Genomic DNA, 94,871 nt, shown 5'->3' with positions numbered 1-94,871 from the left:
CGACACCCCCACGCCGATCCCACACCGCACACACCACAAGCCGCCGACCACCCACCACACCCCGAGCAGCCGACACCCCCACCCCCGACATCACGGTCGCGATGTCGGCGCGCCCTGCCCGAGGACCTTGAGCAGGTACGCCCCATAGCCGCTCTTGACCAGGGGCTCGGCGCGCTCGCGCAGCTCGTCGTCGGTGAGGAAGCCCATTCGCCACGCGACCTCTTCCGGGCATCCGATCGACAGTCCCTGCCGGCGCTCCACCGTGCGGATGAAGTCCGTCGCCTCGCTCAGCGAGTCGAACGTCCCCGTGTCGAGCCACGCCGTCCCGCGGGGAAGCAGCTCGACCTTGAGGTCGCCGCGCTCGAGATACGCGCGGTTGACGTCGGTGATCTCGAGCTCACCCCGGGGCGACGGCGTGAGATCCTTCGCGATGGCGATCACGTCGTTGTCGTAGAAGTACAGTCCGGGGACGGCGTAGTTGCTCTTCGGCCGGGCCGGCTTCTCCTCGAGCGAGACGACCGTGCCGTCTTCGGCGAACTCGACGACGCCGTAGGCCGTGGGGTCGTCGACCCAGTAGCCGAAGACGACTCCTCCCGTGAGGTCGGTGTACTGCCGCAAGCGGGTTCCCATCCCCTGGCCGTAGAAGATGTTGTCGCCGAGCACGAGGGCGGCCGAATCCGCGCCGATGTGCTCCTCGCCCAGGATGAACGCCTGCGCCAGGCCGTCGGGGGACGGCTGCGTCTTGTACGTGATCGAGACTCCGAACCGCGACCCGTCGCCCAGCAGCCGACGGAACTGGTCCGAGTCCTGAGGTGTCGTGATGATCAGGATGTCGCGGATCCCCGCCAGCAGCAGCGTCGACAGCGGGTAATAGATCATCGGCTTGTCGTACACCGGCACCAGCTGCTTGCTGACGCCGAGGGTGATGGGATGGAGTCGGGAGCCGGTGCCTCCCGCGAGGATGATGCCGCGCATGCCGTCCAGTCTCTCGGATGCCGGAAGCGCCGCAAAACCCCGGATCCGACGGCGGGCGCGTGCGCCGGCCGAACGCCCTCAGGCGATGACGTCGGCGAAGGACGCGAGCGCCCTCGGGAGCTCGACGGATGCGGACGACGCAGCCCGTGCCGCCGACGCGTGACCGTTCGCGCGCAGCTCCCGCCAGGCATCGTCCAGACGCAGCGCGTCGCCGAGGGAGCGCGCCATCGCGTCCAGGTCGCCGCCCGCGAACAGGAGGGCGTTGTACCCGTCGAGCACCTCGTGCGACAGCACGGGGTTCACCGGTGCGACGAGCACACCGCCGAGCGACATGAGCGCGTACGGCACCAGCGACGACGCATGCGCGCCGAAGTCGACGACTGCGCGCGGTCGCAGCGCGTGCGCGTCGGCGAGCGCCCGACGGGTCGGGATGTCGGGGACGGCGACGACGGTGCGACCGTGGGCGTGAGCGACGGCACGCACAGCGGCGAGTTCGACGCTCCCGGCGCCGACGACGAGCACGACCGACGCCGCCTCGTCGGGCAGCGCCTGGGGTGGCAGGGCGGGGGGGATCCGCGCGCGCACCTCCCACGCCGCCTCCGCCTGCAGCTGCCGCTGGACGAAGCGGTTGGGCGCGATGTAGTCGAACTCGGGTCGGTAGCCGGCGACGATCGCGGCCTGTCGCGCGGGATCGTCCGGATGGGCTCCGCTCTCCATCGCCGGGAGCAGATAGACCGGCAGACCGGCGCGCGCGGTCGCGAGCCAGACCGTCTGGGCGACGGTCCAATCGCACGCGACGACCGTGCCTCCGCGCTCGGCGAGCCGCTCGATGAGCGCCTCGTCGCGGTCCTCGGTGCGGTACACCTCCGCATCCCGGCCCGAGGCGCGCGCCGTGTCGGCCAGGAAGTCCACGTACGCCTCCCACAGCCCGTCCGACGCCGGACCGGTGACGAAGGAGACCGGCGCGTCGAGGGGCACCCGGCGGGTGAGGTACTTCTCCTCCCACCTGCGCCAGAACCGTCGCATCGACGCGAGCTCGCGATGGCCCTGGCTGTAGCCGCGGGAGGCCGACTCATGATGGACCAGGAGAGCGGCCGGCTGGAAGTAGCAGCGGATGCCGCGCTCCCACGCCCGCAGCCCATAGTCGACGTCCTCGAATCCCAGCCAGAACTCATCGTCCAGGAGGCCGACGCGCTCGAACGCCTCGCGCGTGATGTAGACGCACGCCCCCGAGATCGACGTGTTGTATCCGGGGACATTGGCTGCCGGCTTGGTCGCCGGCGCACCGACGTTCAGGTGGCCGAACCACTGCGGAGCGAGAAGACGGGCGTAGTAGGTGCCGCCGTACTGGATACGGCCGTCCGGGTAGACGAGCATCCCGCTCACGAGGCCGATCTTCGGGTCGATGGCGTACGCGCTGTACTGCAGCGCCTCCAGCCAGCCGCGCTTGGCGACGATGTCACTGTTGAGCAGGACGATGTCGTGCTTCGCCTGCTGCATCCCGACGTTGACGGTGCCGGCGAATCCGCGGCGTTCGGCTTTGAAGATGACGCGCACGCGCTCGGACTCGAACGCGCGGAGCTGGGCCGAGACCGCCTCATCGATGTAATCGTCGACGATCAGGACCTCGTAGTCGATCCCGGTCACGGTCTCGGCGATGCTGGCGAGCGCCTCCGTGAGCAGTGGCACGTCGTTGTAGCTCGGGATGACGATGCTCACGGGCCGCTTGTTCGCTGCGATCCATCCGGCGATCTCCCCGTTAGGGCCGACGCCGCGGGTGTTGAGAGTATAGGAGCGGTTTGTCCGGGCAGACCGGTACTGCTCTTTCCATGACTCGGGAAGCTGCGAGTACACGCGCCGAGCGAGGCGCGCGAGAAGGTCTGGCATCAGGACGTCATCCACTCAACGGAACACGGAATTCTCAATGGTAGCCACTCCTCCCCCCTCCCCCTCCCGCCGGCCGAAGGTGGTCGTCGTGGCCGCGGATGTCGTCGGACGCCACATGGCCGGTCCCGGCATCCGCGTCGTCGCGATCGCCCGTCAGCTGTGCGCGGTCGCCGACGTGACCCTGGCGGTGGGGACCACCGAGAGCGAGCTGTCCGTCTTCGCCGACGACGACTTCGACGTCGTCGGCTACACGAGCTCCGAGCAGCTGCTGGCGCTCGTCACGGCAAGCGACATCGCCTTCTGCCAGTTCACCGACGCGGACGTGGTGCGCCGCGCCCTCGCCACGGGCACCCGATTCATCTTCGACCTCTACAACGCACTGCCCGCCGAGACGATCGGCGCGGAGCGCATCGGGGGCTTCACCACCCAGCCCGAGATGGACGACGTCTTCCGCGACCTCTTGGCCTTCTTCCGCCTCTGCGTGAAGGCGGGAAGCTATTTCGTCACCTCGAACGAACGGCAGCGCGACTTCTGGGTCGGCTATCTGCTGTCCGCCGGCGCGCTGCTTCCGAGCGACCTCGGCGGCCGCACGGTGGAGGACATCATCGGACTCGTCCCGTTCGGTATGCCCGAAGGCGAGCCGCACGCCGCAGAGCATGCCCTGCGGGGCACCTCCGGCATCGCGGAGGACGACGTCATCCTGCTGTGGGCGGGCGGCATCTGGGATTGGTTCGATGCGGAGACCCCCATCCGCGCCGTCGCGGAGCTGCGGCGGACGCGCCCGGACATCCGCCTGGTGTTCTACGGCACGACGCATCCGAATCCGGTCGTCGGGCGGCCGAGGACGGTCGACCGGGCCATCGCCCTCGCGGATCGGCTGGGAGTCCTCGACGACGGCGTCCACTTCGTAGACGGCTGGGTGCCGGCCGACCAACGCGCCTCATTCCTGCTCGACGCCGACATCGCAGTCTCGGCGCACAAGGCATCCTTCGAGACCCGCTACGCCTTCCGCACGCGCATCCTCGACCACTTCTGGGCATCGCTTCCCAGCGTGGTGACGGAGGGCGACTGGTTCGCCGACTACATCGGCGTCCACGGCCTCGGAGAGGTGGTGGGCTACGGCGACGTGGAGGCGGTGAAGACCGCCATCCTCGAACTCACCGACGCCGCGGTCCGCGACGCGATCCGCGAGAACATCCGCGGCATCCGCGAGAACTGGCGCTGGAGCGTCACGACGCGCGACCTCGTCACCGCCGTGGAGAACTGGGAGAGCGTGCTCGTCCCGCGGCGCCTCGACGATCCCGTCCCGCCCGTCCCGTCGCCTCCCGGCCCGGTGCCGCGAGGAGTGCGCGCGCGTCTGTCAGGGACGGTCGTCGGCCGGCTCTACCGGGGCCTCCGTCGCCGGGCGGCGGGCGCCTACCACAGGCTCCGCGACGGCGTCGGCCTGTGACGCGCTGAGCGCGAGGTCGGAGTAGAACGCCGCGACCCGATCCAGTACGACGGGCCAGGCGTACTGCGCCGCGGTGCGGAGCCCGTTCTCGCGCAGGCGGTCGCGCTCCGCCGGGTCGTTCATGAGGCCGCGGATCGCGGCAGCCAGTCCTGCGGCGTCGTCCTGCGCGACGAACACGGAGTTCTCGCCGTCGCGGCAGAAGTCGCGGTTGCCGTGGGAGTCGGTCGTGATGACCGGGCATCCTGCCGCCATCGCCTCGAGGACGGGAAGGCAGAAGCCCTCGTGACGGGAGGTCTGCACGAAGATCGTGGCCGAGTTGTACAGCTCGTTGACCTGGGCGTCCCGCGGCCGCTCGGAATACTCCACTCGCTCGTCGACGAGGATTCCCGGCTCGGTGCCGAAGAGCATCAGTGTCGGACGTTCCTCACCGAGCGCGCGCCACGCGCGCTCGGTCATCGCGAAGTTCTTCTGGAAGAAGGAGCGGCCCAGGGCCAGCACGGCGTCGTCGCGGCGCGTCCAGTCCGGCAGGACGTGGAACGCCTTCGGGTCGAAGCCGTGCGGGATGAGCGTCGCCTCGATGCCGATCTCGGCGAGCTCTTCCACCTGATAGCTCGCCTCCGTCAGGCTGGCGAACTCCCGGCGGTAACTCGACACGACGGCGGCCTGCGCGACCGCGTCGTTCGGGTAGAACCACGTCTCGAACTCCTGGATCAGGTAGACGGGGATCCCGTGGTTCACCGACGCCAGCCACACCACCTGCGCGGTCTCCCACCAGGTCGCGACCTTGATCGCGTCCACGTTGCGGAGGGAGAGCAGGAGATCCTCGTAGGTGGTGTACGTGCGCACAGGCACGTGCAGATCGAACCAGGTGGGTTCGCCCTCCAGAGACCAGATCTCCACCTCGAAGCCCCGCTCGGCCAGACCGTTGGCGATCTCGAAGACGGCGCGGATGCCGCCGCTGATGGACGTCGCGTTGAGGACGAAGACGACGCGGGTCGCGCCGCCGGCAGTCCGGACGAGGCGATCGAGCGCCCAGCGGCGCTGCTCCCCCGCGAGCCGCAGGGCGGGCAGCTCGTGCACGCGCACGACGGCGCTGCTGAAGCAGAGGGTCCGGATGTTGCCCGCCCAGCCGTGCCGGACGAGCCGGGCGATCTGGGTGTCGAAGTCCGCATCCGCGACGCTGCGTTCCGCCAGGTCGACGCGGTCGAGCGCATCCGACGTCGCGTAGAAGGCGTGACGGGCTGCGGTCAGCACGTAGCGCGGCACGGCGGCCTGCCCGTAGTCGCGCAACGGTGTCACGGCCGGGACGACTCGGCCCTGGCGACGGTCGATGTCATAGCCCGCCGCGAGCGCGTGACCGGTCGAGTACGCCGGCGTCACGAAGCCGACCTCGCCGCCGTCGTGGTAGACGTACGCCGCATGCTGCAGCTGCACGATGACGTCCGGATCGGGCAGCGGCTGTGACGCATCGACGACGAACAGGTCCCACCGTCGCCGCCACTGGTGCATCCAGGAGCGGACGGAGGCGAGCTCGACCTCGGGTCCGTCCCCCTGCCCGGTGACCGAGTACAGGCGGGACGGGAGATCGCCCAAGCGTTCGGCCGTCGATGCGCTCACGAGGAAGTGGACGGCGAAGCGCTCGTCGACGCGGCGCGCCCATGCCGCTGCATCCTCCTGCGGGTCGCCGTCGATCAGCACCACCACGGCGTGGCCATCGACCGTGAGCCACCCTGCCGCACGCTCCGGGGTGAGCGCGGTCGTCACCCCGTTGCCGAAGGTCACTCCCGCCGGCCGGCGGGAGGCGACGACCGCCTTGCGGTGCCGCACGTATCGCCGCGGACCGAGTTCGAGAAGCATCGCACCTTGGAAGAAGGCGCGACCGACGAGATCCGAAATCCTCGCCGCGACACGTGCACCGCCTCGGACGACTCTTCTCAGCATTCCGCTCCAACCGCTCGTGCATCCGCAGACACGAGTGTAGATCGGGGCGTGCCGCGCTCCCCAACCCGACGGCGCCGAGCCGGCGGAACGGCGTGTCCGGCGACGGCGGATACCCTGGAGCAATGCGCAACATCCTCGTCACGGGCGGCGCCGGCTTCATCGGTTCCAACTTCGTGCACCACGTGCTGGAAACCGGTGACGACCACGTCACCGTCCTGGACAAGCTCACGTACGCCGGCAACCGCGCGTCGCTCGAAGGGCTGCCGGCCGATCGGCTCGACTTCGTCGAGGGCGACATTGCCGACGCGGCGCTCGTCGACGGGCTCTTCGCGGAGGCCGACGCCGTGGTCAACTTCGCGGCGGAGTCGCACAACGACAACTCCCTCTCCGAGCCGCGGCCCTTCCTCGACACGAACATCGTGGGCACCTACACCCTGCTGGAGGCAGCCCGCGCGCACGGGACGCGTCTGCACCACATCTCGACCGACGAGGTCTACGGAGACCTCGAGCTCGACGACCCCGTGCGCTTCACCGAGCGGACCCCGTACAACCCGTCGAGCCCCTACTCATCCACGAAGGCGGGCAGCGACCTGCTGGTGCGCGCGTGGGTGCGCTCCTTCGGCGTCCGAGCGACCATCTCGAACTGCTCGAACAACTACGGGCCCTATCAGCACGTCGAGAAGTTCATTCCCCGGCAGATCACGAACGTGCTGCGCGGCATCCGTCCCAAGCTGTACGGAGCGGGTCTCAACGTCCGGGACTGGATCCACGCGAACGACCACTCGTCGGCCGTCATGACGATCCTCGACAAGGGGGAGATCGGGCAGACCTACCTCATCGGCGCGGACGGCGAGCGCAGCAACCGGGACGTCGTCGAGCTGATCCTCGAACTCATGGGCCGCTCACGGGACGACTACGACCACGTGGTCGATCGACCGGGGCACGATCTGCGGTATGCGATCGACTCGACGAGACTGCGCACTGAACTGGGGTGGGAGCCGCGCTTCCAGGACTTCGAGTCCGGACTGGCCGACACGATCGCCTGGTATCGCGACCATGAAGACTGGTGGGCCCCCGCCAAGGACGCCACGGAGGCCTTCTATGCCGCGCGGGGACAGTGAGTGACCGCGTTCGGCAAGGCGCTCGCCCCCGTCGAGACGTCCATCCCCGGTCTCGTCGTGTGGGAGCTGCCGGTCCACGGCGACAACCGCGGGTGGTTCAAGGAGAACTGGCAGCGGGAGAAGATGCTCGCGGCGGGCCTCCCGGACTTCGAGCCCGTGCAGAACAACGTGTCCTTCAACGATGCGGTCGGCACGACGCGGGGGATCCACGCCGAACCGTGGGACAAGTGGGTCTCGGTCGCGACCGGACGCATCTTCGGAGCGTGGGTGGATCTGCGCGAGGGCCCCACCTTCGGCCGGGTCTTCACCACCGAGATCGACCCGTCCCGCGCGATCTTCGTGCCCCGCGGCGTCGGGAACGCGTATCAGACGCTCGAGCCCGACACCGCCTACACCTATCTGGTGAATGACCACTGGTCGCCCGATGTGCCGTACACGTTCCTGAACCTCGCGGACGAGACGGCGGCGATCGCCTGGCCGATCCCGCTGGAGGCGGCGCAGCTCTCGGAGAAGGACCGAGCGCATCCCCGACTCCCGGACGTGACACCGATGGCTCCGGCGAAGACCCTCGTCCTCGGGGCCGGCGGGCAGCTCGGCACGGCGTTGCGCAAGGCATTCGAAGGCCGCACCGGGATCGAGTTCGCCACTCGCGCCGATCTCGATCTCACCTCCCCCGACCTCGCTACCGCGCGGAGATGGCGCGAGTACCGCGTCATCGTGAACGCGGCCGCGTACACCGCCGTGGATGCGGCCGAGACCACCGAGGGGCGCCCTGCCGCGTGGGCGGCGAACGTGACCGCGGTGGGCGCCGTCGCACGCGTCGCCGCGGAGCACGGCATAACGCTCGTCCACGTCTCGAGCGACTACGTCTTCGACGGATCGCTCGACCGTGCGTACCGCGAGGACGACCCGATCAGTCCGCTCGGCGTGTACGGCCAGACCAAGGCCGCGGGCGACGCGATCGTCGGAACGCTGCCGCGCCACTACATCGTCCGCACGTCCTGGGTGATCGGCGAGGGAGGGAACTTCGTTCGGACGATGGCGACACTCGCCGAGCGCGGCGTGGCGCCCTCCGTGGTCGATGACCAGATCGGGCGCCTGACATTCGCGGACGACCTCGCTCTCGGCATCCGGCATCTCATCGAGACGGAGGCGCCCTACGGCACGTACAACCTCACCGGTGCCGGGGAGCCGGAATCATGGGCGACGCTGGCGCGACGCGTCTTCGCCCTCAGTGGGCACGATCCGGCACGCGTCCGGCCCGTGTCGACCGACGAGTACTTCGGCTCCGCGACGCGGCCCGTCGCGCCGCGGCCCCGCAACAGCGTCCTCGATCTCGAGAAGATCGTCCGGACAGGATTCACGCCGCCGCCGTTCGCCGACTCGCTCGAGCGTTATCTCGCGGACAGCTGACCGACCCGCCTGAAGACCCGCGTCAGCGCCGGGGTGCGCGCCCGAGGAGGCGCCGGATCCGGCTCCAGATGGGATGCCGCGCATCGAGCTCCCGGATCAGCATGTCCCGCTGCGCGCTGAGGAGTTCGTCCCGCAGGCGGTCGAGGTCTTCATGCCGGCGTCTCTCGAGCAGACCGATGAAGAGCGGCAGTCCGAGACCGTTGTCGTGCACCCACTCGCGCAGGGCGGCGTCCCGGACGGCCAGGTCATCGCGCTCGTGCGCGTCCGCGAGCTCGAACATGCTGTTCCCGGCCGGACCGCGGGTGCCGGGCCGCTGAGTCCAGTAGGCCAGAGCGGTGCCGCCCAGGAACGAGACCGGGTGCTTCGCCGTCACACGGAGATAGAACTCCCAGTCCTCGACGGCGTCGATCCCCTCGTCGTAGTAGCCCACCTCGTCGTGAAGCGTCCTCCGGTACAGGAAGGAGATCGGCACCGCCCGATTCATCTCGAGCAGGGTCGACAGACCGACCGCGCTGAGGCCCTCCCAGAAGGGCACCCTGGCGGTCTCCACCCACTCCTCGCCGCGCTGCTCCTCGTACACGATCTCGGTGGCCGTCATCACTCCGGCGTCCGTCGGGCTGGCATCCAGTACCGCGACCGTGCGGGAGAGGAATTCGGGATGCCACAGGTCGTCGTCGTCGTGGAGCACGACGTACGGCGCGTCCGCCGCTCGCATCCCGGCGTTGGCGGCGGCGCACCGGCCGCCCGGCGCGGCCGTGTCCAGCACCACGGTGCGGGCGGCCGTCGCCGAGTCGGCCACGACCTGATCGACGACCTCGCGCGATCCGCCGTCGTTGACGACGATGATCGCGGCATCCTCGAAGGTCTGCGCGGCGATGTCGGCGAGTGCGCGTCGCAGGAAGACGGGACGATCCTTGGTCCGCACGATCACGGCGACGCGGTTCGGCATCAGAAAAGCGTACCGCCGACGTCGCCGACGGCAGGAAGACCAGTCACCCGGTCACAAGTCGGCGTGGAGCTGCCACACCCGGTCGGCCGCCTCGCGCCACGAGTAGACCCGGCCGCGGTCGGCCGCGAGCACCCCGAGCCGGTCGGCCGCCGCGGTCGACGCGAGCGCATCGGCCAGGGCGGACGCGAGGGCCTCGTCCTCGGCCGGCACCAGCATCCCGCCGTCGACGACGACCTCCGCGTGGACGGGTGACTGCGCCGCGATGACCGGGACGCCGAGGGCCAGCGCCTCCACCACCCGCCAGGGGAAGGCCGAGCGCGCCGCCGGGGCGAGGAGTGCGACCGCGGCGCCGAAGACCGCGGCGCGATCGGCGGTGTCGAGGAACCCGCGCACGTGGAGGTTCCCCTCCGGGATGCCCGATGACGACGCGAGCTCGAGGATCGCGGGCTCCTCCCCCGCCGGCGCGTCGATGACGAGCACCGGCAGCTCCAGTCCTGAACGGGCGATCGCGGCGAACCCCCGGCCCAGGGCGTCGGAGGCTGCCCGTCCGCCAGAGAGGAGCACGAAGCCCTCCGGCACATCCAGAACCCGGCGCCGCCCCACCTCGTCCGAGGGGACGCGGAAGCGCGCGGGCGCGGCGCCCGCGATGACCCGGACCCGCTCGCTCAGCCGGGGGGCGAAGTCCTCGAGCTGGCGGGCCATCGAATGCGTCGGGACGACGATCGCGTCGGCGTGCTTGGCGGCCCGCCTGAGCATCGCCCGCTGCCATCCGACCGACGTGCGCGACAGCTCGTCCGGAGCCTCCCACGCACGGAAGTCCCACAGCGTCACCACGGTCTGGTCGTTCTCGTGGACCCGGTCGTGCTTGACGAGCGGGGCGAAGAGGGTCGGCGAGTGGATCATCCCGCCGCCGATGCCCGTCGCGACGCCGAGCTGGAGCGCGGCCGACAGCTCTCGCCGTGGGAGGGAGACCTTGTGCACTCCGGCGAGCCCCGGCACGTCGGAGAGGGCGTCGTCGACCCGCGCCGCGGGCACGCTCGGGAGGATGCCCTCGACCTCGCAGCCGTCCGGCGCGGCCTCCACGAGCGCCGTCGCGAGCTCGCGGGAGGCGAGGGCGAGATCGGGATCGGTCGGCGCGGCGACCTGGTCGAGGACGATCCGCAGGGTCGCGACCACGGTCATCCCTCCGACGGGGCGGGGGTCGGCGGGTGCAGCGTCGCCTCGATCAGCTGCTGGATGTAGGCGTAGTCCGGGTCGTACTCGTCGATCCCGCCCTCGGGGGTGAGCTCGATCGTCGTGACCTGCTGCTCCTTGGCCTTGATCGCGAGCTCGGCGAAGAACGGGAGCATCGACTGCGGCAGGTCGGTCTCGACGATCGCCCTGCCGGCCGCCGCGATCTCGTTGAACCGGGTGAGCACCGTGGCGGGGGTGAACTGGGCGAGCATCGCCTCCTGCAGCTGTCGCTGGCGCTTCATGCGGTCGAAGTCGTTCGTGGTGTAGCGGGAGCGCGCGTACCACTGGGCGGTGTCGCCGTTCATGTGCTGGGCGCCGGGCTCGATCCAGCCGATCGCCCACTCGTCGGCCGGCTGTCCTTCGTAGGCGGGCCCGCCGCCCTTCGGCAGCCGCTGGTCGACCGTGATGTCGACGCCGCCGAGCGCGTCGATGAGGGCAGCGAAGCCATCCATGTCGATGAAGACGTAGTACGGGATCTCGATGCCGAGGATGCCCTCGACGGCATCCTTCGTCGCCTCGACGCCGGGCGTCGAGCCGTGCGCGACGGCGTCGGGGTAGAGCGCATCGCCGTCGCGGCACACCTCGACCTCGGTGCGCAGCTGGTTCACGCCGCTGCCCCAGCCGCAGTCCGGGTCGGCATGCCCCTCATGGACGTCGGGGTAGAGGTCTCTCATGGGACCGTCGGCGAAGGGGAAGTGCGGCATGTCGCGGGGGACGCCGGTGATCGTGACGGCCCCGGTCTCGGCGTTCACCGACACGACGGAGATGCTGTCGAACCGCATCGAGTCGCGGCCTTCGCCGCTGTCGGCGCCGAGCAGCAGGATGTTGTAGTAGCCCTCCGACGGGGGCACCGAGGGTCCGCTGGCCCCGAAGATCGCACCCAGCGTGTCGCGGGTGGTGCCGGCGACCTGCGAGGCATAGACCGCTGAGCCTCCCGAGACCACGAGGAGGGCGACCGACAGCAGCGCGATGCCGAAGCGTGCTCCGCCGCCGGTCTTGACCAGCCGCACGAGTCGCAGCGTGTCGATCGTCAGAACGGTCCACAGCACGGCGTATCCGACGAGCACGATCTGCGCCGCGAGCAGGAAGAACCAGTTCGTCGCGAGGGTCACCAGCAGCGAGCGCCAGATCAGCGCGGCGAGCACCCCCAGGACGACGAGCACCCACATCGCCAGCGTCGCGCCGAGCCCGAAACGACCGAGCTTCCGATTTCCCGCCAGCACCTGGGCCGACCCGGGGAGCAGGAAGTTCAGGATTACGAGCCACCAGCCGCGCCTGGACATGACCTGACGCGAGCTCGTGTCGGGATAGCGGAGCGGCCGCTCCTCCACGACGCTGCGGGGGCCGGATGCCGTGGCGCGCGGCGCGCGCGGAGGGCTGGCGACGCTCACAGGGACTCCTTGAGCCGCCGGTTCTTCTCCTCCACCTGCGCCTCGAGCTCGCGCGCGTACTCCTCGACCCGGTCGCCGAGCGCGACATCCGTCGTCCCGAGGATCCGGGCGGCGAGGACGCCCGCGTTCTTCGCCCCGCCGATCGAGACGGTCGCCACCGGGATGCCGGCGGGCATCTGCACGATGCTCAGGAGCGAGTCCATGCCGTCGAGATACGCCAGCGGCACCGGCACGCCGATGACCGGGAGCGCCGTCACCGACGCGAGCATGCCCGGCAGGTGCGCTGCGCCGCCTGCGCCGGCGATGATGACGCGGATGCCGCGCGCCCGCGCCTGGGTGCCGTAGCGGTGCAGCTTCTCGGGCGTGCGGTGCGCCGAAACGACCTCCACCTCGTGGGGGATGCCGAAGTCCGACAGCGCCTGCGAGGCGTCGCTCATGACGCGCCAGTCCGAGTCGGAGCCCATCACGACGCCGACGAGGGGCGCGGGCGAGGAATGGAGGGGGCCGGTCACCCGTCAAGGCTAGGGGGCCAGGCTGGAAGATCCCCGCAACGGCACGGCCCGGGCACCCGCTCGGGGATGCCGGGTCAGTCGAGGAAGTGGGATGCCGCGGCCCGCGCCTCGTAGGCCACGTCGTCGAGATCGTCTCCGACGGCGTTGACGTGCCCGACCTTCCGGCCGGGGCGCGGGGACTTGCCGTAGGTGTGGACCTTCGCGGCCGGGTGGGCGGCGAGCGCTGCGGGGAACCGCTCGTCGAGCGTGCCGTCGGCGGGGCCGCCAAGGATGTTCACCATCACCGACCACGCAGCGCGGGGCGACGGGTCTCCCAGCGGCAGGTCGAGGACGGCACGAAGGTGCTGCTCGAACTGGCTCGTCACCGCGCCGTCCTGGCTCCAGTGACCGCTGTTGTGCGGACGCATCGCGAGCTCGTTGACGAGGAGCCGGTCATCCGTGGTCTCGAAGAGCTCGACGGCGAGCATGCCGGTGACGTCGAGTCCCTCCGCGATGCCGACGCCGATGCGCGCGGCCACGTCGATCAGCCGCTCGCTCGCGTGGGGCGCGGGGGCCAGCACCTCGGCGCAGACGCCGTCGCGCTGCACGGTCTCCACGACCGGGTACGCGCGCACGTCGCCGGACGGACGCCGGGCGACCTGCTGCGCGAGCTCGCGCGAGAAGTCGACGAGCTCCTCGACGAGCAGCGCTCCGCCCCGGGCGTCCTCGGCGAGGGTCGTGAACCAGTCGTCTGCCTCTGTCGCCGCCGAGACGACGCGCACGCCCTTGCCGTCGTAGCCGCCGCGCGGCGTCTTGACGACCGCCCGGCCCCCGTGCGCGTCGAGGAACTCGCCGAGCTCGGCGGCGTCGTGCACGGCCGCCCAGTCGGGCTGCGGCATCCCGAGCTCCGCGAGTCGCGCACGCATGACGAGCTTGTCCTGCGCGAAACGCAGCGCCCCCGGACCGGGCCGTACGGCGACCCCGTCGGCGACGAGCACCGAGAGCACCTCCTGCGGCACGTGCTCGTGGTCGAAGGTCACGACGTCGACATCCCGCGCGAAGGCGAGCACGGTATCGGCGTCGCGGTAGTCCCCGACGGCGGTCGCGGCGAGCGACGCGGCCATCCCCTCGTCCTCGGCGAGCACCCGGATCTCGACGCCGAGCTCGACGGCGGGGGCGATCATCATCCGGGCGAGCTGACCGCCGCCGACGACTCCGACACGCAAGGACATGGGGCTCCTCCTGTTCGAGCCTCCATCATCGCGCACGTCGGAGAGTCCGCCGAAGCGGCGCCGGTCAGAGGCCGGGAGCGGGCGGCGGCAGCGGTAGCTCGCGGTGCGCGAGGATCTGGTTGACCTCCACCTGGTCGACGAGGCTCTCGTGGACCAGTTCCACGCTCGGGATGTTGGCGAGGCGCATGGGCTCGTCCACCCCGTTGGTCAGCACGAGCGTCCCCGCTCCCCACAGGCGCTGCAGAGGGCCCCGGTTGACCTGGATGCTGTAGCCGCGCACGTGCGTCAGCTCGCGCCTGCGAGCGACGAGCGCTCCCCGGCGCTCGATCACCCGCCGCGTCGTGATCGTCCACGTGTGCGACCACCACGACAGGAAGGGCAGGAGCGCGAGGAGGAGGACCACGACGGCGGCGGCGGTCAGCAGCATCCAGTTCTCGAACGGAGCGGGGAGGTTCCCGTAGAAGAAGCCGACCGCGCCCGCGACGGCGATCACGACGAGCGCGGGCCACACGAGCCTGCGCGCATGGCTTCGGAAGCGCGCCACACGCAGCTCGGGGGTCGGCACGCCGGGAGCCGGTGTCGGGGGCCTGCCCCCGAACGTCGCCGGCTGAGTCATGCCTCCATTGTGCGATGCGCCGGCGACACCCTGCGCCGCCTCGCCGTCAGCGGCCGAGGTGGCCCTGCAGACGCACGTGCGTCACGTCTCCGGCCGCCACCGTCGTGGCGACATCGCCGGATTCGACGACGAGGCGTCCGTGCTCGTCGATGCGCTGAGCGCGGCCCTCGAGCTTCGACCCGTCGGGGAGGGAGACCACGACCTCCATGCCGAGCGTCGAGCAGAGCGTCTCGACCTCGGCGAGGACGCCCGACGCCGCGGCATCGCCGCGCGAGGCACGCAGCGCGTCGAGCTGCTCCTGCAGCGCGCGGAGGTAGTCGGCGAGGAGCCGGTCGTCATCGCACTCGAGTCCCACCGAGGCGAACGAGGTGGCTGTCGCGACGGGGAGGTCGGTCCGCGGCATCCGGGTGTTCACCCCCGCACCCACCACGACGACGTCCGGCTGCCCCGGCACGACCTCCGCGAGGATGCCGCAGATCTTGCCGCCGTCCATCAGGACGTCGTTGGGCCACTTGAGCCGTGCTGCGTGCCCGGTGCCGTGCAGCTGCTCGGCGAGCGCGCGGGTCATGGCCGCTCCCGCGATCAGGGGGATCCAGCCTCGCGACTCGACCGGCAGGCCCGGCACCCGCACCACCGCCGACACGGCGAGCGCCGTTCCGGCGGGGGTCGTCCACGAGCGGTCGAGCCGGCCGCGCCCGGCCCGCTGATCGTTCGTCAGCAGGACGGACAGGTGCGGCCAGCGATCCGGATCCTCCATCACCGCCGCCACGACGTCGGCGTTGGTCGACCCGGTCGTCTCCACGACCTGGACGCGAGGGCTCACAGCGGCGGCAAGGGGATATCCGGCTTCCGAGATCGGCATGGCGCCACCCTACTTCCCGGGCGTCGGGGTGAGGCCGGCGCTCGCGAGCACGCGCGGTTCAGCGATTGCGCAGATTGGTGAAGTGGGTCCACACGTCGCGCCCGCCGTAGCGCACCGAGTACCAGACGCGCTGGGCGTCGAGAACCTGGATGAGCGCCCCCGTCGGGGCGTATCCGATCGGCGAGCCGTTGGGTCCGTTGAGCAGCTGGATGGGCCACGGGGCGTACGTCTGCTCCACCGGATACACGGCAGCCGCGCCGAAGGGACCGTGGAAGTGCTCGTACACCGTCCGGGAGACGCGGCGGAGGGCCTCCTGCGGCGGCCCCTGATCACCGATGACCGACACGATGTAGGTCGTCTTCGGTCCCCACACGATCGCCGAGTCGGCCTGCAGCAGGCCGGACGTCAGCCACAGCGCCCCGGGCTTGCTCGCCTGCCCGACCCCCGGCGGGATGCCCGAGGCGAGACGCGTGCGGAAGACCTGGGCCTTCATGAGACCGAGGATGTGGTCGCCGTTCGCCTTGGACAGCGCCGTGCCGTTGTGCAGGCGCGTCAGGAGGTGCACGAGGTCGTCCGTCGTCGTCCGATTCCCCGCGTAGAGCACGCTGGTGGGAGGGTTCACGTTGCCGTACGTGGTGCAGCAGAATCCGGCGGCGGCGATCATCCGATTCAGTTCGCCGATCCCGATCCAGTGGACGATGTCGGTGTGGCAGTAGTTGTCCGACGCATGGATCATGACATGCACGCAGTCGGCGAGGCTGACGCCCGAGGGGAGCCGCGTGCCCCAGTGCGCCCGGCCCTCGTCGATGATCCTGCCGACGGCCCACGCCGCGAAGAGCTTGATCATGCTCGCCGGCTCCCGGCGGACCCCGCCGCCGATCTGGACGTACTGCCCGAGTCCGCCCACCTCCCGCACCGAGACGGAGAAGCCGGCGCCGTTGTTGTAGGCCGACAGGGTTCCGCGCAGCGCCGCCTCGAGAGCGCTCTGCCGCTGCTGCCGTTCCGCCGAGCACGACCGGTTCACCGGCACGACCGCCCCCAGCCATTCCGGCCCGCCCACGGCGGTGATCGGCCAGCCCACCGAGGCGAGATGGGCCGCCACGGGATCGGGCACGCAGGGCTCGATCGCGTAGAGCAGCGGCTGACCCGACGCCGCCGCCAGGGCGGCCGCGACGGCCACATCCGGCGACGATGCCGAGTTCGCCACGATCGCCCGCTGACGGGTCGCGGGGCCTTCCCGGGACATGAGGATGGCGGTGTCGTAGCGATCGACTCCCGCACGCCGGCTCACCGCGAACCCTCCGTCCCGGAGCGACTGTTCGAAGCCCGGGCCGATCCCGCCCGTCCCGCCGACGATCACGACGCTGGTGGCCCCGACCGCTCGCAGGGCGTCCAGCGTCGGCGCATCGACGGCCGACGAGCGCTCGTCGACCAGCAGCGCTCCGCCGCCGGTCGCCGCCGCCGCGACCGAGGCGAACGGGGCGTCGATCAATCCGAGGCCGCCCGCGATGTACACGGTGGGAAGGGGCGAGGTCGCGGTTCTCAGCGCGAGGAGAGAGGTCTCGAAGCGCGACGCGCCGCCGAATCGCTGCACGTCCGGAGTGAAGGCCCGCAGGCGATCGAGCACGGCGGCCGACACGGAGGGCTCGCCCCCGATGACGACGATGGATGCCGGCGCGAGGCGCGCGATCTCGGCGGCCACGACGTCGGGGACGACGGTGTGACCCACCAGCAGCAGCGGGGCGCGCAGCCCGGCGGACAGTCCGGCCGCGATCACCCCGTCCACGGGCGCCGACCCGGAGGCGATGAGGACGGTGGCTGCGCCGTTCGGGAAGCCGGCGCGAGAGGCAGCCGCGCTCGTGGCGTAGCGATCCGGGCCGGACAGACGCGACACCGTGGGAACGACCGCCGACGGGCCGGCCGCCTGCCGGGCCGACGCATCCGCTTCCGGAACGGGCGGCTCCTCGGCCGAGTCGGAGCCGTCCGGCGCGGAGGGCGCTCGCGGAGCGTCGGGCAGCACGTCGGGCGACGAGGTCGGGGCGGGCTGGGGCGTCGGTCCGGGGGCCGCGGTCGGGTCGGGGGCCGGAGCGGGCTCGGACGTGGGTTCGGACTCGGGTTCGGGTTCGGGTTCGGACGTGGCCTCCGGGGTCGAAGCGGGATCGGGGGCCGGCGCGGGATCCGGAGACTCGCCCGATTCCGGGGAGGCTCCGGCGCGGGGCGCCGCCCCTGCCGCGGGTGCCCCTGCGGCGCCGACGACGATGACGGCCGCCAGCACGAGCGCCCCCGCCGCAGACCAGACCTGTGACCACGATCGCCGAGTGGGCTCCATGCGGGCCGACCTTACCCCGGACCACGGCGGTGCGACACGGGTCTTCCGGAATCCGGCCGGCGGCCGGATGCGGCCCCTCCCGCCGACAGCCGATGCCGTGCGCGCTTGTGCGAACCCTCCAACGGATCGCGGACCCCCGCCGATAGTGTGGATGGGTGACCGACATGCCCGATCTCTCCACGACCGCCGGCAAGATCGCCGACCTGCGCGCCCGCTATCAGGAGGCCGTGGTCGATGCCGAGCAGGCCGCCCGCGGCAAGCAGCACGCCAAGGGCAAGCAGACCGCGCGCGAGCGCATCGAGCAGCTGGTCGACACCGGGTCGTTCGTCGAGTTCGACGAGTACGTCCGCCACCGCACCACGGCATTCGGCATGGACAGGTCTCGGCCGTACGGGGACTCGGTCGTGACGGGGGTCGGGACGATCCACGGCCGCACGGTCGCCGTCTACGCCCAGGACTTCTCGACCTTCGGCGGCTCCCTCGGCGAGGCCGCAGGCGACAAGATCATCAAGATCATGGAGTTCGCGATGCAGGGCGGCATGCCGTGCGTCGGCATCCTCGACTCGGGCGGGGCGCGCATCCAGGAGGGCGTCGTCGCGCTCGGCAAGTACGGGGAGATCTTCCGCCTGAACACCGCGGCATCCGGCGTCATCCCGCAGATCTCCATCGTCATGGGACCTGCCGCGGGCGGCGCGGTGTACTCGCCCGCACTCACCGACTTCGTCGTCATGGTCGACAAGACGAGCCAGATGTTCGTCACCGGCCCGGATGTCATCAAGACCGTCACGGGCGAGGACGTCGGGATGGAGGAGCTCGGCGGCGCGTACACGCACAACACGCGCTCGGGCGTCGCGCACTATCTCGCCGAGGACGAAGAGGACGCGCTCGACTACGTGCGCACGCTCCTGGGCTTCCTCCCCGACAACAACATGTCGGAGCTGCCGGTCTACGAGGCGGAGTTCGAGTGGGAGACGACGGATGCCGATCGCACCCTGAACACCGTCATCCCCGACTCTCCCAACCAGCCCTACGACATCCACAACGTCATCGCGCACATCGTCGACGCCGGCGACTTCCTCGAGGTGCAGCCCCTCTTCGCCCCCAACATCGTGATCGGCTTCGGCCGGGTGGAGGGCCGAACGGTCGGCATCATCGCCAACCAGCCGTCGCAGATGGCCGGGACGCTCAACATCGAGGCGGGCGAGAAGGCGAGCCGCTTCGTGCGCTTCTGCGACGCCTTCTCGGTGCCGATCGTGACGCTCGTGGACGTGCCGGGCTATCTGCCGGGCACCGACCAGGAGTGGACGGGCGTCATCCGCCGCGGCGCGAAGCTCCTCTACGCCTACGCGGAGGCGACGGTGCCGCTCGTCACCGTGATCCTGCGGAAGGCCTACGGCGGCGCGTACATCGTCATGGGGTCCAAGCAGCTCGGAGCCGACGTCAACCTCGCCTGGCCGACCGCCGAGATCGCGGTGATGGGAGGTCAGGGCGCGGTCAACATCCTCTACCGCGGCGAGATCAAGCGCGCCGAGGAGGCGGGCGAGGATGTCGCGGCCGTCCGCACGCGCCTGGCCAACGAGTACACGTACAACGTGGCATCGCCGTTCCTCGCCGCTGAGCGCGGCGAGCTCGACGGCATCATCGAGCCCGCCCAGACCCGCGTCTCGATCGCGAAGGCACTCCGAGCCCTCCGCGGCAAGCGAGCGAGCCAGCCGCCCAAGAAGCACGGGAACATCCCGCTGTGACGACGGACCAGAGCGGGACACCGGACGAGGGCATCCGCCTCGAGGTGCTGCGCGGCCGGCCCACCGAGGCCGAGCTCGCGGCGCTCATCGCGGTCGTCAGCGAGGCCTATGCCGAAGAGGCGTCGTCGGCCGTCGCCGACGACACGCGCAGCCGCACCGCCTGGTCGGTGTCGCAGCGGTCTCTGCGCACTCCGCTGCGCCGGGAACTCGGCTGGAGCGGATTCCAGGGCCGCTGACACGGACGGGCTCCGGCGGTCGTCGATCTGCATCTTGCCGATCCGGCTCGTCGAGCGCATCATCGATAGCGGCAGGAATCCGTTGCCGGCGCATTTCTGATCGTCGCCGAGCGCTGATCTCCGGGGCCGAAGCGGTCGGAGCACCGGGGTCGTCCCCCATCCGACGCAAATGTCCCCCGAAATACCTACAGACGGACAGTCGCCACCCCCGGATACTTGAAGTGCTGGAACGCTTTGCGTTCGGCTGACCTGACCGTCCCAAGCGGTCTCAGGTTCGGCCATGCGAACGGTTTTCGGGTAACCGTTCGCCAGGCGGGGGCAGGCATATCTGCCGCCCCCGCCTCTTCCGATTCCGCCCTCCGTCCTGGTTCCCCTCCCCCACCAGGACGGGGGGCGAGATTGTCTGCGGGCGATGCTCCGCGGCATCCGCCCCTCGGATGCGGCTCGGCAGCGCCGCTCAGGGGCGCCGCGCGCGCCGCTCAGGGATGGGCGATCTCGCGCCAGAGTTCGACGGCGTCCTCGTCGGACAGACCCGGCCCTGCGGCCGAGCGGCCGACGACGGTCACGGCGACGCGATCATCGGGAGACGTGCGGATGTACAGGCGGTCGGACGTCGAGGCGCGCAGCGTCTCGGCCAGCTGCGCCCGGATGAGCGCGAGCGACGTCTCGTCGAGCCCGTCGAGGCCGCCTTCGTCGAGCACCGTGACCGTCGCTCCTCGCCGGCGGGCCGAGTCGAGCTCCGTGCGGACGTCGTCGTCGAGGAGTCGCGGACCCCGCATCTCGTCGCGGAGCGCCCCCTCGGCGATCCGCGCCTCGAGCTTCTCCCGATCGTCGAGCAGGCCGGTCGTCGCCACCGTCCGGGTCAGGATCGGACCGGCGACGGCGAGTGCGCGCTGCACCTGCACGCGGCGCTCGCGCTGGCGCCCGGTCTGCGACGCCTGCCACGCGGATGCCGCGCGCTGGAGCTGGGCGAGGCGCGCGGTGTCGCGCGCCGCACGGTCCATCGAGATGAGGAGGAGCTGGGCGACCCCGACCCAGACGATCGACCCGACGAGGCCGAGCGACAGGGCGTCCACGGGTCCCATCCACGCGATAGAGGCGATCGCGAGCACGACGATGCCCGCCCACGCGAACCACGGACGCCGGCGCACCATCACGATCGTCATGAGGGCGCCGATGCCGCCGAGGTACCACGTCGCGAAGAGGGCCGTGCGGTTGTCGGGCCCCACGCCGACGGCGATGGAGGTCGGCACGAGGACCGCGCTCACGATGGCGAGGATGGAGGCCGACAGCGGGAGGGTCGCCGGCCCCCGCGAGCCGATCGTGAGAGGCGGATCGTCCCCCGCCTCGGGGTGCGGCGCGGGCGGGGTCGGCTCCCAGAAGACGCAGAGCCACGTCGTTACGAGGTAGAGGCCGAGCGCGATCACGACGACGAGCGGATACGCCGGCGCAGCCGTCCACCACAGCCCGCGCGCCGCGAGGTAGGCCGTGAACGCGACGGCGAGCGTCACGAGGACCGTCCGGACGCTGATCACGCCTCGGCCTCCCGCCACTCCAGGCGGACGGTCGTGCCGTGCTCGCCCGACGCGATGCGGGTCGTCCCGCCGACCGCCGCGACGCGCGCGATGATCGATGCGCGGATGCCGAGCCGGTCGTCGGGCACTTCCTCGAGGTCGAAGCCCCGGCCGGTGTCGCGCACCTCGATGCGCACGCGCACCGGGTCCGTCACGGCCCGCACGGCCACGCCGAGCCCCTCGCCGTCGGCGTGCTCGATGGAGTTCGTGATGGCCTGCAGCGTCGCGAGCGTGAGAGCGCGGGCGACGCGGCCGGGCACCGACGGGCTGTCGCCGAGGATCGTGCGCTCGGCGCGGATCTCGACGCCGAGCTCCCGCGCGACGTGCTCGATCTCGTCGGCGATGGCCGAGGCATCCCGGGGCTCGTCCGGCCCCTCCTCCGGATCCTGCTCCGTGTTCGCCAGGCGCGTGAGTGCCTCGCGGGCCATCGCGGCGGCGAGGGTCCGCTCGCGATCGGTGTGCGCGCGCTCGGCGGCGATGAGGGCGGCCAGCACGCTGTCGTGCATGAGCGCCGCCACGGCGACGCGCTCCTGCTCCGTCGCCGCCGCGGCGGCAGCGGCCGCATAGGACTCCACCGCTCGCGCGCGCGTCTCGTCGACATTCGCCGACACCGAACGGAACACCCAGGCCAGGGTCAGCAGGATGAAGCCGAGGATGAGGGCGAACGAGACGTCGAGGAGCACCGGCTGCAGGAACGCCCGCGCGAAGTCCACCTGCACCAGCCGGACGACGCCGAAGACGAGCGGGAGCAGGGCCGTCCAGACGAGCTGGACACGGAACGGGAAGGCGAGCACCGCCGCGACCGTCCCGACGTTGACGAGGTACCAGATCCACGGCTGCTCGGTGGGCGGACCCACGGTGCCGCCCTCGGTCGCGAGGGGCCACAGCAGGAGCGCTCCGAGGTAGAGGAGGGCGAAGAGTCCGGAGAAGAAGCGCACGCCGCGGCCGATGACGCAGGCCAGCAGCATGAGCGCGAGCGGCCCGAAGGTGCCGAGCACGAGCGCCAGGTGCCACCCCGGCCCCTCCTCAGGGGGGCGGAACGAGTACAGGAAGGCCTGCGTACCGAGGACCACCGCCCCGAAGGCGACCGCCAGCGTGATCGCGCGCTCGATGCGGCGGCGGGTGAACGAGCCGAGGTCGGCGTTGGTCTCGCGCGTCTGCGGGATGTGGCCCCAGGCGTCGTCGAGAACCGAGCCGGTCGCGTCAGCCGTCACCGGCGCCCCCGGTGGCCGGAGACTGCGAGAGGATGCCGTCCTCCATCGCCCGACGCAGGAGGTCGACCTTCGTCGGGGCGGGACGCCCGACCTCGACGTACTTCACGCGCACGCGCGTGATGTTCTCCTTCGCCGTCGAGTACGCCACCCCGAGCCGGTCGGCGACGACCTTGAGCGGGAGGCCCGCGGCGTACAGGCGCAGCACCTCGCGTTCGCGCTGCGACAGCTGGGCGTCGGCGAACGCCCGGTCGCCCTCGACGGCGCTCGCCCACTCGACGTTGTTCAGCGGCTCGCCCCGGGCGACCGTGCGGATCGCGGCGATCACGTCGTCGATCGGCGAGGCCTTGCTCACCACGCCGGCGGCGCCCGCGACCAGGGCCTCGCGCACGGCCGCCGGACGGTCGGCGACGCTGTGGATGATGACGCTCGACCCGTCGGAGGTCAGTCGTCGCACGTTCTCGGTGACGGTCGTCCCGTCGCCGAGCGTCAGGTCGAGCACGACGACATCCGCCGGTCGCGCCGCGGCGAAGCTGCGCCAGTCGATGTAGGCGGTGACCGTGCTCCCCGAGAACACGACGTCTTCGGTGCCCCCGCGGGCGCAGGCGGCCTCGAGTCCCAGCCGGACGGACTCGTGGTCGTCGATGAGGGCGACGCGCGTCATGGCCCCAGGCTAGCGCGCGTCGTGCATGCGGGTCAGGGTGGCCACGGCCTCGACGTGATGCGAGTTGGGGAACAGGTCAAGCGCCGCGATCGGACCCGACGCGTAGCCCAGCGCGCGGAAGGTCGCGAGGTCGCGCGCCAGAGCGACGGGGTCGCACGCGACATAGACCACGGTCTGCGGCGCGAGCGCCGCGACCCCCTCGACGACCTGCCGCCCGGCTCCCGAGCGGGGCGGGTCGAGGATGACGACGCCGTGCGAGAGCCGCTCGCGCTGGGAGACGGATGCCTCGTCCCCGAGCCGCGCGATCCAGCGATCCACGCGGTCGGTCAGTGCGCGCGCGCCGACCCACTCGGCCAGATTCTCTCCGGCGTGCTCGGTCGCCCGCGGATCCGACTCGACGCTCGTGACGCGCGTCCCCGGCCCGCCGAGGTCGCCGAGGGTCGCCGCGAAGAGACCGACGCCCCCATAGAGGTCCAGGTGCCAGGCGTCGGGGTCGAGGCCGTCCGGCCGGGCAGCTCTCAGCTGGGCCGTGACGAGCGACGAGAGGGAGTGCGCAGCGAGCCGGTGCACCTGCCAGAATCCGCCCGCGTCGACGCGGAAGTCCCGACCCCCGGCCTGCTCGACGACCGTCTCGAAGGCGGGATCGTTCTTCGCCGGCCCGGGCGCCGGCTGAGCGACGCGCCGACCGCCGCGCCGCGGGCCCGTCCGGCGTCCTCGCGGAGCCTCGGGCCGCGGGATGACCCGCACGCGCCCGTCGGCGGGCTGCGCGAGGTCGATGCGTCCGGGCCCCTGCCCCGCCAGCCGTCGTGCCGCGCGGGCGACCGCGGGCGTCGCAAGGGGATGGTCCTCGACGGGGATGACGCGGTGGCTCCGCGCCGCGTACGGGCCCACCCGGCCGTCGGCGTCGACGTGGAGGCTGAGCCTCGTCCGCCACCCCGTGCCCTCGGCCGTCTCCGCGGCCACGGTCTCACCACCCGATGCGAGGACCGGCAGAGCCGGCTCGAGGGTCACGGCCGGGCTCTCGACCTTGCCGATCCGGTGGAGCGCGTCGACGAGGACCCGGGTCTTGAGTCGTCGCTGGTGGGGGAGGTCGATGTGGCCGAAGTCGGCGCCGCCCGGCCGGTCCTCCGGCGGGACGTCGACGTCGGCCTGGCGCCATACGTGCGCACGGCGATGGGGCGAGGCATCCAGCACCTCGAGCACCTCACCCCGCCAGAACGATCCGCCGTCCTTCGCATCCGTCAGCCGCACCCGCACCCGCTCGCCGGGGATGGCGTCGGGCACGAACACGACACGGCCCTCGTGCCGCCCGACGAAGACCCCGCCGTGCGCGACGTCGGTGATGTCGAGGTCGAGAAGCCGGTCGTCCATCCTCCGAGCCTGTCACACCCCCACCTGCCGCAAGACCCCTGATCCGGGGCCCCGGCACGCCGCAGGGGCGCCCGGTTCGGAAGGTTCCGCGCAGCAGTAGCGTGAACGCATGCGCGTGCTCCTCGCCTCGACCTCACCCGCCCGTCTCATGCTGCTGCGCCAGGCGGGGATCGAGCCCGAGACGACGGCTCCCGACGTCGACGAGGAAGCCGTCATCGCCGCGGTCGAGGCGGCCGAGGGCCGCACTCTCGCGCCCGACGAGCACGTCCTGCTCCTCGCGCGGCGCAAGGCGGCGGACGTCGCTGCGCGCATCGCCGACGACGACCCGTCGTTCGACGGGGTCGTCATCGGCGGCGACTCGATGTTCGAGCTCGACGGCGAGATCCTCGGCAAGCCCTACACGCCGGAGGCGGCCACGGCACGGTGGCACTCGATGCGCGGGCGCACCGGAGTCCTCCACTCCGGTCACGCGATGTGCCGGCTCTCACCCGGCCGCGACCCGCACGAGGCGCACGCGGTGGCGGAGGCGTCCGTCACCTTCTCCGCGGACATGACGGATGACGAGATCGACGCGTACGTCGCGTCCGGCGAGCCGCTGCACGTCGCAGGCGCGTTCACGATCGACAGCCTCGGCGGCCCGTTCATCGAGCGCGTCGAGGGCGACCCGTCGACGGTCGTCGGGATGTCGCTGTCGACGCTGCGCCGACTCGCGCGCGAGCTCGGCGTCGCCTGGCCCGACCTGTGGAAGACGCGCGACTGAGGCGGGACGACGACGCATCGGACCCTCGTAGAGTCCCGCACACCTCGCCGCGCGTTTCTTGTGCGAGGCGTCCAAAAGTGCTTGGAAGCCCATCTGTAGGCTGACACTCATGCCGCAGATCACCAAGGTTCTCGTTGCCAACCGCGGTGAGATCGCCGTACGCGTCGTGCGCGCCGCGCGCGACTCGGGCAAGGCGTCCGTCGCCGTCTACGCCGACCAGGATCGCGACGCCCTCCACGTGCGCCTCGCCGACGAGGCCTATGCGCTCGAGGGCGCGACAAGCGCCGAGACATACCTCTCGATCGACAAGATCCTCTCCGTCGCGCGGCGCTCGGGAGCCGACGCGGTGCACCCCGGCTACGGCTTCCTGGCCGAGAACGCGGAGTTCGCGCGCGCCGTGATCGGCGCGGGCCTCGTCTGGATCGGCCCCTCGCCCGAGGCGATCGAGGCGCTCGGCGACAAGGTGACGGCTCGCCACGTCGCCGAGAAGGTCGGCGCGCCCCTCGCCCCCGGCACCCCCGGACCCGTCAGCGGCGCCGACGAGGTCGTCGAGTTCGCCGAGCGTGTGGGCCTCCCCATCGCCATCAAGGCGGCGTACGGCGGCGGCGGTCGCGGCCTGAAGGTCGCCCGCACGATCGAGGAGGTGCCGGAGCTCTTCGAGTCCGCGACGCGCGAGGCCGTCACCGCCTTCGGGCGCGGCGCGTGCTTCGTTGAGAAGTACCTCGACAAGCCCCGCCACGTCGAGACCCAGTGCCTCGCGGACGCGGAGGGCAACGTCGTCGTCGTCTCCACGCGCGACTGCTCGCTGCAGCGCCGCCATCAGAAGCTCGTGGAGGAGGCGCCCGCGCCGTTCCTCACGGCCGACCAGAACGAGACGCTGTATGCGGCCTCGAAGGCGATCCTCCGGGAGGTCGGCTACGTCGGCGCGGGGACGTGCGAGTTCCTCATCGGCGCGGACGGCACGATCTCGTTCCTCGAGGTCAACACCCGCCTTCAGGTCGAGCACCCCGTCTCGGAAGAGGTCACGGGCATCGACCTCGTGCGCGAGCAGTTCCGGATCGCGGAGGGCGGCGTCCTCGACTACGCCGATCCCCGGCCCGACGGGCACTCCATCGAGTTCCGCATCAACGGCGAGGACCCCGGCCGCAACTTCCTCCCGCAGCCCGGCCCGATCAAGGTGTTCAAGACCTTCGGCGGCCCGGGCATCCGCCTGGACTCGGGCGTGACCGCCGGTGACAGCGTCAGCGGCTCCTTCGACTCGCTCCTCGGCAAGATCATCGTGACGGGCCGCGACCGCGCCGAGGCGCTCGAGCGCGCTCGCCGCGCGCTGGACGAGTTCGAGGTCGCGGGCCTTCCGACCGTCCTCCCCTTCCACCGCAAGGTCGTGCGCGACCCCGCCTTCACGGCCGAGGACGGCCGCTTCTCGGTCTTCACGCGCTGGATCGAGACGGAGTTCGTCAATGACATCCCGCCGTGGGACGGCGAGCTCGATGCGCCCCGGCCCGCCGAGACCCGTCACACGGTCGTCGTCGAGGTGGCCGGGAAGCGCCTCGAGGTGAGCCTGCCCGACCGCATCGTCGCGACTCCGGTGGCGGCCGGCCGGCCCGCCGCCGTGCCGCCGTCGCGCCGGTCGCACGCGCCGACCGTCGTGGCCGGGGCCTCCGGCGACGCCGTCAAGGCGCCCATGCAGGCGACGATCGTCAAAGTCGCCGTCGAGGACGGCCAGCAGGTCGTCAAGGGCGACCTCGTGGTCGTGCTCGAGGCGATGAAGATGGAGCAGCCGATCCAGGCCCACAAGGACGGCGTCATCGGCGCGATCGACGCGAACCCCGGCACGACGGTGTCGGCCGGTCACCAGCTTCTGACGATCTCCTAGGCGGGGAGGGTCGCCGGTGCTCAGGCGCCGTAGATCGTGTGATCGACGACGTGCATCGCCCGCGCGGAGTCGGTGATCGTGCCGGACAGCGACGGGTAGACCGCGAAGACGCGGGAGACCTGGTCGACCGTGAGGCGTCGCTCGACGGCGATCGCGATGGGGTAGATGAGCTCGGACGCGCGCGGGCCGACGATGACGCCGCCGATCACGCTCCCGCTCCCCTGCCGGGCGATGAGTTTCACGAAGCCGTCCTTGATGCCCATCATCTTTGCGCGCGGGTTGGCCGCGAGCGGCAGCTTGTGGACGACGCCCTGGATGAGCCCGTCGGCGATGTCCTTCTCCTGCCAGCCCACGGTCGCGATCTCGGGCGCCGTGAAGATGTTCGATGCGATGCGGCGGCGCTCGAGCGGGATGACGACGTCGCCGAGCGCATGGAAGACGGCGGTCCGCCCCTGCATCGAGGCGACGGAGGCGAGCGGTATGAAGGTCGTGCAGTCCCCGGCGGCGTAGATGTTCGGCACGGAGGTCCGGGCCACGCGGTTGACCTGGATGTGCCCGGAGTCGGTCATCTGGACGCCCGCCTCCTCGAGGCCGATCCCCTTCGTGTTGGGCACCGAGCCGACGGCCAGGAGGCAGTGGCTGCCCTCGACGGTGCGGCCGTCCGACAGCGTCACGACGACGCCGTCCCCGACCCGCTCGACCTTGTCAGCACGTGACTTGGACAGCAGGGTCATGCCGCCGCGCTTGAACACCTTCTCGAGCACGGCCGCGGCATCCGAGTCCTCACCCGGAAGCACCTGATCGCGGCTGGAGACGAGCGTGACCTTCGATCCCAGGTTCATGTAGGCGCCCGCGAACTCGGCACCCGTGACCCCCGACCCGACGACGATCAGATGCTCGGGGAGCGCCTGCATGTCGTACAGCTGCGTCCAGGTCAGGATGCGCTGCCCGTCCGGTCTCGCGTTGGGCAGCTCGCGCGGCGAAGCGCCGACCGAGACGACGAGGGTGTCGGCCTCGATCCGGTCGAAGTCGGTGCCGCCGGGGCCGGTGGACACGACGACGGCGGTGCCGCTCTCCAGACGGCCGTGACCGGAGATGATGCGGACGCCCGCCTCGACGAGCGAGGCCCGCATGTCGTCGGACTGCTGACGCGCGAGCGAGAGGAGGCGCTTGTTGACGGCGGTGAGGTTGATCGCGATCTCGGGCTTGAGCGGCTTGCCGTCCGTGCCCTTGGCGAACAGCTGCACGCCGAGATCGCCCGCGCCCGCGATCGCGACCGCCGCGTCGGCGGTGGCGATGAGCGACTTCGAGGGCACGACGTCGGTGATCACGGCCGAGCCGCCCACCCCCGCCCGCTCGACGAGGGTCACCTCCGCCCCGAGCTGGGCGGCCGCGAGCGCCGCCTCGTACCCGCCGGGGCCGCCGCCGATGATCGCGACGCTCTGGGTGACCTCGAAGCTCACAGACATGGATCCCATTCTCACAGTCCGCCGCCGCACCGGTCGAACCTCGCCCCGCCGGCACGGATGCCGCGGCTGGGTCCGTGTGGCTACGGCGACGGCTCGGTACCTAGAGTGGTGGGCATGTCAGAGACGACCCGCAATCCCCTCGACGACCCCGCCGCCGACCCCTTCGCGATCGCCGCGCAGGCCGCCGCCGACATCGCGCGCATCACGGGCGTCGAGCACCACGACGTGGCCCTCACGCTCGGGAGCGGCTGGGGCAAGGCGGCGGAGCTCCTCGGCGAGACGACGGCGACCTTCCCGGCGACCGAGGTCACGGGGTTCAGCGCGCCCGCCCTCGCCGGGCACGTCGGCACGCTCCGCAGCGTCGTCACGCCCCGGGGGACGCGCGTCCTGGTGATCGGGTCCCGGACCCACTTCTACGAGGGGCACGGCGTCCGCCGCGTGGTGCACAGCGTCCGCACCGCGGCGGCGACGGGTGCCCGCACCATGGTGCTGACGAACGGCGCCGGCGGCATCAAGGACGGCTGGTCGCCCGGCACGCCCGTGCTGATCAGCGATCACATCAACCTCACGGCGGCCACGCCGCTGGAGGGGGCGACCTTCATCGATCTCACCGACCTCTACTCGGTCCGGCTGCGCGACCTCGCCCGCTCCATCGACCCGAGCCTGGACGAGGGGGTGTACTGCCAGTTCCCGGGGCCGCAGTACGAGACGCCCGCCGAGGTGCAGATGGCCAAGGTGATCGGCGGCCACATCGTCGGCATGTCGACGGCCCTCGAGGCGATCGCGGCACGGCAGGCCGGCATGGAGATCCTCGGCTTCTCGCTCATCACCAACATGGCGGCCGGCATCCAGACCACCCCGCTGAGCCATCAGGAGGTGCTCGAGGCGGGCCGCGAGGCCGAGCCGGTCATCTCGTCGCTCCTGGCGCGCGTGATCGGGGCTCTGTGAGCACCGTCGTCGCGCAGGCACGGGCCTGGCTCGCGCAAGACCCCGATCCCGAGACGCGGGACGAGCTCGCGGCCCTGCTCGCGCGTGTCGACGAGGGGGATGCCGCGGCATCCCTCGAACTCGCGGACCGCTTCGCCGGCCGCCTCGCGTTCGGCACGGCCGGGCTCCGCGGCGAGCTCGGCGCCGGCAGCAACCGGATGAACCGCGTGCTCGTCGCACAGGCGGCTGCCGGGCTCGCGGCCTACCTCCTCGAGCGGGCCGCGGGACGCCGGCCGACCGTCGTGGTCGGCTACGACGGGCGGCGGAACTCTCGTGTCTTCGCGGAGGACTCCGCCGAGCTCTTCGCCGGGGCAGGCCTGCGCGCGATCCTGCTGCCGCGCCTCCTGCCCACACCGGTCCTCGCGTTCGCGGTGCGGCACCTGGATGCCGATGCCGGCGTCATGGTGACGGCGAGCCACAACCCTCCCAACGACAACGGGTACAAGGTCTACCTCGGGGGCCCGGACGAGGGCGCGCAGATCGTCTCGCCCGCCGACGCCGAGATCGCGGCGCACATCGATCGCGTCGCGGCGGGGGACCGCGCATCCCTCCCGCGCTCCCGCGAGTACGAGACGGCGCCGGAGTCCGTCGTCGACGCCTACGTCGCCGCCACGGCGGCGGTCGCCCCGGCGCCGTCGGGCGCCGACGGGCTCTCGTGGGTCTACACGGCGATGCACGGGGTCGGGTGGGAGACGCTCTCGCGCATCCTCGAGGTCGCCGGATATCCCGCGCCGACGCTCGTGACGGAACAGGCCGAGCCCGACGGGGCGTTCCCGACCGTGGCCTTCCCCAATCCCGAGGAGCCGGGGGCGATGGACCTCGCGTTCGAGACCGCGCGGCGGGCGGGCGCAGAGCTCATCATCGCGAACGACCCCGACGCCGACCGGCTCGCCGTCGCCATCCCCGACGACACCGCTCCGGCCGGCTGGCGGCGCCTCAGCGGCAATCAGATCGGCCTCCTGCTGGGCTGGCGAGCCGCGGAGAGGGCCCGCACCATCGGGCGGCCCGAGGAACCGGGGCGGGCATCGCTCGCGTGCTCGCTCGTGTCGTCGCCCGGCCTGCAGACCGTCGCCGAGCACTACGGCCTGGACTTCCACGCGACGCTCACCGGCTTCAAGTGGATCTCGCGGGCCCCCGGACTGATCTTCGGCTTCGAGGAGGCGCTCGGCTACCTCGTCAACCCCGAGACGGTGCGTGACAAGGACGGCATCTCGGCCGCCGTCGCGATGCTGGGCCTCGCCTCCGAGGCACGCGGGCGCGGTGCATCCGTCGCCGACCTCGTGGCCGAGTTCGAAGAGACCTTCGGATACTTCGCGAGCGACCAGATCTCGGTGCGCGTCGAGCAGCTGTCGGCGATCGGCGCCATCATGGCGGCGCTGCGGGCGCAGACGCCGTCGCGGATCGGCGGCGCGGAGGTCGAGAGGGCCGACGATCTGCTGGCGGGCGTCGACGACCTCCCGCCCGGCGACGTGCTGCGCTTCTGGCTCACGGACGGCTCGCGCCTGATCGTCCGTCCGAGCGGGACCGAGCCGAAGCTCAAGCTCTACCTCGACGTCCGCGGGGACTCCGCGGCCGACGCGCAGCATCGCATCCGGTCGCTCGCGGACGGCGCCCGCGCGCTGCTCGCCGAGGTCTCCTGACTCTGCGCGGGGAGAACATGGAGGACGCGGGTATGGAGGTCGACGCCGGAGCCGAGGCATCCGATCCGGCGCATTGGCTGCGCCACGTCATCCTCTTCCTGAGCGGTCAGACCGTGAGCCTGTTCGGCTCGATGCTCGTGCAGTACGCGGTGTTCTGGTACCTCACGATCGAGTACAAGTCCGGCGGCATCATGGCCCTCGCGGCCCTCTTCGGATTCCTCCCCCAGGCGATCGTGTCGATCTTCGGCGGCGTCTGGGCCGACCGGCACAACCGCAAGTACCTCATCATGGGCGCCGACGCCGCGATCGCCCTGACGACCCTGGGTCTCGCGGTCATCATGATGACCGGCTACGACGCGGTATGGCTCATCTTCCTGACGATGGCGATCCGCTCGGCGGGCGCAGGCATCCAGATGCCCGCCGTCTCGGCGCTCATCCCGCAGATCGTGCCCATGCGGAATCTCATCCGCGTGAACGGGATCAACGGCTCGATCCAGTCCGCGATGGCGCTCGTCGCCCCGGCGGCGGCCGGCGCGCTGTACGCATGGGCCGCCGCCACGAGCGACAGCGCCGTGGGGGCGCTCATCCCGATCTTCTTCATCGACGTCGCGACGGCGGCGATCGGCATCGCGCTCATCGCCTTCATCCCGGTCCGCGCCGTGCGCCGCGCGGCCGACGCGGCGACGGGGTATTTCGCCGACCTCGTGGACGGCGTCCGCTACGTCGCGCACCACGCCTTCGTACGCTGGCTGCTCGTCGTGTTCGCGATCGTCTTCGTCCTCACGGTCGCGCCGTCGAACCTCACCCCGCTCATGGCGGTGCGGGCCTTCGACGCGGGCGACGAGCAGAACGTCATCAACCTCGCGGTGCTCGAGATCAGCTTCAGCGTCGGCATGGTGCTCGGCGGCATCGTCGTGGCGTCGCTCTTCGCGAAGGCGAGCCGCATCGGGCTCATCATCGTCTCGTCGCTCGTCTTCGGTGCGCTGTCGATCGGCATGGGGCTGTCGCCGAACATCTGGGTGTTCTTCGGCTTCATGTTCCTCGTCGGGCTCGCCGTGCCGTTCTTCTCGACTCCGTCGATGACGCTCCTGCAGGAGACGGTCGAGCCCGAGCGGCAGGGCCGCGTGTTCGGCTTCGTCGGGATCGTGATGGCCCTCGCGATGCCGTTCGGCATGGCGGTGCTCGGCCCCCTCGCCGACCAGGTGCCGATCGAGTGGCTGCTCGTCGGCGCCGGCGTGCTGACGTTCCTCGTGATCGGGCTCGCGGTCTGGCTTCCGGCAGGACGTCGAGCTGTCGCGGCGGCGCAGGCGGCCGCGCAGGTGCAGGGTCACGACCCGGCTGTGGGTGCCGCCGCCGTCGAGGCGGCCATGCGCGCAAAGGACGCGGAATAGGCTCTACGGCGTGCTGCTGACCGATCCCGTGACGCTCGAGAACGACTGGGTGCGTCTCGAGCCGCTGTCGCCCGACCACTCCGGCGACCTCGCCGTCGCCACCGAGGGCCTCGAGTACGCCTGGTACACCAGCGCGCCGACGGCCGACGGCATCCCGGGCGAGATCGAGCGCCGGCTCGCGTGGCGGGCCGAGGGACACATGAACCCGTGGGCGGTGCGGCGTCGATCGACGGGGCGCGTCGTCGGCATGACGACGTTCTGCAACATCGTCCAGGCCGATCGCCACGTCGAGGTCGGCCACACGTGGCTCTCGCCGTCGGCCCAGCGCACGGAGGTCAACTCGGCCGCGAAGCTCGCGCTCCTCGGGCACGCGTTCGAGGCGTGCGACGCCATCGCGGTGGAGCTGCGCACGCACTTCCACAACCGCCAGTCGCGCGCGGCGATCGCGAGGCTCGGCGCGAAGCAGGACGGCATCCTCCGCAACCACCGCCTCGGCCCGGGCGGGACGCTCCGCGACACCGTCGTCTTCTCGATCCTGCCGCACGAGTGGCCGGCCGTCCGGCTCGGCCTCGAGGAGCGCCTCTCCCGCGGCTGACCGCGCCGCCGCATCCCTTCCTCCCCTGGCTCAGGTGAGCGGAGGAGAACCGGCGAGCGGATGGCCGGGACGCGGCATCCACCCTCCGCACGTCGAACGCCCTCCGCTCATCGGAAGGACGCAGGAGGCAGGGAAGAGTGCGGGAAGGATGCCGGGGGACGCCCTTCGACGGGTTCAGCCGTCGACGACGGCGACGAGCTCGTCGAGGAAGGCGGCGAAGTCGGTGCCGCGCCGCACGATGCGCTGCACGGACTCGCGCTCCGAGAAGACCTCGACCAGCTGCTCGAAGACCGTCTGGAAGGCCTCGCGGTCGGTCTCGCTGAAGGCGACCAGCGCGACGACCTGCACGCGCCCCTCGCCCCAGGGGATCGAGGGCTCGGCGATGCCGACGGCGATCGCGGTGCGCGTCGCCGTCATGCCGAGGGCGTGCGGCACCGCGAGCGCGTCGGTGAACGCTGTGGACGAGAGGCGCTCCCGCTGGATCGCGCGCTCGACGTAGTCGTCGTCGATGACGCCGCGCGAGACGAGCAGCGCCCCGAGGCGGCGGATGATCGCCTCCTCGCCCGAGGCATCCAGTCCCCGCACGAAGGCCGACGGCTCGAAGTAGCGCTCCAGCTCCGTGCGCAGCCGCGCGAGCCGGCGCGCGCGGCGGATCCGGCCCGCCGCCGCCTGGACGCGCTCGACGTCGGCGTCGGTGAGGAACGGCTGGATGCGGACGATCCGATCGGATGCCGCGCGCTCGGGCGCCGGATCGATCGTCGTCAGGACGAGGTCGGTGTCGATCGACGCCCAGTCGGGGTCGACCCGCGTCTCGACGCCGACGACCTCGATCGCCTGTCCGAGCGAGCGGTCGACCGACGAGCGCAGGAGCTCGTGCAGCTCGTAGTACCCGGGGCAGACGATCGTCGCGGTCAGCAGCTGATCCGCACGGCGGCTGCGCTCCAGGCGCCCGCCGACGTGCATCGCGATATAGGCGATCTCGTCGTCGAGGAGCGGGATGCCGAGACTCTCGTGGAGGCCGTTGGCGATGTAGACGGCGACCTCGAAGATCATGGGGTACGACGCCTTGAGCGACCGGGTGAGGGGGTTGCGCGACCACGCCTGCTCCTGCGCCCGCAGCCGCAGGTTCTGCACGTGCAGCGCGAGGCGCAGGATGAAGTCCTCGTGGACGATGTCGACGAGGAACTCGGATGCCGCGTCCCCCACGACATCGCGCACCGCCTGCTCGACCTCGGGCTCGAGCCGCTCGCGCACGTGCATCTTCGGCGCCGTGGCACCGGGGGCGACGACCCGCGTGAGCACGAGCGAAGCGAGATGCTGCAGGTCGCCCGCCCCCAGCTCGACGCCGAGGTGCGTCGCCGAGAGCCGCGCGAGGATCGCGGCGACCTCGGCGTTGGCGGGCGAGGCCGCCGTCGTCTCGCCGTCGAGGCCGCGGTCCTGCGCGACCCGATCGGCCGCGATCGCGATGTGCATCACGACGTCGGAGATCCCGTACTCGTTGACGAAGTAGCCGAGGGCGCCGAGCTCGGCGACGAGATCGGTCTTGAAAGGTCCGAACGCGCGCGCGCCGACGGAGGCATCGCCGAGGGTCCGGCGCAGCGCATCGAGGTCGAACGAGCCGGCGTCCATCTCGTCGTGGGCGAGGCGGCTGAGGAGGCGCCGCTGCGCCATCTCGGTCCCTCGCAGCCGCGCGCGCGAGGCCGATCGCTCGAGGGTCAGCTCGGTTCCCCCCAGGAGGCCGCGCACGCGTGCGAGGTCGGCGTCCAGGGTCGCGGACGAGACGTGCAGATCGTCGGCGGTCTCGAAGACGTCGACGCCGTCGGGCGAGTCGAGGAGGGCCCGGACGAGGGTGTGCAGCCGGTCGCGGGGGGTCGAGGCATCCGTCCCGTTCGTCCGCAGGGCGGTCGCGGCATCGCCTCCCGCGCGATACCCCAGCGGCCCCGACTCCACCACGGTCCCCTCGGGGACGCGGGCGTTGAGGGTCGTGACGTACGAGCGGATGCTCCGCGGGGTCACCCCGAGCGCGTCGGCGAGCGTCGCCGCCGTCGCCCACTCGCCGTCCCGGACGAGCAGGGCGAGCAGGCGATCCTGTCTCGCTCGTGTCACCGGCTCCTCCGCCCGCGCGCCGCCTCGGCTCCGCCGGGATCCAGTCAACCACGCGCCGGCGGCCCGCTCTCGGCGCCACGTCCGATCTTCCGGAGGGGCGGAAAGAGAAGTGGTTGTCGGCTCCCAGCGATTTCACAAGAATGGCCACCACGAAGGAGGCGGATCGATGAGGATCCTCGTGGTCTGCGGTGCCGGTGCCTCGAGCACCTTCGTCGCACAGCGCGTGCGGCACGCTGCCCACGAGCGAGGACTCGCCTACTCCGCCTTCGCCGGCACCGAGCAGTCGCTTCCGATCGACCTCGATGCCGCGGATGTCGTCCTCGTCGGGCCGCACCTGGTGCACGCACTCGATCGCATCGAGCGCGACGCCGCGGTCCGCGGGACGACAGTGGTGCTGCTGCCGTCCGACATCTTCCTGGATCTCGACGGCACGCGGACGCTTCAGCTCGTCCGCGACGCGGTCGGGGGCTCCGGGGGGACCCTCCCGACCGCGAGCGGCACCGCTCCCCCGTGACACGACGCCCCAGAACGACAACACGCACGACCGACTGAGAGGAACGACATGCCCCCCATCTCCCGCACTGTGCGGATCGGGTCGTCCCACGGCCTTCACGCCCGCCCCGCGAAGCTCTTCGCGCAGGCCGCGAAGGATGCCGGCATCCCGATCACCATCGCGAAGGACTCGGGGGCCCCGGTCAACGCAGCGAGCATCCTCGGCGTCATCGCGCTCGGCGTCGAGCAGGGCGACTACGTGACGCTGACGGCCGACGGCGCCGGCGCCGAGGCCACTCTGGACACGCTCGCCGAACTGCTCACGACCGACCACGATGCGGAGTAGACGATGACGCAACTGCGAGGAGTCGGAATCGGCCTGGGGGTCGCCCAGGGACCTGTCGCGCGCATGGCGGAGCCGCTGCCCGCACCCGGCGACGGCCCGAGCACGCTCAGCGTCGAGGAGGAGACGGCTCGGGTGCGGGATGCCGTGGCCGCCGTCGCCCGCGAGCTCGAGCAGCGCGGAGCCCAGGCGGGCGGAGCGGCGCAGGATGTGCTCGAGGCGCAGGCGATGATGGCCGAGGACCCCACGCTCGAGCAGGAGGTCGACGACCGGCTCGCCCAGGGCAGGACCGGGGAGTTCGCCGTCTTCGACGCGTTCGCGTCGTTCCGCGACCAGCTCACGGCGCTGGGCGGCTACCTCGGCGAGCGCGCGGCGGACCTCGACGACGTCGCACAGCGGGTCATCGCACGGCTGAGGGGCGTTCCCGCTCCGGGCGTGCCCGATCCGGGGCATCCGTTCGTCCTCGTCGCGAAGGACCTCGCTCCCGCCGACACGGCCCTGCTCGACCTGGACAAGGTGCTCGCGCTCGTCACGACCGAGGGCGGGCCGACCTCGCACACCGCGATCCTCGCGCGCGAGAAGTCGATCGTCGCGGTCGTCGGCGTCGCGGCGGCGAAGGACCTCGCCGAGGGCGGGACGGTGATCGTGGATGCCGCGGCCGGCGTCGTCGTGACCGAGCCCACCGCCGACGAGCTCGAGCGTGCCGAGAACCGCGCCGCCGCGCGCGCGGCGCAGGCATCCGCCCCCCTCACCCCCGGCGCCCTCGCGGACGGGACGGCGATCCCGCTGCTCGCGAACCTCGGCAAGCCCGAGGGCGCGGCCGAGGCGGTAGCCCTCGGCGCGGAGGGAGTCGGGCTCTTCCGCACGGAGTTCCTCTTCCTGAGCTCGAGCCAGGCGCCGACGGTCGAGCAGCAGCGGGAGGCGTACACGGCGCTGCTGTCGGCGTTCCCCGGCAAGAAGGTCGTCGTGCGGGTCCTCGACGCGGGGGCGGACAAGCCGCTGGCGTTCCTCAACGACGCCCACGAGGAGAACCCGGCGCTGGGGCTGCGCGGCATCCGCGCCCTCCGCGCGAGCGAGGACATCCTGCGCGAGCAGCTGACCGCGCTGGCCGAGGCCGACGCCGCGACCAGGCAGCTGCCCGACGGCCCCGCAGATCTGTGGGTCATGGCACCCATGATCGCCACCGTGGAGGAGACGGAGTACTTCACCGGCCTCGCCCGCGAGTACGGCATCAGGACGGCCGGCGTGATGGTCGAGGTGCCGTCGTCGGCGCTGCTGGCCGATCGTGTCCTTCGGGTGGCGGACTTCGCGTCGATCGGCACGAACGACCTGACGCAGTACACGCTGGCCGCCGACCGGCTGCTCGGGTCGGTCGCCTCGTTCCAGGACCCGTGGCATCCCGCCGTCCTGTCGCTCATCCGCGAGGTGGGCCAGGCGGGCCGGGAGAACGGCAAGCCCGTCGGGATCTGCGGCGAAGCCGCCGCCGACCCGCTCCTGGCCGTCGTGCTGGTCGGCCTCGGGGCGACGAGCCTGTCGATGGCCCCCACCGCACTCGCCGACGTCCGCGCGTCGCTGTTGCAGTACACCCTCGCCGAGGCGCGCGGAATCGCCGAGGCGGCCCTCGCCGCAGACGATGCGGCATCTGCCCGGACCGCGGCTCGAGAAGCCGCCGACCAGGCCGCGAACGCGGCCGTCTAGCCGCAGCTGCGGCCAGAGAAAAGAGGAGACACAGCCATGACAACGGCGTCGACACCCGCAACGACGGGCGGGAGCAGGGCACGCGTCGGCGTGCAGCGCTTCGGCACGTTCCTTTCCGGCATGATCATGCCGAACATCCCCGCGCTGATCGCGTGGGGCATCTTCACGGCCTTCTTCATCGAGGTGGGCTGGACTCCGGTGGCCGCACTCGCGACGATCGTCGGCCCCTTCATCCACTACCTCCTGCCGATCCTGATCGCGTACACCGGCGGAAGCATCATCTACGGCGTCCGCGGCGGCGTCGTCGCCTCGATCGGCACCTTCGGCGCGATCGCGGGCTCGGACTACCTCATCGCGCAGTTCAACGAGACGCAGCCGGCCGACAACCAGCTCGGCCAGGTGCACATGTTCATCGGCGCGATGATCATGGCCCCCATCTGCGCGTACACCATGAGGTGGCTCGACAGCCTCTGGGAGGGCAGGATCCGGGCCGGCTTCGAGATGCTCGTGAACATGTTCTCGGCCGGAATCTGGGGCTTCGTGCTCGCGATCATCGGCTTCTACCCCGTGGCGTGGGTCGTCAACGGCATCATGCAGATCCTGAGCGGCGCGGTGAACTGGCTGGTGGCGACGAATCTGCTGCCATTGACCAGCATCATCATCGAGCCGGCGAAGGTCTTCTTCCTCAACAACGCCATCAACCACGGCGTGCTGACGCCGCTCGGCATCCAGCAGGCCGCCGAGGACGGATCGTCCATCCTGTTCCTGCTCGAGGCCAACCCCGGTCCGGGCCTCGGCCTTCTCCTGGCCTTCACGTTCTTCGGCATCGGCGCCGCGCGCGCGTCGGCACCGGGCGCGGCGGTGATCCAGTTCTTCGGCGGCATCCACGAGGTGTACTTCCCGTACGCGCTCATGAAGCCGATCCTCATCCTGGCGCTCATCGCGGGCGGCATGACCGGCGTGACGACGAACATGCTCCTCGGCGGTGCGCTGCGAGCCCCCGCCGCACCGGGCAGCATCATCGCGGTGCTGGCGCAGACCGCTCCAGGGTCCTACCTCGCCGTCATCCTCTCGGTGATCCTGTCGGCGTCGGTGACCTTCATCATCGCCGCACTGATCCTCCGGGCATCGCGCAAGCGCGACCTCGAGGCGATGGCGCTCACCGACGACGCCTTCGGCGCCGCGATCACCCAGACCGAGGCGGCCAAGGGCAAGAGCTCGGCGGCGCTCGGCGGCCTCCGCGGCGGCGCGGCGACCCAGGCCGACGGCCTCGCCGGCCCCGGCACGGGGATGGAGAAGGAGATCCGGAGCATCGTGTTCGCGTGCGACGCGGGCATGGGGTCGTCGGCGATGGGCGCGAGCGTCCTGCGGAACAAGATCAAGAAGGCGGGGATCGAGGACGTCACGGTGGTCAACAAGGCCATCGCCGCTCTCGACTCGTCGGCCGACCTGGTCATCACGCAGAACCAGCTCACCGACCGCGCGCGGAAGCAGACGCCGAACGCCGTGCACGTCTCGGTGGACAACTTCATGAACTCGCCGCGTTATGACGAGGTCGTGGACCTGGTCCGGTCGCAGCACGAGGACGCCCAGGCGTAGGGCGCCAGGAGCCGAAGACGCTCTGGGGTCGGATGTGCGAGATGCCCCGGCCCCAGAGTCTTCGGCTCCGGTCAACCGCTGGACATACCTCGGCGGTCGATAGTGGACTGGGAAAGACAACCGTTTCGAGAAAGGCGTGAACCATGGCACGTGACGTCCTCAGCATCGGCCAGGTGCGGATCCACTCCGGAAGAGCGTCCCGAGAGGACGCGATGAAGGAGGCAGCCGACATCCTCGAGGCGGCAGGCGCCGTGACCAGCGCCTACTTCGACGCGATGCAGCAGCGCGAGCAGACCGTCTCGACCTACATGGGGAACGAACTGGCCATCCCGCACGGCACGAACGAGACCAAGCACACCATCCTGGCGTCGGGTCTGTCGGTCGTCCGCTACGACGGCGGGGTCGACTGGGACGGCGAGCCGGTGACCTTCGTGATCGGGATCGCGGGCAAGGGCGACGAGCACCTCGAGATCCTGTCGCAGATCGCGCTGCTCTTCTCCGACGAGGACGAGGTGCAGCGCCTGAAGCAGGCGCAGACGCCTGAGGAGCTCTACCAGCTGCTCGGCACCGTCAACGAGTCATGAAGGCCGTCCACTTCGGCGCCGGCAACATCGGGCGCGGCTTCGTCGGCCTGCTCCTGCATGAAGGCGGGTACGACCTCGTGTTCTCGGACGTCGCGGCGCCCCTCGTCGATGCGATCAACGACGTCGACGAGTACACCGTGCACGAGGTCGGAGAAGGCGGGCGCGACACGGTCGTCACCGGCTTCCGGGCGATCAACAGCGCGACCCACCCCGACGAGGTCATCGAGGAGATCGCCGGCGCCAACGTCGTGACGACCGCGGTCGGGCCGACGATCCTGAAGTTCGTCGCGCCGCACATTGTCGCCGGGCTGGCGCTGCGGGACCCGTCGTCGCCGCCGCTGCAGGTGATGGCGTGCGAGAACGCCATCAACGCGACCGATGTGCTCCGCGGCGAGGTCCGCGCTCAGGCCGGCGACGCGTGGGAGGCGATCCAGGGCCGGGCCGTGTTCGCCAATACGGCGGTCGACCGCATCGTCCCCGCCCAGCCGGCCGGCGGGGGCGTCGACGTGACGGTCGAGCCGTTCTTCGAGTGGGCGATCGAACGGCCGCCGTTCGGAGACGACCCGCCCAGCATCCCGGGAGCGCACTTCGTCGACGACCTCGCGCCGTACATCGAGCGCAAGCTCTTCACCGTCAACACCGGCCATGCCGCGACGGCGTACTTCGGGGCACGGGCCGGCGTGGAGACGATCGCCCAGGCCCTCGCCGACGACACCATCGCGGAGGACGTCGCGGCGGCCCTCGAAGAGACGTCGGCCCTCCTCGCGGCCAAGCACGGGCTGGACCCCGCCGACCTCGCCGAGTACCGCGAGACGATCCTGAGGCGCTTCCGCAACGACGCCCTTCCCGACACGGTCTGGCGGGTGGGCCGGCAGCCGCTGCGCAAGCTCTCGCGCAGCGAGCGGTTCATCGGCCCCGCCGCCGAGGCCGCCGAGCGCGGGCTGCCGACGCGGGCGCTCGTGGCTGCGATCGCAGCGGCACTGGCGTTCGAGGACGCGGAGGACGAGCAGTCCGTGCAGCTGCAGGCGCAGCTGCGGGAGCTGGATGCCGCGACCTTCACCGCCACCGTGACCGGGCTCGAGCGGGGGCACCCCCTCTTCGCCGCGGTCGAGGAGGTCGTGGCGGCCCGGCAGTCCGAGCTCGGCTGACGGGCGGCGGAGTCGTCCGCCCGCCGGCCGCCGGTACGCTCGGGCTTGTGACCGATGCAGACGCCTCGCCCGCGCCGTCCGAAGAGCGACCGCCCCGTCGACGACGGGGGCTCCGGATCCTCTGGTGGGTGCTCGCGGGCATCGGGGCGCTCGTGCTCGCAGCCGTTCTGGCGATCGTGATCTGGAGCCAGGTCGGCGTCTCGCAGGCCGAGCCCGGGCCGCTCGCGGCCGTTCAGGCCGACGACCGGATCGTGATCAGCGATGAGCCCGACGGCATCATCATGAGCCCCGCCGACGGCGGGTCGGAGGTCGGCCTCGTCTTCATCCCCGGCGGCAAGATCGATCCGTGGGCGTACGTCGCCCGGCTCTCCGGCCTCGTGACCGAGGAGAACATGACGGTCGTCATCACGAAGCCCTGGCTGAACCTCGCCTTCTTCGACCTTCGTCCGCTCGGATCGTTCACGACCCTCGTCCCCGGCGTGGAGGAGTGGATGGTGGGTGGGCACTCCCTCGGCGGCGTGCGCTCCTGCAGTCTCGCCACGCAGGCGGATGCGCTCGTGCTCTTCGCGTCGTACTGCGCGAGAGACCTGTCGGAATGGGACCAGCCCGTGCTCAGCATCGCGGGCAGCGAGGACGGACTGTCCACCCCCGAGAAGATCGACGACGCCCGCCACCTCCTTCCCCCCGACGCGGCGCTGGTGGAGATCCAGGGCGCGAGTCATTCGTCGTTCGGCGACTACGGGCCGCAGGCGGGCGACGGCACCCCGACGATCTCCGACGAGGAGATGACCGCCGAGATCACGCGGCTCGTCGGGGAGGTCGCCGCGTCGCTGAACTGACCGGTCGCCGGAACGCGGAACTCGGGCGAACGGGGGGCGGGAGCCGCCGGTGGCAGGAGTCGTGCAGATCCGCCGGCGCCGCCTCAGACGTCGAAGCCGTCGCTGATGATCTCGATGAGCTCCTCGCGCTCCTCGAGCGGCAGGAACGAGCCGGCCGCGGCGTTGATCTGGAAGGTCTCGAGGTCGTCGAGGTCGTACTCGAACGTCTCGGCGAGCAGCGCGAGTTCGCGCGTGAGCGACGTGCGGCTCATCGTCCGGTTGTCGACGTTCACCGTGACCGAGAAGCCGAGCTGGTAGAGCAGATCGAAGGGGTGGTCCTCCATCGTCGTCCCCCAGCGCTCGATGGCCCCCGTCTGCAGGTTCGACGACGGCGAGAGCTCGAGCGAGATCTCGCGGTCGCGGACCCAGCGCGCGAGGTCGCCGAAGGTCACGAGCACCTCCTCGCCGGCGCGCGAGATCACCTCGAGGTCCTCTGCGATGCGCACGCCGTGTCCGAGGCGGAGAGCCCGTCCGTCGAGCAGCGCCGAGCGGATCGAGTCGAGCCCGGCCGCCTCTCCGGCGTGCACCGTGACGGGGAAGAACTCCGACGCGAGGTAGTCGAAGGCGGCCCTGTGCGAGGACGGCGGGAAGCCGTCCTCCGGACCGGCGATGTCGAAGCCGACGGCGCCGCGTCCGCGGAAGTCGACGGCGAGGCGTGCGATCTCGAGGGACCGGTCGGTGTGGCGCATCGCGGTGATGAGCTGACCCACACGGATGTCGCGTCCCGCGCCGTCCGCGGCATCCTCCCCCTCCTCGATCCCTTCCTGAACCGCCTCGACGGCCTCCTCGAGCGACAGCCCGCCCTGCAGATGCTGTTCAGGCGCCCAGCGCACCTCGCCGTACACGACGCCGTCGGCGGCGAGGTCCTCGACGAACTCGCGCGCGACGCGGCGCAGGCCGTCCGCGCTCTGCATGACGCCGATCGTGAGGTCGAACGTCTTCAGGTACTCCACGAGCGAACCGGAGTCGCTCTTCTCGGCGAACCAGTCGGCGAGCTCGCCCGAATCTGTCGCCGGCACGTCGACGCCGGCCGCGTCGGCGAGCTCGATGATCGTGGCCGGTCGCACGCCCCCGTCGAGGTGGTCGTGCAGTGAGACCTTCGGAAGGCTTCGGATCGAGACGCCCTGGAGGACGGCGTCGCCGTGCTGGTCGATGGGCATGAGTGCTCCTCGTCGGTCGTTTCAGATGGATGCCGCGCCCCGGCGCCGGCGGGATCAGTCGGTGATGCGCTCGAGCACGAGGGGCGTCGCAGGCGGCGCCTCCGCGCCGATCTCCCACGCACCGTCCAGGGCACTCAGCGCGCGCTCAAACCGCGTGGCATCATGCCCGAGCAGGGTGAACAGCGGCTGACCGGCGGTGATCCGATCGCCGGGCTTGGCGTGGAGGTCGATCCCGGCTGCGTGCATGACCGGATCCTCCGCTCGGGCACGGCCGGCGCCCAGTCGCCAGGCGGCGATGCCGAACGGCAGCGCGTCGAGGCGTGTGAGGTAGCCGTCCGCGTCCGCCGTGACCGTGTGGGTCTCATGGGGCTCGGGGAGCGCGGCATCCGGATCGCCGTCCTGCGCCCGGATCATCTCGCGCCACACGTCCATGGCCCGCCCGTCCCGCAGAGCGCCCTCCACATCGGCGTCCGGCTGACCGGCGAGCGCCAGCATCTCCCGGGCGAGCGCGACCGTCAGCTCGACGACATCGGCGGGTCCGCCGCCGTCGAGCACCTCGACGGACTCGCGCACCTCGTTGGCGTTGCCGATGGCCAGGCCCAGCGGGGTGTTCATGTCGGTGAGCAGCGCCGTCGTCGCGACGCCCGAGTCGGTGCCGAGTTCGACCATCGTGCGGGCGAGCTCCCGCGCCTTCTCGACGTCGCGCATGAAGGCGCCCGAGCCGAACTTGACGTCGAGCACGAGGGAGTCCGTGCCCTCGGCGATCTTCTTCGACATGATGCTGGACGCGATGAGTGGGATGGCCTCCACGGTGCCGGTGACGTCGCGGAGCGCGTAGAGCTTCTTGTCGGCGGGGGCGAGCCCCGAGCCGGCGGCGCAGATGACGGCGCCGACCTCGCGGAGCTGCTCGAAGAGCTCATCGTTGGACAGGGCGGCCGTCCATCCCTGGATCGACTCGAGCTTGTCGAGGGTCCCCCCGGTGTGGCCGAGGCCGCGGCCCGACAGCTGGGGCACCGCGACGCCGAAGGCGGCGACGAGCGGAGCGAGCGGAAGGGTGATCTTGTCCCCTACCCCGCCGGTGGAGTGCTTGTCGACCGTGGGCTTCCCGAGCCCCGCGAAGCTCATGCGCTCGCCCGAGGCGATCATCGCATCGGTCATCACCCGGATCTCGCCGCGCGTCATGCCGTTGAGGAGCACCGCCATCGCGAAGGCGGACATCTGGGCGTCCATGACGTAGCCGCGCGTGTAGGCGTCGACCATCCAGCGCAGCGCCTCCTCGGGAACCTCTCCCCCGTCCCGCTTGGCGCGGATCACGTCGACGGCGTCGTGCGCCTCGACCATCAGCGCGCCGCCTCTTCGAGGTCGCGGGGTCCGAACGCGTCGGGCAGCACCTCGTCGATCGTGCGGATGCCCGAGACGGTCTCGAGCAGCATCCCCGGCAGCGCGTGCTCGTAGAGCAGCTGGCGGCAGCGGCCGCACGGCATGATCGTCTCGCCGTCGTTGTTCACGCACACGAAGGCGACGAGCTGTCCGCCGCCGGACATGTGCAGATCGGAGACCAATCCGCACTCGGCGCACAGCGTCACGCCGTACGAGGCGTTCTCGACGTTGCACCCCTGGACGATGCGGCCGTCCGACACGAGCGCAGCGGCCCCCACGCGGTAGCGGGAATACGGCGCGTACGCGCGCTGCATCGCCTCGGTCGCGGCTGCCCGCAGCTCGTCCCAGTCGATGTCGGTCACGGAATCAGATCACCCCTTGATATACGGTTTGCCATCTGCCGCGGGAGCGCGGGACCTGCCGACGACCCCGGCGACGACGAAGATCGTCACGAGGTACGGGAGCATGAGCATGAACTCACTGGGCACGGGCGAGCCGATGACGCTCAGCGTGTTCTGCAGGCTCGAGGCGAAGCCGAAGAGCAGCGCCGCGAGGGTGGCCTTGATCGGGTCCCACTGACCGAAGATCACCGCCGCCAGGGCGATGAAGCCGACACCGCCGGTCATCTCCTTGTTGAACGCGATCCCGGCGCCGATCGTGTACACCGTGCCGCCGATGCCCGCGATGGCTCCCGCGAGGAGGAGGTTCCAGAAGCGGGTGGGGTTGACCTTGATGCCGACCGTGTCAGCCGCCTGCGGGTGCTCGCCCACCGCTCGCAGCCGCAGACCCCAGCGCGTGTGGAACATGCCGACGTACACGAGCGCGACGGCGATGTACATGAGGTACACGATGAGGGTCTGACGGAAGAGCACCGGGCCGATGATCGGGATCTCACTGAGGAGGGGGATGGGGATCCGGCTGAAGCGGGGCGGCGTGTTCATCGTCGCGCTGTTGGGCTGGAGGACCTGCGAGTACAGGAAGCTCGTGAGCCCGATGACCAGGACGTTGAGCACCACGCCCACGATGACCTGGTCGACGAGGTACTTGATAGCGAACGCCGCGAGGACGAAGGCGACCAGCATGCCGGCGACCATCGCCGCGATGAGGCCGAGGATCGGCTGTCCGGTCAGGGATGCCACGACCGCCGCGCTGAACGCGCCGGCCAGCAGCTGCCCCTCGATCGCGATGTTGACGACTCCGGCCCGTTCGCCGATGACGCCGCCCAGTGCGCCGTAGATGAGCGGCACGGCGAGTCCGATCGAGCCTGCCAGGAGCCCGACCACGGTGATCGACTCGCCGGCCGCCGCCCAGGTGAGGAACCCGACGACGAACACGAGGATCGCCACGATGACGATCCACAGCGGCGACCGCCCCCACGTGCGCACGAAGTACGCCGACAGCGCGGCGAGCACCACGACGATGATGAAGCACACCCAGGTCGTCAGGGCGACGGGGACCGTGAGCGCCGGGAGCTGGATGAGGTCGGCCTCGGTCGACAGCCGGAACGTCGTCTGGCCACCGCGCGGGGCGAGGACGAGGAGCAGCAGATAGAGGACCGCGAAGATCCCGAGGGCGATCGGCGTCTTCCAGCTGCGGATGACCGCGCGCTCGGCGATCTCGGGCCCGGGCATGAGTCCGGCGGCGGAGACGGTGGGGGTGCTCACGACCGGACCTCCTCGGTCACGGCGTCCGCCTCGACCGTCGCGCGCAGCTCCTTCTCGCGCGCCTTCTCGCGCCGTCGCCGATCTCGCTCGGGCGACGGGAGGAAGAAGATGGCGCGCACGAGCGGCGGGGCGGCGATGAAGAGCACGATGAGCGACTGCACGACCGTGACGATCTCCACGGGGATCTGCTCGGCCGCCTGCATCGAGAATCCGCCCGCCTTGAACGCCCCGAAGAGGATTCCGGCCGCGAATGTCCCCCAGGGCGTGGAGCGCCCGAGCAGCGCGACCGTGATCGCGTCGAAGCCGATCCCGGCGTCGATGTCGATCGTGAAGCCCGACGTGATCGTGCCGAGCACCTGGTTGACGCCCGCGAGGCCCACCAGGGCTCCCGAGATGAGCATCCCGTACAGGTACATGTTCGAGACGTTGATGCCCGCCACGCGCGCCGCCGCGGGGTTCTCGCCGACGGCGCGGAACTGGAAGCCCAGGCTCGACCGGTTGAGGATCCACCACACGAGCACCGTCGCCAGGATCACGAGGATGAAGCCGAAGTGCAGGTTGAACTGCGGCCCGAGCAGAGCCGGAAGGACCGCGGTGTCCTTGGAAGCCGGCGATGTCGGGTTGTTGACGCCCGGGGCCTGCAGCAGACCGGGGGTCCGCAGCATCCACAGGATCAGGTAGACCGCGACGTAGTTCAGCATGATCGTCACGATGACCTCGTGCGCGCCCGTGCGCGCCTTGAGGAACCCGGCGATCCCGGCCCACAGCGCGCCCGCCGCGACCCCGGCGATCAGCGCGACGATCATGTGGAGGCCCCACGGCAGGTCGAAGGACCACGCGGCCCATCCGGCGGCCGCCGATGCCATGAGCATCTGGCCGCGGCCGCCGATGTTGAACATCCCGATCCGGAACGCCAGCGCGACACCCAGACCGGCCGCGATGAGTGGCGTCGCGAAGGTGAGGGTCTCGGTGAGGGGCCGGATGGCCCGCGCGAACGTCGGCGCGCCGAAGTTGTACACGGCGCCCTGGAAGAACGCGGCGTACGCGCCCGAGATGGCATCCCACACGGCGGCGAAGGTGTCGCCGGGACGGGCGAAGAAGTACGCCGCGGAGCCTTGGACGTCCTCGTCGGTGACGGCGATCATGATGCCGCCGACGAGAAGGGCGAGCACGATCGCCAGGACGGAGATGATCGCGTTGCCCTGGGTGATCTGGAGGAAGGCGGTGTGCCACTTGGAGGGGGCTTCCTCCTCCCGCCGCTGCGAAGTCGTCGTGCTCATGCCGCCGCACCCTCCCCGGCCGGTGCCTCTCCCGCCATCATGAGACCCAGGACGTCGCGCGGCGTGTTCCCCGGCACGATGCCCACGATGCGGCCGCGGTACATGACCATGATCCGGTCGGCCAGCGCCGACACCTCGTCGAGCTCGGTGGACACCACGATCACGGGGATGCCGGCATCCCGGGTCTCGACGATGCGTTTGTGGATGAATTCGATGGAGCCGACGTCGACGCCGCGCGTGGGCTGGGCGGCGACGAGCAGCGAGAGGTCCCGGCTCAGCTCACGGGCCAGCACGACCTTCTGCTGATTCCCGCCGGAGAGGGTGCCCACCGGGGTGTCGATGCCCGGCGCGCGGACGTCGAACTCGCGGAACTTCTCGCGGGCGAAGTCGGCGAGAGCCTTGTGCTGCACATTCCACGCCTTCACGAAGGGCTCGCTGTTGGCGCGATCGAGCATGAGGTTCTCGGCGATCGTGAACGCTCCGACGAGGCCGTCCTCGTTGCGGTCCTCGGGGACGAATCCGACCCCCTCGTCCAGGATGCGCCGGATGCTGCGGCCGACCAGCTCCTCACCGTCGAGCTTCGCCGACCCGCGGACCTGCGGCTGCAGGCCCATCAGCGCCTCGGTCAGCTCGGTCTGCCCGTTGCCCTGCACGCCGGCGATCGCAAGGACCTCGCCCCCGCGCACGTCGAAGCTGACGTCGTTCACGACGACGTGACCGAGAGGATCGAGCACGCTGAGGTTGTTCACCTCGAGGCGATGCTCGTTCACCCTGGGCGGATGCTTGTGGACGGTGAGCTCGACCGCGCGCCCGACCATGAGGGAGGCGAGCTCCGCGTTGGAGGCGGTCGGCGAGGCCTCTCCGACGACCTTGCCCAGGCGGATGACGGTGATGCGGTCCGCGACCTCGCGGACCTCGCGGAGCTTGTGGGTGATGAAGACGATGGATGCGCCGGACGCCTTGAGCTGGCGCATGATCTCCATCAGCTCGTCGGTCTCCTGCGGCGTGAGCACCGCGGTCGGCTCGTCGAAGACCAGGACCTTCGCGTCTCGGGAGAGGGCCTTGATGATCTCGACGCGCTGCTGGACGCCGACCGGCAGGTCCTCGACGAGCGCGTCGGGGTCGACGTGGAAGCCGAAGCGCGCCGAGATCTCTCGCACGCGCTCGCGCGCGGCATCCAGATCGAGCAGTCCCCCCGCGCGCGTGGACTCGTTGCCGAGCATCACGTTCTCGGCCACGGTGAACACCGGGATCAGCATGAAGTGCTGGTGGACCATGCCGATGCCGGCGCGCATCGCGTCACCCGGTCCATGGAAGTTCTGGACGTGGTCGTCCAGGAGGATGAGGCCCTCGTCGGCGGCATACAGGCCGTACAGGACGTTCATGAGGGTGGATTTGCCCGCGCCGTTCTCCCCCAGCAGGCAGTGGATCTCGCCGGGCTCGACCACCAGATCGATGTGGTCGTTGGCGACGAGACTGCCGAACCGCTTGGTGATGCCGCGGAGCTCGAGCTTCATGGTGCCGATCCTAGTGAGAGGGGTGTGCGGGCGCACCGCCGGATGGATCGCCGATGCGAGGGTATCCGTCCCGGGCGGACACATCGGTGGGGAGGCCGCTGCGCGACCTCCCCACCGCGTTCGGGATCAGCTCGCGAGGTACGAGTTGACGGTGATCGAGCCGTCGACGATGCCCGCGATGATCGCGTCGAGCTCCGACTGCAGGTCAGCGGGGACCTTGCTCTCGAAGTCGTGGAACGGGGCGAGTCCCACACCGTCGTTCTCGAGGGTGCCGATGAACGGGGTGGCGTCGAAGTCCCCCGTGCTCGCCTCCCGCACGACGTCGACGACACCGACGTCGATTCCCTTGAGGATCGAGGTCAGCAGCAGGTCGCCCACGCTCGGGTCGGTCTCGAAGACGTCGGCGTCCACGCCCAGGAGGGCGATGTCCTTGCCCGAGTCGCGGATCACCGATGCGGCGCTCTGGTAGATGCCGCCGCCGACGGGCAGCAGCACGTCGGCACCCTGGTCGACGAGTCCCTGCGCCGCGTCGAGCGCCTTCTGGTCCGGCACGAACGCATCCGTGAACAGACCGTCGGTGCCGTCCCAGCCGAGCACCTTCACGTTGTCGCCCTTCTCGGCGTTCCAGTAGTCGACACCCTGCTTGAAGCCGTCCATGAAGATCGTGACGGTCGGGAAGGGCTTGCCGCCGAACGTGCCGACGACCTTGGACTCGGAGACAGCGGCCGAGGCGTAGCCGGCGAGGAAGGCAGCCTGCGCGGTGTCGAAGATGATCGGCTTGATGTTGGGGAAGTCCGTCTCGCCGTCGAAGTCCTGATCGACGATGTCGTCGATCGAGACGAACTGCACGTCGGGGTTCGCCTCCGCCGCCTCGGCCGCCGCGGCGGCGAGATCGAAGCCGACGGTGATGACCATCGTGCAGTTCTGGTCGAGCACGCTCTGGATGTTCGGGGCGAAGTCGGACGTCGTGTTGGACTCGACCGCGATCGAGTCGACGCCCAGCTCCTCGGAGATCTGATCGAGGCCCTGCTTGCCGAGCTGGTTGAAGGACTTGTCGTCGAAGCCGCCGGTGCCGGAGACCATGCAGGGCAGGAAGCCGTCGACGACCTCCGCACCACTGCCGGCCTCACCGGTCGGCTCGGACTCCTCGGGAGCGGATGCGCAGCCAGCGAGGGCGACGAAGAGGCTCGCGGCGACCAGGCCGCCGAGCACTCGCTTTCGGGTAGAAGTGGTCAACTCTGCCTCCACGGAAGAAGACCCGCGGACCTCGCGGGTGCATCAGAAGAAGTTACCCAGTGTGACCGGGCAGTTGCATGTACGAAGGGCCCGTGCGAGCGAATGGTTACAAAGACGCAACACGTCCGGAACCGGATGCCGCGATCCGCGCGACTCCGGCTCAATCACAGCACTTCGCTGCGGCCGTTCACCTTGAGCGCGTCGACCACGCCCTTCACCCGCTGGGCGTGCTCGCTCGTGGTGACCAGAAGAGCGTCCGGAGTGTCGACGACGACGATGTCCTTCACGCCGATGAGGCTGATGACGCGGTTCGTCTGGCTCACCACGATGCCGCTCGCGGCATCCGCCAGGATGCGCGCGTTCTCCCCCAGGATCGCGAGATCGTTGCCGCGACCGTGGCTGTTGAGCTTGGCCAGGCTCGCGAAGTCGCCGACGTCGTCCCAGTCGAAGTGCCCGGGGATGACGGCGAGGCGTCCCTTCTCGGCGGCGGGCTCGGCCACGGCGTAGTCGATCGCGATCTTCTTGAGGTTGGGCCAGACGCGGTCCACGACGGGCCCCCGCGCGTCGCGGTCGTCCCAGGCTTCGGCCAGCTCCATCAGCCCCGCGTGCAGCTCCGGCTCGTTCTGCGCGAGCTCGGCCAGCAGCACGTCCGCGCGCGTGATGAACATGCCCGCGTTCCACAGGTAGGAGCGGTCCGAGAAGTACGCCTTCGCGGTCTCGAGGTCGGGCTTCTCGACGAACCGCTCGACGAGGGCGGCCTCGGGTGCGCCCTCGACGACCAGCTCCCCCGATTTCTTGATGTAGCCGAACCCGACGGAGGGCTCGACCGGCGGGATTCCGATCGTGCAGATGTAGCCCTCGCGCGCCGTCGCGACCGCCTGGCGTACCGCCCAGTCGAAGACCTGCGTGCCGCGGATGACGTGGTCGGCGGCGAACGAGCCGATGATCACGTCGGGCTCGCGGCGCGAGAGGATGGCGGCGGCGAGTCCGATCGCCGCCGACGAGTCGCGCGGCTCGGACTCGAGGAACACGTTCTTGTCGGGCACCCCCGGCAGCTCCCGCTCGACTGCCGCGCGGTGCGCCCGCCCCGTCACGACCGCGATGCGCTCACCCCCGGCAAGGGGTTCGAGGCGGTCCCACGTGTCGCGCAGCAGCGTCTGTCCGGAGCCGGTCAGGTCGTGCAGGAATTTCGGGGCGTCGGCGCGCGACAGCGGCCACAGCCTGCTGCCGATGCCTCCGGCGGGGATGACGGCGTAGAAGTCCTGGATGGGCTCGACCATGCCGTCAAGGCTACCCAGGGGCATTGCGCGGATATGACAGACAGTCGTCGGTGGCGTGAAGACCGCCGCCCGAGCGTCGGCGGTTCCTCCCGTTTATCTCGACGTCGAGATAGTAAGGCGGGCCTTATGTCCCCCGTTCACAGGACGGGAATAGGATGGGCAGGCGCCCGCGTGACGCAGGGGAGCCATTCCCCGAGGGGCAGAGATCCGCCTCTCCACACAGTGTTCGAGTCAGGGAGGACGGCCCGTGTCAGCACCAGCACGCGTCACACCGTCGGTCGCCGAGACCACATCGAGTGTCCCGCGGGGCACGCTCTACCGAGGCCGCGAAGGAATGTGGTCGTGGGTGCTGCACCGCATCACGGGCGTGGGCATCTTCTTCTTCCTGCTCGTCCACGTGCTCGACACAGCCCTCATCCGTGTGGCCCCGGACGCCTACGACGCCGTCATGAGCTCGTACAAGAACCCGATCATGGGTCTCGGCGAGGTCGTGCTCGTCGGCGCCGTCGTCTACCACGCGTTCAACGGCCTGCGGATCATCGCGGTCGACGCGTGGCCGTGGGCGGCCCGGCGCCAGCGTCAGCTCTGGTGGGGCGTCATCGGTCTGTTCCTGGTGACGATGGTGCCGTTCGCGGTGCGCCACCTCTCGATCGTCTTCGCCTACGGATGGGGAGGAGAGTGATGACGACCATCGCCGACCCGGGCGCTCCGCGCACCGCTGTCCGCCGATCCGGCCCGAACCTCGAGAAGTGGGGCTGGATCTACATGCGCGTCTCGGGCGTGCTGCTGCTGGTCCTGATCTTCGGGCACCTCTTCGTCAACCTCATGCTGGGCGAGGGCATCCACGGCATCGACTTCGCCTTCGTCGCGGGCAAGCTCGCCTCCCCGTTCTGGCAGTGGTGGGACGTGCTGATGCTGTGGCTGGCGCTCATCCACGGGGCGAACGGCATGCGCACGATCGTCAACGACTACGTCTCCCACCCGCGCCTGCGGACGATCCTCGTCTGGGGCCTGTGGCTGACAGCGGGCTTCCTGATCCTGCTCGGCACCCTCGTCGTCTTCACCTTCGACCCGTGCGTGCCCAACCTGACCGACGGCAGCGTCCTGACCGAGATCTGCAGCGCGCAGGGCTGAGCGCGCACCGAGGCGAGAAACGAACGAGGGCAATCGACACGTGAGCACCCAGACCGCGGACTCCTACGTCAAGGACGGCGTCCACTACCACCAGTTCGACATCGTCATCGTGGGCGCCGGCGGCGCCGGGATGCGCGCGGCGATCGAGGCGGGTCCGGGAGCCCGGACCGCCGTCATCACGAAGCTCTACCCGACGCGCTCGCACACGGGCGCCGCGCAGGGCGGCATGGCCGCGGCGCTGGCGAACGTCGAAGAGGACTCGTGGGAGTGGCACACCTTCGACACCGTCAAGGGCGGCGACTACCTCGTCGACCAGGACGCCGCCGAGATCCTCGCGAAAGAGGCGATCGACGCCGTCATCGACCTCGAGAACATGGGCCTGCCCTTCAACCGCACGCCCGACGGCAAGATCGACCAGCGCCGCTTCGGCGGCCACACCGCCGACCACGGCAAGACCCCCGTCCGCCGCGCGTGCTACGCGGCCGACCGCACGGGCCACATGATCCTGCAGACCCTGTTCCAGAACTGCGTCAAGCTCGGCATCAACTTCTTCAACGAGTTCTACGTGCTCGACCTCGTGACGGTGAAGGATGCCGCGGGCAGGACGCAGGTCGCCGGCGTGGTGGCCTACGAGCTCGCCACGGGCGACCTCCACGTCTTCCAGTCCAAGGCCGTCATCTTCGCCACCGGCGGCTTCGGGAAGATCTTCAAGACGACCTCCAACGCCCACACGCTCACGGGCGACGGCGTGGGCGTCATCTGGCGCAAGGGCCTTCCGCTGGAGGACATGGAGTTCTTCCAGTTCCACCCGACCGGCCTGGCGGGACTCGGCATCCTGCTCACCGAAGGCGCCCGCGGCGAGGGCGCGATCCTGCGCAACGTCACGGGCGAGCGCTTCATGGAGCGCTACGCGCCGACGATCAAGGACCTCGCGCCGCGCGACATCGTGAGCCGGTGCATGGTCCAGGAGGTCGCCGAGGGCCGGGGCGCCGGCCCGCATCGCGACTACGTGCTCCTGGACTGCACCCACCTCGGCGCCGAGGTGCTCGAGACGAAGCTCCCCGACATCACGGAGTTCGCCCGCACCTACCTGGGCGTGGACCCCGTGGTCGAGCCCGTGCCCGTGATGCCGACCGCGCACTACGCGATGGGCGGCATCCCGACCAACGTCAAGGCGGAGGTGCTCGCCGACAACGAGACCGTCGTGCCCGGCCTGTACGCCGCCGGCGAGTGCGCCTGCGTCTCCGTGCACGGTTCGAACCGCCTCGGAACGAACTCGCTCCTCGACATAAACGTCTTCGGAAAGCGCGCCGGCCGCAACGCGGTCGAGTATGTGCAGACCGCCGAGTTCGTGCCGCTGCCCGAAGACCCCGCGAAGGACGTCCGCGACATGCTCGAGGGCCTGCGCGACAACCCCGGCACCGAACGCATCGCGGTGCTCCGCAAGACGCTGCAGGACGAGATGGATCGCAAGGCGCAGGTGTTCCGCACCGAGGAGTCGCTCTCCGAGGTCATGGACGTCATCGCCGAGCTGCGCGAGCGGTACCGCAACGTCCACGTCGACGACAAGGGCAAGCGCTACAACACGGATCTGCTGGAGGCTGTGGAGCTGGGCTTCCTGCTCGATCTCGCGGAGGTCGTCGTCGTCACGGCGCGCAACCGCAAGGAGAGCCGCGGCGGCCACATGCGCGACGACTACCCCAAGCGCGACGACGAGAACTACATGCAGCACACGATGGCCTACCTCTCGGGCGACCCGCAGTCGTCTCACCCGGAGGATCACATCCGGCTCGACTGGAAGCCGGTCGTGATCACGAGGTATCAGCCGATGGAGAGGAAGTACTGACGATGGCGACGTCCGCGACCGACATCATCGAGCGCACCGACGCCGACGCTCCCGCCCAGGCGGACGACGCGGCCGCCGACACCGGCATCCAGTCGTTCCTCGTCACGTTCATCATCCGCCGGTTCGATCCCGAGCTCGACACGGAGCCGCGCTGGGTCGACTACGACGTCGAGCTCTACTCGACCGACCGCGTGCTCGACGCGCTGCACAAGATCAAATGGGAGGTCGACGGCTCGCTGTCGTTCCGCCGGTCGTGCGCGCACGGCATCTGCGGGTCCGACGCGATGCGCATCAACGGCCGCAACCGGCTGGCCTGCAAGACCCTCATCAAGGACCTCGACATCTCGCAGCCGATCTACGTCGAGGCCATCAAGGGCCTGCCGCTCGAGAAGGACCTCATCGTCGACATGGAGCCGTTCTTCGCGTCCTACCGCGAGGTGCAGCCCTTCCTCATCGCGAGCTCGAAGCCGGAGCCGGGCAAGGAGCGCATCCAGTCGATCGTCGACCGCGAGGTGTTCGACGACACCACGAAGTGCATCCTCTGCGCCGCGTGCACCTCGTCGTGCCCCGTGTTCTGGACCGACGGACAGTACTTCGGACCGGCCGCGATCGTCAACGCGCACCGCTTCATCTTCGACTCCCGCGACGACGCCGCGTCGGTCCGCCTCGACATCCTCAACGACAAGGAGGGCGTGTGGCGCTGCCGCACGACCTTCAACTGCACCGAGGCCTGCCCGCGCGGAATCGAGGTGACCAAGGCCATCGCCGACGTCAAGGCGGCGGTGCTCCGCGGCAAGCGCTGACGCCGTCGCCGGGACGGATGCCGCGGCCCCGGCCGCACGCCCCGCGCCGGGTGAGGCGCCCCGCCCTGGGAGCGTCCGCTCGCTAGTCTGTCTGCGTGACCGCCTCGCCACCGAGTCCTGCCGCGTCGCGTGACGCGTCGGGCAAACGCGATGCGTCGCGTGACGCGTCGGGCAAACGCGATGCTGCCGAGAAGGCGAAGGCCGAGGAGGAGGACCTCCGGCAGCGCTGGGAGCAGACGCAGCTCCACCTGCGTCAGCGATTCGACCGTCCGATCTCCCGCGCGACCGAGATCACCCAGCAGACGCTGGCGTGGTTCCCGGTCCGGGTGTGGCGGCACTTCCTGCAGACGAACGGATTCCTCCTCGGGGCAGGGGTCAGCTACCAGGCGCTCTTCGCCGTCTTCGCCGGGATCTATGTCGCCTTCGCGGGCATCGGCCTGTGGCTCGGCGGCAGCGAGCAGGCCGTCCAAGCGCTCATCAACGTCATCAACAGCTACGTCCCGAACCTCATCAGCGACGAGGGCGGGATCGTCACGCCCGCGCAGGTGCAGGCTGTCGCGACGTCGAGCACGGGTGTGCTGGGCATCACCGGGATCATCGCGCTCGGCGCCCTCATCTGGACCGCCATCGGCTTCGTCACCTACTCCCGCCGCGCCGTCCGCGACATCTTCGAGCTCCCTTACGACCACCGCTCCTACTTCCTCCTGAAAGCGCGCGACCTCCTGGCGGCGATGATCTTCGGGATCGCGCTGATCGTCGGATTCGGCCTCAGCTCCATGAGCACGTGGGCGATCGGGCTGGTCTTCGGCTGGTTCGGCATCGATCCGGACTCGGAGGTCGTGTCGTCGCTGCGCGTCGGCTCGCTCCTGGTCTCGTTCATCGTCATCGCGGCCACGCTCGCTGCGCTCTTCCGATTCCTGGCCGGCGCGTCCCTGCAGTGGCGGCGCATCTGGCCCGGATCCCTGCTGGGCGGCGGCGCCATCGCCGTGCTGCTTCTCGGGGCCGGGCTCCTGGTCAGCTACACGCCGTCGAACCCGCTGCTGGCGACGTTCGCGATCTTCGTGGGACTGCTGCTGTGGTTCAAGATCATCGGCATCATCATGCTGGTGGCCGCGGCGTGGATCGCGATCTCGGCGCGAGACCGCAACGTCCCGCTCCTCGAGCCCTCCCAGGCCGAGAAGCTCGCGGCCGAGCACCGTGCTCTGCTGGTGGCGGCCAGGGTGCGGCTCCGGACCGCGCAGGAGTCGCGCGCGCACGCGCCCTGGTACGGCGTCTGGTCGGCTGACCGTGCCGTGCGGCAGGCGCAGCAGGAGCTCGCGGAGGTCGAGGCATCCGCTCCCCCGTCCGTGCCCGCCGACGGGCACCGGACCCGCGCGAGGAACGTCGGGAGCCGCAAGTAGGCTGGCCGTCGTGCCACGCCGCGTCCGCATCGCCTCCGTCAACGTCAACGGCATCCGCGCCGCCACCCGCAAGGGGATGGCCGCCTGGCTCGAGCAGGCCGACGTCGACATCCTGGCGCTCCAGGAGGTCCGTGCGACGGTAGATGAGCTCGCGTCATCCCTCCCCGGCTGGCAGCTCGTGAACGACGAAGCGCTCGCGAAGGGCCGGGCGGGCGTCGCCATCGCCTCGCGCAACGACTCGGTCGACGTGCGGCGCGTGCTGGGCGACGACGAGACGCTCGACTCCGCGGGGCGCTGGATCGAGGCGGACTTCGACGTCGACGGCGAGACGCTCACCGTCGTGAGCGCTTACGTGCCTACCGGCCAGGCCGAGACGCCCCGCCAGGACGCCAAGTGGGCCTTCCTCGATGCGATGGAGAGGCGGATGCCGCTGCTCGCCGCCGAGCGGCCGCTGGGCCTCATCATGGGCGACCTCAACGTCGGCCACCGCGAGCTCGACATCCGCAACTGGAAGGGCAACGTCAAGAAGGCGGGCTTCCTCCCCCGCGAACGGGCCTACTTCGACCGGTTCCTCGGCCCGCAGGGGGCCGACGTCACGGCTGTCGACGGCTCGGTCGGCGCGGGGCTCGGGTGGGTGGACGTCGGCCGGACGTTCGCCGGCGAGGTCGACGGACCGTATACCTGGTGGTCGATGCGCGGGCGCGCTTTCGACAACGACAGCGGCTGGCGCATCGACTACCACCTGGCGACGCCGGCGCTCGCCGCGCGCGTGACGGACTACCGGGTCGTGCGGGCGCCGTCGTGGGACACGCGATGGAGCGACCACGCGCCGGTCCTCGCGGACTACAGCCTCGGGGGCTGACGGCCTCGGGGGCTGACGGCCCGCGGTTCCCCGGCGGCGGGGCGAGGCATCCGATCGCCGCCAATAGGATTGATCGGTGACGAAACCGCGCCTGTACTCCGGCATGCAGCCCTCCGCCGACTCGCTCCAGATCGGCAACTACATCGGGGCGCTCATGCAGTGGCGCGATCTGCAGGAGTCGTACGACGCGTTCTTCTCGGTCGTCGACCTGCACGCGCTGGCGCAGCCGTTCGACCCCGCGGGGCTTCGGGACCAGACCCGCCGCACGGCTGCGCAGTACATCGCCGCGGGCATCGAGCCGTCGAAGTCGACCCTGTACGTGCAGTCGCACGTGCCCGCCCACGCCGAGCTCGCCTGGGTGCTCTCCACCATCACGGGCTTCGGCGAAGCCGGGCGCATGACGCAGTTCAAGGACAAGTCGCAGCGCTACGGCGCCGAGACGACGTCGGTGGGCCTGTTCACGTACCCGGTGCTCATGGCGTCCGACATCCTGCTCTACCAGACCGACATCGTTCCGGTCGGCGACGACCAGAAGCAGCACGTCGAGCTGACGCGCGATCTGGCGGAGCGCTTCAACAGCCGATTCGGCGAGACCTTCCGCGTGCCGATGCCGGTCATCCAGCGGGAGACGGCGCGCATCTACGACCTGCAGAACCCGACCGCCAAGATGTCGAAGTCGGCCGAGTCGGATGCCGGCGTCCTGTGGCTGCTCGACGACCCCGCGATCTCGGCCAAGAAGATCATGCGGGCCGTGACCGACAGCGAGGGGTCGGTGCGGTTCGACCGCGAGACCAAGCCCGGGGTCTCCAACCTCCTCGTCATCTACGCCGCGCTGTCGGGCCGGCAGATCCCGGCGATCGAGGACGAGTACGCCGGCCGGGGTTACGGCGACTTCAAGAAGGGCCTCGCCGAGGTCGTCGTGAACGAGTTCGGGCCGGTGCGTCAGCGCGCGCTCGAGCTGCTCGACGACCCCGCGGAGCTCGACCGCGTGCTCGCCACGAACGCCGCGAAGGCCGAGGAGGTCGCCCGAGGCACGCTCGCCGCCGTGTATGACAAGGTCGGACTCCTCCGGCGGGTGTGACGCCCGCCGTCGTACGCCGCCATCCGGGTCCTCCCCGCCGCGCTCCCGTTCATCCGGCGCGTATCGTCGCTTGGAGACGCGTCATCCGACGGTTCGCGCCCGATGAAGGGGGCGGGGACGCAGGATGCCGCGGCCTAGGCTGGCGGGATGGAACCGGTCACTCTGCACACCGAGCGCCTCGAGCTGTCGACGCCGCTCGCGGCCGATGTCGACGCCGTGCTCGCGGCCTGCCAGGATCCCGCCATCGCGCGATACACCACCGTCCCCTCGCCCTACGAGCGGCGCCATGCCGAGGAGTTCATCGATCGCGTCGCCAGGAACTGGGCCGACGACGTCGAGCAGACGTGGGCGATCCGCGACGGCGACGTGCTCGCCGGCATGATCGGGCTGTACCGGCAGGGCGCGGGCGCCGCCGAGCTCGGCTACTGGATCGGCCCGGCGTCGCGTCAGCGCGGCTTCGGCACCGAGGCGTCCCGCGCGGTCGTCGACTGGGCGTTCTCGCGCGAGGGGCTCGGCCTGCAGCGCATCGAGTGGCGCGCGGTCGTCGGCAACATCGGCTCCGCCCGGATCGCTCGCGCTCTCGGCTTCCACTACGAGGGCACACTCCGCCAGGCGCTGCGCAACGGCTCGGGACACCGCGACGACGGATGGATCGCCGGCCTCCTCGCCACCGACGACCGGCTCCCGCAGGAGTGGCCCGTCCTCGGCTGACGCGCCGTTCGCTTTCGGCGCGCGACCGGCCGTTCTCGCCCGCGCCGGCGTCGGCTCCCCGTGCGAGGATGGGCGCATGCCCGAGATGCCAGAGGTGCAGGGGCTCGTCGACTTCCTCCGCGATCGCCTGACGGGTCTCGAGTTCACGCGCGTCACGGTCGCGAACATCGCGGCGCTCAAGACGTACGACCCGCCGGTCCAGGCGCTGGAGGGCGCCGAGATCACGGACGCCCTGCGCCACGGCAAATTCGTCGACATCGCCGCGACGGGGACGGATGCCTCGCCCCACCTGGTCTTCCACCTCGCGAAGGCCGGATGGCTGCGGTTCTACGATCAGCTCCCCACGACGCTCATCAGGCCCGGGAAGACGCCCATCGCGCTCCGGGTCGCGCTGAGCGACGGGTCGGGGTTCGACCTCACCGAGGCGGGGACGAAGAAGTCGCTCGCGGTGTACGTGGTGCGGGATCCGGCCGACGTCCCCGGGATCGCCCGGCTCGGCCCGGATCCGCTCGACCCGACGTTCGATCGCGACACCCTCGCCGGGCTGCTCGAAGGCCGCCGCACGCAGATCAAGGGCGTGCTCCGCGATCAGATGATCATCGCCGGCGTCGGGAACGCGTACTCCGACGAGATCCTCCACGCCGCGAAGATGTCGCCGTACGCACTCGCGTCGACTCTCGACGCCGCCGAGGTCGACCGGCTCTACGCCGCGATGACCGACACTCTCGCGGAGGCGATCGCCGAGGCATCCGGGAAGCCCCCTGCCGAACTCAAGGATGCCAAGCGCCGCGGTATGCAGGTGCACGGACGCCGCGGCGAGACCTGCCCCGTCTGCGGAGACACGGTGCGCAGTGTGTTCTTCGCCGACAACTCGCTCGAGTACTGCCCCACGTGCCAGACGGGCGGCAAGATCCTGGCCGATCGCCGGCTGTCGCGGCTCTTGAAGTAGCTCGAGGACTCGGGGCGTCTCGTCTCGTTCCGCTCGCTCGACGACCGGGGGCGTCGGCGCGGCGGCTCACGCGTCGACGTCGGCGTCCACCCAGTCGAGCGATTTCGAGACCGCCTTCTTCCAGAGGCGGTACCGCCGCTCCCGCTCGTCCTGCGGCATCCGCGGCTCGAAGCGCACGTCCTCCCCCCAGTGCGCGCGCAGCTCGTCGATGCCCTTCCACAGACCCGTCGCCAGCCCCGCCGCATAGGCGGCGCCGAGCGCCGTCGTCTCGATCACCTTCGGGCGGACGACCGGGATGCCGAGGATGTCGGCCTGGAACTGCATGAGCAGCGCGTCGCGCGTCATGCCCCCGTCGACCCGCAGCTCGTCCAGCGTCCGACCCGTGTCGCCGACGACGGCGTCGATGACGTCCCTCGTCTGGAACGCGGTCGACTCGAGGGCCGCGCGGGCGATGTGCGCGCGGTTGACGAAGCGGGTCAGGCCCACGAGCGCGCCGCGCGCGTCGGGGCGCCAGTAGGGCGCGAAGAGCCCCGAGAACGCGGGCACGAAGTGGGCGCCGCCGTTGTCCTCCACCGTCGCGGCGAGGGTCTCCACGTCCTCCGACCGCTCGATGATGCCGAGGTTGTCGCGCAGCCACTGCACCAGCGACCCTGTCACGGCGATCGAGCCCTCCAGCGCGTACCGCGCGGGTTGGTCGCCGCAGCGATACGCGACGGTCGTGATCAGTCCGTGCTGGGACCGCACGATGTCGGTCCCGGTGTTGACGAGCAGGAAGTTCCCCGTGCCGTACGTGTTCTTCGACTCGCCGACGTCGAACGCCGCCTGGCCGAAGGTCGCGGCCTGCTGATCCCCCAGGATCCCGGCGATCGGCGCGCCGCTGGCGACCCCGGGGAGCTGCGTCTGGCTCAGCACCTCGGACGAGGAGCGGATCTCGGGCATCATCGCTCGCGGGATGCCCCAGACGTCCAGGAGGTCATCCGCCCAGTCGAGCGTCTGCAGGTCCATGAGGAGTGTGCGGCTGGCGTTGGTGACGTCGGTCACGTGGATCCCGCCGCGGATGCCTCCCGAGAGGTTCCATACGACCCACGTGTCGGGCGTGCCGAAGACGACGTCTCCGCGCTCCGCGGCCTCCCGTGCGCCCGGCACGTTCTCGAGGATCCAGGCGATCTTGCTGGCGGAGAAGTAGGTCGCGAGGGGAAGGCCCGTCGTCTCCGCGAACCGGTCTGCCCCGCCGTCGGCCGAAAGGGCGTCGATGCGGCTCTGCGTGCGGGTGTCCTGCCACACGATGGCGTTGGAGATCGGCCGACCCGTGCGCCGATCCCACACGATGGCCGTCTCACGCTGGTTGGTCACCCCGATTCCCACGAGGTCACCCGCTCCGAGCCCCGCCCGCGAGAGCGCCGACGACATGACCCACTCGGTGTTCGTCCAGATCTCCACCGGGTCGTGCTCGACCCAGCCGGCGCGCGGGAGGATCTGCGCGTGCTCGTGCTGGGCCACCGAGACGATCGCGCCCTGCGCATCGAAGACGATCGCGCGTGTGGATGTCGTGCCTTGATCGATCGCCAGGACGTGATCGGCCACGGCGCCTCCTCTTCGTCGAGAAGCCGGCCCGGCGACCCGGGCGCAGCAGCGGTTTCGTCGCGAAGCCGGCCCGGCGAGCGGGCGCGGCTGCGGTCAGGCTATCGGTCGGCGGGCACCGACGACCGGGATGTGCCGCGCGAGGACGGGTCGGATGCCGCGGCCGTCCAGCCCGGGTCCGCGGCGTGCACGCGCTCGAGCGCCCGCTCGACCTCGTTCTGACGCTTGCGGGCATTCCAGCCGAGGACCGGTGCGATCGCCTCGGCGACCTCCGCGGCGGACTCCGCCGAGACGGCGCCGACGAACGCGAGGCTCGTGCGCCGCAGCAGGATGTCGTCGAGGTGGACGACCTCCTCGGTGCGGGCGAGGTGACGCAGCTCGGCTGTGCTGTACTCGGGCACGGTCCGCAGGGGCCGGTCATCGTCGTCGTCCGCGATCGCCTCGATGACGTCGGCCGCGACGGTGCCGTAGCGGTCGAGCAGCATGGCCGCCCGCTCGATGCCGAACCCGCCCTCGTGCGTCGCGAGCCACTGTCGCCGCGCCGCCTCGCTCGTCGGGAAGCCGCGGCCGCCGCCGATCGGGAGGCCCTTCGTCGAGCGCACCCGCGCCCGGTCGAGGATCTCGAGCACGTGGTCGGCCAGCCGCTCGCCGGAGGCGCGGAAGGTCGTCCACTTACCGCCGACGAGACTCAGCACCTTCGTGCCGGACGACCCCTCGAGAGGCGCGGACTCGATCCGGTAGTCGCGCGACACGAAGCCGGCCGCGACGTCGCCGTGCCCGGGCAGGGGCCGGACGCCCGAGAATCGGTAGACGATCTGCGATCGGTCCACGGCGATGTCGGGCAGCACCTGCCCGATGAGGTCGATGAAGTAGTCGACCTCCTCCTCGGTGCACACGATGGGGTCTGCCATGTCGTGCTCGAGATCAGTCGTCCCCACCAGGACCCGCCCCTTGAGCGGGTAGATGAGCACGATGCGGCCGTCGCTGCCCTCGAAGAAGAGCTCGCGCCCGGCCGTCGCCTCGAGCAGCTCGGGGTGGTCGAGGACGATGTGCGAGCCCTTCGTCCCGCCCATGTACGACGTCGCATCGCCGATGGCGGCGTTTGTGATGTCGGTCCACGGGCCCGAGGCGTTGACGACGACGGATGCCGAGAACGGCGTCTCCTCGCCCGTCTCGAGGTCGCGGAGCATGACGCGTCCGGCGTCGACGCCGACCGCCGCCGTGTAGTTGGCCGCGCGCGCCGTGCCGTGGCCGGCCGCGACCGCGTCGCGGAGGACGTCGATGGCGAGCCGCTCGGGGTCGTGGAGCGAGGCATCCCAGTACGTCGCGGTGTACTTGACCTTCGGATTCAGCCGCGGCAGGGCGACGAGCGACTTCTTGCGCCCGAGGAAGGAGTGGGCGGGGACGCGTCCGCCGCCCCTCGAGAACGAGTCGTAGATCACGAGGCCGACCTTGATGAGCAGCGCACCGCGCTCGCGGTGGGTGCCGCCGCCGTGCCTCAGGAAGCGGAGCGGGGCGCTGAGCACGCCCGAGAAGGTGCTGTAGATCGGGATCGTCGTCTGGAGGGGACGGACGTAGTGCGGCGCGATGCGGAGCAGGCCGTTGCGCTCGGTCACGGCCTCGTGGACCAGCCGGAACTCCCCGTTCTCGAGGTAGCGGATGCCGCCGTGGATCATGTGCGATGAGGCGGCCGACGCCCCGCTGACGAAGTCACCGCGCTCGACGAGCGCGACATCCACGCCCTGAAGGGCGAGCTCGCGGAACGTGGCGAGGCCGTTGATGCCGCCGCCGATGATCAGCACCTCGGCGTGGGGGCGCTCGGCGAGGGCACCTGCTCCACGCCTCGGACTCGACGCCGTCATCGGATTCCTCCTGTCGTATCGACTCCATCCATCATCGCATCGCTGGACGGTCTTGCAGGTCGTGTGCACATATGTGCACGATGGGCGAGTGGACCACGCCGCCGATCCCGCCACCGTGGCGCGTGCGCTGACCGCAGCGCACCTCTACTACGTGCAGGACCGCACCATGGAGGCGATCGCGCGCGAACTGGGGACATCGCGCTCGACCGTCTCGCGGCTGCTGACGACGGCGCGCGCGACGGGCATCGTCGACATCCGCATCCGCTCGCCCTTCGCCGCTCCGCAGCGGCTCGAGGAGCGCCTCGCGGAGCGATTCGCCGTCACCGCACAGGTGGTGCCGGTGCCCGACGACGCCAGCGAGGTCGACCGCCTCCAGCGCGTCTCGATCGCCGCGGGGCATGCCCTCCTCGACCTGCTCCACGACGACATGACGGTGGGCGTCGCGTGGGGTTCGACGACGGATGCCGTGAGTCGCCACCTGGTGCCCAAATCGGTGCGGGGCACGACATTCGTGCAGCTCAACGGGTCGGGCAACACCCACACGACCGGACTTCTCTACGCCAGCGAGATCCTGAGCCGCTTCGCGACGGCCTACGGCGGCAGCGCACAGCAGTTCCCGGTCCCCGCCTTCTTCGACGACCCGCGGACGCGGGAGGCGATGTGGCGGGAACGGAGCACCCGGCGCATCCTCGACATGCAGAGCGACATGGATCTGGTCGTGTTCAGCACCGGCTCCGCGGGGTCCCGCGTGCCCAGTCACGTCTACAGCGGCGGCTACCTGGAAGCGCACGAGCTGGAGGAGCTCGCCCGCCAGGGCGTCGTGGGCGACATCGCCACGGTGTTCTTCCGCGCCGACGGGTCGAGCGACGGGATCGCCCTGAACGACCGGGCGACCGGCCCGGGCCTGGACGTGCTGCGGCGAGTCCCGCGACGGCTGTGCATCGTGTCGGGAGCCTCCAAGCTCGCAAGCCTGCGCGGCGCGCTCGCCGCGCGCACCGTGACGGACCTCGTACTCGACGAGGCGACCGCGCGGGCGCTCGTCGATTAGCTCGCGACGGCCGCCGGAGTCGGTGCATGTCGAGGAATGAATCGCTCACGGACACGTTTACTACACTCGAGAGCATCGACGTGCTCCGGGGTCGGTGAGAATCCGAACCGGCGGTGACAGTCCGCGAGCCGAGGCATCCATCCCCATCCGGGGCTCGGATGCCGAAGCCGATCCGGTGGAATTCCGGGACCGACGGTGATGCAGCGCAGGCTGCGAGTCCGGATGGGAGGCAGCACGAGCGGCGCGAAGCGTGCCGCTGCTTCCCCTTGCCCCCCGGCGCCGTCGCGAGGCAGGAAGACGGACGAGAAGTGGCGAACGACGCGGAACGCGACGCCATGCGGCGAGCGCTGGCGCTGGCCCTCCACGGCCCCCGCGGGATCAACCCGCAGGTGGGTGCCGTGCTCCTTGCGCCCGACGGCCGCGTCCTCGCCGAAGGGTGGCACCGCGGCGCGAGCACGCCCCACGCCGAGGTCGACGCGCTCGCGCAGCTCCGCCCGGGCGAGGCCCGTGGTGCGACCGCCGTCGTGACGCTGGAGCCCTGCAACCACACCGGCCGCACAGGTCCGTGTGCCGAAGCCCTCATCGAGGCGGGTGTCGCCCGCGTCGTCTATGCGATCGCCGACCCGGGCGACCACTCGTCCGGCGGCGGCGAGCGCCTGCGCGCGGCGGGCGTCGACGTGGAGTCGGGGCTCCTCGCCGGCGAGGCGGCCGGGCTGCTGGACTCGTGGCTCACGGTGCAGCGGCTGGGCCGCCCGCATGTCACCGTCAAGTGGGCGCAGAGCCTCGACGGGCGTGCCGCCGCCTCCGACGGCACGAGCCAGTGGATCACCGGCCCGCAGGCCCGCGCCGACGTGCATCGTCGTCGCGCCCAGGCCGATGCGATCGTCGCGGGGATCGGGACGGTGCTCGCCGACGATCCCGCCCTGACGGCTCGGGATGCCTCGGGGGCGCTCCTGGAGCATCAGCCGGTCCCGGTCGTGCTGGGCGTGCGCGGCGTGCCCGACGGCGCGGCCGTGCTGCGGCATCCCCTCCCCCTCCTCCAGTACCGCGGAGACGACCTCGGCGCCGTCCTCGCCGACCTCCGCGAGCGCGGCGTCCAGCGGGTGTTCGTGGAGGGGGGCCCTACGGTGGCGAGCGCCTTCGTGCGGGCCGGCCTCGTCGACGAGGTGCTCGCCTACGTCGCGCCCGTGCTGCTGGGAGGCGAGCGGATGGCCCTGGCCGACATCGGCGTGGGCACGATCGGCGACGCCCGCCGGCTCGAGGTGGCGTCCGTCGAGAGGCTCGGCGAGGACCTGCTGATCGTGGCGTCGCCCCGCATCGGCGACGAGAGGGCGCCGGTGGGCGCGGGACGCGTGCGCGAAGACGAAGAAGGAGACGACTGATGTTCACGGGAATCGTCGAGGAGATCGGCGAGGTGACCGACGTCCAGCCCTCGGGCGACGGCGTGCGCCTGACGGTGAGGGCACCCCAGGCGGTGTCGGATGCTGCGCACGGCGACTCGATCTCGATCAGCGGCGTATGCCTGACCGTCGTCGACCAGGGCGACGACTGGTTCACCGCCGATGTCATGAAGCAGACGCTCGACATGTCCACCCTTGCCGGCGTCGCTCCGGGTCTCGCGGTCAACGTCGAGCGGGCGACACGCGCGCACGGCCGCCTCGGCGGGCACATCGTGCAGGGCCACATCGACGGCACCGGCGAAGTGCTCGAGGTGCGCCGCGGAGACCAGTGGCGTGTGCTGCGGATCTCGCTCGCCGCGGACCACGCCCCCCTCGTGGTCGACAAGGGGTCGATCGCGGTCGACGGCGTCTCACTCACCGTCAGCGCCGTCAGCGACGCGTCGTCGCCCGCGCAGTGGTTCGAGGTGTCGCTCATCCCCGAGACCCTCGAGGCGACGACCCTCGGCGAGCGCGGCGCGGGCGATGTCGTGAACCTCGAGACCGACATCCTCGCGCGCCATGTGCAGCGGATGCTCTCCTTCGCGGCACCCGCCGCGGCTCACCGCGAGCCGCCTCTCACGAACTCCCCCGCGGCCCTCGCCGCTCCGACGGAAGGAGGCTCCCGATGAGCCTTGCCACGATCCCCGACGCCCTCGACGCGCTGCGCGCGGGGCGCCCCGTCATCGTCGCCGACGATGAGAACCGCGAGAACGAGGGCGACGTCGTCCTCTCCGCCGAGCTCGCCACCCCGGAATGGGTCGCGTGGACGGTCCGGTGGTCCAGCGGATTCATCTGCGCGCCGATGCCCGCGGAGTGGGCCGACCGGCTCGACCTTCCGCCGATGGTCGCGGTCAACGAAGACGCCCGGGGCACCGCGTACACGGTGAGCGTCGACGCGGCCGACCGGGTGTCGACCGGCATCAGCGCGTCCGATCGCGCCCACACCCTGAACGTGCTCGCCGACCCCGAGTCCACGCCGGGGAGCGTCATCCGCCCGGGTCACATCCTTCCGCTCCGGGCCGTCGACGGGGGCGTCCGCGAGCGCGGCGGTCACACCGAGGCCGCGGTCGAGCTCATGCGCCTGGCCGGCCTCAAGCCCGTGGGCGCGATCGCCGAGGTCGTCGCCGAGGATGGATCGATGATGCGCCTCCCCGGCCTCCTCGAGCTCGGCGAGCGCGACGGCGTGCCGGTCATCACGATCGAGCAGCTCGTGACCCATCTCGAGGCGAACGAGCCGCTCGAGTCGGTGGCGGCCTCGCCGCACAGGCGCCGGGTGAGCCTGCGCGCCGAGGCGAACGTGCCGACCTCGCACGGTGCGTTCCGCTTCCTCGCGTACAAGGACCGCATCACCGGCACCGACCACATCGCGGTCGTGTCGGGCGAGATCACCGACAAGGCGCCGCTCGTGCGCGTGCACTCGGAATGCCTGACGGGCGAGGCGTTCGGCTCGCTGAAGTGCGAGTGCGGACCGCAGCTGGATGCCGCGCTGGACGCGATCAAGCAGGAGGGCGGTGTCGTCATCTACATGCGGGGTCACGAGGGCCGGGGCATCGGGCTCATCAACAAGCTGCGCGCCTACAGCCTGCAGGAGCGGGGCCTCGACACGGTGGACGCGAATCTCGCCCTGGGCCTTCCCGCCGACGCGCGCGACTACGCCGCCGCGGCCGGCATCCTCTCCGACCTCGGCGTCGAGAAGGTGCGCCTGCTCACGAACAACTCCGACAAGGTGAACCAGCTGCGCCGACTCGGTCTCGACATCGTCGAGCAGGTGCCTCTGCTCGTGGGCGTCGGCCCGAACAACCACCAGTACCTCGAGACCAAGCGCGACCGGATGGGACACCTCATCGACGAGCGCGAACTCGCCGATGCGCTCGCCGAGATGAAGGAATCGCACCTGGCGGGAGGAGCGAGCGCATGAGCGGCAAGGGCGCGCCGATCGTCGGCGGCACCGACGCGACCGACCTTGACATCGTCGTGGTCGCCGGAAGCTGGCACGACGTCATCACCGACGGCCTGATCGCGGGCGCACAGCGCACGCTCGACGCCGCGAACGCGTCGTGGCGGCTCGTCCGGGTCCCCGGCTCGTTCGAGCTGCCCGTCGCGGCGAAGGCGGCGCTGGATGCCGGGGCCGACGCGGTCGTGGCGCTCGGCGTCATCATCCGCGGCGGCACCCCCCACTTCGACTTCGTCTCGAATGCGGCGACCGACGGCCTGACCCGCGTGGCACTGGACACCGGCAAGCCGGTCGGCTTCGGGGTGCTGACGCTGGACGACGAGCAGCAGGGACTCGACCGGGCGGGCCTGCCCGGGTCGAAGGAGGACAAGGGCGCGGAGGCTGCGGATGCCGCGATCCGCACCGCGCTGGTGCTGCGCGAGCTGCGCGCGGCGCAGCGCCGCCCCGCCGGGTTCTGACCCGCGCTCCGCTGCGGAGCCGAGGCATCGGGTCCGAGTCGAGCCGTCGGGTTCGAGTCGAGCCGTCGGGTTCGGGTCGAGGCCTGGGGTCCGAGTCGAGGCCTGGGGTTCGAGTCGAGGCATGGGGTTCGGGTCGAGCCCAGTGAGGGCTCGACTGGCCCCCCGAACCTCGACTCGCATGCCGGAGCGGGCCGTGTGCGTCGGCTTCAGCCTTACGAAAGGTAGGCTGAGGTCATGGAGTTCCTTCGCCACGTCGTCCTGCTCGTCCATCTCGTCGGCTTCGCGATCCTCTTCGGCGCCTGGGTCGTCGAGGTCGTGAACCGGCGTCACCACGTCACGCGCCTGATGGAGTGGGGCCTCGCCATCGCGGGCGTCGCCGGCCTCATCCTGGCCGCCCCGTGGGGCATCGAGTACGACCTCAACTACGCCAAGATCGGCCTCAAGCTCGTCATCCTCGTCGTCATCGGAGCCCTGCTCGGAATCGGCCGCGGTCGCCAGAAGAAGACGGGCGCGGTGCCGCCGGCCATCTTCTGGTCGATCGGCATCCTGACCTTCGCCAACGCGGCCATCGCCGTTCTCTGGCGGTAGCCCCCTCCGACCGCGAGAAGGCGGGCCCTGCCGTAGGCCCGCCTTCTCCCACGCGCGGGTAGACTCGGAAACCGTTCGCCGGCGACTCCGCCGGCACTCGGTGACCCAGCGACGAGCCGCCCGCTGCGTCACCCCTGCTCCGGGCTCCCGCCACCGGCGCGTCCCAAGAAGACGTCCACGCAGTCCCCCCGACACAGGTTCCTCATGTCTTCCACTGCCACAACGGCATCCCCCACGGCGGCACCCGCCAATCCGCGCTCCCGTGTCATCACGGCGAGCCTCGTCGGCACGACGATCGAGTTCTACGACTTCTACGCGTACGCGACGGCGGCCGTGCTCGTCTTCCCCATCCTCTTCTTCCCTACCGGGAACGACACCACCGCGCTCCTCGCGTCGTTCGGCGTCTTCGGCGCGGCGATGATCGCGCGCCCCCTCGGCGCGATCGTCTTCGGTCACTTCGGCGACCGCTTCGGGCGCAAGGCCACGCTCGTCGCGTCGCTGCTCACCATGGGGATCGCGACGTTCCTCATCGGCTGCCTCCCCACCTACAACGACATTGGATGGTGGGCGGCCCTGCTCCTGCTCATCCTGCGCCTCGCGCAGGGCTTCGCGCTCGGCGGCGAGTGGTCGGGGGCCGCGCTCGTCGCGACCGAGAACGCCCCCAAGGGGAAGCGCGCCTGGTACGGCACCTTCCCGCAGCTCGGTGCGCCGCTCGGGTTCATCATCGCGAACGGGATCTTCCTCGCGATCAACTTCCTGCTCCCCCATCCCGACGGCGGCGCGCAGCGCTCCGAGGCCTTCCTCGCGTGGGGCTGGCGCGTTCCCTTCCTCTTCTCGGCCGTGATGGTCGTGATCGGCCTGTGGGTCCGGCTGCGCCTGGTCGAGTCCGACACCTTCGCCAAGGCGGAGCAGAAGGGGGCGATCCGCAAGTTCCCGCTGGGCGTCGTGCTCCGTCACCACTGGAAGGAGCTGATCCTCGGCACCTTCATCATGCTGGCGACGTACGTGCTGTTCTACCTGATGACGAACTTCACGCTGTCGTACGGCACGAAGGCCGCCAGCGTCGACGTGGCGGCAGCGGCAGCGGCGGCCCAGGCGGAGGCGGCGGGCAAGCCGTTCGACGCGACGGCGTTCGCAGCGCAGTTCTACCCGGGACTCGGCTTCGGCTACACCGACTTCGTGATCATGCAGATCATCGGCGTCGTGTTCTTCGGCATCTTCACGCTGCTCTCCGGCCCCATCGCCGACGCGATCGGGCGCCGCAAGCTCCTCATCTGGGTGACGATCCTCATCATCCTGTTCGGCCTGACCTTCAACCTCTTCCTGCTTCCGCAGGCCGACCCGAAGTTCACCGGCGCGATGGTGCAGGCGTTCCTGGTGTTCGGGTTCATGCTCATGGGTGCGACGTTCGGCCCGATGGGCGCCGTGCTGCCGGAGCTCTTCCCCACGAACGTCCGCTACTCGGGCTCGGCGATCTCGTACAACGTCTCGTCGATCCTCGGCGCGGCGCTCGCCCCGATCGTCGCGGTCGCCCTGTGGGCGGCGACGGGCGGCAGCCCGTGGCTCGTGGGAATCTACCTGTCGGCGATGGCGGTCCTGACCCTCATCGCGCTCCTCCTCTCCAAAGAGACCAAGGACGTCGACTACGACGACAATCTCGGCGTGGGGGCGACAGGCTCGCTCTGATACCAGATGCGGGAAGTGGATGCCGCGGCCCCGGTCGCGGCATCCACTCTCCTTTTTCGGCCGACGAACCCGCGCGTCGTCCACGCACGCGCCCCGTCGGGGGGAGGAGAAGCCGCGAAGGGAGGACGTTTCCGCGGAAACGGTCCTCCCCCCGCGCTTTCTCCTCCGCCGGTGACGGCCGGCGGAGGAAGTGACGGAGGGTCGGCGGCGGAAGGGGCGGACGGCCGGCGGAGGAAGTGGCGGAGGGCCGGCGGCGGAAGGGGCGGAGGGCCGGCGGTCAGGGGTGGGTGAGGGCCGGCTCGTCAGGGGTGGGTGAGGGTCGGCGGTCAGGGATGGGTGAGGGCCGGCTCGTCGGGCAGCTCGCCTGGGCCGCCGGACGACCCCGCCTTCGCGGCATCCTCCTTGACCTCGTCGCTGACGGCATCCGTGGGAGGCGCGTCGTCGGCCTGCGCGTCGTCGGAGTGGTGCTCGTGGGGTGTGTTGTCGCTCATCGCGGCTCCTTCGTTCCCCCCGACTCTCGCTCGACACGGGCCGGGCGGAAAGCGGGTTGACAGGTCCCGGATGCCTCGCCCGACCGGCCCGGGACGCGCCGCCCGACCGGCCCCGCCCGACAAACCCCGCCGCGCCCGACGGGCCCGGGCACCCCGCCCGACCGGCCCGATAGCCTGACGTCATGCCGCGCCGAGACACGCTGATCGTCGCTCTGCTGGTCGTGTCGTCCCTCGCCGCCATCGGCGGCGTCGTGCTCGCAGCGACAGCACGAGCGACCGCGGCCTTCGGATGGTTCGCGTACGCGCCACTGAGCGGTCAGGTCTTCACCCCCGGCATCGGCGTCCCCCCGGCGGTCATCGGCGGTCTCGCTCTCGCCGCCGTCGGACTGCTCGGGGTCGGCTTCGGCGCCGGATGGCTCGTGAGCGCGCGTCGCCGCGACCCCTGACCCCGCCGGATTCCGACGATCCCCGCTGGATTCGGGCCAGGCCGCGTGATCCGTCCGGATCCGAGGCGTCCGTCCGGATCGGGCGGGTGGGCCGTGGGCGCTCAGTCGAGGAAGAGGGCCCGCAGCCGCTTCGTCGTGAAGATCAGCCCGACGACGATCATGACGACGAAGTAGAGCAGGTGCCATCCCATGTCGGGGCTCATGACGCCGGTCGTGAGCCCCCGGATCAGCTCGACGGCGTGCCACAGCGGGAAGGCCATCACGATCGCCTGCACCCACTCCGGGTAGACCGTGATGGGGTACAGCGTCGCCGAGAAGAGGAACATCGGCAGCAGGACGAAGTTGATCCAGTCCATCTGCTGGAACGTCTTCATGTAGCTCGTGACGGCCATGCCGACCGCCGCGAAGCCGAACGCGATGAGGAGGACGGCCGGGATCGCGAGAATCGCCGTCCACGCGAGGTTGAGGCCCAGGATCTGCATGATGATGAGGAACCCGGTCGCATAGAGCAGCCCGCGCAGCAGCGCGTAGAGGATCTCGCCGAGGGCGACGTCGAGCGGCCCGAGCGACGTCGCGAGCATGCCCTCGTAGAGCTTGCCGTAGTTGAGCTTGAAGAACACGTTCCACGTGGAGTCGTAGATGGCGCCGTTCATGGCCGACACCGCGAGGAGCGCCGGTGCGATGAACGCCGCGTACGGCACCTCCACACCGCCCGACGTCTGCACGTCGCCGATGATCGCGCCGAGCCCCAGGCCCATCGAGGCGAGGTAGAACACCGGCTCGAAGAAGCCCGAGAAGACCACGATCCAGCTCGACGAGCGTGCGGCGATGAGCCCCCGCTGGACGACGGCGAACGGATTGCCGGCCCACAGCGCGCGCACGCTGCCGCGGCGGGGCGCGGCTTCCGTTGTCGTGTCGACAGCCGTCATTTCGCGAGCCTCTTCGTGAAGACGCGTCGGGCGAGAACGAAGCCACCGACGGCGAGGGCGAGCAGGTACAGGAGGTTGACCCACACGAGCGGCGCCGACATATCGCCGTAGGTAGCCGCGCGGCCCAGCTCGGACGCGTGCCAGAGCGGGGAGATCCAGCCGATCCACTGCAGCCACAGCGGCAGGTTGGTCAGCGGGTAGAACGTGCCCGAGAAGAGGAACATCGGCATGAAGATGAACCGCTGCACGAGGGCGAACTGGCCCTTGTCGTCTTCGATCGACGCCGCGTACGCCATGAGCGGGATGCCGAACGAGAGGCCCGCCAGCACGCCGACCGGCATCATCAACCAGGCGGTGCCGGGGTTCGTCGCGTCGGGATACAGCAGCGCGAAGAAGATCCAGATGAAGAAGTAGTAGAGGACGACCGTCACGGCCATCCGCGCGGCGGCGCCCGCGACGACTCCCCCGGCGATCTGCGGCGACCCGATCGGCGACGCGTTGAACCCGTAGAAGTAGCGTCGCCACTTGAAGCCCGCCATCACGGGGTAGGTGAACTCCTCGGATGCCACGGCGATCGCCGCCGTCATCAGCAGCGCCGGTGCGACGAAGACGAGGTACGGCACCTCCTGGCCGCCGTCGTCGATCGGCGCCTGGATCAGGGCGGCGAGGCCGACCGCCAGCCCGAGAAGGTAGAGGATCGGCTGGCCGAGCGCATTGACGATGATCGTCCAGCCGTACGCGCGCATCGCGCGCAGCATGTGCTCGGTGACGTAGAGCGTGCCGCGGCGGCGCGGCTTGCGGCCCCACACCATCGCCTCGGCGCGAAGCTCGTCGAGCGTCGGCTGCGTGAGGGTGAGGGATGCCTCGCCCCGAGGCATCCCCGTCTCCGCCGACCCGCCGACCGGGGAATCGCCGCTCATTCGATCAGCGACCTTCCCGTGAGGCGGAGGAAGACGTCTTCGAGGCTGGACCGCCGCACGAGCGACGTGAGCGGCTCGAGCCCTTCGTGCGCGATGCGCTCGAGCGCCGCCTCGCCGTTGCCGGTGTAGATCAGGATGCGGTCGGGCAGGACCTCGACACGATCGCCGATCCCCTCGAGCCTCGAGGCGACCTCAGCGTTCCGATCGGACCCGAAGCGCACCTCCAGCACCTCGCGGCTCGAGTGCTCGCGGATGAGCGAGGCGGGGGTGCCTTCGGCCATGATGCGCCCCTTGTCGACGACGATGAGGCGATCGCACAGCTGCTCGGCCTCGTCCATGTAGTGGGTCGTGAGCACGAGCGTCGTGCCGCGCTCCTTCAGCCGGAAGAGCCGGTCCCACAGCACGTGCCGGGCCTGCGGGTCGAGTCCGGTCGTCGGCTCGTCGAGCAGCAGGATGCGCGGATCGTTGATGAGCCCGCGCGCGATCGTCAGGCGCCGCTTCATGCCGCCGGAGAGCTGGTCGACCTTCGCCTTCGCCTTGTCTTCCAGCGCCGCGAAGGCGAGCAGCTCGTCGGCCTTCTCGTGGCAGACCTTCGCGGGGAGGCCGAAGTAGCGGCCGTAGATGAACAGGTTCTCGCGCGCGTTGAGCTCTCCGTCGAGGTTGTCCTGCTGCGGGACGACGCCCAGGCGGGAGCGGATCTCGGGGCCGTACTGATCGGGATCGAGGCCCAGGATCGTGAGCTCTCCGCTCGTGCGCGTCGAGACGGCGCCGATCATCTTCATCGTGGTGGACTTGCCGGCGCCGTTGGGGCCGAGGAGACCGAACGACTCCCCGGGAGCGACCTCGAACGACAGCCCGTCGACCGCGAGGAAGTCGGGCTTCCCCTTGGCCTTATAGGCCTTGACCAGGTTGCGGGCATCGATGACGGGGGCGGGCACCGAACAACCCTAACGCCGCGCTCCGACACCGACTCCGGCCAGGACGGTGACGGCGTGTGACAGCCCGCTGGGCGCACGCGCGGGAGGGGAACTACGATCGCCGGGTGACCTCCACTGCCTCGACCTCCGTCCGTCAGCGCGCTCCGTTCCGGGCCGACATCGTGGGAAGCTTCCTCCGACCCGCTGCCGTCGCCGAGGCCCGGCTGGAGCACGCGGAGGGGGACCTCTCGACCGCAGCCCTGCGCTCGGTGGAGGATGACGCGATCGCCGACCTCGTCGCGAAGGAGAAGGCCGCAGGCCTCGAGCTCGCCACCGACGGCGAGTTCCGCCGCTCGTGGTGGCACTTCGACTTCTTCGGCTTCCTCGACGGGGTCGAGATCGTCGAGCTGGATCACGGCATCCAGTTCCAGGGCGTCCAGACGAAGCCGCGCGGCGTGCACGTCTCGGGGCCCATCCGCTTCCCCGCCGACCACCCGTTCCTCGCGCACTTCCGCTTCCTCAAGGACAGGGCCGAGGCGGCCGGCGTGACCCCCAAGTTCACGATCCCGGCGCCCACCGTGCTCGACTTCCGGGTCGAGCCCGGCCACATCGACCCCGCGGCGTATCCCGGCGGCCACCCCGCCATCGCCGACGACCTCGTGCAGGCCTACCGGGACGCGTGGCAGGCCTTCTACGACGCCGGCGCCCGCTACCTGCAGTTCGACGACACGGCGTGGGCGTACCTGTGCAGCGAGGTGGAGCTCGAGAAGGCCCGTCAGCGCGGCATCGACACCGACGGCATCGCCGAGCGGTACTCGTCACTGCTCAACCGCATCCTCGAGGGCAAGCCGGACGACCTCGTCGTGACGACCCACGTGTGCCGCGGCAACTTCCGCTCGACATGGATCTCATCGGGAGGGTACGAGCCGGTCGCCGAGCAGCTCCTCGGGAACACGGACTACGACGGGTACTTCCTGGAGTACGACAGCGAGCGCGCGGGCGGCTTCGAGCCGCTGCGGTTCCTTCCCGAGGGCGACAAGATCGTCGTGCTGGGTCTCATCACCACCAAGAGCGGCGAGCTCGAAGACCCCCGGGTCGTCACGCAGCGCATCGAGGAGGCCGCGCGCTTCGCGCCGCTCGCCCAGCTCGCCCTGAGCCCCCAGTGCGGCTTCGCCTCGACCGAGGAGGGAAACCTCCTCACCGAGGAGGAGCAGTGGGCGAAGATCCGCTCGGTCGTGGAGATCGGGGCCGACGTGTGGAGGTAGCCCTCGGGGACGGATGACGCCGTCAGACGAGCGGCGTGCCGTGGGTGTGGAAGGTCTCGATCGTCTTCATGCCCCACGCCTGACCCTTCTTGCGCTCGGCCTCCGACCACTCGACGACGGGCTGGTCGGGGTCGAGCAGCAGCCGCGCGCCGGCGTTGGCGAACTCGATGCGGTTGCCGCCGGGCTCCCATACGTAGAGGAAGAACGTCTGGTTGATCGCGTGCTTGTGCGGCCCGGACTCGATGTGGATGCCGTTCTCGAGGAAGATGTCAGCGGCTCTCAGGATGTCCTCCCGCGTGTCGGGGGCGAACGCGATGTGGTGCAGGCGGTTGCCGTGCTTCGTCCAGTCGTCGGAGTAGACGACGTCGTACGACTTGAGGCTGAAGTGGAACCACCACGCGGCGAACCTCCCCGAGTCGAGCCGGATCCGCTCGGACTCCCGCATCCCCAGAGCCTGCGCGAGGAACTCGCCGTTCGCCTCGACATCCTTCGCCAGGTAGTTGATGTGGTCGAGCCGGCGCGCGTTGACGCCACGACCGGGGAACGCGGATGCCTGGTTCTTCAACGCCGGCCGGTCGTCCTCGCCGGCGAGGTAGCGCTCGGTCTCGTAGTAGATCGCCATCGCGTGCCCGTCCGGGTCTCGGAACGAGTACGTCGGGCCCGTCCCGACCTCGCCGTCGCCCCAGCCCTCGCCGAGGCCCATCCCCTCGATCGCGGCGACGCGTCGCTCCAGCGCCTCCTGCGACGCCGCTCGGAACGACGTGCGGCCCACACCCGCGGCATCCGACGCGGTCAGCTTGATCGTGTAGAGCTCGTACTCGTCCCAGGTGCGCAGGAAGACCGAGGCGCCCGCCTCGGCGACGACGCGCATCGCGAGCAGGTCGCGGAAGAACCAGAGGCTCCGGTCGAACTCGGGTGTCAGCAGCTCGACGTTCGCGAGATGCGCGACGTCGAAGGCGGTGTGGTCGGTCATCGGTGTCCTCTCTGACGTGCGGGAAGGGGGGTCCGGGGCTCAGGCGCGGGGGAAGACGACGCCGTCGAAGAGCTTGCGGGCGGTGCGGATCGAGGTCGACGTCGCCGTCCAGGCGCCGTCGTCGGCCTGCCTGACGTGCACGAGCGCGGGGAAGGAGCCGGACGGATGCTCGACCTCGATCGGCCCCGATTCGGGCAGCCGAGCGAGGTCGGCGCCGACGGAGTCGGGGATGCTGATCCCCGCGGCGACGGACGCCGCCATGAGCACCCCGATCGACGGGTGGACGCGGGACGGGATGAAGGCTCGGGTCGAGATGGCGCCGGCGGCCCGCGGGGGTGAGAGCAGGAACATCTTCGGCACGGTCATGTCCGCGACGTCGCCCAGTCCCATGAGCGCTCCCGCAGCGAGGCGGACCGCCTCGACGGATGCCCGCAGGTCCGCGCGCTCCTCGAGTTCGGCCGGCGTCTCATCGCCCCGCACGCCGAACTCGTCGGCGCGCAGCAGGACGACCGGCATGCCGTTGTCGACGAGAGTGGCCCGGTGGCCGGCGACCTCGTCGGAGGCGCGCCCGGTGGGCAGGAGCGGCCGGCCGCCGGATGCCAGCTCGAGCTCTACCCGCGCCGCCGTGCCCGGCACGCCGTCGATGGCCTGACTGCCCGCGTAGTCCGGTCGCCCGCCGGGGGTCGGGAAGACGGCCGTCGCGACATCGCCCGTGTTCACCAGGCGGATCCGGACGGTCGTCTCCGCGCCGCCCGCCGCGAGGAGCCCGCGCTCGACCGCGAACGGGCCGACTCCGGCGAGGAGGTTGCCGCACGTCTGCGCATCGGTGACGACCGGCTCGTCGACGGCCACCTGAAGGAAGAGGTAGTCCACGTCGATGCCGGGCTCCGCCGAGCGCGACACGATCGCGACCTTGCTCGTGAGCGGGTGCGCTCCCCCGATTCCGTCGATCTGCTTCGCGTCGGGGCTCCCCATGATGCTCAGGAGCAGGGCGTCACGCACCCCGTGGTTCGACGGCAGGTCGTCCGCGAGGAAGTACGCCCCCTTCGACGTGCCGCCGCGCATCAGGATGCAGGGGATGCCGTCGCGCACCGCCGCGGCGAGATCGAAGTCAGCGGCCGCCATCGTCGTATTCCGCCTGCGTCACATACCGAACACCGAGGTCGGCGAGGGTCTGACGGAGGCCCTTCCGGTCGAGGCTGAGCTGCGCGCCCGAACCGTAGGCGGTCCGGTCGGCGGCCTCTTTCTCGACGCGCGCATCGGCGGCTCTCAGCGCTTCGGCGGCCTCCTGTCGCGGGACGATCACGACCCCGTCGTCGTCGGCGACCACCACGTCGCCCGGTCGCACGGTCGCGCCGGAGACGACGATCGGCACGTTCACCGAGCCGGGCGTCGCCTTGACCGTGCCCTGTGCGTGCACGGCGCTGGACCACACCGGGAATCCCATCGCGCGGAGGTCCGCGACATCCCGGACTCCCGTCGTCGTGACGAGACCGCGCACTCCGCGCGCCTTGAGCGCCGTCGCGAAGAGGTCGCCGAATGCGCCGTCGGTCGACGGCGAGGTCGTCGCGATGACGAGCACGTCGCCTTCCCGGCACTGCTCGATCGCCGCGTGGATCATGAGGTTGTCGCCCGGCCAGGACAGCACCGTCACGGCGGAGCCCGCGATGCGCGCACCGTCCTGGATGGGACGGATGCCGGGGCCGACGAGTCCGGTCCGCCCCATCGCCTCGTGCACCGTCGCGACGCCGTGGACGGCGAGAGCATCGACGGTCGCGGCATCCGCTCTTGCGATGTCGGTGACGATCACGGGCTCTGCGCTCACTCGAGCACGCCTGTCACCTGCGGGAAGTAGCGGACGTAGGCCTCGCCCATCGTCTCGTGCGGGAGGCCGAGGTTGGGGCCGGCGTTGCGCCTGACCTGCACCCCGCGGCGGATCGCGAGGTCGGTGTAGTACGACCACATGTGCTTCTGCGCGGGCAGGCACTCCATCGCCGCGCGCTTGAGCGGGAAGGCCTCGGTGATGTCGAGCAGGACGTTCGGCTTGAAGTCGCTCTGCTCGGGCTGGTGGGGTTCGAAGAAGAAGACCGGAGGGGCGCCGATGATGTCGTCCTCGCCGGGGAACGAGCCGTCCGAGTTCGCGACGCCGATCGCCTGCGCGAGCACCCGGGCCTGCAGGGCCATCCGGGCGGCGGCGGGGTGGTCGCCGTTGTACGGGTCGGCGAGCGGATGCGTCAGCACGACGGTGGGCTGCACACGCCGGTACACGTCGACGAGCTTGGCGACAGCATCCTCGGACTCCACGAGCGGGTAGTCACCGAGGTCGAGGAACTCGATGCCCGCTCCCAGGGCGGATGCCGCAGCCGACGCCTCGTCGCGCCGGATCGCCTTGATCTCGTCGAGGCTCTTGCCCTGCAGCCACTGGCTCGCCGACTCGCCGCGCTCTCCATAGGAGAGGCACACCACGACCGCGCGCCCGCCGCGCAGGGTGGTCGCGGCGATGGCGCCGCCGGCGCGCCAGACGAAGTCGCCCGCATGAGCGCTCACGACCAGCATCGTGGACCCGTTGTCGGCCATCGTGCTCCTTCGAGAGGATCGGCTTCGAGGGGATCGGCCGCCCGCACGCGGGCGAAGAGCCGCCGCCGCGTCGACCGACGGCAACGCTAGCGAACCACACCCCTGGCGCATTGGTCAAGATTCTGTCTACAATCTTGGCGACCGGCGATCCCTCTTCATGTAGGTATGCACCCCGTTTACGATGCCGGACACACCACCCGCAATGGACAAGGAAGTCGAGGGCCGTCATGGCACGCAACCTGCAGGAGCTGCTGGACGAGAAGGGCGACATCGTCACGATGCTGCGGGACTCGCAGCTGGGCACCTACATCTACCCCGTCGTGCCCGCCGAGTTCACCAACTGGCGCCGAGAGCAGAAGGCGTGGCGCGAGACGGCCGTGCTGTACGACCAGACCCATCACATGGTGAACTTCTTCGTCTCGGGCCCCGACGCCCTGCGGCTGCTGCGGGAGACGGGGATCAACAGCTTCGCGAACTTCCCCGTCGACACCGCGAAGCAGTTCGTGCCGACCGCGTCGAACGGCGGCGTGATCGGTGACGGCATCCTCTTCCACGAGGCGGAGAACGACTTCGTGTACGTCGGCCGGGCGCCCGCGGCGAACTGGCTGCAGTTCCACGCCGAGACGGGCGGCTACGACGTCGAGTTCCGCTACGACGACCGCTCCCCCTCCCGCCCCTACGGCCAGGCGGTGCACCGCGAGTACTACCGCTTCCAGATCCAGGGACCCAATGCGTGGCCCATCATCGAGAAGCTCGCCGGCGGCCCCGTCGAGCAGGTCAGGTTCTTCCACATGGGTCATCTCGAGATCGCCGGAGAGCAGGTGCGAACCCTCCGCCATGGGATGGCGGGCGCTCCGGGGCTCGAGCTGTGGGGTCCGTACGAGCAGCACGGCAGGATCCGCGACGCGATCCTCGAGGCCGGGCGCGAGTTCGGCATCGAGCCGTGCGGCTCGCGCGCCTACTCGTCGAACACGCTCGAGTCGGGCTGGATCCCCTCGCCGCTCCCCGCGATCTACTCCAGCGAGGGCGAGCGCGCGTACCGCGAGTGGCTGCCCGCGAACAGCTACGAGGCGATCAACGCCCTCGCGGGGTCGTTCGTGTCGGGGAACATCGAGGACTACTACCTCACCCCGTGGGAGCTCGGCTACGGCTCGTTCGTGAAGTTCGACCACGACTTCATCGGCCGAGAGGCGCTCGAGCAGGTCGATCCCGAGACGCAGCGCAAGAAGGTCACCCTCGCGTGGGACGACGAGGATCTCGGCAGGATCCTCACGAGCGTCATCGACCGCGAAGGCCCCGGCTACCAGTTCTTCGACCTTCCGAACGCCAACTACGGGTCGTCGAACTACGACGCCGTCATCGACGCCGACGGCAGCACCGTCGGGCTCTCGCTGTTCACCGGCGTCACCGCCAACGAGAAGCGCGGTCTGTCGCTCGCGACGGTCGACCGCGAGATCGAGCTCGGCACCGAGGTGCGCGTCGTGTGGGGCGAGCCGGACGGCGGCTCGCGCAAGACCACCGTCGAGCCGCACGAGCAGATCGCCGTCCGCGCGATCGTGAGCCCGGTCCCGTATGCCGAGACGGCCCGTCTGGAGTATCACGGCGGGTGGCGCTCGTCGGGGGCGGTCTGATGGCCGAGTCGGCTGCGGAGGCGATCGCGCGGGCCGGAAGCGTCGTCGAGCTGCTGCGCAACGCACAGGCACGGCCGACGATCTTCCCCGTGACGCCGGAGTTCACCAACTGGCGCTCGGAGCAGCTGTCGTGGCGCAGGACGGTCGCACTGCTCGATCAGTCGCATCACATGACCGACCTCTTCATCTCGGGTCCCGACGCGCTGCGGCTGCTCCGCGACACGGGCGTGAACTCTTTCGAGAGCTTCGGCGTGGACCGTGCGAAGCAGTTCGTCGCGGTCAACCACGAGGGATATCTCATCGGCGACGCGATCCTCTTCCACCTCGAGGAGGACGTCTTCGACCTCGTCGGCTGGTTCATGGTGCTGGACTGGGTGCAGTTCCTCGGCGAGACGGGCGGGTACGACGTCACTTTCGAGCGCGACGCGAACTCGCTCATGCGCGAGCCGGGCGTGCCGCCGCGGCTGTACCGCTACGAGGTGCAGGGGCCGCACGCGCTCGCGCTCATGGAGAAGCTCACGGGCGGCCCCGTGCCGCCGACGAAGTTCTTCCACATGGCGACGTTCACGATCGACGGCGTGGAGGTGCGATCGCTGCGGCACGGGATGGCCGGGCAGCCCGGCTTCGAGCTGTTCGGACCGTGGGCCGAGGGTGAGCGCGTCCGCGAGGCGATCGTGCGCGCCGGGGAGGAGTTCGGCCTCGTGCTCGTCGGCGCCAAGGCGTACTCCTCGGCCAACCTCGAGTCCGCGTGGGTGCCCTCGCCTCTCCCCGCGATCTTCACCGGCCAAGGGTCCGCCGAGTACCTCGCGTGGCTCCCGGCGGGCCGGATCGGCTCCCTCGCGGGCAGCTTCGCGTCGGAGGAGATCGAGGACTACTACCTCACGCCCTACGACCTCGGCTACGGACGCAGCGTCGCCTTCGACCACGACTTCATCGGCCGCGCCGCGCTCGAGCAGCACGCCGCCCGCGAGCAGCGGCAGAAGGTCACGCTCGTCTGGAACCCCGAGGATGTCGCGGCTGCCCAGCGGTCGCTGTACGAGCCCGGCACGCCGGCGAAGTACATCGACTTCCCGAAGGCGCGCTACGGCGTGTACCAGGTCGATCGCGTGCTGGCCGGCGGGCAGACGGTCGGCATCTCGCACGACGCCGGCTACATCACCGGGGAGCAGGTGTTCGCGTCACTCGCCTCGCTGGATGCCGCGTACGCGGAGCCCGGAACAGAGGTCACGGTCGTGTGGGGCGAGGAGCCCAACTCGGCCAAGCCCGCGGTCGAGCCGCATCGCCAGGTCGAGATCCGCGCGACGGTCTACCCCGCGCCCTACTCGACCTTCGCCCGAGAGAACTACCGGAAGAACTGAGTCACGACGAGGGGCGGATGCCGCGCATCCGCCCCTCGAGGGAGGTCCGCGATGGCACGCGGGTCCGACGGCGAGTCCGTCCTGCACAAGCATCTCCGCGTGCTGCAGGCGTTCGACATCCTGCGACCCTTCCTGACGCTGAGCGAGATCGCGGAGCTGACGGGGCTGCCGACGTCGACGACCCATCGCCTGGTCGCCGAACTGGAGCGCGAAGGACTCCTCGAGCGGACTCCGGAGCGGACCTACCGGCTGGGCATCCGGCTCTGGGAGTTCGCCGCACGCACGCCAGGCGCCGTGGGGCTCCGCGAGCTCGCGCGCCCGTGGCTCGAGGCCGTTCACGTGCGGGTCCGCCAGCACACGCAGCTCGCCGTCCGGAGCGGCCGCGACGTGCTCTTCATCGAACGGATGTCGACGCGCGACGCCGTGCTGAACGCCACGGTCATCGGAGGACGCACGCCGCTCGCGGTGAGCTCGAGCGGGCTCGTCCTGCTCGCGCACGCCGGGGCCGGCGTGGTCGCGGAGGTCATCGACGGGGGCTGGCCGCGCTTCACGTCGGCCACGATCCGCGACGGCGCCGACCTGCGCGCGCGCCTGCGACGGGTCCGCGCGGACGGATTCGCGGTGACCGACGGCCACATCCACCTCGAGACGAGGGGCATCGCGGTGCCGATCGTCGGCCCGCACGGCGAAGTGGAGGCCGCCGTCGGCGTGGTCGTCGCCAACGACGGCTCGTCGCCGCAGCCGTTCGTTGAGCTCCTCACCGTCGCGGCCGCCGGCATCGCCCGCGCGCTCCGCGCGGCGCAGCCTCCCGCAGGATCCGACGGCAGGCCGCCCATCGGCGTGCGCGCACTCGTCAACGGCTCGCGCAGGTCGCTGGACTACCTCGCGTCGCTCGACGCGGACGCTCCGTCGCCCGTGTCGAGCCGGTGACGATCGAGGGGCCCGGCGCCTCCCCGCGCCGAGCCCCCCTGTCTGCCCGACTCTCGCGTCAGCCCGTCACGCAGGCGTACGAGCTCGCCTGATCGACGGAGCCGGACCCCTTGTACTGCGGCCACGAGGGGTACTCGCACATCGGCCGGGTGCGGTTCGCACCCGGGTTTCCGTCACTGGCGACGAGGCCCGAGGGCGCGACGCCGTTCTCGACCCAGTTCACGATGGCACTCAGACCGTCGTACTGCGCGACGAAGCGGCCCTGCCCGTGGCCCCACCCGGGCACCTCGTAGAACCGCAGGAACGAGCTGAGGCGCTTTCCGAACTCGTCCTGCAGGGAGGCGTAGTAGAGCTCGGTGTTGTGCGGGGTGATGAAGTCGTCGATCGTGCCGTGGGTCATGATGACTTTCCCGCCGTGCGCCCGGAACCGGTTGAGCGAGACGTCGGTGACGTCCATGATCTCGCCCACTTCCTGCACCCGGTCGGCGTAGTCCAGGGGGTCCACCGTGTACGGATCGAACCCGGGCGGGTCGCCCGCGACGCCGTAGCGCATCGTCGCCTCGAACACCTGGAACTGCAGCCCCTGCGACAGCGGCCCTATGCCGAAGCCGGCGAATCCCTGGTAGAGCGCGCCCTCGAACAGCGCGCTCCTGGCGAAGATCGAGTTGCCCTCGATGTCGATGCCGAGGTCGTAGTCCGTCGTGATCTTCACCGCCGCCTCGATCTCGACCGGGGAGAGGCACGTGTCGACGACGGCGGGATCGACCCCGGGCGGGCACGCGAGCGTCTCTACGTCGAAGGCCGCGTTGCAGCCCTTGACGTTGCTGATGAGGCCGTCGGTCACCCCGTCCAGGGCGTCGCACGTGGCGTAGACCGCGCTGGTGATGGTCGCGGTCTCCGCCGAGTTCAGGTGTCCGGCGCCACCCTCGAGGAGCAGGGCGTCGCGGAAGTTCACCGCGCCGACGTGCATCATCGTCACGTTGTAGGCGGGGTAGTTGGCGATGATGCCGTCGTAGTCCTTCGGATAGCGCGCGGCCGCATCCAGCGCCTCGTGACCGCCCTGCGAGCCGCCGATGAAGTACGACCAGGCGGGGTCCGTCCCGTACGCGGCATCGATCACGGCGTACGCGGCATCGTGCGCCTTCTTCACCGACCACTGCCCGTAGTTGAGGAACAGCTCCTCGTCGAGCTGGAAACGGCCATCGAAGCCCGCAGCGCCCTGGTGCCCGCCGTCCGAGCCGAGAGTCACCCAGCCCTGCGACAGCGCGGTCGGAGAGCCGGCGGGCTGAGCGGTGTACAGGCCGGTCGCCGTCACGAGCGAGCCGTCGAAGCCGCCGCCTCCGAACTGCAGGGTCCGCTTGTTCCACGCGGCCGGGAGGTTCACCCGGAACTGCATGTCCTGCGGTGCGCTGAGGGCGCGGATCCACCCCGTGACGGCGCAGTAGCCGCCCGCGCCATCCCAGACCGCGGTGTCGATGTCGGCGCCCTGCGTCGGCAAGCCGATGTCCTTCGCGGGTATGGAGAGGTCGGCGAGAGAGGCGCACTGCGCCTGCGTGAGTGTCGGCGTGCCGCCTTTGGACGGTGGAGCAGCCGAGGCCGGAACGGCGCCCGCCGCGACGACGAGGGCTGCCGCGATGCCGATCGACACCGCTGCCACCCGTGCGAACCCTGATTTCATCGACGCTCCTTCGCGTTGTGATCGTCCGCGTGCGTTGCGGAGACCGCGACGATCGCAGAGAAGCGCACGGACGGGCAACGGCTTTCCCGCCCAGTGCGGCTTCTTGTTGTGCCGCCGGCGGAGGAGCGCTATCGTGCGGCGCCGTTCGATCGCGGGCTCCGGCATCCGTTCACTCGGCGCGATCCGTCGCATGACGGACGCCGCGACGGCAGGATGCGCCAGGTGAACGCCCCGCGAAGAGCACCGGTCCGGCCGGCGCGCGCCCCTTATGCGGATTCGTCCCGCGCCGCGACGATCCGCTGGAACCAGGCGAGCGTCGCACGGGTCATGTCGGCCGGCTGTCCCGTCGCCTCCAGCGCGGCCAGCGCATCGCGCACCTCGTGCTCGCGCCGCACCGCGTGCTGGTGCGTCCCCGCGAGGAGCCGCTCGATCAGCGCCGGTCCGTCCGCGCCGAACTCGCCCGCCATCTGGCCGCGGAGCCACTCCTCGGCGCCGAGGGCGCGGGCAGCGTTGTCGGCCTCGATCACGAGCGCGGCGAGGCCCTTCATGAAGACGCTGCGCAGGAGTCGCAGCTGCGCCGCCTCGCCCGCCCGTGCGCCCACGACGGTGATCGGAACGCCGAACGGCGCGAGGCGCACGACGAGCGCATCCGCCCCCGGACCGCTCGCGAGCAGCGGTGTGCGGTGCGCGGCTCGCGGCACGGGAGCGAGCACGGCGACGTCGGCCATCGCGACGCCCCTGTCCGCGGCGAGCGCGGCGATGTCGTGCTTGAGCTCGGGCGCCGCGGTGTTGAAGTCGGCGTAGACGGCCGAGGCATCCACGAGCGGCAGGGCGTCTCGGGCGACGGATGCCGCGGCCCCGCCGCCGACGAGGCTCACCACGACGTCGGCCCCCGCCAGCGTCGCGCCGAGGTCGTCGAACTGGCGGACGTCCGGGTCGCCCAGCCTGTGGTGCGGGTCGTAGCCGCGGACGTCCGCGCCCGATCCCAGGAGCCCGCGGGCGTAGAGACGCCCCGCCTCGCCGAGGCCGAGGATGGCGATCGCCGTCATCGGATGCTCACCTCAGCCTCCACTCGTCGGCCACGGCGCCGCGTCGAGGGAGGCGAAGTAGTCGAGCGACCGCTGCGAGGTGCTCACCAGGGCCCGCAGGCCGCGGGCGCCGTCGTGGGTCGCATCCGCGCCGTCGGGAAGATACGCCTCCTCGAGCGCCCGAGTGATGCCCGCGGCCGCCATCGTCAGGAGCTCGATCGCCGGCTGGGCGGACGTGCCGTCGTTGGCGACGACGACGCCGATCGCGGCATACACGGCTCCGTGGGGTCCGAGCACCGGCACCGCGATCCCCCGCGACTCGGGGTGGATCTGGCCGTCGGTCACGGCGAAGCCGTCCGCGCGCACATGACGCAGCCGGTCGCGAAGCGCGTCGGGGCGGATCGTCTCCGGCGTGTACGCGGGCCAGCCTGCCGCCATCACCTCGTCGATCAGCCCCGGAGCCGCGTGCGCGAGCAGCACGAGCCCGCTCGAGCTCACCGGGAGGGGAGTCCGGCCGCCGATGAGGGTGAGGTTCAGCACGGCGTCGCGTGTCGACATCCGTTCGATGAAGAGCACGTCGCGACCGCTCAGCACGCCCAGCTGCGTGTGCTGGCGCACGCGGGAGTGCACCGCCCCGAGCCACGGGCGGGCGAGCTCGCGAAGGCCCAGGGCGCCGGGCGTGCGTGAGGCGAACTCCCACAGGCGCACTCCGAGCCGGTAGGTGCGATCCGGCATGCGCTCCAGCAGCCCCTCGCGCTCGAGCTCGGCGACGAGCCGATGGGCCGTGGACAGGGCCAGGCCCGAGGCATCCGCGATCTGCGTCAGCGTCAGGAAGGGGCGCAGCGCGTCGAAGGCCTGCAGCACCCGCAGATGCTTGTGCAGGACCGACTCGCCGTCCGACGCGCGCGCCATCGCCCGACCTCCCTCGTGCGCGCCATGCTAGACCCGATTCCGTTCAGCGGAACCCCGGCCCGAGTCCGCCGACCTGCGCTCAGGCCGGAACGAAGGCGTCTGCGCGATACACCGTCCTCGCCCACTCGTGGAAGGGCGCCGGTGCGACCGTCGCCCGGATGCGCACCTGGCGATGGTCGGCGTCGACCGAGTCCTTCCTCGAGATGGGACTCTCGCCCCAGACGATCTCGACCTCCTCGCCGTCGGCGATCCCGGTGTCGAGGGTCGCGAGCGACATGTACAGCTGGTCGTAGGCGACGTAGCCGGCGTCCGTCGAGATGCCCACGCGACGGTCGCTCTGGAGGACCTCGTCCATCTGGTAGAGGCCGTAGCGCGCCTTCGGGAAGTCGAGGAACTTCGCCGGCGTTCCCGGCTCGAGCTGGGATCGGACGACGGCCGCGACATCCTCCGCGTTCCACAGGAGCGTGACCTTGCGGCGCTTCTGGTCCTCGGCATGACGCTCGAGCGCTGCCCGGCCGTGGAAGTCGTGGTCGAAGCGCACCGAACGGCCCAACCCGATGTCGTACGGCGTCATGTAGTAGTCGTGGATGTCGTCGGAGTACAGCGAACCGCCGATCGACCCTGCCCGCGCCGCGGGCAGCCACTCGCGGTACTCGGCGAAGTCGTCGTCGAAGATGGCGGGGAAGGGTGTCGGCACCCATCCCGACTCGAGCGGGGTCGCCGAGTAGGCCTTCGCCCCCACGCGCCGGATGCCGAACTCCTCCCCCGCGTCGAGGATCGCATCCAGCACCACCTCGTTGTCGTCCCAGGGCCCGAAGAACTCGAAGCCCGGCTGTCCGGCCATCCCGTGCCGCAGCGCCTTGACGCCGCGCCCGGCGATCGTGAAGTCGGCGATGTGGAAGAACTTGACCTCGGGAACCGGCCCGCCGAAGAGCTTCTGCATCACCTCGTTCGCGCGCGGTCCCTGCAGCTCGTACCGGTAGAACGTGGGCGGCCCCTGGCGCATGTGCGAGTTGGCCTCGAGGCGGTGGTGGACGTCCTTGCCGGCCGCCTGGGCCTTCTCGGCGTTGAAGCGCACCCAGTCGATGAGGATGTGGTGCCCGATGAGCACGAGGCCCTCCGGCCCCTCGGAGTTGTAGAACAGGATGCCGTCGCCGATCAGGAAGCCGTCCTTGTTCACCGAGATCAGCTGCTTCGCGACGCCGGGGCGGAAGGTGCCGAAGGTGTTCGGCGAGATCGACTCGAGCATCGGCAGCAGATCGCCGCCGTGCAGGAACAGCTGCGTCATGTGGTGCGACTGGTCCATGAGCGCGACGCTCGTGTTCCAGGCCCGCTGCTCGTCCCGCCAGTTCGTGAATTCCGGCGCCACGGGGAACGTGAAGGCGGGCCAGTTCTGGTTGCGCAGCAGCTCCACGGGGCTGCCCGCGCGGGCGATCGCCTGAGCGAGAGATTCGGACGTCATCGTCGGCCTTCCTGTCGGGTGATGGACGACACGCTACGAAGCCGCGCCGGTGGATGGTGCCCGCCCTTCTGTTCAACGGAAGGGATGCCGCTACCGCGGCTCATCGCGACGACCATCGATGGCACTGCCGCCGATGGCGGCGCGGGGTCGGGCTCGACCGGTCACGATTCGGACACGCGGGCGGAAATCACGCCAAAATCGTTGACAATCTGAGCGCGAATCCGTACCGTCCCTTGCACGGGGACAGGTCGTCCTGTCGACCCGACCCGTGCCCGAGCCAGACGCCGCGACGACGCGAAGGGTGAGCATGGCCGCTCAGCTGACACTGAAGGACGTGAGCCTTCAATTCGGTGGCATCAAGGTGCTGCAGGATGTGTCGTTCGGGGTCGAGCCGGGGCAGATCTTCGGGCTCGTCGGACCGAACGGCGCGGGCAAGACGTCGCTGTTCAACTGCATCAGCGGTCACTACAAGCCGACGTCGGGGTCGATCACGATCGACGGCACGGAGGTCAGCGGCTCGCACCCGGCGACGCTCGCCAAGCACGGCCTGGCCCGCACCTTCCAGCACCCCGCCCTTCAGCTGGAGGCGACCGTGCTCGAGAACGTGCTCCTGGGTGCCCACACGCGCCTTCCCGGCGGACCGGGCGAATGGTCTCTCCGGCTGCCGCGCACGGGCCGGTCGGAGCGGGTCCTGCGCTCGGAGGCGCTCGCTCTGCTGGAGCGCAACGGCCTGGGCTGGGCGGCCGATATCCCCGCGGACGAGCTCTCGCATGGGCTGCACAAGGGCATCGAGCTGTGCCGTGCGCTGCTGATGAAGCCCCGTCTGCTCCTCCTCGACGAGCCGGCAGCGGGCCTCCCGCACACCGAGGTCGAGCACCTCATCCAGACGGTCCGGCGCCTGCGTGCCGAGGACGACATCACGGTCGTCATCGTCGAGCATCACATGGGTCTGATCGCCGCTCTGACCGACCGGGTGGTCGTGCTCGACCACGGCCGCAAGCTGATGGAGGGCACCGCCGCGCAGGCGCAGTCCGACAAGCGCGTGATCGAGGCGTACATCGGGAAGGATGCCGCGGATGACGCTGCTTGAGCTGACGGAGGTGACGGCGTTCTACGGGCCGGTGCAGGTGCTCGACGCCGTCTCGCTCAGCGTGCCGGACGGCGGCGCGGTCGGCATCCTCGGCGCGAACGGAGCCGGTAAGACGACGACGCTGCGGGCGATCAGCGGCACCGTGCGCGCAGGCGGCTCGATCGTCTTCGACGGCAAGGACATCCGCGGGCTCCGCCCCGATCAGGTCGCGGCGCTGGGCATCGCGCACGTCCCCGAGGGGCGCGGGACACTCGGCGATCTGACCGTGCGTGAGAACCTCCGCGTCGGCGCCTACAAGCGGAAGGACCGCAAGGGCGTCCAGTCCGACATCGACTACTGTCTCGACCTCTTCCCGCAGCTGCAGGAGCGGATCAAATCCAACGCGTCGGCGCTCTCGGGCGGCGAGCAGCAGATGCTGGCGGTGGCGCGGGCGTTCATGGCCAAGCCCCGGCTGCTGCTGCTGGACGAGGCATCCCTGGGACTCGCGCCGAGCACCGCGAAGACGGTCTACGACTCCATCCGGCGCCTGCGCGTGGAGTCGGGCATCGCGATGGTCGTCGTCGAGCAGAACGCCAACCTCGCGTTCACGCTCGTCGACACCGCGACCGTGCTCGAGACCGGCCGCAATGCGCTGACGGGCTCTTCGGCGGAGCTCAAGGGCATGGACGAGATCCGCCGCGCGTACCTGGGAGGCTGACCGGTGGGGACCTTCATCCAGCTCGTCATCGACGGCCTCTCGACCGGCTCGATCTACGCCGCGCTGGCGCTGGCGATCGTGCTCGTCAACCAGGCGACGGGACTGATCAACTTCGCCCAGGGTGGGATGGCCGTGCTGTCGGCCTACATCGCGTGGCAGCTGACGCAGTGGAGCGTTCCCCTCATCCTCGCGATCCTCATCTCGATCGTGGTGTCGTTCGGCATCGGCGCGTTCGTCGAGCGCTTCCTCATCCGCAAGTTCGAGGGCGGAGATCCCGACACCGCGGTCGTCGTGACGATCGGCCTGCTGACCCTCATCACGGGGATCTGCGCGTGGATCTGGTCGTACAACAACGAGCTCTTCCCGTCGCTGTTCCCCCTCGAGACCATCACCATCGCCGGCGCGGTGATCAGTCTCCGTTCGCTCGGCACGATCATCGTGATCGTCGCGATCATGGGCTTGCTGCAGCTGCTGTTCCTGGGCACCAAGCTCGGGCTCGCCCTGCGCGCCGTCGCGATCAACCCGCAGTCCGCGGCGTTCTCCGGCATGCCGGTCGGGCGGCTCCTCATGGTCGGCTGGGGCCTGGCCGCCGCGCTCGGCGCTGTCGCGGGGGCTCTGGTGGCCCCGCAGCTGACCCTCACCCCGGGCATGATGGACGGCGCCCTGGTCTACGCCCTCGCCGCCGTCATCATCGGCGGGCTCACCAGCCCCATCGGCGTCGTGATCGCGGCGTGGCTGATCGGGGTGCTGGAGAATCTGGCGGCGGTGTACGTGCCGTTCATCGGCTACGACCTCCGGATCGCCGTGCCGTTCCTCCTGCTGTTCGTCGTCCTCATCGTGAGACCGCAGGGCCTGTTCGGGCGCAAGACGGTGGTGCGCGTCTGATGGCCACCGCAACCGCGTTCCTCCGCACGCCCTGGGTCCGCTGGGTCGGGATCCTGCTGATCGTCGCGCTCGCGATCGTCCTGCCCCTCATCCTTCCCGAGTTCGCCAACACGACGATCGCGCGCATCGGGGTCTTCGCGGTGGCGGTCCTCGGACTCAACGTCGTGATGGGGTACACGGGGCAGGTCTCGCTGGGCCAGATCTTCTTCCTCGGACTCGGCGCCTACGTCACGGCGTACGGGGTGCAGCAGGACTGGAACATCGCCCTCGTGTTCGTGCTGGCGTGCCTCATCCCCGCGGTGGCGGGCCTGCTCGTCGCCCTCGCGGCTGCACGGCTCGGCGGCCTCGCGATCGCGATGGTCACGATCGCCCTCCCCATCGTGGGGGTGCCGCTGGCCAAGCGCCTCTCCGACGTCACCGGCGGTTCGCAGGGCGTCTCGGCCCGGTTCTCCGACGCGCCCGAGTGGACCGGACTCTACGACGACCAGTGGCAGCTCTACATCGTGCTGCTCATCGGCGGGATCGCGTTCCTGCTCACCCGCAACCTCGTGCGCGGCAAGTACGGGCGCGCGTTCGCCATCGTCAAGGGCAACGAGGCGGTCGCGGCATCCATGGGGATCTCGCCCTACCGCTACAAGGTGCTCGCGTTCACCGTCGCCTCGCTCCTGGGCGGTGTGAGCGGCTTCCTCTACATGGTCGTCATCCAGTACACGTCCCCCGAGACCCTGAGCTTCGGCCACTCGATCACCCTGGTCGCCTCGATGGTCATCGGCGGCGCCGGCAGCATCCTCGGGTCGCTGCTCGGGGGCGCGTACTACGTCCTCACCCCGCAGCTGACCAACCTCATCGACCCGGGACTCACCGCGGTCCTGCAGGGAGCGATCCTGCTGCTCGTGCTCTTCGTCCTGCCGGGAGGCCTCGTCTCGCTCCCGCGCCTGTGGCGGCGGCGACGCCACGGACGCTCCGGCGGCGGCGCGGCGGCGGCGCGGGCCGCGGCATCCACCGCGGGCGTCCCCTCGACCGGCGCGCCGGACGGCGCAGACGTATCCACCCACCCACCAACAGAGTCAGAGAGAAGGCAAGACACATGATCACTCACCGCACCACGATGCGGGCCGTGTCGGTCGTCGCGGGCGTGGGCATCGTCGCCCTGCTCGCAGCCGGATGCGCCCGCGGCGGAGACAGCGGGAGCCCCAGCGAGAGCGGAGGCGCGGCCGCGGCGAGCCCCGGCATCACCGACGACACGATCACGCTCGGCATCACCACGCCGCTCTCGGGCGCGACGGCGGGACCCGGCACCTGCACGGTCGCCGGCATCACCGCGTACTTCGGGGCCAAGAACGCCGACGGCGGCGTGGAGTTCGGCGACGGCAAGACACGCCAGGTCGAGATCGAGTCGCTCGACGACGGGTACGACCCGCAGAAGGCCGCCGCGAACTTCGACCAGCTGAAGGACAGCGTCTTCGCCATGACCGCCGGCCTGGGAACACCCACCAACCGCGCGTGGCGGGAGGCGGCCATCGCCGACGAGGTGCCGCAGGCGCTCATCATGACGGGCGACCCGATCTTCTCCAGCCAGGAGGAGAGCCCCTGGTCGCTCGGCTTCGTGCCCATCTACCAGAACGAGGGCGAGGCGTTCGGCGAGCTTCTCGCCTCCTCCAGCGACCCGCACAAGGTCGCGATCCTCTCCCAGAACGACGACTACGGCGAGGGCTACGTCGAGGGCTTCAAGCGAGCCATCGAGGGCGCCGACAACATCGAGATCGTCAAGGAGCTCACCTACGAGGCGACCGACACGAACGTGGACGCGCAGCTGACGGAGCTGGCGGGGTCGGATGCCGACGTGTTCTTCAACGCCATGTCGATCACGCCCCTCGTCATCTCCTCGCTGCAGAAGACGCAGGAGCTCGGCTGGCTGCCGAGCTGGTTCCTCCCCTCGAACACCTCGAGCCCGACCGCGATCCTCGAGCCCGGAGGCGCGTCGGCGTTCCCCGGCGTCTACACCGTCGCCTTCGCCCAGTCCGCGGCCGCTCCGACCTTCGCCGAGAGCGAGGAGGGCGCCACGTTCCTCGAGGAGCTCAAGGAGTACGCGAACTACCCCGAAACCCCGGCGTTCCCGCACTGCGTGTGGTCGTACCAGGTCGGCGCGACGCTCGACCAGGTGTTCCAGAACATGACCGAGCCGACCCGAGCGAACTTCATGGAGGAGTTGCGAGCGGTCAGCGACTACGTCGCGCCGCTCATGCTCGAAGGCTCCAGCGTCAACACCACCGAGGACGGTCAGCCGGCCGTCTCCACCGTGCAGGTGCAGAAGTACAACGGCCGGGGCTACGCTCCCGCCGAGAACTGGGGCTGACCCCGGCTACGACGAAGGGGCGGTCCGCACAGCGGGCCGCCCCTTCCGCCGTCCTCCCGCCCCTGAGCTTGTCGAAGGGTCGAGGGCCGCCCCCTGCGGGAGCCGGCGGAGGTCAGTCCATCCCGCGCAGCACGTCGACGATGCCGGTCAGGTGGGCGCGCGTCGCGGCCTCCGCGGCATCCGGATCCCGCGACAGGATCGCGTCGATGATCGCGATGTGCTCGGGCGCCGACTGCGCGGCGCGGCCGGGATGGAAGGCCAGGCGGAACTGGTGGCGCGCCGACTGCGCCCGCAGCCGCTCGAGCAGCTGCGTCGCCGTGGCGTGACGAGACAGCACTCGGATGCGCCGGTCGAGCTCCTGATTCAGCCGCGAGTACTCGACGAGATTCCCGGATGCCACGGCGGCCCCGATGTCGTCGCGAAGCGTCCGCAGACCGTCGGCATCGGCATCCGTCAGGTGCTCCGCCGCTTTGCGCGCGCACAGCGTCTCGAGCCCGATCCGCACCTCGACGATCTCGACGGCCTCGTCGACGCTGATCGCCCGCACCCGCGCTCCGCGATTCGGCACGCGCTCGACGAGCCCCTCGTTGGCGAGGTTCAGCAGTGCCGTACGGACCGCCGCGCGGGATGCGTCGTAGCGCTCGCTGAGATCGGCCTCGATCAGACGCTGGTGCGGAGCGAACTCCGCCCCCAGGATCGCCTCGCGGATCTGCCGCGTGAGGTCACCGCGCGAGGACGGGTCCTCGTCCAGCTGCACGACGACGGTGTCGGTCATCCCCCGATTCCCTTCGCTACTTCCAGCGGCGACTCGACGGGAGCCGGCCGCCGGTGCCCTCACCCAGATTAGCGGGCGTGACGAGATTGCATACGAAATTGGCGTGAGATTCGGCTCCCGTCCCGGTCGCCGCCGGTCGGGTCCCGAACGGCGGCGCCCGGCGCCGCCGACGCGACGCGCGCGGGACCACCCGTCAACCGAAGTTGACAGCATCCCGACCCGTCAACTAAGGTTGACGCACATGAGCGACGACATCCGCACCGCCATCGGCGCAGCACAGGGCGGCGACCCGCTTCCCGAGCTGCGCCGGCTGCGGGAGCTCCACGCCGACCTCGCACGAGCCGAGGCGGAACAGGTGCGCCGGGCGCGCGGGCA

85 protein-coding genes (1 of these 85 cut by a window edge) are annotated in these 94,871 nt (G+C 70.6%); 45 read left to right on the top strand and 40 right to left on the bottom strand.

Features of this window, described 5'->3' with window-relative positions; genetic code table 11:
• Nucleotides 1-90: 90 nt before the first annotated feature.
• A complete protein-coding gene (gene rfbA / locus EV279_RS16335) occupies nucleotides 91-975 on the bottom strand; it encodes a glucose-1-phosphate thymidylyltransferase RfbA (protein WP_133545919.1) in 885 nt (294 codons plus the stop codon).
• Between the two features lie 78 nt (nucleotides 976-1,053).
• Nucleotides 1,054-2,694: a glycosyltransferase family 2 protein gene (locus EV279_RS16330; RefSeq protein WP_166644549.1), complete on the bottom strand. Its 1,641-nt coding sequence runs from the start codon at nucleotides 2,692-2,694 to the stop codon at nucleotides 1,054-1,056.
• A gap of 256 nt (nucleotides 2,695-2,950) precedes the next feature.
• Between EV279_RS16330 and EV279_RS16325 the strand changes: the two genes are divergently transcribed.
• Entirely contained in the window at nucleotides 2,951-4,312 is a 1,362-nt protein-coding gene (locus tag EV279_RS16325) for a glycosyltransferase (RefSeq protein ID WP_133545915.1), read from the top strand.
• Here EV279_RS16325 and EV279_RS16320 read toward each other — a convergent pair.
• Nucleotides 4,223-6,169 carry a glycosyltransferase gene (locus EV279_RS16320; protein ID WP_133545913.1) on the bottom strand — a complete coding sequence of 649 codons (1,947 nt, stop codon included), beginning with the start codon at nucleotides 6,167-6,169 and terminating at the stop codon, nucleotides 4,223-4,225. The two genes, EV279_RS16325 and EV279_RS16320, sit on opposite strands and share 90 nt — an antisense overlap.
• 206 nt (nucleotides 6,170-6,375) lie before the next feature.
• Here EV279_RS16320 and rfbB point away from each other — a divergent pair, with 206 nt between their 5' ends.
• The gene (gene rfbB / locus EV279_RS16315; protein ID WP_133545911.1) at nucleotides 6,376-7,374 is read left to right on the top strand and encodes a dTDP-glucose 4,6-dehydratase; all 999 of its coding nucleotides are present in this window, start codon (nucleotides 6,376-6,378) and stop codon (nucleotides 7,372-7,374) included.
• A complete protein-coding gene (gene rfbD / locus EV279_RS16310) occupies nucleotides 7,375-8,787 on the top strand; it encodes a dTDP-4-dehydrorhamnose reductase (protein ID WP_133545909.1) in 1,413 nt (470 codons plus the stop codon).
• A gap of 22 nt (nucleotides 8,788-8,809) precedes the next feature.
• Here rfbD and EV279_RS16305 read toward each other — a convergent pair whose 3' ends face one another.
• The 8 genes from EV279_RS16305 to EV279_RS16270 form a co-directional block, all read right to left on the bottom strand.
• Nucleotides 8,810-9,736, bottom strand: coding sequence for a glycosyltransferase family A protein (locus tag EV279_RS16305; protein ID WP_133545907.1), 927 nt, complete (start codon nucleotides 9,734-9,736; stop codon nucleotides 8,810-8,812).
• 51 nt (nucleotides 9,737-9,787) lie between these two features.
• Nucleotides 9,788-10,918: a glycosyltransferase gene (locus tag EV279_RS16300; protein ID WP_347876866.1), complete on the bottom strand. Its 1,131-nt coding sequence runs from the start codon at nucleotides 10,916-10,918 to the stop codon at nucleotides 9,788-9,790.
• Nucleotides 10,915-12,360, bottom strand: a complete 1,446-nt coding sequence (locus EV279_RS16295) for an LCP family protein (protein WP_133545905.1) — start codon at nucleotides 12,358-12,360, stop codon at nucleotides 10,915-10,917. The genes EV279_RS16300 and EV279_RS16295 overlap by 4 nt, the downstream gene beginning before the upstream one ends.
• Nucleotides 12,357-12,824: a 5-(carboxyamino)imidazole ribonucleotide mutase gene (purE, locus tag EV279_RS16290; RefSeq protein WP_133545952.1), complete on the bottom strand. Its 468-nt coding sequence runs from the start codon at nucleotides 12,822-12,824 to the stop codon at nucleotides 12,357-12,359. Before purE ends, EV279_RS16295 begins: the two co-directional genes overlap by 4 nt.
• 122 nt (nucleotides 12,825-12,946) lie before the next feature.
• Nucleotides 12,947-14,083: a 5-(carboxyamino)imidazole ribonucleotide synthase gene (locus EV279_RS16285; protein ID WP_133545903.1), complete on the bottom strand. Its 1,137-nt coding sequence runs from the start codon at nucleotides 14,081-14,083 to the stop codon at nucleotides 12,947-12,949.
• A 64-nt stretch (nucleotides 14,084-14,147) separates the two neighbouring features.
• Nucleotides 14,148-14,699, bottom strand: a complete 552-nt coding sequence (locus EV279_RS16280; RefSeq protein ID WP_133545901.1) for a PH domain-containing protein — start codon at nucleotides 14,697-14,699, stop codon at nucleotides 14,148-14,150.
• A gap of 46 nt (nucleotides 14,700-14,745) precedes the next feature.
• Complete coding sequence (locus EV279_RS16275; protein WP_133545899.1) at nucleotides 14,746-15,561, bottom strand: biotin--[acetyl-CoA-carboxylase] ligase; 816 nt, start codon at nucleotides 15,559-15,561, stop codon at nucleotides 14,746-14,748.
• Nucleotides 15,562-15,619: 58 nt separating this feature from the next.
• The gene (locus EV279_RS16270) at nucleotides 15,620-17,890 is read right to left on the bottom strand and encodes a serine hydrolase (protein ID WP_133545897.1); all 2,271 of its coding nucleotides are present in this window, start codon (nucleotides 17,888-17,890) and stop codon (nucleotides 15,620-15,622) included.
• Between the two features lie 164 nt (nucleotides 17,891-18,054).
• Here EV279_RS16270 and EV279_RS16265 point away from each other — a divergent pair, with 164 nt between their 5' ends.
• Nucleotides 18,055-19,635 (top strand): acyl-CoA carboxylase subunit beta, encoded by a 1,581-nt coding sequence (locus EV279_RS16265; protein WP_133545950.1) that lies wholly within the window; start codon nucleotides 18,055-18,057, stop codon nucleotides 19,633-19,635.
• Nucleotides 19,632-19,871, top strand: a complete 240-nt coding sequence (locus tag EV279_RS16260; protein ID WP_133545896.1) for an acyl-CoA carboxylase subunit epsilon — start codon at nucleotides 19,632-19,634, stop codon at nucleotides 19,869-19,871. The genes EV279_RS16265 and EV279_RS16260 overlap by 4 nt, the downstream gene beginning before the upstream one ends.
• 479 nt (nucleotides 19,872-20,350) lie before the next feature.
• Here EV279_RS16260 and EV279_RS16255 read toward each other — a convergent pair whose 3' ends face one another.
• Genes EV279_RS16255 through EV279_RS16240 form a run of 4 tightly spaced genes read right to left on the bottom strand, consistent with a single transcriptional unit; the run spans nucleotide 20,351 to nucleotide 24,691 of the window.
• Nucleotides 20,351-21,406 (bottom strand): hypothetical protein, encoded by a 1,056-nt coding sequence (locus tag EV279_RS16255; RefSeq protein WP_133545894.1) that lies wholly within the window; start codon nucleotides 21,404-21,406, stop codon nucleotides 20,351-20,353.
• Nucleotides 21,403-22,659: an ATP-binding protein gene (locus EV279_RS16250; RefSeq protein WP_208109589.1), complete on the bottom strand. Its 1,257-nt coding sequence runs from the start codon at nucleotides 22,657-22,659 to the stop codon at nucleotides 21,403-21,405. The genes EV279_RS16255 and EV279_RS16250 overlap by 4 nt, the downstream gene beginning before the upstream one ends.
• Complete coding sequence (locus EV279_RS16245) at nucleotides 22,649-23,320, bottom strand: response regulator transcription factor (protein ID WP_133545892.1); 672 nt, start codon at nucleotides 23,318-23,320, stop codon at nucleotides 22,649-22,651. Before EV279_RS16245 ends, EV279_RS16250 begins: the two co-directional genes overlap by 11 nt.
• 9 nt (nucleotides 23,321-23,329) lie before the next feature.
• Nucleotides 23,330-24,691 carry a TRAM domain-containing protein gene (locus EV279_RS16240; protein ID WP_133545890.1) on the bottom strand — a complete coding sequence of 454 codons (1,362 nt, stop codon included), beginning with the start codon at nucleotides 24,689-24,691 and terminating at the stop codon, nucleotides 23,330-23,332.
• 109 nt (nucleotides 24,692-24,800) lie between these two features.
• Here EV279_RS16240 and EV279_RS16235 point away from each other — a divergent pair, with 109 nt between their 5' ends.
• Together EV279_RS16235 and EV279_RS16230 are read left to right on the top strand one after the other, a co-directional pair.
• Nucleotides 24,801-25,451 carry a Maf family protein gene (locus EV279_RS16235; protein ID WP_133545888.1) on the top strand — a complete coding sequence of 217 codons (651 nt, stop codon included), beginning with the start codon at nucleotides 24,801-24,803 and terminating at the stop codon, nucleotides 25,449-25,451.
• Between the two features lie 109 nt (nucleotides 25,452-25,560).
• Entirely contained in the window at nucleotides 25,561-27,327 is a 1,767-nt protein-coding gene (locus tag EV279_RS16230; protein ID WP_133545886.1) for a biotin carboxylase N-terminal domain-containing protein, read from the top strand.
• A 20-nt stretch (nucleotides 27,328-27,347) separates the two neighbouring features.
• On the opposite strand, the gene EV279_RS16225 is transcribed toward EV279_RS16230, so the two are convergent.
• On the bottom strand, nucleotides 27,348-28,805 hold the full coding sequence (locus tag EV279_RS16225; protein ID WP_133545884.1) for an NAD(P)H-quinone dehydrogenase: 1,458 nt from the start codon (nucleotides 28,803-28,805) through the stop codon (nucleotides 27,348-27,350).
• Between the two features lie 105 nt (nucleotides 28,806-28,910).
• Between EV279_RS16225 and EV279_RS16220 the strand changes: the two genes are divergently transcribed.
• From EV279_RS16220 to EV279_RS16205, 4 genes are read left to right on the top strand one after another with little or no spacing between them, the layout of a single operon-like run.
• On the top strand, nucleotides 28,911-29,744 hold the full coding sequence (locus EV279_RS16220) for a purine-nucleoside phosphorylase (RefSeq protein WP_133545882.1): 834 nt from the start codon (nucleotides 28,911-28,913) through the stop codon (nucleotides 29,742-29,744).
• Nucleotides 29,741-31,423: a phospho-sugar mutase gene (locus EV279_RS16215; protein ID WP_133545880.1), complete on the top strand. Its 1,683-nt coding sequence runs from the start codon at nucleotides 29,741-29,743 to the stop codon at nucleotides 31,421-31,423. The genes EV279_RS16220 and EV279_RS16215 overlap by 4 nt, the downstream gene beginning before the upstream one ends.
• 32 nt (nucleotides 31,424-31,455) lie before the next feature.
• Nucleotides 31,456-32,814 carry an MFS transporter gene (locus tag EV279_RS16210; protein ID WP_243728658.1) on the top strand — a complete coding sequence of 453 codons (1,359 nt, stop codon included), beginning with the start codon at nucleotides 31,456-31,458 and terminating at the stop codon, nucleotides 32,812-32,814.
• Nucleotides 32,815-32,824: 10 nt separating this feature from the next.
• The gene (locus EV279_RS16205; protein ID WP_133545876.1) at nucleotides 32,825-33,409 is read left to right on the top strand and encodes a GNAT family protein; all 585 of its coding nucleotides are present in this window, start codon (nucleotides 32,825-32,827) and stop codon (nucleotides 33,407-33,409) included.
• Between the two features lie 174 nt (nucleotides 33,410-33,583).
• On the opposite strand, the gene EV279_RS16200 is transcribed toward EV279_RS16205, so the two are convergent.
• A complete protein-coding gene (locus EV279_RS16200; RefSeq protein WP_133545874.1) occupies nucleotides 33,584-35,515 on the bottom strand; it encodes a PTS sugar transporter subunit IIA in 1,932 nt (643 codons plus the stop codon).
• A gap of 166 nt (nucleotides 35,516-35,681) precedes the next feature.
• Between EV279_RS16200 and EV279_RS16195 the strand changes: the two genes are divergently transcribed.
• The 7 genes from EV279_RS16195 to EV279_RS16165 all read left to right on the top strand — a co-directional run bounded on the left by EV279_RS16195 (nucleotide 35,682) and on the right by EV279_RS16165 (nucleotide 42,218).
• On the top strand, nucleotides 35,682-36,029 hold the full coding sequence (locus EV279_RS16195; RefSeq protein ID WP_133545872.1) for a PTS sugar transporter: 348 nt from the start codon (nucleotides 35,682-35,684) through the stop codon (nucleotides 36,027-36,029).
• A 48-nt stretch (nucleotides 36,030-36,077) separates the two neighbouring features.
• Complete coding sequence (locus tag EV279_RS16190; protein ID WP_133545870.1) at nucleotides 36,078-36,353, top strand: HPr family phosphocarrier protein; 276 nt, start codon at nucleotides 36,078-36,080, stop codon at nucleotides 36,351-36,353.
• Between the two features lie 3 nt (nucleotides 36,354-36,356).
• On the top strand, nucleotides 36,357-38,048 hold the full coding sequence (gene ptsP / locus EV279_RS16185; RefSeq protein ID WP_133545868.1) for a phosphoenolpyruvate--protein phosphotransferase: 1,692 nt from the start codon (nucleotides 36,357-36,359) through the stop codon (nucleotides 38,046-38,048).
• Between the two features lie 36 nt (nucleotides 38,049-38,084).
• Nucleotides 38,085-39,647: a PTS mannitol transporter subunit IICB gene (locus EV279_RS16180; protein WP_133545866.1), complete on the top strand. Its 1,563-nt coding sequence runs from the start codon at nucleotides 38,085-38,087 to the stop codon at nucleotides 39,645-39,647.
• 143 nt (nucleotides 39,648-39,790) lie between these two features.
• Complete coding sequence (locus tag EV279_RS16175; RefSeq protein WP_133545864.1) at nucleotides 39,791-40,231, top strand: PTS sugar transporter subunit IIA; 441 nt, start codon at nucleotides 39,791-39,793, stop codon at nucleotides 40,229-40,231.
• On the top strand, nucleotides 40,228-41,379 hold the full coding sequence (locus tag EV279_RS16170) for a mannitol-1-phosphate 5-dehydrogenase (RefSeq protein ID WP_133545862.1): 1,152 nt from the start codon (nucleotides 40,228-40,230) through the stop codon (nucleotides 41,377-41,379). The genes EV279_RS16175 and EV279_RS16170 overlap by 4 nt, the downstream gene beginning before the upstream one ends.
• 47 nt (nucleotides 41,380-41,426) lie before the next feature.
• Nucleotides 41,427-42,218 carry an alpha/beta hydrolase gene (locus tag EV279_RS16165; protein ID WP_133545860.1) on the top strand — a complete coding sequence of 264 codons (792 nt, stop codon included), beginning with the start codon at nucleotides 41,427-41,429 and terminating at the stop codon, nucleotides 42,216-42,218.
• Between the two features lie 83 nt (nucleotides 42,219-42,301).
• On the opposite strand, the gene EV279_RS16160 is transcribed toward EV279_RS16165, so the two are convergent.
• The 8 genes from EV279_RS16160 to EV279_RS16125 form a co-directional block, all read right to left on the bottom strand.
• Nucleotides 42,302-43,417, bottom strand: coding sequence for an adenosine deaminase (locus EV279_RS16160; protein ID WP_133545858.1), 1,116 nt, complete (start codon nucleotides 43,415-43,417; stop codon nucleotides 42,302-42,304).
• 54 nt (nucleotides 43,418-43,471) lie between these two features.
• The gene (locus tag EV279_RS16155) at nucleotides 43,472-44,758 is read right to left on the bottom strand and encodes a thymidine phosphorylase (RefSeq protein WP_133545856.1); all 1,287 of its coding nucleotides are present in this window, start codon (nucleotides 44,756-44,758) and stop codon (nucleotides 43,472-43,474) included.
• Nucleotides 44,758-45,159 (bottom strand): cytidine deaminase, encoded by a 402-nt coding sequence (locus tag EV279_RS16150; RefSeq protein WP_133545854.1) that lies wholly within the window; start codon nucleotides 45,157-45,159, stop codon nucleotides 44,758-44,760. Before EV279_RS16150 ends, EV279_RS16155 begins: the two co-directional genes overlap by 1 nt.
• Nucleotides 45,160-45,168: 9 nt before the next feature.
• The gene (locus tag EV279_RS16145; RefSeq protein WP_133545946.1) at nucleotides 45,169-46,428 is read right to left on the bottom strand and encodes an ABC transporter permease; all 1,260 of its coding nucleotides are present in this window, start codon (nucleotides 46,426-46,428) and stop codon (nucleotides 45,169-45,171) included.
• Between the two features lie 29 nt (nucleotides 46,429-46,457).
• Entirely contained in the window at nucleotides 46,458-47,741 is a 1,284-nt protein-coding gene (locus tag EV279_RS16140; protein ID WP_133545852.1) for an ABC transporter permease, read from the bottom strand.
• Nucleotides 47,738-49,258 carry an ABC transporter ATP-binding protein gene (locus EV279_RS16135; protein WP_133545850.1) on the bottom strand — a complete coding sequence of 507 codons (1,521 nt, stop codon included), beginning with the start codon at nucleotides 49,256-49,258 and terminating at the stop codon, nucleotides 47,738-47,740. The genes EV279_RS16140 and EV279_RS16135 overlap by 4 nt, the downstream gene beginning before the upstream one ends.
• Nucleotides 49,259-49,384: 126 nt before the next feature.
• A complete protein-coding gene (locus tag EV279_RS16130; protein WP_133545848.1) occupies nucleotides 49,385-50,494 on the bottom strand; it encodes a BMP family ABC transporter substrate-binding protein in 1,110 nt (369 codons plus the stop codon).
• A 164-nt stretch (nucleotides 50,495-50,658) separates the two neighbouring features.
• Nucleotides 50,659-51,774, bottom strand: a complete 1,116-nt coding sequence (locus EV279_RS16125; protein WP_133545846.1) for a mannose-1-phosphate guanylyltransferase — start codon at nucleotides 51,772-51,774, stop codon at nucleotides 50,659-50,661.
• A gap of 247 nt (nucleotides 51,775-52,021) precedes the next feature.
• Here EV279_RS16125 and sdhC point away from each other — a divergent pair, with 247 nt between their 5' ends.
• The 9 genes from sdhC to EV279_RS16080 all read left to right on the top strand — a co-directional run bounded on the left by sdhC (nucleotide 52,022) and on the right by EV279_RS16080 (nucleotide 60,560).
• Nucleotides 52,022-52,456, top strand: a complete 435-nt coding sequence (gene sdhC / locus EV279_RS16120) for a succinate dehydrogenase, cytochrome b556 subunit (protein ID WP_133545844.1) — start codon at nucleotides 52,022-52,024, stop codon at nucleotides 52,454-52,456.
• On the top strand, nucleotides 52,456-52,908 hold the full coding sequence (locus EV279_RS16115) for a succinate dehydrogenase hydrophobic membrane anchor subunit (RefSeq protein WP_133545842.1): 453 nt from the start codon (nucleotides 52,456-52,458) through the stop codon (nucleotides 52,906-52,908). The genes sdhC and EV279_RS16115 overlap by 1 nt, the downstream gene beginning before the upstream one ends.
• Before the next feature lie 40 nt (nucleotides 52,909-52,948).
• Nucleotides 52,949-54,754, top strand: coding sequence for a succinate dehydrogenase flavoprotein subunit (sdhA, locus tag EV279_RS16110; RefSeq protein WP_133545840.1), 1,806 nt, complete (start codon nucleotides 52,949-52,951; stop codon nucleotides 54,752-54,754).
• Between the two features lie 2 nt (nucleotides 54,755-54,756).
• Complete coding sequence (locus EV279_RS16105) at nucleotides 54,757-55,557, top strand: succinate dehydrogenase iron-sulfur subunit (RefSeq protein ID WP_243728657.1); 801 nt, start codon at nucleotides 54,757-54,759, stop codon at nucleotides 55,555-55,557.
• Between the two features lie 95 nt (nucleotides 55,558-55,652).
• Nucleotides 55,653-56,957 carry a YihY/virulence factor BrkB family protein gene (locus tag EV279_RS16100; RefSeq protein ID WP_133545838.1) on the top strand — a complete coding sequence of 435 codons (1,305 nt, stop codon included), beginning with the start codon at nucleotides 55,653-55,655 and terminating at the stop codon, nucleotides 56,955-56,957.
• 10 nt (nucleotides 56,958-56,967) lie between these two features.
• On the top strand, nucleotides 56,968-57,819 hold the full coding sequence (locus EV279_RS16095) for an exodeoxyribonuclease III (protein ID WP_133545836.1): 852 nt from the start codon (nucleotides 56,968-56,970) through the stop codon (nucleotides 57,817-57,819).
• A 76-nt stretch (nucleotides 57,820-57,895) separates the two neighbouring features.
• On the top strand, nucleotides 57,896-58,900 hold the full coding sequence (gene trpS, locus EV279_RS16090; protein ID WP_133545834.1) for a tryptophan--tRNA ligase: 1,005 nt from the start codon (nucleotides 57,896-57,898) through the stop codon (nucleotides 58,898-58,900).
• 147 nt (nucleotides 58,901-59,047) lie between these two features.
• Complete coding sequence (locus EV279_RS16085; protein ID WP_133545832.1) at nucleotides 59,048-59,611, top strand: GNAT family N-acetyltransferase; 564 nt, start codon at nucleotides 59,048-59,050, stop codon at nucleotides 59,609-59,611.
• A gap of 76 nt (nucleotides 59,612-59,687) precedes the next feature.
• Nucleotides 59,688-60,560, top strand: a complete 873-nt coding sequence (locus EV279_RS16080) for a DNA-formamidopyrimidine glycosylase family protein (protein ID WP_133545830.1) — start codon at nucleotides 59,688-59,690, stop codon at nucleotides 60,558-60,560.
• Between the two features lie 66 nt (nucleotides 60,561-60,626).
• Here the strand turns inward: EV279_RS16080 and glpK are convergent, their stop codons facing one another.
• Nucleotides 60,627-62,144, bottom strand: a complete 1,518-nt coding sequence (glpK, locus tag EV279_RS16075) for a glycerol kinase GlpK (protein ID WP_133545828.1) — start codon at nucleotides 62,142-62,144, stop codon at nucleotides 60,627-60,629.
• Between the two features lie 98 nt (nucleotides 62,145-62,242).
• A complete protein-coding gene (locus EV279_RS16070; RefSeq protein WP_133545826.1) occupies nucleotides 62,243-64,003 on the bottom strand; it encodes a glycerol-3-phosphate dehydrogenase/oxidase in 1,761 nt (586 codons plus the stop codon).
• Between the two features lie 88 nt (nucleotides 64,004-64,091).
• On the opposite strand from EV279_RS16070, the gene EV279_RS16065 reads away from it, so the two are divergent.
• From EV279_RS16065 to EV279_RS16035, 7 genes are all read left to right on the top strand, one after another.
• Nucleotides 64,092-65,051, top strand: a complete 960-nt coding sequence (locus tag EV279_RS16065) for a sugar-binding transcriptional regulator (RefSeq protein ID WP_279526932.1) — start codon at nucleotides 64,092-64,094, stop codon at nucleotides 65,049-65,051.
• A gap of 335 nt (nucleotides 65,052-65,386) precedes the next feature.
• A complete protein-coding gene (gene ribD, locus EV279_RS16060; RefSeq protein WP_133545941.1) occupies nucleotides 65,387-66,433 on the top strand; it encodes a bifunctional diaminohydroxyphosphoribosylaminopyrimidine deaminase/5-amino-6-(5-phosphoribosylamino)uracil reductase RibD in 1,047 nt (348 codons plus the stop codon).
• Nucleotides 66,433-67,119: a riboflavin synthase gene (locus tag EV279_RS16055; RefSeq protein WP_133545824.1), complete on the top strand. Its 687-nt coding sequence runs from the start codon at nucleotides 66,433-66,435 to the stop codon at nucleotides 67,117-67,119. The genes ribD and EV279_RS16055 overlap by 1 nt, the downstream gene beginning before the upstream one ends.
• Nucleotides 67,116-68,408 (top strand): GTP cyclohydrolase II, encoded by a 1,293-nt coding sequence (ribA, locus tag EV279_RS16050; RefSeq protein WP_133545822.1) that lies wholly within the window; start codon nucleotides 67,116-67,118, stop codon nucleotides 68,406-68,408. Before EV279_RS16055 ends, ribA begins: the two co-directional genes overlap by 4 nt.
• Nucleotides 68,405-68,902 carry a 6,7-dimethyl-8-ribityllumazine synthase gene (gene ribH / locus EV279_RS16045; RefSeq protein ID WP_133545820.1) on the top strand — a complete coding sequence of 166 codons (498 nt, stop codon included), beginning with the start codon at nucleotides 68,405-68,407 and terminating at the stop codon, nucleotides 68,900-68,902. The genes ribA and ribH overlap by 4 nt, the downstream gene beginning before the upstream one ends.
• Nucleotides 68,903-69,136: 234 nt before the next feature.
• Nucleotides 69,137-69,490, top strand: a complete 354-nt coding sequence (locus EV279_RS16040; RefSeq protein WP_133545818.1) for a Fe-S protein — start codon at nucleotides 69,137-69,139, stop codon at nucleotides 69,488-69,490.
• A 204-nt stretch (nucleotides 69,491-69,694) separates the two neighbouring features.
• Entirely contained in the window at nucleotides 69,695-71,176 is a 1,482-nt protein-coding gene (locus EV279_RS16035; protein WP_133545816.1) for an MFS transporter, read from the top strand.
• A 326-nt stretch (nucleotides 71,177-71,502) separates the two neighbouring features.
• On the opposite strand, the gene EV279_RS16890 is transcribed toward EV279_RS16035, so the two are convergent.
• Nucleotides 71,503-71,667: a hypothetical protein gene (locus EV279_RS16890; RefSeq protein ID WP_166644548.1), complete on the bottom strand. Its 165-nt coding sequence runs from the start codon at nucleotides 71,665-71,667 to the stop codon at nucleotides 71,503-71,505.
• Between the two features lie 182 nt (nucleotides 71,668-71,849).
• On the opposite strand from EV279_RS16890, the gene EV279_RS16030 reads away from it, so the two are divergent.
• On the top strand, nucleotides 71,850-72,113 hold the full coding sequence (locus tag EV279_RS16030; RefSeq protein ID WP_133545814.1) for a hypothetical protein: 264 nt from the start codon (nucleotides 71,850-71,852) through the stop codon (nucleotides 72,111-72,113).
• Nucleotides 72,114-72,214: 101 nt separating this feature from the next.
• Here EV279_RS16030 and EV279_RS16025 read toward each other — a convergent pair whose 3' ends face one another.
• From EV279_RS16025 to EV279_RS16015, 3 genes are read right to left on the bottom strand one after another with little or no spacing between them, the layout of a single operon-like run.
• Nucleotides 72,215-73,042 carry an ABC transporter permease gene (locus EV279_RS16025; protein WP_133545812.1) on the bottom strand — a complete coding sequence of 276 codons (828 nt, stop codon included), beginning with the start codon at nucleotides 73,040-73,042 and terminating at the stop codon, nucleotides 72,215-72,217.
• Complete coding sequence (locus EV279_RS16020; protein ID WP_133545939.1) at nucleotides 73,039-73,920, bottom strand: ABC transporter permease; 882 nt, start codon at nucleotides 73,918-73,920, stop codon at nucleotides 73,039-73,041. Before EV279_RS16020 ends, EV279_RS16025 begins: the two co-directional genes overlap by 4 nt.
• A 38-nt stretch (nucleotides 73,921-73,958) precedes the next feature.
• Nucleotides 73,959-74,900, bottom strand: coding sequence for an ATP-binding cassette domain-containing protein (locus tag EV279_RS16015; protein WP_133545810.1), 942 nt, complete (start codon nucleotides 74,898-74,900; stop codon nucleotides 73,959-73,961).
• A 104-nt stretch (nucleotides 74,901-75,004) separates the two neighbouring features.
• Here EV279_RS16015 and EV279_RS16010 point away from each other — a divergent pair, with 104 nt between their 5' ends.
• A complete protein-coding gene (locus EV279_RS16010) occupies nucleotides 75,005-76,144 on the top strand; it encodes a 5-methyltetrahydropteroyltriglutamate--homocysteine S-methyltransferase (protein ID WP_133545808.1) in 1,140 nt (379 codons plus the stop codon).
• 22 nt (nucleotides 76,145-76,166) lie between these two features.
• Here EV279_RS16010 and EV279_RS16005 read toward each other — a convergent pair whose 3' ends face one another.
• Genes EV279_RS16005 through EV279_RS15990 form a run of 4 tightly spaced genes read right to left on the bottom strand, consistent with a single transcriptional unit; the run spans nucleotide 76,167 to nucleotide 79,694 of the window.
• Nucleotides 76,167-77,117, bottom strand: coding sequence for a VOC family protein (locus EV279_RS16005; RefSeq protein WP_133545806.1), 951 nt, complete (start codon nucleotides 77,115-77,117; stop codon nucleotides 76,167-76,169).
• Between the two features lie 39 nt (nucleotides 77,118-77,156).
• Nucleotides 77,157-78,242 carry a 4-oxalomesaconate tautomerase gene (locus EV279_RS16000; protein WP_133545804.1) on the bottom strand — a complete coding sequence of 362 codons (1,086 nt, stop codon included), beginning with the start codon at nucleotides 78,240-78,242 and terminating at the stop codon, nucleotides 77,157-77,159.
• Nucleotides 78,229-78,942, bottom strand: a complete 714-nt coding sequence (locus EV279_RS15995) for a 4-carboxy-4-hydroxy-2-oxoadipate aldolase/oxaloacetate decarboxylase (protein ID WP_133545802.1) — start codon at nucleotides 78,940-78,942, stop codon at nucleotides 78,229-78,231. The genes EV279_RS16000 and EV279_RS15995 overlap by 14 nt, the downstream gene beginning before the upstream one ends.
• The gene (locus EV279_RS15990; protein WP_133545800.1) at nucleotides 78,939-79,694 is read right to left on the bottom strand and encodes a PIG-L deacetylase family protein; all 756 of its coding nucleotides are present in this window, start codon (nucleotides 79,692-79,694) and stop codon (nucleotides 78,939-78,941) included. The genes EV279_RS15995 and EV279_RS15990 overlap by 4 nt, the downstream gene beginning before the upstream one ends.
• Nucleotides 79,695-79,921: 227 nt before the next feature.
• On the opposite strand from EV279_RS15990, the gene EV279_RS15985 reads away from it, so the two are divergent.
• From EV279_RS15985 to EV279_RS15975, 3 genes are read left to right on the top strand one after another with little or no spacing between them, the layout of a single operon-like run.
• The gene (locus EV279_RS15985) at nucleotides 79,922-81,325 is read left to right on the top strand and encodes an aminomethyltransferase family protein (RefSeq protein WP_133545798.1); all 1,404 of its coding nucleotides are present in this window, start codon (nucleotides 79,922-79,924) and stop codon (nucleotides 81,323-81,325) included.
• On the top strand, nucleotides 81,301-82,683 hold the full coding sequence (locus EV279_RS15980) for an aminomethyl transferase family protein (protein WP_243728656.1): 1,383 nt from the start codon (nucleotides 81,301-81,303) through the stop codon (nucleotides 82,681-82,683). The genes EV279_RS15985 and EV279_RS15980 overlap by 25 nt, the downstream gene beginning before the upstream one ends.
• Nucleotides 82,684-82,734: 51 nt before the next feature.
• On the top strand, nucleotides 82,735-83,613 hold the full coding sequence (locus EV279_RS15975; RefSeq protein WP_133545796.1) for an IclR family transcriptional regulator: 879 nt from the start codon (nucleotides 82,735-82,737) through the stop codon (nucleotides 83,611-83,613).
• Between the two features lie 58 nt (nucleotides 83,614-83,671).
• Here the strand turns inward: EV279_RS15975 and EV279_RS15970 are convergent, their stop codons facing one another.
• From EV279_RS15970 to EV279_RS15955, 4 genes are all read right to left on the bottom strand, one after another.
• Nucleotides 83,672-85,291: a tannase/feruloyl esterase family alpha/beta hydrolase gene (locus EV279_RS15970; RefSeq protein WP_166644547.1), complete on the bottom strand. Its 1,620-nt coding sequence runs from the start codon at nucleotides 85,289-85,291 to the stop codon at nucleotides 83,672-83,674.
• A gap of 266 nt (nucleotides 85,292-85,557) precedes the next feature.
• Nucleotides 85,558-86,340: a DUF1932 domain-containing protein gene (locus EV279_RS15965; RefSeq protein ID WP_133545792.1), complete on the bottom strand. Its 783-nt coding sequence runs from the start codon at nucleotides 86,338-86,340 to the stop codon at nucleotides 85,558-85,560.
• Between the two features lie 12 nt (nucleotides 86,341-86,352).
• Nucleotides 86,353-87,231 (bottom strand): IclR family transcriptional regulator, encoded by an 879-nt coding sequence (locus tag EV279_RS15960; protein WP_133545790.1) that lies wholly within the window; start codon nucleotides 87,229-87,231, stop codon nucleotides 86,353-86,355.
• A gap of 79 nt (nucleotides 87,232-87,310) precedes the next feature.
• Nucleotides 87,311-88,693, bottom strand: a complete 1,383-nt coding sequence (locus tag EV279_RS15955; RefSeq protein WP_133545788.1) for an aminomethyltransferase family protein — start codon at nucleotides 88,691-88,693, stop codon at nucleotides 87,311-87,313.
• Between the two features lie 307 nt (nucleotides 88,694-89,000).
• On the opposite strand from EV279_RS15955, the gene EV279_RS15950 reads away from it, so the two are divergent.
• The 5 genes from EV279_RS15950 to EV279_RS15930 are packed head-to-tail and all read left to right on the top strand — an operon-like array spanning nucleotide 89,001 to nucleotide 93,721.
• Entirely contained in the window at nucleotides 89,001-89,783 is a 783-nt protein-coding gene (locus EV279_RS15950; protein ID WP_133545786.1) for an ABC transporter ATP-binding protein, read from the top strand.
• On the top strand, nucleotides 89,770-90,480 hold the full coding sequence (locus tag EV279_RS15945) for an ABC transporter ATP-binding protein (protein WP_133545784.1): 711 nt from the start codon (nucleotides 89,770-89,772) through the stop codon (nucleotides 90,478-90,480). The genes EV279_RS15950 and EV279_RS15945 overlap by 14 nt, the downstream gene beginning before the upstream one ends.
• Nucleotides 90,481-90,483: 3 nt before the next feature.
• Nucleotides 90,484-91,365, top strand: coding sequence for a branched-chain amino acid ABC transporter permease (locus EV279_RS15940; RefSeq protein ID WP_133545782.1), 882 nt, complete (start codon nucleotides 90,484-90,486; stop codon nucleotides 91,363-91,365).
• A complete protein-coding gene (locus tag EV279_RS15935) occupies nucleotides 91,365-92,456 on the top strand; it encodes a branched-chain amino acid ABC transporter permease (RefSeq protein ID WP_133545780.1) in 1,092 nt (363 codons plus the stop codon). Before EV279_RS15940 ends, EV279_RS15935 begins: the two co-directional genes overlap by 1 nt.
• Nucleotides 92,453-93,721 (top strand): ABC transporter substrate-binding protein, encoded by a 1,269-nt coding sequence (locus tag EV279_RS15930; protein ID WP_243728655.1) that lies wholly within the window; start codon nucleotides 92,453-92,455, stop codon nucleotides 93,719-93,721. Before EV279_RS15935 ends, EV279_RS15930 begins: the two co-directional genes overlap by 4 nt.
• A gap of 112 nt (nucleotides 93,722-93,833) precedes the next feature.
• On the opposite strand, the gene EV279_RS15925 is transcribed toward EV279_RS15930, so the two are convergent.
• Nucleotides 93,834-94,496 carry a GntR family transcriptional regulator gene (locus EV279_RS15925; protein WP_133545778.1) on the bottom strand — a complete coding sequence of 221 codons (663 nt, stop codon included), beginning with the start codon at nucleotides 94,494-94,496 and terminating at the stop codon, nucleotides 93,834-93,836.
• Nucleotides 94,497-94,737: 241 nt separating this feature from the next.
• Between EV279_RS15925 and EV279_RS15920 the strand changes: the two genes are divergently transcribed.
• Nucleotides 94,738-94,871 carry the 5' portion of an AsnC family protein gene (locus EV279_RS15920; RefSeq protein ID WP_133545776.1) on the top strand. It continues 79 nt past the right edge of the window, so 134 of the gene's 213 nt are visible here — the first part of the coding sequence; the start codon lies at nucleotides 94,738-94,740; the stop codon falls past the right edge of the window.

This window comes from Microbacterium sp. BK668 (assembly GCF_004362195.1).
GTDB lineage: Bacteria > Actinomycetota > Actinomycetes > Actinomycetales > Microbacteriaceae > Microbacterium.
This window is presented reverse-complemented; position numbering and strand designations above follow the sequence as displayed.

Coding starts and splice junctions, on each gene's coding strand:
- ribA (WP_133545822.1), top strand. CDS start 67,116: ATGAGCCTTGCCACGATCCCCGACGCCCTCGACGCGCTGCGCGCGGGG.
- EV279_RS16070 (WP_133545826.1), bottom strand. CDS start 64,003: ATGACGGCGTCGAGTCCGAGGCGTGGAGCAGGTGCCCTCGCCGAGCGC.
- EV279_RS16055 (WP_133545824.1), top strand. CDS start 66,433: ATGTTCACGGGAATCGTCGAGGAGATCGGCGAGGTGACCGACGTCCAG.
- EV279_RS15985 (WP_133545798.1), top strand. CDS start 79,922: ATGGCACGCAACCTGCAGGAGCTGCTGGACGAGAAGGGCGACATCGTC.
- EV279_RS16035 (WP_133545816.1), top strand. CDS start 69,695: ATGTCTTCCACTGCCACAACGGCATCCCCCACGGCGGCACCCGCCAAT.
- EV279_RS16275 (WP_133545899.1), bottom strand. CDS start 15,561: ATGCCGATCTCGGAAGCCGGATATCCCCTTGCCGCCGCTGTGAGCCCT.
- EV279_RS16005 (WP_133545806.1), bottom strand. CDS start 77,117: ATGACCGACCACACCGCCTTCGACGTCGCGCATCTCGCGAACGTCGAG.
- EV279_RS16080 (WP_133545830.1), top strand. CDS start 59,688: ATGCCCGAGATGCCAGAGGTGCAGGGGCTCGTCGACTTCCTCCGCGAT.
- EV279_RS16175 (WP_133545864.1), top strand. CDS start 39,791: ATGGCACGTGACGTCCTCAGCATCGGCCAGGTGCGGATCCACTCCGGA.
- EV279_RS15935 (WP_133545780.1), top strand. CDS start 91,365: ATGGCCACCGCAACCGCGTTCCTCCGCACGCCCTGGGTCCGCTGGGTC.
- EV279_RS15930 (WP_243728655.1), top strand. CDS start 92,453: ATGATCACTCACCGCACCACGATGCGGGCCGTGTCGGTCGTCGCGGGC.
- EV279_RS15955 (WP_133545788.1), bottom strand. CDS start 88,693: ATGACGTCCGAATCTCTCGCTCAGGCGATCGCCCGCGCGGGCAGCCCC.
- EV279_RS16240 (WP_133545890.1), bottom strand. CDS start 24,691: ATGGACGACCGGCTTCTCGACCTCGACATCACCGACGTCGCGCACGGC.
- EV279_RS16085 (WP_133545832.1), top strand. CDS start 59,048: ATGGAACCGGTCACTCTGCACACCGAGCGCCTCGAGCTGTCGACGCCG.
- EV279_RS16160 (WP_133545858.1), bottom strand. CDS start 43,417: ATGCCCATCGACCAGCACGGCGACGCCGTCCTCCAGGGCGTCTCGATC.
- ribD (WP_133545941.1), top strand. CDS start 65,387: ATGCGGCGAGCGCTGGCGCTGGCCCTCCACGGCCCCCGCGGGATCAAC.
- EV279_RS15975 (WP_133545796.1), top strand. CDS start 82,735: ATGGCACGCGGGTCCGACGGCGAGTCCGTCCTGCACAAGCATCTCCGC.
- ribH (WP_133545820.1), top strand. CDS start 68,405: ATGAGCGGCAAGGGCGCGCCGATCGTCGGCGGCACCGACGCGACCGAC.
- EV279_RS16145 (WP_133545946.1), bottom strand. CDS start 46,428: ATGCCCGGGCCCGAGATCGCCGAGCGCGCGGTCATCCGCAGCTGGAAG.
- EV279_RS16105 (WP_243728657.1), top strand. CDS start 54,757: ATGGCGACGTCCGCGACCGACATCATCGAGCGCACCGACGCCGACGCT.
- EV279_RS16320 (WP_133545913.1), bottom strand. CDS start 6,169: ATGCTTCTCGAACTCGGTCCGCGGCGATACGTGCGGCACCGCAAGGCG.
- ptsP (WP_133545868.1), top strand. CDS start 36,357: ATGACGCAACTGCGAGGAGTCGGAATCGGCCTGGGGGTCGCCCAGGGA.
- EV279_RS16230 (WP_133545886.1), top strand. CDS start 25,561: ATGCCGCAGATCACCAAGGTTCTCGTTGCCAACCGCGGTGAGATCGCC.
- EV279_RS16180 (WP_133545866.1), top strand. CDS start 38,085: ATGACAACGGCGTCGACACCCGCAACGACGGGCGGGAGCAGGGCACGC.
- EV279_RS16300 (WP_347876866.1), bottom strand. CDS start 10,918: ATGACCGTGGTCGCGACCCTGCGGATCGTCCTCGACCAGGTCGCCGCG.
- EV279_RS16000 (WP_133545804.1), bottom strand. CDS start 78,242: ATGGCGGCCGCTGACTTCGATCTCGCCGCGGCGGTGCGCGACGGCATC.
- EV279_RS16140 (WP_133545852.1), bottom strand. CDS start 47,741: ATGAGCACGACGACTTCGCAGCGGCGGGAGGAGGAAGCCCCCTCCAAG.
- rfbB (WP_133545911.1), top strand. CDS start 6,376: ATGCGCAACATCCTCGTCACGGGCGGCGCCGGCTTCATCGGTTCCAAC.
- EV279_RS16890 (WP_166644548.1), bottom strand. CDS start 71,667: ATGAGCGACAACACACCCCACGAGCACCACTCCGACGACGCGCAGGCC.
- EV279_RS16265 (WP_133545950.1), top strand. CDS start 18,055: ATGCCCGATCTCTCCACGACCGCCGGCAAGATCGCCGACCTGCGCGCC.
- EV279_RS16030 (WP_133545814.1), top strand. CDS start 71,850: ATGCCGCGCCGAGACACGCTGATCGTCGCTCTGCTGGTCGTGTCGTCC.
- EV279_RS16040 (WP_133545818.1), top strand. CDS start 69,137: ATGGAGTTCCTTCGCCACGTCGTCCTGCTCGTCCATCTCGTCGGCTTC.
- EV279_RS16270 (WP_133545897.1), bottom strand. CDS start 17,890: ATGGAGCCCACTCGGCGATCGTGGTCACAGGTCTGGTCTGCGGCGGGG.
- EV279_RS16025 (WP_133545812.1), bottom strand. CDS start 73,042: ATGACGGCTGTCGACACGACAACGGAAGCCGCGCCCCGCCGCGGCAGC.
- EV279_RS16170 (WP_133545862.1), top strand. CDS start 40,228: ATGAAGGCCGTCCACTTCGGCGCCGGCAACATCGGGCGCGGCTTCGTC.
- rfbA (WP_133545919.1), bottom strand. CDS start 975: ATGCGCGGCATCATCCTCGCGGGAGGCACCGGCTCCCGACTCCATCCC.
- EV279_RS15970 (WP_166644547.1), bottom strand. CDS start 85,291: ATGAAATCAGGGTTCGCACGGGTGGCAGCGGTGTCGATCGGCATCGCG.
- EV279_RS15950 (WP_133545786.1), top strand. CDS start 89,001: ATGGCCGCTCAGCTGACACTGAAGGACGTGAGCCTTCAATTCGGTGGC.
- EV279_RS16285 (WP_133545903.1), bottom strand. CDS start 14,083: ATGTCCTTGCGTGTCGGAGTCGTCGGCGGCGGTCAGCTCGCCCGGATG.
- EV279_RS16195 (WP_133545872.1), top strand. CDS start 35,682: ATGAGGATCCTCGTGGTCTGCGGTGCCGGTGCCTCGAGCACCTTCGTC.
- EV279_RS16280 (WP_133545901.1), bottom strand. CDS start 14,699: ATGACTCAGCCGGCGACGTTCGGGGGCAGGCCCCCGACACCGGCTCCC.
- EV279_RS16155 (WP_133545856.1), bottom strand. CDS start 44,758: ATGGTCGAGGCGCACGACGCCGTCGACGTGATCCGCGCCAAGCGGGAC.
- EV279_RS15945 (WP_133545784.1), top strand. CDS start 89,770: ATGACGCTGCTTGAGCTGACGGAGGTGACGGCGTTCTACGGGCCGGTG.
- EV279_RS16135 (WP_133545850.1), bottom strand. CDS start 49,258: ATGAAGCTCGAGCTCCGCGGCATCACCAAGCGGTTCGGCAGTCTCGTC.
- EV279_RS15960 (WP_133545790.1), bottom strand. CDS start 87,231: ATGGCGCGCGCGTCGGACGGCGAGTCGGTCCTGCACAAGCATCTGCGG.
- EV279_RS16115 (WP_133545842.1), top strand. CDS start 52,456: ATGACGACCATCGCCGACCCGGGCGCTCCGCGCACCGCTGTCCGCCGA.
- EV279_RS16245 (WP_133545892.1), bottom strand. CDS start 23,320: ATGACGCGCGTCGCCCTCATCGACGACCACGAGTCCGTCCGGCTGGGA.
- EV279_RS16190 (WP_133545870.1), top strand. CDS start 36,078: ATGCCCCCCATCTCCCGCACTGTGCGGATCGGGTCGTCCCACGGCCTT.
- EV279_RS16125 (WP_133545846.1), bottom strand. CDS start 51,774: ATGGTCGAGCCCATCCAGGACTTCTACGCCGTCATCCCCGCCGGAGGC.
- EV279_RS16020 (WP_133545939.1), bottom strand. CDS start 73,920: ATGCCTCGGGGCGAGGCATCCCTCACCCTCACGCAGCCGACGCTCGAC.
- EV279_RS16225 (WP_133545884.1), bottom strand. CDS start 28,805: ATGGGATCCATGTCTGTGAGCTTCGAGGTCACCCAGAGCGTCGCGATC.
- EV279_RS16210 (WP_243728658.1), top strand. CDS start 31,456: ATGGAGGTCGACGCCGGAGCCGAGGCATCCGATCCGGCGCATTGGCTG.
- EV279_RS15965 (WP_133545792.1), bottom strand. CDS start 86,340: ATGACGGCGATCGCCATCCTCGGCCTCGGCGAGGCGGGGCGTCTCTAC.
- EV279_RS16305 (WP_133545907.1), bottom strand. CDS start 9,736: ATGCCGAACCGCGTCGCCGTGATCGTGCGGACCAAGGATCGTCCCGTC.
- EV279_RS16235 (WP_133545888.1), top strand. CDS start 24,801: ATGCGCGTGCTCCTCGCCTCGACCTCACCCGCCCGTCTCATGCTGCTG.
- purE (WP_133545952.1), bottom strand. CDS start 12,824: ATGGGCTCCGACTCGGACTGGCGCGTCATGAGCGACGCCTCGCAGGCG.
- EV279_RS16220 (WP_133545882.1), top strand. CDS start 28,911: ATGTCAGAGACGACCCGCAATCCCCTCGACGACCCCGCCGCCGACCCC.
- EV279_RS15925 (WP_133545778.1), bottom strand. CDS start 94,496: ATGACCGACACCGTCGTCGTGCAGCTGGACGAGGACCCGTCCTCGCGC.
- EV279_RS15990 (WP_133545800.1), bottom strand. CDS start 79,694: ATGGCCGACAACGGGTCCACGATGCTGGTCGTGAGCGCTCATGCGGGC.